We start from the raw sequence: 94,407 nt of genomic DNA, 5'->3' as shown, positions 1-94,407 counted from the left end.
TGAGGCGCACCTGGTGCGCCTCACACTCCGGACTCTTCGTCTGTCAGGTGTCAGCTGGTCGGTCGGAGCCGACCGACCAGGAACCGCAGCCCACGTACCATCAGCGCCCAGACCCCCTGGGGGGCGAATCGGACCACGAGCACCAGCAGCGCGCCCTCGATCACGATGCTGAGCGTCTCGTAGTCCTGCAGCTTCTCGGTGAGCAGGTAGTAGACGATGATCGCGCCGACCGCCGGGCCGAAGACCGTGCCGATGCCACCGACGATGGTCATCACGAGGGCGTTCACCGTCCAGCCCATACCGAGCATCCCGGTCGGCTCGAAGCTGATCTGCTGCACGGCCAGCAGACCGCCGGCCAGGCCGGCCAGGCCGCCGCTGATGACGAGGGCGGCCAGGCGGTGCCGGAAGGCCGAGACGCCCAGCCCCACCGCGGCGGCCTCGTTGTCGCGCACCGCCCGTAGCCGGTTGCCGAACGAGGAGTAGCGGATCAGGCAGGCCGCGATCATCGCCACCGCCGCCACCAGGCAGGAGAGCTGGAAGACCACGACCGGGGTGGGCGCCGCCGAGAGCGGCAGGCTGATGCCGGTCGATCCGCCGGCGAAGTCCCAGTTGATGATCCACGCCTGGAGCGCGAGCGCGGCGGCCAGGGTGCCCACCGCGAAGTAGTCACCCCGCAGCCTGAGCAGCGGCAGCGCCAGGACCGCGGCCAGGACGACTCCGGTGGCGGTGGCGCCGGCCATCGCCGGGCCGAAGCCGACGTCGGTGTGGAGCATGAGCAGGCCGGCGGCGTACGCTCCGGACCCCACGAAGGCGCTGGTGCCTAGCGACACCTGCCCGGCGAAGCCGGCCAGGATGTTCCACGACTGCGCCAGTGCGACGAAGCTCAGCAGGCTGGTCAGCACGCTCAGCTGAGCGAGGGTGAACAGCGAGATCGAGTTGGCGAACACGATGGCGAGGACCGCGAACAGGACCGTGCCGCCGAGGGCGCGACGTCGATTCCTGGTCGGATCCCAGTGGTCCCAACGGCTGACGACGCTCATGCGCGGCCTCGCTTCGCTCGGCGGGGGCATGAGCGACGCGCCCTAGCCTGAATTGATCGCTCGCTTCGTTCGCTCATGCGGCACGACTCCTGGACAGCAGCCCCTGGGGCCGCGCGGTGAGGACGAGGAAGAAGACCAGGTAGACGGCGAGATCGCGGTAGCCACCGCCGAACATCTCGACCGCCACACTCTGGACGACCCCCAACAGGAGCGCGCCGACGACGGTGCCGGCCACATTGCCGACGCCGCCGATCACGACGACGGCGATGCCGATCAGCAGATAGGCGCTCCCAGTCGTGGGGGTGAAGCTGAAGTTGATCGCCAGCAGGGCGCCACTGGCGGCGGCCGCCGCCGCGGCGATGGCGAAGGTCAGGGCATAGACCCGGCGTACGTCGATGCCGACCAGCTGTGAGGTGGCCGGATCGGTCGCGGCGGCGTGGACGACCGCCCCCACCCTGGTATGGGCGAGGACGAGATGGGCGGCGCCGCAGAGCACGAGCGCGACCACGAAGGTCACCAGATAGGCCAGCCGGGTCTGGACGCCGAACAGGTTGACGCCGCTGGTGGCCAGGGAGCTGCTCATCGAGCGGGGCGCCGAGGAGAACCACTGGGTGAACAGCCCCTGCGCCAGCAGGGAGAGGCCGAAGGTGGCGACCAGCGCCCCCTCCTGGCCGCGCAGCAGCAGGCCGGTGAGCAGCCCGCGTTGCAACAGGTAGGCGACGATCCCGACGGCGAGCGCCGCGATCGGCAGGACCGCCCACAGCCCCAGGTGGGCGTGGAGCGCCAGGAGATAGGCCAGATAGGCACCGGCGACGATGAGTTCGCCGTGGGCGAGGTTGATCAGCTTCAGCACGCCGAAGACGATCGAGAGACCCAGTGCGACCAACGCGTAGAAGCCGCCGATCAATAGGCCGTTGATGATGGCCGCGTACAAGGCGTCACCTCCTGGGTGCGATCGGTGGCCCGGCGGCGACGTCCTCGTGGGAGCATCGCCGCCGGACCGCCGAGATGGATGGGCCTACTGGAGCCCGGCGGCGGGAACCTGCAGGGTGGCGCCGTCCACCGATGGGATGACCTGGCGCATGACGTCGCTCTGCCACTGCTCCAGGACGTACTTCGTGGCGTAGGTGTGCTGGTCGTCGAAGGTGACCGTCCCCAGCGCGTAGTCGCCGTTGGTCTCGCCGATGGCCGTGTTCAGGGCGGCCGCCTCGGTGCTGCCGGCGCTTTCGATCGCGTCGGCGGTGATCTGGACGACCGTGTAGCCCAGCAGCGCGATGGTCAGGTCGGCGAAGCTGGAGGAGAACTTCTCGCCCAGCGGGCCGTCGAGGATCTCCTGGCTCGCGGTCGGGTTGGCGGTGAGGTCCCACAGACCGTCGGTGAGGGTGCCCTCGGCGATCTCGGCCAGGGCGCTGGTCCACTCGGCGTTCGCCGCCGCCTTGGACACGAAGGCCACCTTGGGGCTGAACTTCAGCGCCTTCATCTGCTTCCACAGCGTGATGCCGTCCGGCGGGATCATCTGACCGACCACGATCTCGGCGCCGGCGCTCTTCGCGTCGTTGATGAACGAGGAGAAGTCGGTCGTCCCGACCGGGAAGGTGTAGTCCCCGACCACGGTCAGCCCGGCTTCGGCGAAGGCGGCCTGGTAGAGCGTCCGCTCGGCGACGCCATCGGGCTCGGTGTCGGTGAACAGCGCCACCTTCTTGTTGGTGTCGGCCTGGGCCAGGCCGTCGGCCACGGCGGTCGCCTGCGCGGTCTCGTCGAAGAAGAGATCCCAGGAGTACTTCCAGCCCTCCTCGTTCCCGCTCGTGAAGGACTGGACCGGGTTGCAGGAGGTCACATAGGGGACCTGCAGCTGCTCGGCCACCAGCGCCTGGGGCACCACGAGAGTCGGCGTGCAGGAGCCGAGGATCGCGGTCGCGCCGCTCTCGTCGATGAGCTGGCGGACCTGCTGGGTGGCGGTGGTGGCGTCGGTGCGGTTGTCGAGGATCTCCAAGGTGACCTCGCGCTTCTCGCCGTCGACGGTCAGACCGCCGTCGGCGTTGACCTCGTCCACGGCCTGCTGGTAGCCGGCCTGGAGGTCGATTCCCGTCTGGCCCAGCGAACCGCTCAACGGCAGGCTGGCCCCGAGGACGATGGCGCCCGACGAGGACGAGCCGCTGCTCTTGGCCTCACCGCCGCAGCCGGCCACCCCCGCGAGCACCACCCCGGCGGAGCAGATCGCGAGGAGGCGTCGATAGCCGATTCTCATAGTGGCATTTCCTTTCCTGGAGTCGGCGGAAGTGACGACGCCGTTGGTGACACCTGGTCGCCGAAGTAGAGCCGATCGAGTGCTTCCTCGTCGGCCAGAGGAGCCGGATCGCCCGAGTAGGAGACCTGGCCGCGGTCGAGCACGTAGACCCGATCGGCGAGGCTGAGGCCGCGGTGGACGTTCTGCTCCACCAGCAGGATCGAGACGCCCTCGTCGCGAATGCGCGCCAGCGCGGCGTACAGGTCGTCCATCGCGACCGGCGCCAGACCGAGTGAGATCTCGTCGCAGAGCAGGACCCGCGGCCGGGACATCATCGCGCGCCCGATCGCGAGCATCTGCTGCTGTCCGCCGGAGAGCGCGCTGCCCGCCCGCTCGCCGAGGTCGGCCAGGATGGGGAACACGTCGTAGACCGACTCGAGCCTGCTGGCCATCTCGGCCTTGCCGACCCCGAGCGAGGCCGCGACGGTGAGGTTCTGCCGGACGCTGAGCTCGCCGAAGATACGGCGGCCCTCGGGACAGTGCGCCAGGCCGAGCCGGTTGCGGGCATGGGCCGACAGCTGGGTGACGTCGGTGCCGTCGATCTCCACCTTGCCGGCGCGGGGCTGGACCAGCCCCGAGGCGACCCCGACCAGGGTCGACTTGCCGGCACCGTTGGCTCCGAAGACGGCGACGACCTCGCCGGCTCGCAGCTCGACCGAGGTGTCCCGGAGGGCGACGATGTCGCCATATCCGGCCGTGACGTCGTCGAGCCGCAGCGCAGCGGGTACGGCGTCCCCGGCCTGCTCGGGGAGACGTGGCGTGGTCCGTGTCGTGCCCGCGCCGGCCTTCCCGCCGTCGTCACCGAGGTAGACCGCGCGGACCCGCGGGTCGGCGGAGATCTCCGCCGGGGTGCCGTCGGCGATGACCTCGCCCCAGTCGATGACGATGACCCGGTCGACGAGCGAGGCGATGACGCCTTCGACGTGCTCGACCAGCAAGAGTCCCCGACCCTCGCCACGGATCTCCGCGATCAGCTCGATGATGCGGTCGAGGTCGCGGCCGTTGAGGCCCGCGGCGACCTCGTCCAGCAGGATCAGCGAGGGGTCGCTGGAGAGCGCCCGGGCCAGCTCGAGTCGCTTGAGGTCCAGCAGCCGCAGCTCGCCGGCGGGGGTCGTGGCACGGTGGCCGAGCCCGGTGGTGGTGATGACCTGGTCGATCCAGGCGGTGCGCTCCCGCAACGGCAACGCGGCCGAGGCCGCGCCGATGGCGACATTCTCGGTCACGGTCATGCCGCGGAAGGGCCGGGGCACCTGATGCGCCATGCCGATGCCGGCTCCGGCGACCTTGTGCGGCGCCAGCCGGGTCAGGTCGACCTCGCCCAGCCGAAGTGTGCCGCTGGTCGGCCGGTGCACAGCCGCGATCGTCTTGAGCAGCGTGCTCTTGCCGGCGCCGTTGGGTCCGATGACGCCCAGCGACTTGCCCGCCTCGACGGTGAGAGAGACGTCCTTGATGGCGGTGACCCCGCCGTACCGCTTGGTGACGGAGTCGAGCACGAGCGACTGCGGCTTGCGATGGCCGGCCAGGGCGCCACGGCTGGCGTCGACCTGGCCGGTGTCTTCTGCATCTTCGGCGCGGCGGGTGTTCGGCAACGGCTTACCTTTGGTCTGCGGACGATTCCACACGGTCTTCTAGCCCGATATTCGGAAACCAGGACGTGATCGTCGCCGAGCCCTCGCGACGGTCACAATAGGTAGGCGGAACCGGTCGAGTAAGGATTTCTCTATGGCACTCTCCGCGCCGTGATGGGACCGTCCTGAGCGTGATGAGGAGCGAGGAGGGTCAGCGCCAGTTCGTCAACGCACGGGTGTACACCGGCGATCCGGCGCGTCCCTGGGCGAGCTCGTTCACGGTCGCGGACGGCGTGATCGCGGAGCTGGATCCGCCGCTCGCGACCACCGCCGGCGCCGCCGATCTGGGTGGCAGGCTGGTCCTGCCCGGCTTCGTCGACGCCCACAATCACCATGCGCTGGCGGGGCTGGGCGAGCTGTACGAGATCGCCCTGCCCGTGACCGGCGGGGTCCGGGAGATCCTCGCGCTGGTCGCGGCACAGGCGGCCGAGTGCCCACCCGGGGAGTGGATCGTCGGCAACGGCTGGTCGCCGCTGCTCCTGGACGAGCTCGCCACGGCGGAGAGTCGCGTGCTGCTCGATCAGGTCACCGCCGGGCGACCGACGGTGCTGCGGGACCAGAGCCTGCACAACCGCTGGGTCAACAGCGCCGCGCTCGGCGCCGCGGGGCGTGCCGGATCGCTCGGCTCAGGACTGCTCGCGGAGGCCGAGGGACTGGCCGTGGAGCGCGTGCTCGCCGCGGCCAGAAGCCGCTCGGCGCAGATGTGGTCGCGGGCCTCGCTCACGGCCATCGCCCGGCTCCACAGCCACGGCGTCACCGCCTTCCAGGACGCCGGCGCCTCGCTGCCGCTGATGAGAGCACTGCACGCTCTCGACGACGACGGGCTGCTCCGCGCCTGGGTGGTGACCTGCGCGCTGGCCAACGACCCGCTGTTCGGCGCCGACCCGATCGGCTGGGACCTTCTCCACGCCCGTACGACGACCGCGAGCCGCCACCACCGGCCGACCTTCGCCAAGATCTTCCTCGACGGCATCCCGCCGATGCGCACGGCCGCCTTCCTCGAGCCCTATCTCGGCGCGCCGGGGCAGGCCGACCAGCGAGGCGAGTTGACGATGTCCCAGGAGGAGCTGGTCTCCTGGCTGCGCGAGCTGGCGGCGGCCGACATCTCGGTGAAGGTGCACTGCACCGGCGACGCGGCGGTGCGGGCAACGCTCGACGCGATCGAGGCGGTCCGCGGCGAGGGACACTCGCGGCCGCGCTTCCACATCGCCCACGGCCAGTACGTCGAGGACGGCGACATCGCGCGGCTCGCCGCGCTCGGCGTGAGCGCCGAGATCTCGCCGTACGTCTGGTTCCCGGGCGTGATCCCGGAGGCACTGGGCACGGTGCTGCCCGCCGAGCGTGCCGCGCGGCTCCATCCCAACCGGGCGCTATGGGACGCCGGAGTGCTGATCTGCGCGGGCTCGGACTGGCCGGTGAGCGACTCACCGAACGCGCTCCACGCGATCTACGGCCTGGTGACCCGGGCCGACCCGACCGGTGAGCGAGCCGGCCGGCTGTGGCCCGAGCAGGCGCTGACCTTGCCGGAGGCGATCGCCGTCTTCACCCGGAACGGAGCCGAGGCGATCGGTGTCGACGACGTGACCGGCGTGCTCCGGCCCGGCCGCTCGGCCGACTTCGTCGTGCTCGACGGTGACATCTTCGCCGAGCCGATCGAGCAGCTCCCGAGCCGGCAGGTGGCGCAGACCTGGTTCGCCGGCGAGCTCGTCCACGAGCGCTGATCGCCAGGCTCAGCGGGCGAGCCTCGCCAGCGCCCGCTCGGCCGCGTTGTAGCCGCACATCCCGTGTGCCCCGGCGCCGGGTGGGGTCGCCGCCGAGCACAGGTAGACCCCGGGCACGCCGGTGTCGTAGGGGTGGACGGTGGCGCGTGGCCGGAAGACGAGCTGGAGCGCGTCGTTGGCGCCGGTAGTGACATCGCCGCCGACGTAGTTCTCGTTGTAGCGGGCGGTCTCGGTCGTGGTGCGTACCGCGGTGGCCCGGATCCGGTCGCGGAAGCCGGGGGCGAAGTGCTCGATCCGGTCGATGATCGCCTGGGTCGCGTCGCCCTGGTAGCCGGCGGGCACGTGGGCGTAGGAGTAGAGCGGGTGGAGGTCGCCGTTGGAGCGGGTGGGGTCGGCGACGTACTGCTGCCCGACCAGGATGAAGGGGTGCTCGGGCATCCGGCCGGCGCTGACCGCCTTCTCCGCGGCCACCGTCTCGGCGACCGAGCCGGTGACGTGGACGGTGCTGGCCGAGCGGGACGGCTCGTGCCTCCAGGGCACCCCGCCCTCGACCGCGAAGTCGACCTTGAAGGTGCCCGGTCCGTGCCGGAAGCGGGTGTAGGCGCGACGTACCCGGCCGGGCAGCCGGTCGCCCAGGATCTCCACGGCCGCCCGCGGGGTGGTGTCGAGCATGACGACGTCCTGTTCGCCCAGCTCCTCGAGGGAGCCCACCCGGCGACCGGTCTCGAACTGCACGCCGTGCTCGGCGCACCGCTTGAGCACCGCGTCCCGGATCGCCACCGAGCCGCCCTCGGCCGCCGGCCAGCCGTAGTGGTGGGCGGCGGTGCCCAGCGCGACGCCGATCGCCGAGGAGGCGAGCGTGTTCAGTGGCCGGAAGGCGTGCGCGGCGACGCCGATGAACAGCGCGGCCGCCTCCGGGGAGCGGAACCGCCGGGCCAGCACGGTGGCGGGCAGGCCGGAGTAGAGGCCGAAGCGCGCCAGGTGAACCGGGTGGTGGGGGACATGCAGGATCGGCTGCATGAACTCCGGGCCGATGGTGTCGAACCGGTCGTCCAGTGCCCCGAAGACCTGCCGCCAGCCCCGACCGCCGGCACCGAGCGCGGCGGCGGTGGCGGCGACCGAGCGCTCCGCCACCGCACCCCGGCCGTCCTCGAGCGGGTGGGCGTACTCGTGCTCGGCCCAGCGCCACCGCAGCCCGGCCCCGGCGAGGTCGAACCGCTGCGCGAACGGCGAGGCGGGTCCTAGCGGGTGCAGCCCGGAGCACTCGTCGTGGATCAGCCCCGGCAGGGTGAGCTCGCTGGAGCGGGTGCCGCCGCCGAGGGTGCCGGCCGCCTCGATCACGGTGACCCGGAGCCCGGCGGCGGCCAGGGTGAGGGCGGCAGCGAGCCCGTTGGGCCCGCTGCCGACCACCGTGGCGGTGCTCATCAGGAGGGGACCACCGTATGCCGCCCGGCGCTGCGACCGGTGTCCGCTCGCCAGGTCACCTCGACCGGGATGGGGCCGTCGGGCAGCCACGGCTGCGCGTCGACCGCGTCCCTGACGTTCCACCGGCCGCGCTCGACGATGCCGAGGGCCGCGTCCATCACGTAGTACTCCTGATACTTCTTGTGGATCGGCTGCGACTCGACCCACACCACCACGAACTCGCCGGGCTGGAAGTGCAGCCGCCGCTGGATCGCCTCGATGAGCTGGTCGTCGTGCAGATGGCCGTCGCCGAAGTTCCAGCCGATGACGCTATTGCAACAGAACTCCGCCTCGCGCAGTGAGTAGCCGTCGTACTCCTCGCCCAGGTAGTTCTGCAGCACCGAGAACAGCCCGCGCCCCTGGCTGTGCATCGACCGCCAGCCGATGGTCAGCTGCAGCGTCATCTCGGCGACGTCCGGCGGGTAGCCCATGCCGCCGATCAGCTGGTCGATCTGGTTGTCCGCGCCCTTGGTCAGCTCGTTGAGGCGAGCCTCCGCGCCCGGCTTGAAGGCCCAGGTCGCCGAGGCCCAGTTGCCGGCGTACTGCCGCATGGAGGGCAGGAAGGAGACCAGGTCGGGGCGCAGGTTGCCCAGCACCGGGAAGACCAGCAGCAGGACGACGACCACCGGGAGCATCCAGGCCTGGCTGAAGTCCGCGACGCCGTAGCCGTCGTGCGCCTGGTGCCCCGCGAACAGGAAGACCGCGACATAGGCGAACAGGATGTTCCACTCCAGCGGCACCGCCAGCGGGAAGGTCTGGGTGATGAACAGGTGGAAGAGCACCATGCAGCCCACCGCCACGATCGTCAGCCACGGCCAGGGGCTCAGCAGCATCACCAGCGGCACGGCGAGCTCGGCGAGGGTGCCCATGATGTGCGCCATGAACCAGGCGAGCCGGGACGGTTTGAGGTCGTCGGGGATCGAGCGGTAGTGCGCCTTCTTCAGGAAGGTCGGCACGAAGGGCGCGTTCGACACCATCGGCGGTACGACGTTCTCGAAGTGCAGGTTCATCTTCGAGACCGCGGCGCCCACCCAGATCACCACCATGACGAGCTTCGCCGCGACGATGAAGTCGACGAAGGTGAAGACGCCGTAGCCGGCCAGGATCGAGATCACCAGGATCGGCAGGTGCTGCTCCCCGCGCGCCGCCAGGAACAGGATCTTGTCCCGTAGGCCGCACAGGATCAGCAGGGCCACGCTGACGACGAGTGCCGTCGGGCTCAGCATCTTCTGGCCGTCGACCTCGGTCGTGGGGCCGAAGATGGGGAAGGCGAAGCCGACCAGGCAGGCGAGGTAGAGCACCACGTCGAGGACGCTGCGGTTGTCGCCCCGGGTCAGCGGCACCACCCGCGGCCACGGTGGCAGCCGGATGGTGTTCGGCCTGGCCCAGTAGGCGATGCCGCCGGTCATCGGCTTGAAGTGGGCGGCCAGCGGCCCCCAGGTGCCGCCGATCCCGAACAGCTCCAGGAAGAGCGTCCACATCACCAGCTTCTGGTAGACGATCGCCTGGTCCCACCAGTCGGAGATGGCGAACATCCCGAAGCCGGAGGTGAGCGTGGCCAGCGCCACGCCGCCGCCGATGTAGAGGACGATCAGCTTCACGATGTAGATGGTGTGCACCATCTTCGGCGTGCCGAAGCCGTTCTCCGCCCAGAAGGTGGCCAGGAAGCGGAGCCGCTCCTGGTGAGGACGGGCGAGGAACTCCGCAGGATCGACCTGCGGCACCACCGGTGTCTTGAAAGGCATCTTCGATGACTCCTGTCTAGGCGGATGTCTGAGAGGGCGCGGCCAGGCGGCTGCGCAGGGTGGGCTTGTCGACCTTCCCGACGGGGTTCTTGGGCAGCGCGTCGACCAGGTGGATCGCGGCCGGCACCTTGACCTTGGTGAGGTTGGCGCGGCAGGTCTCGAGCAGGTCCTCGACCCGCAGCTCGGCGTCGGGGTAGCCGGCGACGTAGGCGACCACCACCTCGCCGTACGTCTCGTCGGGCTGGCCGACGACGGCGGCCTCGAGGACGCCGGGGTGGCCGTGGAGGACGGTCTCGATCTCCTTGGGGTAGATGTTCTCCCCGCCCCGGATGATCATGTCCTTGATCCGGTCGACGATGCGCAGGTAGCCGTCCTCGTCGAGGATCCCGACGTCCCCGGTGTGCAGCCAGCCCTCGCGCAGCGTCTCGGCGGTCGCCTCGGGGCGGTTGAGATAGCCGACCATCACGTTCGGGCCCTGGATCACCACCTCGCCGCGCTCGCCGGGCGGCAGGATGGTGCCGTCCGGCGCCATCACCTCCACCCGCTGCCCGGGCAGCGCCGGGCCGACCGTGCCCAGCTTGCGGACGCCGTCGACCGGGTTGACGCAGGAGGCGCAGCAGCCCTCGGTCAGCCCGTAGCCCTCGACCAGACCGAAGCCGAACCGCTCCTGGGTGGCGGTCAGCAGCTCCGCCGAGGCCGGTGCCGCACCGCAGACGCCGAAGCGCACCGAGGAGAAGTCGCCGTCGACCGGCTGGGAGACCAGCATCGAGTAGATCGTGGGCACCGCCGAGAAGTACGTCGGCCGGAAGTCCGTCAGTGCCGCGAAGAAGCCGGCCACCGAGAACCGGCCCATCACCCGGGTCTGCGCCCCGACCCGGAACGGCGCCAGGAAGCTGACCAGCAGTGCGTTGACGTGGAATAGCGGCAGGAACAGCAGGCAGCGGTCCTCGGGACCGAGCAGCATCCGCTCCACGATCATCGAGCTCATCGCGTCGAGGTTGGCGTGGCTGAGCATGACGCCCTTGGGCCGGCCGGTGGAGCCGCTGGTGTAGATGAGGAGGGCGATCTCGTCTCCGGTGGTGGCCGGCGGCGGCAGCGTGCCGGCGGGCTCGCGGCGCAGCTCGTCGGCCAGCAGCAGCGGCCGGCCGGCGCTGTGGGTGCCCGGGTTGTCGCCGAGGACCACGACGGCGCCGGAGTCCTCGATCTGGTACTCGGCCTCGCGGGCGGTGAAGGTCGGGTTGATCGGCGTCGCGGCGGCCCCGAGGCGCCAGGCGGCCGCCAGCCCGACCAGCAGCTCGACCCGGTTCGGCAGCATCACCGCCACCGCCCCGCCGGGTCCGACGCCGTACTCGGCGAGCTGCTCGGCGGCCGCCTCGACCCGCCGGGCGAACTCGCCGAAGGTCAGCGTGTGCCGGTCGTCGCCGACGCAGTCACGGGCCTCGGCCGCGGCGGGGCTGTTCCAAGGCAGATGCGCCAGCGCGGACTGGTGGCTCATGGGAACTCCTCGGCACTCGGACGAAAGGGCGGTTGTCGAGCACGCTAGGAAATGGGTGTGGCGGGGATCACTGTCCCCGGAGGACAATGTTTCTCGACCGCGTTGGCCCGGGTCGTCGTCCCGGGCAGCCGCGGCACAGGACAGGAGCGTGTCGGGTGGTCGAGGCGAACGAGACGATGGTCGCGCTCGGCGGTGAGCTGGAGCGGGTGCTGCCCGAGCTGACCGAGGCGATGCACGAGGAGATGATCGAGCGCATCGTCGAGCTGCGCGGCGACCATGGGTTGGTCGAGCTCCTCCGGGTCAGCATCCAGAGCAACCTGGCGGCGCTGGTGCAGGTGTTCAGCTACCAGATCGAGCCGGATCAGGTGCCCACCCCGCTGGGTGCCCGGGAGTATGCCCGCCGGCTCGCCCAGCACGGCGTCTCGGTCACCGCCCTGGTGCGGGCCTACCGGCTGGGCCAGCGCCGGCTGGTGGAGTGGGCGCTGGAGGAGTGGGAGCGCGACATCGTCGCGCCGACGGGGCGGCCGGTGCCGCTGGCCACCGTCGGGGAGCTGATCCGTACCACGTCGGGCTATATCGACTCGATCTCCGAGCAGGTGATCGCCGAGTACGACACCGAGCGCGAGCGCTGGCTGGCCCACCGCGACCGGGCCCGCGCCGACGTGCTGACCCGGCTGGTGGCGGGGGAGAGCGTCGAGATCGACACCGCCGAGCGGGTGCTGGGCTACCGGCTGCGGCAGCGGCATCTGGGGATGGTGCTCTGGACGGCCGACCCCGCGCAGCAGCGCCCGGAGCCCGGGCTGTTCGAGTCGGTGCTCGGCCGGCTCGCCCATGCCGTCGGCGCCGGCACGCCGCTGCTGTGGCCGCAGGACGCCACCTCCGCCTTCGGCTGGCTGCCGATCGGACGGGAGCCTGCCGTCGTACCGATGGCGGCGCTGGGCGAGGCGCTGCGCGCCCGGCCGACGGTCCGCGTCGCGGTGGGCAGCCTCGGCGCCGGCATCGACGGGTTCCGGGTGACCCAGCGGGAGGCGGCCCAGGCCCGGCAGGTGGCGGCCATCGCCGGCGACCTCGCCCCGCCCGTCACGTCGTACGACGACTACGGCGTCCGCGCCGCCGCACTGCTGGCGGCCGACCTCCCGAGCGCCCGCCGACTGGTGACGAGAGCGCTGGGCGACCTCGCGGCCGACACGGCGACGGCGGCGCGGCTGCGCGAGACGCTGCTCGCCCTGGTGGAGGAGAACGGCAGCTATGTCACCACCGCCGAGCGGCTCCACCTCCACAAGAACACCGTCAAGTATCGGGTCCACAAGGCGATCGAGGCCCGCGGCAGACCGGTCGACGAGGACCGGCTCGATCTCGAGCTCGCGCTGCTGGCCTGCAAGTGGTTCGGCACGGCGGTGCTCGCCGACTGACCCGGTTGTTTGTCTCCGTGGACCAAAATCGCTCGTCGATGTTGTCGTCTCGGTCCGTGTCGCCACGCCTCCGCGCCGCCGAAGACTGGCCAGGAGCGAAGGAGCACAGCCATCGACACCACGACCACGACCGACCCGGACGAGCTGGCGACGCCGCTCGACCTGGTCCTCACCTCGGCCGCGGCGGGGCCGGTGGCCCGGATGCTCTCGCTGCGCACCTGGGGACGGCTCGGCGCCGGGCTGGCCCGCCAGCCCGGCACCCTGGTCCGTCGCAGCGCCGACCTCGCCGCCGAGCTGGTCGCGATCGGGCTGGGCACCGCCACCCGCGCGCCCTCCGGCCGGGACCGCCGGTTCACCGACCCCGGTTGGAGCCAGAACCCCTGGCTGCGCCGGGTGCTGCAGGCCTACCTCGCCTCGGCCGAGACGCTCCAGAGCCTGGCCGCCGACGTCGACCTGGAGTGGCGGGACCGGGAGAAGGTCGACTTCGCCGTCGACAACGTCCTCGACCTGCTGGCCCCCAGCAATATGCCGCTGATCAGCCCGGCCTTCTGGCGGGCGGTGATCGACACCGGCGGCGGCAATGTCGTCTCCGGGGTCCGCAACCTGGTCGAGGACCTGGCCACCGCCCCCCGGGTGCCCCGGATGGTCGAGCGCGGCGCCTTCGCCGTCGGGGAGTCGCTGGCGGCCACCCCCGGCGCGGTGGTGCTGCGGACCGAGGTCTTCGAGCTCATCCAGTACGCGCCCCGGACCGAGCAGGTCCGCCAGGTGCCGCTGCTGATGGTGCCGCCGGTGATCAACAAGTACTACGTCGTCGATCTCGCCCCCGGTCGCAGCATGGTCGAGCACTACCTGGAGCAGGGTCACCAGGTCTTCGCGATCTCGTGGCGCAACCCCGACGCCCGGCACCGCGAGTGGGACTTCGACACCTACGGCCAGGCGATCCTCGACGCACTCGACGCCACCACCCGCGTCACCGGCGCCGACCGGACGCATGTCATGAGCATCTGCTCGGGGGGAATGCTCACCGTGATGACGCTGGCGCATCTGGCGCGGCTGGGCCGACTCGACCGGATCGCCAGCCTCGGACTGGCGGTCTCGGTGATCGACAACAGCAAGGCCGGCACCACCATGGCCCTCGCCGACGAGCGGGTCGCTCGCGCCGCCGTCGCCAAGTCCCAGGCCAAGGGATATCTCGACGGCCGCGCCCTGGCCGAGGTCTTCGCCTGGCTGCGGCCCAACGACCTGATCTGGAGCTACTGGGTCAACAACTACCTGCAGGGCCGCAAGCCCGCCGCCTTCGACGTCCTCTACTGGAACGCCGACACCACCAGGATGGCCGCCGGGCTGCACCGCGACTTCGTCACCGTCGCGCTGGGCAACTCGCTGACCGTCCCCGGCGCGGCCACCATGCTGGGCAGCCCGGTCGACCTGCGCGAGGTGACGGTGCCGACGTACGTCGTCGCCGGGATCGCCGACCACATCTCGCCCTGGCAGTCCTGCTATCGCACCACCCGGCTGCTCGGCGGCGAGGTCCGCTTCGTGCTCTCCAGCAGTGGCCACGTCGCCTCGATGGTCAACCCGCCCGGCAACCCCAAGGCGAGCTTCCACGTCACCCCGGAGCAGGGCGACCACCCGGCCGACCCGGAGCAATGGCTGGCCACCGCCGACCCCCGGCAGGGCTCCTGGTGGCCCGACCACGCCGCCTTCCTCGCCGAGCGCGGCGGCGACCTCGTCGACGCGCCCGGGGCGCTGGGCGGCGGCGGCCTCTATCCGCTGGCGCCCGCCCCCGGCAGCTACGTCCGCGACACCTGATGACGACGCCACCGCCTTCCCCGGCCGAGGAGGAGCGGGTGCTCCGGCTGGGGCGCCGTACCGTCCTCGCCCGGATACGGGAGGGATCGCCCGACCGCGTCCCGCTGCTGATGTGCTGCGGGATCGGCGCCAGCCAGGAGGCGCTGCAGCCGGTGGTCGACACCCTGGACGCGGCGATCCCGGTGGTCCGCTTCGACGTGCCCGGCGTCGGCCGCTCGCCGACCCCCGCGCTGCCCTACACCTTCCAGCAGATCGGCTGTCTCGCCGACGCGCTGATGCGCCGGCTGGGACACTCCCGCTACGACGTGCTGGGCTACTCCTGGGGTGGCGGGCTCGCCCAGCAGATCGCCTGGCAGCACCGCGCCCGGGTACGACGACTGGTGCTCCTCGCCACCGGCACCGGAGCGATGATGGTGCCCGGCCGGCCGGAGGTGCTGGCCACGATGCTCTCGCCGCGGCGGTTCCGCGACGCCTCCTACGCGGCCGGGATCGCGGCCCGGCTCTACGGCGGCAGCGCCCGCCAGCACAGCGACGACGTCGGCGGCCTCTACCGGCACCTGCACGGCGGATCGCGGCGTGGCTACGCCTACCAACTCCTCGCCGGGGCGGTCTGGACCAGCCTGCCGTGGCTGCCCACGATCGCGCAGCGGACGCTGATCCTGGCCGGCGACGACGACCCGATCATCCCGCTGGTCAACGCCCGGATCATGGCCACGCTCATCCCTCGGGCCCGGCTCCACGTCTATCGCGGCGGCCACCTCGACCCGCTGCTGGAGCCCGACCGGATCGTCCCGGCCATCTCCGACTTCCTGTCCTGACCCTCCGCAGAGCGGCCGTCGGTCCCAGCGAGGAGCGCGTCGAGCGCGCCCGGTCTCCGAATATTCATTCGTATATCGAAAGAAATTTCCAAACCCTTGACGCGGGTGTGACGGGTGACACAAACTATCAGCATCGTCATTAAAGGCATGAATAAAAATTCATTCCCGACGGTGATTCGGTCATCAGGTGACATAAGGAGAGACTCGATGGCTCATCGTTCATCCGCCCTATCCGCTGCAGGTGCGGTGGTCGTCCTCGGCCTTGCCGCCACCTCCCTGGCCGGCTGCGGGGAGGATTCCGCCGGCGGCGGCGGCAGCAGCGGCAGCAAGAAGACCATCGGTGTCTCGGTCGCCGATCAGAAGTCGTTGTTCTACGTGGCCGAAGTGGCCGGCATCAAGGACGAGGCCGAGAAGCAGGGCTACGAGGTCAAGATCACCTCGGCCAACAACGACTCCTCGGCTCAGGTCAAGCAGGTCAACGACCTGCTCACCCAGCAGGTCGGCGCTCTCATCTTCACCTCGCAGGACTCCACGGCGGCCGCCGCCGGCGTCAAGGCCGCCAACCAGGCCGACGTGCCGGTCGTCGCGGTCGACCAGCGGCCCGAGTCGGGCCAGGGAGAGCTCGCGACGTATATCGCGACCGACAGCGTGAAGGCGGCCTACGACCTGTGCACCTGGATGTTCGAGCAGATCGGTGGCCAGGGAGAGATCGCCATCCTCCACGGCGTGCTGGGCTCCACCGCGGAGATCCAGCGGACCGAGGGCTGTGAGAAGGCCATCGCCGAGAACCCGGGCATCGAGGTCGTCGCCGAGGAGACGGCCAACTGGGACGAGACCGAGGCCTACAAGGCGACCCAGAACATCCTGACCGCTCACCCCGACCTGACCGCCGTGTTCGGCGAGAGCGACGCGATGTCCATGGGCGCCTCCAAGGCCGCGCAGGCCAGCAACAAGGACATCTTCTCGGTCGGCATCGACGGCTTCCCGACGATGTTCGACGCCGTCGCCAGCGGCCTGACCCAGGCGACCATGGCCCAGCAGCCCTACATGATGGGCCAGCTCGCGGTGCGCAACGCCATCGCGCTGATGAACGGCGAGGGTGACGACATCCCCGCCGAACAGCTCCAGAGCACCGTCCTGATCAACGCGGAGACGGTCAAGGAGAACAAGGTCGAGGACTTCTACGGGCCGGACGCCCAGTCCTTCAAGTGACACCCCAGGCCGGTTGGGTGGCCGGCGGCAGGTCGGCCACCCACCCCGGTCCCGCGTTCCCGAGAGGGCACCATGAGTGATCCAGCACTGGACCCGGGCCTGCACTGCCGCGGCCTGGTCAAGTCCTACAGCGGCGTGACCGTCGTGAAGTCGGTCGACTTCGACGTCGCACCTGGCACGGTCGTCGGGCTGATCGGCGAGAACGGCGCCGGGAAGTCGACGCTGAGCTCGCTGATCACCGGCGTCGTCCAGCCCGACGGCGGCCAGATGACCCTCGACGGCGCGCCCTACGCCCCCGGCGGCCCCGCCGAGGCGCTGCGCGAGGGCGTCGTGCTGATCCACCAGGAGATCCGGCTGCTGGCCGACCTCTCGGTCGCCGAGAACATCTTCCTCGGCCGACAGCCCCGCCGCCGTGGCCGGATCGACCGCGAGCAGATGAACCGCGACGCCCGCGAACTGCTCGGCTCCCTCGGCGTCGACGTCGATCCGCGCCGCCTGGTCCGCGGGCTCTCGATGGCGGTGCAGCAGGAGATCGAGATCGCCAAGGCGCTGAGCCGCCGGCCGCGCTATGTCGTCTTCGACGAGCCCTCCGCCTCCCTGGGCGAGACCGAGACGGCCCACGTGCTCGACCGGATCCGCGCCCTGCGCGAGCGTGGCGCCGGCGTCGTCTACATCTCCCACCGGCTCGACGAGGTGCGCGAGGTCTCCGACGAGATCGTCTGCCTGCGCGACGGTGCCCGGGTCGCCTCCTGGCAGGACCGCGACGTCCCCAAGGAGCAACTGGTCAACGCCATGGTCGGCCGCGAGTTCACCTACGAGCACCGCGCCCCGAAACCCAGTCGCGACACGACCGTGCTCTCGGTCCGCGGCCTGGGCCGCAAGGGCGCCTTCGAGGGCATCGACTTCGAGGTCGCCAGCGGCGAGGTCCTCGGCATCGCCGGACTGGTCGGTGCCGGCCGGACCGAGGTGGTCCGGGCGATCGCCGGCCTGGACCGGCCCGACGCGGGCGAGGTCCGGGTCGACGGCAACCGCATCCCGTGCACCAGCCCGCGCTCCTCGATCGACGCCGGGGTCGTGCTGGTGCCGGAGGACCGCAAGGGCCAGGGGTTGCACCTGGAGCGATCGGCCGCTGACAACCTGGTGCTGCCCTGGGAGCCGACCCTGACGACCGCCGGAGTGCTCGCCCCGCGCACGATCAAGCGGATCGCCGCCGAGCAGCGCGCCCGCCTCGACATCCGCGGCGACATGTCGCTGCCGGTCCGCTCCATGTCCGGCGGCAACCAGCAGAAGGTGCTGATCGGCAAGTGGCTGATCAACACCCCGAAGGTGCTCATCGTCGACGAGCCCACCCGAGGCGTCGACGTCGGCGCGAAGATGGCGATCTACGAGCTCCTGCGCTCGCTCGCGGACCAGGGCATCGCGATCGTGGTCGTCTCCTCCGAGCTCGAGGAGGTCCTCGGGCTCTCCCACCGCGTGCTGGTCATGTCGGGGGGACGCCAGCGCGGCATCCTCCGCCGCGACGAGGCCACGCCGCAGCGGGTGATGGCCCTCGCCGTTCCCGCGGCCACCGACGAGTCGACCCCGCCTAGCGCGGTGGACGGCGACCGACTCACAACACCCGCCACTGGAAGGTGACCGATGTCCACGAACCAGGCCGCCTCGTCGGGCGGCAACACCACGAGGTCGATCGACATGACGCAGAGCACCGAGAACGGCACCGAGAACGGCACTGACACCGTCGCCGGGCCGGCCAAGCCCGGCGGCCACGGCGCCCGGGCGAGTGCGTTGGCCATCTTCCGGGCGCTGCCCGGCCCGCTGGTCGGCTTGGTCGTGGTGATGATCGTGTTGTCGTTCCTCTCGCCCTACTTCCTCACCCGGCAGAACCTCACCAATATCGTGAGCCAGAACGCCGACATCGGGATCATGGCGGTCGGCGCCGCCCTGGTCATCCTCATCGGCGGCATCGACCTCTCGGTCGGCTCCACGCTGGCGCTCTCGCTGATGACCAGCGCCTGGCTCTACCGCTCCCACGACCTCCCGTTCACCCTGTGCGTCCTGGCCGGCCTGCTGGTCGGCGCGCTGGTCGGCCTCGTCAACGGCGTGCTCTCGACGTACGGCCGGATCCAGCCCTTCGTCGCCACCCTGGCGACCATGTCCGCGGCTGCCGGCCTCGCGCTCTACCTGACCGACGGCAACCCGATCAACGGCTTCCCGAACTGGTATCTCGCGATCACCAGCAAGGAGATCCTCAGCATCCCGCTCGACGTCTTCCTGCTCGTGGCCAGCTACGTCATCGCCGCCTTCTGGCTGCGCTACCGGCCCAGCGGCCGCGCGCTGTACGCCGTGGGCGGCAACGCCGAGGTGGCCCGGCTGTCCGGCCTGAACGTCACCCGGATCAAGATCGGCGTCTACGTCGTGGCAGGCGTGCTGGCCGCGCTCGCGGGCAGCGTGGTCGGCTCCCGGCTCGACTCCGCGCAGCCGACCGCCGGCACCGGGGACCTGCTCAACGTCATCGCGGTCGTCGTCATCGGCGGCGCCAGCCTGTCGGGCGGCTCGGGCAGCATGCTCAACACCTTCATCGGCCTGCTGATCATCGGCGTGCTCAACAACGGGATGTCGCTGCTCAACGTGTCGCCGAACCTCCAGCCCGTGGTCATCGGCATCGCGATCATCATCGCCGTCCTCACCGACCGGGCCAGCCGCGCCCGCGAGGCAGCGCACTGACGAGCCGTCACCGACTCGTCTGACGAACCCGAAGGAGTGATCGTGCCGACGCACGAGGTCTATCCGGTCGGCGACCTGCTCGCACAGGTCGACCCCGAGGGGCGGCTCGCCGCCTGCGGGCTGCGACGCCTCGTCCTGGGCTCCGGCGCGATCGAGACGGTCGCGGACACCGTGGCCGAGCTGCTGGTGGGCGGCGACGGGTCCGCCCACCAGCCAGCCACGGTCACCCTGCTGATCGACCCGGTGCCGATGACGCGCCTCGGCGTCGATGTCAAGCAGCTGGTCGAGGACCGGCTCGCCGAGCGGTACGACGTGCGGCGAGTGGTGCTCGACGACGGCCACCCCGAGCTCCACGTCGTCGACGACGTGGTCCGGCAGGCGACCGAGGCCTGCACCGGCGCTGCGGCGGTGGTCGCCCTCGGCGGCGGCACCATCAGCGATATCGGCAAGCTGGCCGCGGCCGGCTGCGCGGAGCCGCCCGTGGTGGTGACCGTGCAGACGGCCGCCTCGGTCGACGGCTTCACCGACGACGTCTCGGTGCTGCTGCGCGACGGCGTCAAGCGCACCGTCCCCGCGCGCTGGCCGGACGCGGTCGTCGCCGACTCGGAGACCATCGCGCAGGCGCCTTCGCGGATGAACCGGGCCGGCTTCGGCGAGATGACCTCGATGCTGACCGCACCGGCCGACTGGCGGCTCGCCTCGCTGGCCGGCACCGATCCGACCTTCCACGAGGGCCCGATCCGGCTGCTGGGCATGGTCGGCGAGGACCTGACGACCTGGGCGCCCGGCGTACGGGCCGGGGATCCCGACTCGGTCGCCGCGCTCACCAAGGCGCTCGCGCTGCGCGGTGTGGTTACCGGCGTCTCCGGCACCACCGCAGTGCTCTCGGGCGTGGAGCATCTGGTCAGCCACATGCTCGACCAGCACCACACCGCCCACCATCAGCCGATGGGCCTGCACGGCGCCCAGGTCGGTGCCGCGGCGGTCGTGGCGGCAGCCGCCTGGGAGCTGCTCTTCGAACGGCTGGCGGCGCGTCCCGGTGCCCGTGTCGAGGCCGCCGCCTGCGATGCCGACCAGGCCCGTCGCCGCGTCGAGGAGGCGTTCGCCGGCCTCGGCGAGGGCATCGCCGCCGAGTGCTGGCGCGACTACGCGCGCAAGCTCGGCGCGCTGCGGGCCTCGACCAGCCTGGCTGGCCTGCTGGCCGGCTGGCCGACCCACGAGCCCGGCCTGCGTCGGCTGGTGCGACCCAGCGCCGAGATCGCCGCTGGCCTGCTCGCCGCCGGCGCCCCGGCCACCCCCGACGAGCTCGACCCGCGGGTCCCGGCCGAGCTGTGGCGCTGGGCCGTCGCCAACTGCGCCCTGATGCGCAACCGGGTCACTGTGGTGGACCTGCTCATGCTGCTGGGCTGGTGGCGCGACGCGGACGTCGACGAGGTGCTGGCGCGGGCCGCCCAGGCGGTCGCCCGGGCCGCTGCCGAGCCGGCGGAGGCAACCCGATGACCGAGGACTACGTGATCGGCGTCGACTGCTCCACCACGGCCGCGAAGGCCGTCGTGTGGAACGCGGTGGGCGAGGTCCAGTCCCAGGACCGCCGCGCCTTCGAGCTGGCCCAGCCGCGACCCGGCTGGGGCGAGCAGAACGCCGAGGACTGGTGGGCCGCGGCCTGTACGGCGATCCGCCGGGCGGTGCAGACCGTCGACACCTCGCGGCTGCGCGCCATCTGCCTGACCCATCAGCGGGAGTCCTTCGTCTGCCTCGACCCGGCCGGCAAGCCGTTGCGGCCGGCGATGCTCTGGCTCGACACCCGGGCCACCGAGGAGGTGCGCAAGCACGGCACCGACGAGGTCCACCGGATCACCGGCAAGCCCGCGAACACCACGCCGGCCTGGTACAAGCTGCTCTGGCTCGCCGCCCACGAACCCGAGACGATCGCCCGCACCGGCAAGGTCGTCGACGTGCACGGCTTCCTGGTCCACCGGCTGACCGGAGCGTGGGTGACGTCCTGGGCCAGCGCGGATCCGCTGGGCGTCGTCGACATGGCCACCTTCGACTACGACGACGGCCTCCTCGCCGAGGCCGGGCTGGGCCGCGACCAGTTCAGCGAGCTGTGCCCGCCCGGCAGCATCCTCGGCACCGTCACCGACGACGTCGCCCGTGACCTCGGCCTGCCGGCGGGGCTTCCCGTGGTCGCCGGCGCCGGCGACGGCCAGTGCGCCCAGCTCGGCTCGGGGGTGACCACCACCGGCCGGGCCTATCTCAACCTCGGCTCCGGCATCGTCTCGGGCACCCACAGCGACGGCTACGCCTTCGGCCGTGAGTTCCGCACCCTGGCCTCGGCGATCCCCGCGGCGTACACGCTGGAGACCTTCATCGGCGGCGGCACCTTCAACCTGAGCTGGTTCGTCGAGAAGTTCTCCGGTGTCGACTCCCGGGTGCTCGGTCTCGACCTCACCCCCGAGCAGGTGCTGGAGACCGCCGCGGCCAACCTGCCGCCCGGCGCCGAGGGCCTGCTGGCGCTGCCCTACTGGACGGGCGCGCTCACCCCCTATTGGGACCACAGCGCTCGCGGCGTGCTGCTCGGGCTCTCGGGCATCCACGGCAAGGCGCACGTCTACCGTGCGCTCTTGGAGGGCATCGCGCTCGAGCAGCGCTTCCTCACCTCGGGCACGGAGGCGGCCCTGGGCACCGCGATCGACGACATCGTGGTGCTGGGCGGCGGCGCGCGGAGCGCGGTCTGGTGCCAGATCATCGCCGACGTGATGCATCGCCGGGTCGACATCGTCCGCGAGCCCGAGAGCACCTGCCTCGGCGCGGGCATCCTTGCCGCGGCCGCGGTCGGCGTCCACGACTCGATCCCCGCCGCGGTCGCGGCGATGAGCGGGTCGGGCGCGTGGTTCGACCCCGGCGCGCCGGCCGCCGCGACCTACGACCGGCTCTACGACGTCTATCGCGACATCTACCCCGCCAACCGCGCCCTGTTCGCCCGGCTCGCGGAGGTGACCTCGTGAGGGGCTACCAGGGCTATCTCTTCGACCTCGACGGCACCATCTACCTGGGCGACGAGCTGCTGCCGGGCGCCTACGAGCTGGTCCACACGCTGCGCGAGCAGGGCCGCGAGACGCTCTTCTTGTCCAACAACCCGACCCGCGACCCGCGGATGTACGCCGAGAAGCTCTCCGGTCTCGGCCTGCCGACCCCGACGACGCACATCGTGAACCCGGTCGTGACGATGGCCGCCTGGCTGCGCGCCGAGGCCCCGGACGCCGCCGTGTTCGTGATCGGCGAGCCGCCGCTGGCCCGCGCCATCGAGGCCGCCGGCCTCCGGCTGAGCGAGCGGCCCGAGGAGATCGACATCGTCGTGGCCAGCTACGACCGCGGCTTCGACTACCGCAAGCTCCAGATCGCCTTCGACGCGCTCTGGCAGCATGGCCGGGCCCGGCTGGTGGCCACCAACCCCGACGCCTACTGCCCATTCCCGGGCGGTCGCGGCGAGCCCGACGCGGCGGCGGTGATCGCGGCCATCGAGGCGAGCACCGGCGTGCGCTGCGAGGCCAACGTCGGGAAGCCGTCGCCGCTGATGCTGGAGACCGCGCTGCGGGTCGTCGGTCTCGACGCGGCCGAGTGTGTGATGGTGGGCGACCGGCTCTACACCGACATCGCCATGGCGGTGGACGCCGGCCTGGACTCCGCGCTCGTGCTGACGGGGGAGAGCACCGAGGAGATGGTGGCCGCGCTGCCCGCGCGGCGGCGACCGACCTGGGTGCTGCACCGGATCGACGAGCTTCTCGCCTCGGCGGTGGCCTGACATGGCAGCCACCACGCCGGCGCCGCGACCTTCCGATCCCGACCTGGTCCGGCTCATGGTCGCCGCCGCCCGGCTCTACCACGTCCACGGGCTGCGCCAGCGCGACATCGGCGCTCGCCTCGGCATCTCGCAGGCGCGGGTCTCGCGGGTGCTGCAGCAGGCTGAGCGGCAGGGGCTGGTCACGACCGTCATCGCCGTGCCCGACGGGCTCGATCCCGAGCTCGAGGAGGAGCTCGAGCGCCGCTACGACCTTGCCGAGGTCCATGTCGTCGACCTCGATCCGGCGGTGGTCGACCCCGCCGCCGGGCTCGGCCGTGCCGCCGCCCGCTACCTGGGCGAGGCCGGGCTGAGCGCCGAGATCGTCGGCTACACCTCGTGGAGCCGGACCCTGCAGGAGATGGCCGGCGTGGTCAGGTTCGCCGGCCGGCCCACGACGAGGTACGTCGTGGAGATGATCGGCGACCTGGGCTCGCCGCTGCTCCAGCATGCGGCCGCGCGGTCGACGCGGGCGATGGCGCGCGCGCTCGGCGCCGACGCCGTCTTCCTGCGAACCCCGGGCGTCACCTCGACGCCCGAGATCCGCGCCGCGGTGCTGGCCGACCCCCATGTACGACGCGCGCTCGGCCTGCTCGACCAGGTCGACGTCGCCTTCGTCGGGGTCGGCCCGGCGGCGGTGCACAGCGGCCTGGAGCCGGGCGAGAGCTACTTCACCGACGACCAACTCGCCCAGGCCCGGGCCGACGGCGCGGTCGGCCAGCTCGACCAGCGCTTCCTGGACGCCAGCGGCGCGGCGGTCCTCACGCCGCTGGACGACCTGGTCGTCGGCTGCACGCTGGCCAATATCGGCCGGGCCCGGCGCCGGATCGTGGTGGCCGGGGGAGTCGAGAAGCACCGGCCGATCGAGGCCGCGCTGCGCGGCGGCTGGGTCGACGTGCTGGTCACCGACCGGGTCACCGCGGCGTACCTCGCTACGGCGCCACCGCCGCAGGGCCCACCTCAGAGCCCACCTCAGAGCCCCGCACCCTGAGGCCGCGAGAGCGACCGGCGCGGTTCTTGTCACTGCTGCGCACGCCGCGTAGCATGAAAATGCGAATAATGAATAAATACCCAAGTGAGGATGGCATGACGCTTCCACCCACAGTGCTGCTGGAGATGCAGCGCCGGATGCTTCGCATCCGCTACTTCGACGAGCGCGCCTCCAAGATGGTCAAGCGCGGCCAGATCCCCGGGACGGTGCACACCAGCATCGGCCAGGAGGCCCAGGTCGTCGGCGCCTGCATGGCACTGGGCGGCCAGGACTACATGACCGGCAACCACCGCAGCCACGGCCACCCCATCGGCAAGGGCTCGCCGCTCGGGCCGCTGATGGCCGAGCTGGTCGGCAAGGCCACCGGCGTCTGTGGCGGCAAGGGCGGCTCGCTGCACCTGGCCGACTTCGCGGTCGGCAGCCTCGGGGAGTCCGGCATCGTCGGCTCCTCCATCCCGATCGCCACCGGCGCGGCTCTCTCCAGCAGGGTGCTCGGCAACGGCAAGGTGTCGCTGGCCTTCTTCGGCGACGGCGCCGCCAACCAGGGCTGCCTCTACGAGGCGATGAACCTCGCCGGCGTCTGGAGCCTGCCGGTCGTCTTCCTCTGCGAGAACAACCAGTACGCGCTCTCCACCCCCGCGCACACCGTCACCTCCGGGGTCATCGCCGAGCGCGCCGCCGGCTTCGGCATCCCTGGCGTCCGGGTCGAGGACGGCCAGGACGTCCTCGCGGTGTACGACGCCGTGCACGAGGCCGTGGAGCGAGCCCGCCGCAGCGAGGGCCCGACCCTGGTCGAGGTCGTCACCTACCGCTTCAACGAGCACTCCGAGGGGCTCCGGCTCGGCACCGACTACCGCAACGCCGAGGAGCGCGCGGCCTGGGTCGAGCGCGACCCGATCGTGCTGTTCCGGCAGCGCCTGGTCGCCGACGGCATCGCCACCGAGGAGGAGCTGGACCGGCTCGACGCCGAGGTGCGCGCCGAGGTCGAGGAGGCCGTCCGGTTCACCGACGAGAGTCCCTTCCCCGACCCCGCCATCGCCTTCCAGGACCTCTACACCGAGCCGATCGGAGTGACCGCATGACCGTGATGAGCTACCTCGGCGCCATCGGCGCCGCCCAGCGCGAGGCGATGGAGTCCGACGACCGCGTCGTGATCATCGGCGAGGACGTCGAGGCCAATGTCTACGGCACCACCGGCGCCGGCAAGTCGCGCCAGGACAAGGGCGACTTCCTGCAGATGTTCGGGGCCAACCGGATCCGCAACACCCCGATCTCGGAGGAGGTCATCGTCGGGGCCGCCATCGGCGCGGCGATGACCGGACTGCGCCCGATCGTCGACCTGTCCTACTCCAGCTTCCTCTACATGGCCATGGACCAGTTCGTGAACCAGGCGGCCAAGAACCGCTACATGTTCGGCGGCCAGGCCTCGCTGCCGGTGGTGTTCCGCTCGGCGATGTTCTACGGGCTCAACACCGGCGCGCACCACTCCGACCGGCCCTACCCGATGTTCATGAACGTGCCGGGCCTGAAGATCGTGGTGCCCGCCACGCCGTACGACGCCAAGGGCCTGCTGCGCACCGCGGTCGACTCCGAGGACCCGGTGCTCACCTTCGAGGCCTGCATGTTGTGGGGCTCGAAGGGCGAGGTGCCGGAGGAGGAGTACCGCATCCCGTTCGGCCAGGCCAAGATCGCCCGGGCCGGCGACGACGTCACCGTGGTCGCGATCTCCAGCGCGGTGCCGGAGGCGCTGGCCGCCGCCGAGGCGTTCGCGGAGGAGGGCCTCTCGGTCGAGGTCATCGACCCCCGCACGCTGGTCCCCTTCGACGCCGAGACAGTGGTCTCCTCGGTGCAGCGCACCGGCCGGCTGGTGGTGGCCGACCCGGCGCACCGCACCTGCTCGGCCGCCGCCGAGATCTCGGCGATCGTCGCCGAGGAGGCGTTCGCCTCGCTGCGCGCGCCGATCGTCCGGGTCACCACGCCCGACACGCAGATCCCCTTCAGCCCCGCGCTGGAGAAGCAGCTCTACCCCAGCCGGGCGGGCATCGCCGACGCCGTCCGCCGGGTGGTCGGCTTCGCGCCGGCCGACGACGCGGCCCGCGAGCGGCTCGCGTCCCGCTGATCGACCCACCAGACATCCGAAGAAGCGACAGGAGCAACGACATGGCAAAGATCGAGGTGCTGCTTCCCCAGTGGGGGATGGGCATGAGCGAGGGCACTATCACGAGCTGGCTCAAGGCCGTCGGCGACACCGTCGCCGAGGACGAGCCGCTGGCCGAGGTGGAGGCCGAGAAGGTCGAGGAGACCCTCGAGTCGCCCGCCGGCGGGACGCTCGTCGAGATCGTCGTACCCGAGGGCGAGACCGTCGAGGTGCGCACCGTCGTCGCCTATATCGAGACCGCCTGAGCGGCCCGGTCGTCGAGAGGAGAGCACGATGACGCAGGTCGACCCGCGCGGCCTCATCCAGGACGCGGTGTCCGGCGGCTACGCCGTCGGCGCCTTCAACATGCACAGCGTCGAGACCACCGAGGCGCTGGTGCGTGCGGCGGAGCAGGCGAGCGCACCGGTCTTCCTCCAGGTCGGCCGGGCCATCGTCCCCCACCTCGGGCTGGCCAAGGCTTACGAGATGACCAGGCGGGTCGCCGAGGAGTCCTCCGCCGACTACGTCATCCACCTCGACCACGGCCCGTGGGACGAGGTCTTGGAGGCGATCAGGCTCGGCTTCACCTCCGTCATGTACGACGGCGCGCACCTGCCGTTCGAGGAGAACATCCGCAGCACCCGGCGGATCGTCGAGATCGCCCACGACTTCGGCATCCCGGTCGAGGCCGAGCTCGGCAAGATCCCGGACGCGGACCAGCAGGTCGACTGGTCCTCCTACTACACCGACGTCGCCGAGGCCGAGCGGTTCGTCGCCGAGACCGGCGTGGACTACCTCGCGGTCTCGGTGGGCATCGTCCACGGCGTGCCGCTCACCGCGCCCCAGCCGCTCGACATCGAGCGGATCGGTCAGATCAAGGCAGCCACCGGCATCCCGCTGGTGCTCCACGGCGCCTCCGGCCTGCCGCCGGACGAGGTCCGGGCGGCGATGGCGGCCGGCGTCGCCAAGCTCAACGCCGACACCGACCTGCGGCACGCGTTCCGGGCCGGCATCGAAGCGGTCTGGGAGCAGGGCGACCGGCAGTTCGAGGAGGCCGTGGCCGAGGGCCGCGAGCGGATGATCGCCGCGACCGTGGAGAAGATGAAGCTCTACGGCTGCGCCGGCCAGGCGCCGAGCGCACGGGTCTCGGCATGACCGTGTCCGAGGACGGCACCCTCACCCCGCTCAAGGGCATCCGTCGTACGGCGGCCCGGCGGATGGTGACCGCCTGGGAGGCGCCGGTCTTCCACCTCACCGTCGCCGCCGACATGACCGCGGCGCTCGGGGTCAAGGACCGGGTGCCGGGCGCGACCGTGACCGACGCCCTGCTGCTGGCCTGTGCCCGGGCACTCCTGGCGCACCCCGGCATCAACGCCCACTACGGCGAGGAGGCGGTGACCTCCTTCGCCTCGGTCAACCTCGGCATCGCGGTGGCGACCGAGGCCGGGCTGATGGTGCCGGTCGTGCACGGCGTCGAGGCGCTCGACCTCACCGCGATGGCCGCGGCCCGCCGCGACGTCACCAGCCGGGCCCGCGAGGGCCGGCTGCAGATGGCCGACGTCACCGGCGGCACCTTCACCGTCTCCAACCTGGGCATGATGGGGATCGACCGGTTCGACGCGATCCTCAACGTGCCGCAGGTCGCCATCCTCGCGGTGGGCACGACGACGCAGCGGCAGGTCTGGAACGGCGGCGACCCGGCCTGGCGGCCGATCGCCGAGCTCACCCTCACCTGCGATCACCGTGCGGTGGACGGCGCCACCGGCGCCGCCTTCCTCGCCGATCTCCGTGGTCACCTCGAATCAGCCTGACCCGGTGCTGGCCGGCCTCCTGGCCGAGGAGCTCACGGCCTGGCCAGGGGCCGCCGGCGTCGCCGTACTGGACGCCGACGGCGTGGTGGCCTCGGCCGGCGACCTGACGACGCCATGTCGCTGGGCATCGGTGACCAAGATCCTGGCCGCGCTGACCACCCTCCTCGCCGCCGATGCCGGCCTCCTCGACCTCGACGAGCCGGCCGGCCCGCCCGGGGCCACCGTCCGGCACCTGCTGGCCCACGCCTCCGGGGTCGCCTTCGACGAGGACCGGATCGTCGCCGCGCCGGGCCGTCGGCGGATCTACTCCAACCGCGGCATCGAACTGCTCGCCGACCGGGTCGCGGCCCGGGCCGGCCGGCCTTTCGCCGAGTTGCTGGCCGAGACCGTGCTGACCCCGCTGGGGATGACCGGCACCGTGTTGCACGGCTCGCCGGCCCACGGCTGCCAGGGACCGGTCGGCGACCTCGCCCTGCTGGCGCGGGAGCTGCTCGCGCCGCGGCGGCTGCCGGCCCACCTGGTGCGGGCCACCGCCACCACGACCTTTCCCGGGCTGGCCGGCATCCTCCCGGGCTTCGGCCGGCAGGACCCCAACGACTGGGGGCTCGGCCTGGAGATCCGGGGCACCAAGAGCCCGCACTGGACCGCTCCCACCGCCAGCCCGGCGACCTTCGGCCACTTCGGCCAGTCCGGCTCGTTCCTCTGGGTCGACCCGGAGGCTGCTACGGCCTGCGTCAGCGCCGGCGAGACCCCCTTCGGCCCCTGGGCCACGACCGCCTGGCCGCAACTGGCCGGCCTGGTCCTGGCCCGCCGCCACGCTTCGGACTGATCGCCTCCAGGAGGAGCAGCCATGACCATCAGCACCCGTCCCACGCCTGGTCGGCTCGGGCCCGCCGAGCACCGGGCCGCCTGGGCCGAGCTCGCCGGTGGCCGTTTCGACGTCCTGGTCGTCGGCGGCGGCGTGACCGGCGCCGGCGCCGCCCTCGACGCCGCCTCGCGCGGCCTGCGCACCGCGCTCGTCGAGGCGCGCGACCTGGCCAGCGGCACCTCGTCGCGCTCCAGCAAGCTCTTCCACGGCGGCCTGCGCTACCTGGAGCAGCTGGAGTTCCCGCTGGTGCGCGAGGCGCTGCGCGAGCGGGAGCTGATGCTCACCCGGATCGCCCCCCACCTGGTGGAGCCGGTCCCCTTCCTCTACCCGATCCAGCACCGCTGGGAGCGGCCCTACGTCGGCGCCGGCCTACTGCTCTACGACACCCTCGGCGGCCGCTCCTCGCTGCCGCGGCACCGGCACCTGAGCCGTGCCGCGGCGCTGCGGCGGTGCCCGTCGTTGCGCAGGTCGGCGCTGGCCGGCGGCATCCTCTACTACGACGCCCAGACCGACGACGCCCGGCACACCATGACGGTGGCCCGCACCGCGGCCGCGCAGGGCGCCGTCGTACGCACCTCCACCGAGGTGGTGCGGCTGCTGCGCGAGGGTGAGCGGGTGGCCGGTGCCGTGCTCCGTGACTCCGACACGGGCGAGCGGTGCGAGGTCCGGGCCCGGGTGGTGATCGGCGCCACCGGCGTGTGGAGCGACCGGCTGCACGACCTCGCCGAGGCCCCTGCCGACTTCCGGATCCGGGCCTCGAAGGGCGTCCATCTGGTGGTGGCCCGCGACCGGATCGACTCCGAGACGGGGCTGATCCTGCGCACCGAGAAGTCGGTGCTGTTCGTGATCCCGTGGCGCGACCGCTGGGTCGTCGGCACGACCGACACCGACTGGAACCTCGACCTGGCCCACCCCTCCGCGAGCCGGCGCGACATCGACTACGTGCTCGACCGGGTCAATGCCGTGCTGACCAGGCCGCTGACCTACGACGACATCCTCGGCGTCTACGCCGGGCTGCGGCCGCTGCTCTCGGCCGGCGAGGAGGCCAGCACCGCCAAGGTCTCCCGCGAGCACGCCGTGAGCCGGCCGGTGCCGGGCCTGGTCACGGTGGCCGGCGGGAAGTACACGACCTATCGGGTGATGGCTCGCGACGCCGTCGATGCCTGCGCCGACGACCTCGGCGGGGACCTCGCCCCGTCGGTGACCGACCGGCTGCCGCTGCTCGGCGGCGCGGGATTCGCCGGCCTGCCCGAGCGCCGCGACTCCCTCGCGCTGGAGCTGGGCCTCCCGGCCGGCCAGATCGACCGGCTGCTGCGCCGCTACGGCACCCTGCTCACCGAGGTGGTCGCCGTCGAGGACGCCACCCTGCTCGAGCCGATGCCGGGCGCGCCGGAGTATCTGCGCGCCGAGATCCGCTACGCGGTCACCCACGAGGGGGCGCTCCACCTCGACGACGTGCTCACCCGCCGCACTCGCATCTCGGTCGAGACCGGCCACCGCGGCATCGAGACCGCCCGGGCCGCCGCGGAGATCGCCGGCCCGGTCCTGGGCTGGGACGCGGCGACGACGGCCCGGGAGGTGGAGGCCTATCAGGTCCGGGTGGCCGCCGAGCGGGCCTCCCAGGAGTTGCACGACGACGTGCTCGCCGAGCGGGCCCGGCTGGGCGCCCCCGATCTGCGCCGGATGGCGGGACACGGCAGGCCGGACTGAGCCACGGGCTGCCGTCAGCTGCCGTCAGCCGCCGTGTCAGCCGCCGTGTCAGCCGCCGTGTCAGCCGGTGGCGACCAGGTGCTCGCCGGTGGCGACGTCGGTGACCAGGGTGTCGATCCAGCCGCCGCGCAGCGCCGCGCCGATGGCCTCGTGCTTGCGCACTCCGCCTGCGACGGCCCAGCGCCGGCGCGCCGATCGCAGCTGCTGCATCGTGACGCCCACGACCAGGTCGTCCAGGCCGTCGGCGATCGGCTCACCGTGCTCGTCGAGGAAGTGCAGGCAGACCTCGCCGACCGCGCCCCGCTCGCGCATGGCGGCGAACTGCTCCTCGGTGAAGAAGTTGTCGCCCGGACTCAGCGCCGGATCCACCGTGTTGGCGCCGATGCCGACCAGGGCGAGATCGATCGAGTCGAGCATCTCCAGTGCCTGTCGGGCATGGAGATCGCGGCTGAGCAGCAGGTCCTTCATCTCCACCGAGGTGACCACGCCGGGGGTGCGCAGGAAGACCGGCTGCGCACCGGTGAGGGTGGCGAAGCGCTGCGTCGAGCGGGCGGCGTCGTGCTGGAGGTCGGGGGGGCCGAGGTCGCCGAGCAGCTCGACCACCCGCTCGGTGTGGGTGCGCATCGGCTGCAGCGCGTCGATGGCGAGGCGCAGCGTCTGGCTCCACGAGGTGAACCCGATGACCGGGGTGTCCGCGGTGATCTCGTTCAGCAGCGCCGCCATGGCATGGGCCAGGTCGCGGTTGAGCTCGTCCTGCCGGCTGCTCACGGCGTCGACGACGTGCACCTCGCTGACGTCGTAGAGCCGCTCGATCTGCTCCTCCAGCTCGGCGTGGACGTGCCGGGGCACGGCCACGACGGTGCGGACGATGGCGGCCTCCTCGGCCTGGGTCAGCAGCCGGGAGACCCGCGACTGCGAGATCTGCAGCCGCTCGGCGATGTCGGTCTGCCGCATCCCGTGCGTGTGGTAGAGCCGGGCGACCTTGATCATCAGGCGCTGATTCTCGATGTCGGCCATCGGTCCTGCCTCTCCGGGTTCGCCGCCACCCCGGTGCGGAGGGCCGGGCCATTCTAGGGAGCGGCGATCGATCCGGCCTGCATTGCGCCGCGACGCGGCCTGCTGGCCGCCCCGTCGCTGCCGCGGATCCTTGACAGCCCGGGTGTGACGCCACTTACACTACATGTAGATGCATGATATGAATATTGATGCTTAAGGAGAGTCCGATGGTGACCGAGACGAGCACGCCCTACGACCTGATCGTCGTGGGAGCGGGGATCAACGGCCTCGGCATCGCCCGCGACGCCGCCCTGCGCGGCCTGCGCGTGCTCCTGCTGGAGCAGGACGACCTCTGCAGCGGCGTCTCGGCCTGGTCGGGCCGGCTGGTCCACGGCGGGCTGCGCTACCTCGAGCACCGCGACTTCGCGCTGGTGCGCGAGTCGCTGCGCGAGCGCGAGCGGCTCTTCCGGCTGGCGCCGCACCTGGTCAAGCCGAAGCGGCTGATCATGCCGCTCTACCGGCACAACCGGCGCCCCGCCTGGCTGATCCGGGTCGGCATGATCGCCTACGACGTGCTCTCCTTCGACAAGAGCACCCGGCGCCACGAGGTGCTCTCGGCCGCGGAGACCCGCGCCCGCTTCGCCGGGATCGGCACCGACGGGCTCAGCGGAGCGACGGTGTTCACCGACGGTCAGGTCGAGTACGCCGAGCGGCTCTGCGTCGAGGTCGCGCTGGCCGCGCTGGGCGACGGTGCCGAGATCCGCACCAAGGCCCGCGTCGAGGAGCCGGTGCTCGAGCTCGGCCGGGTGGTCGGCGTGCGCTACCGCGACACCACCACCGACGAGCTGCACGAGGTCCGCGCCCCTCTCGTGCTCAACGTCGCCGGACCCTGGATCGACCGGATCTTCCGGCGCGGCGCGCCGCCGCAGCCCCGCCTCAACGGCGGCACCAAGGGCAGCCACCTCGTCGTCGACCCGTTCCCCGGCGCGCCGGACGACGTCGTCTACTACGAGTCCAAGACCGACGGCCGGCTGGTGCTGGTGATCCCGTGGCTGGGCCGCTACCTGATCGGCACCACCGACCGCCGGTTCGAGGAGGATCCCGGCGAGGCGCGCTGCGACGTCGACGAGATGACCTACCTGCTCGACGAGGTCAACCAGCTGGTGCCCGGTGCGGGGCTCACCCCCGGTGACGTCCTGTTCACCTACTCCGGCGTCCGGCCGCTGCCCTACGCCCCCGACGTCGAGGAGTGGGAGGTGCCGCGGAGCCACGTGCTGCACGACCACGGACCCGAGCTGCCCGGCCTGATCACCGTGGTCGGCGGCAAGCTGACCACCTACCGCCAGCTGGCCGAGGACGCCGTCGACGACGCGTTCCGGCGGCTCGGCCGCACGGCGCCACGCTGCGTGACCGCCTCGCTGCCGCTGCCGGGAGCCGTCGGTGACCTCGGTCGCTCGCGGGACTTCCTGCTCGGCCGCGGCCTCGCGGCCCGGACCGCGGATCGGCTGCTCGCCCTCTACGGCGGCCGCGCCGTCGACGTCGTACGGGAGGCCGATGACGACCCGACGCTGCTTGAGGTCGTCCACGAGCCCACGGGTGCGATCGGCGCCGAGCTGCTCTTCGCGGTGCGCCACGAGCTGGCGCGTACCCTGACCGACGTGCTTGCCCGTCGCGTGCTGCTCGCCTTCGAGCCCGGCCACGGCCGCGACTCGCTCGACGCCGTCCTCGCCGTGCTCGCGCCGCGGCTCGGCTGGGACGAGCAGCGCTGCGCGGCCGAGGTCGAGGAGTACGACGAGTGGCTCGGCCGGCTCGCCGTGCCGCAGCCGGTCGCCGTGTCATGAGCCGCTACGCCCTGGCGCTGGACCTCGGCTCGACCAGCGCCCGGGCGGTGCTGGTCGGCGCCGACGGCGAGATCGCCGCCGAGGCCCGGCGCCCCACCGAGCCGCTCTTCCCGCACCGTGGCTGGGTGGAGCTGGACCCCTGGCAGCTGTGGGGGGCGCTGCGCGACTCGCTCGCCGAGGCGCTCGACCACGCGGGCGCGACCACCGACGACATCGCCGGGGCCGGAGTCACCACCTCGCGGGAGACCTGCCTGCTCTGGGACCGGGCCACCGGCGAGCCGGTGCACCACGCGATCATGTGGCTCTCGAAGCAGACCGACCCGATCGTCGAGCGGTGGCGCGCCGAGGGCCTGGACCCGGTCTTCCGCGAGCGCACCGGCCTCTTCAACGACTCCTTCTTCAGCGCCGCCAAGGCGGCCTGGCTGCTCGAGACCGTGCCCGGCGCCCGCGACCGGGCGCTGGCCGGGGAGCTCGCCTTCGGCACCCTCGACAGCTGGCTGATCTGGAACCTCACCGGCGGCCGCTGCCACGCCACCGACCCGAGCGAGGCGTCTCGAACCGCGCTGTTCTCGCTGGCCGACCTGGCCTGGGACGAGGAGCTCTGCGCCGCCACCGGCGTGCCGATGTCGGTGCTGCCCGACGTGCGCCCCTCCGACGGCCACTTCGACGAGGTCCGCCCCCGCGACCTGGCCCTGCCCGGCACCGCGCCGTTCCCGCTCTCCGCGGTGATGGGCGACCAGATGGCCGGGATGTTCGGCCAGGGCTGCCTGGCGCCCGGCACGGTCAAGAACACCTATGGCACCGCCGGGGTGGTGACCGCCAACACCGGCCGGCAGCCGGCCGTCCTCGACGGCCTGACCGCCAGCGTGGGATGGACCCTCGAAGGCCGCACCGACTACGAGGCCGAGGGCGTCGTCTTCCACTGCGGGCAGACGCTGCAGTGGCTACGCGAGAAGCTGGGCGTGCTCGGCCCCGGCGAGCGCGTCGAGGACGTCGCCGGCCGGGTCCCCGACACCGACGGGGTCTACGTCGTGCCGGCCTTCGCCGGTATCTGCGCGCCGCACTGGGTGCGCGAGGCCAGCGCCGCGATCGTGGGACTGACCCTCGAGAGCGGTCGCGAGCACGTCGTACGCGCCGGGCTGGAGTCGCTGGCCTACCAGACCCGGGACGTCGTCGAGGCGTTCCAGGCCGGCGGTGTCGCGGTGCCGCAGCTGCGCGTCGACGGGGGTGCCGTCGCCAACGAGCTGCTCTGCCAGTTCCAGGCCGACATCCTCGGCGTGCCGGTGCTGCGTCCCCGGCTGCTCGAGCAGACCGCGCTCGGCGTGGCTCATGTCGCCGGAGTCGCGGGCGGTCTGTGGAAGCTGGGCGATCTCGCCGAGCGCTGGGCGGCCGACCGTGTCTTCGAGCCCCGGATGTCCGCGGACCGGCGAGACGGTCTCTACGCCGGCTGGACCACCGCCGTGCGCACCGTGACCGGAACAGCCTCGTGACCATCGCTCCCCGGGGCGACGCCTTCGGTCACGGCCGGGCCGTCGCACATCTGGTGCCTCCCCGTGCCGGCCCGGACGACGTGCGCTGGGTCCGCCGCCGGCTCGACGACTTGGTGAGCGGCTCGGTCGAGGCCAGGCTCGAACTGATGGTGCCGCCGCCGACGGCGGCGTTCAGCGGCCGCGACGCGCGACGGCCAGGCTATCCGGCGGCACGGCGGGTGCTCCTGGAGCGTGGCTTCGTGCCGATGGTGCGCCCGGTCGGCGGACACCTCGCGATCTACGACGAGGGCGCGCTCGTCATCCACCTGATGGCCCCGCACCGGGCGCCTCGAGAGCACGTCCGGGAGCGGTTCGCCGCGTTCTCCGAGGTCCTGGCCGACGGGCTGCGCGACCTCGGCGTCGATGCCCGGGTCGGTCCGGTGCCGGGGGAGTACTGCGATGGCGAGTTCAGTGTCAGCGACGCCGGTCGCGCCAAGCTGGTCGGGGTCGGCCAGCGCATCGTTCGGGCGGGCTATCTGCTCAGCGCCGTGGTCTCGATCGGCCCGGTCGACCGAGTCCGGGCGGCGCTTGCGGTCGGGTACGACGAGCTGGGACTCGACCTCCGGCCGGAGACGGTCGGCTCGGTCATGGACACCGTCCCCGGGGTGGACGTCCACCAGGTGAGGTCGGCCTTGCTGGCACGGCTGCGCGGGCTCCTCCCGGTCGGCAGCCCGCAGACGGTCGGCCTCCCCGACGCGCCGGTCGCCCTCGTCACGCCGCTCTTCGCGGTGTGACGCCTGGCGTTCCCGACGCGGCTAGCCGCGACAGGCTACTAGGCTCTGGAGCGTGAAAGGCTCAGTGACACTCCGCATCGCGGCACCACCCTCGGTCGTCTGGGACCTGATCAGCGACGTCACCAGGATCGGCGAGTTCAGCCCCGAGACCTTCGAGGCCGAGTGGGTCGACGGGGCCACCGGCCCCGAGCTCGGCGCCCACTTCCGCGGTCACGTCCGGCGCAATGGCATCGGACCGGTCTACTGGACCTCCTGCAAGGTGACCTCCTGCATCCCCGAGCGCGACTTCGGCTTCACCGTCTACGGCGCCGGCGCCCGCATCAACAACTGGCGCTACCAGCTCCGCCCGGACGGCGAGGGCACCGAGGTCACCGAGTCGTTCGCGCTGCAGACCAATGCGCTGACCCGGGTCTACTGGGCGGCCTTCGGGCTGTTGCGCGGTCGCACCAACCGCCGCGGGATGCTGCGGACCCTGGAGCGCATGAAGGCGGTGGCAGAGGCGGCATGAGAACACGCTCTGAGTCCAGTGAGCCGGGAGTCGCCGCCGCCTTCCCCGACACCGTCACCCTGGTCGGCTGACTATGGACCCGATCGAGGACCCGGCCGACGAGCTGTCCGTCACCCCGCCGAAGACCTGGGCGGCGGGCGTGCCGGCGGTCGCCCACGCGCTGGGCTACTCGCTCTCCCAGACCTCGCTGCGGCGTACCGCCCTGACGCTGCTCAACGTGAACCAGGCCGGGGGGATCGACTGCCCCGGCTGCGCCTGGCCGGATCCCGACCCCCGGCACCGCAACGAGTACTGCGAGAACGGCGCCAAGCACGTCAACGACGAGGCGACCACCCGACGGGTGACCCGGGAATTCTTCGCGACGCACTCCGTCGAGGAGCTGGACGGGAGGTCGGACTACTGGCTCAACCAGCAGGGCCGGCTCACCGAGCCGATGGTCAAGCGACCCGGCGGCAGCCACTACGAGCCCATCGGCTGGGACGACGCGCTCGACCTGATCGCCAGCGAGCTGCGCGGCCTGTCCTCGCCGGACCAGGCGATGTTCTACACCTCCGGTCGGGTGAGCAACGAGGCGGCCTTCCTGCTCCAGCTCCTCGCCCGGGCCTATGGCACCAACAACCTCCCCGACTGCTCGAACATGTGCCACGAGTCCAGCGGCTCGGCGCTGACGGAGACGCTGGGGGTCGGCAAGGGCAGCGTCTCGCTGGCCGACATCCACCACGCGGACCTGATCCTCGTCGTCGGCCAGAACCCCGGCACCAACCATCCCCGGATGCTCACCGCGCTGGAGGAGACCAAGCGCAACGGCGGCCACGTCGTCGCCGTCAACCCGCTCCCCGAGGCCGGGCTGATCCGGTTCAAGAACCCGCAGAGGCCACGCGGCGTCGTCGGCCGTGGCACCGTCATCGCCGACGACTTCCTGCAGATCCGTGCCGGCGGCGACCTGGCGCTGTTCCAGATGCTCAACCGGCTGCTGCTCGAGGCCGAGGACGCCGCTCCCGGCACCGTGCTCGACCACGACTTCATCGCGACCCACACCACCGGCTTCGCCGACTTCGCCGACCAGGTCCGGGCGATCACCTGGGAGGAGACGCTGACCGCGACCGGGCTGGCCCGCGAGGAGATCGAGCGGGTCGCCCGGCGGGTGCTCGCCAGCGAGCGGGTCATCGTCTGCTGGGCGATGGGGCTGACCCAGCACCGGCACGGCGTGCCCACCATCCGGGAGATCGTCAACTTCCTGATGCTGCGCGGCAACCTCGGCCGTCCCGGCGCCGGCGTCTGCCCGGTGCGCGGCCACAGCAACGTCCAGGGCGACCGGACCATGGGGATCTGGGAGCGGATGCCCCGGCCGTTCCTGGACGCGCTCGGCCGCGAGTTCGGCTTCGACCCGCCGGTCGAGCCCGGCCTCGACACCGTCGAGGGCATCCGGGCGATGCGCGAGGGCCGAGCCTGCGTCTTCGTCGGCGTGGCCGGCAACTTCGTCCGCGCCGCTCCCGACAGCGAGGTCACCGAGCAGGCGCTGCGGCGGTGCCGGCTGACCGTGCAGGTCTCTACCAAGCTCAACCGGTCGCACACCGTCTGCGGCGAGACCGCGCTGATCCTGCCCACCCTGGGACGCAGCGACCGCGACGTCCAGGCGACCGGCGAGCAGTTCGTCACCGTCGAGGACTCGATGAGCGAGGTCCACGCCTCCCGCGGCCGGCTGGAGCCGGCCTCGCCCTGGCTGCTCAGCGAGGTGGCGATCATCTCCCGGCTCGCCCGGCGCCTGCTGGGGGACCGGGTCGACATCCCCTGGGAGGAGTTCGAGCGCGACTACAGCCGGGTCCGCGACCGGATCTCCCGCGTCGTACCCGGCTTCGAGGACTTCGAGGAGCGGGTCTCGGGCACCGGCGGCTTCCGGCTTCCGAACCCGGTCAGCAGCCGGGTCTTCCCGACGCCGAGCGGCAAGGCCGTCTTCACCTGCAACGACCTGACCATGCTGGTGCCGCCGGCCGGACACCTGGTGCTCCAGTCGCTGCGCTCGCACGACCAGTGGAACACCGTCCCCTACGCCATGGACGACCGCTACCGGGGCATCCACCACGCCCGCCGCGTCGTCATGGTCAACCCCGAGGACCTGGCCGAGCTCGGCATCGCCGACGGCGACCTGGTCGACCTGGTCAGCCTCTGGCACGACGGCGTCGAGCGGCGCGCACCCGGCTTCCGGGTCGTCTCCTATCCGACGGCGCGGTCCTCCGCCGCGGCCTACTACCCGGAGACCAACGTGCTGGTGCCGCTCGACAGCGTGGCGGAGGTCAGCAACACGCCGACCTCCAAGGGCGTCATCGTCCGGCTCGAGCCGACCGCGGCGGCGGGCTGAGCCGATGGGCCGGGTGACGGTACGACGACGGGTGCTGCGGGTGCGCGACGGCGCCCTCTCCCAGCGACCCGACACGCTGGCCGCCGAGGAACCGATGGAGATCCGGGTCGACGGCCGGCCGCTGACCGTCACCATGCGCACGCCCGGCGACGACTTCGACCTGGCGGTGGGCTTCCTGGTGAGCGAGGGCGTGGTGCACGCGAGCGCCGACGTCGCCGGGGTGCGCTACTGCCTGGGCGCCACCGCCGACGGCGTCAACACCTACAACGTGGTCGACGTGGTGCTGGACCCGGCGGTGCCCGCGCCCAGCGCCTCGCTGGAGCGCAGCTTCTACACCACCTCCTCGTGCGGCCTGTGTGGCAAGGCGTCGCTGGAGGCGGTGCGCACCGCGTCGGCATGGTCGGTCGCCGAGGACCCGCTGCGGATCGCCCCGGCGCTGCTGTCCTCGCTGCCCGAGCGGCTGCGCGCCGCGCAGCGGGTCTTCGACAGCACCGGCGGGCTGCACGCCGCCGGGCTCTTCGCCGCCGACGGCGAGCTGCTCTGCGCCCGCGAGGACGTCGGTCGTCACAATGCGGTGGACAAGGTGGTCGGCCACGCCGCCCGCGAGGGGATGCTGCCGTTGCGCGGCACCGTGCTGGCGGTCAGCGGCCGGGCCTCCTTCGAGCTGGTGCAGAAGGCGGTCATGGCCGGCATCCCGGCACTGGCGGCCGTCTCGGCGCCGTCCTCGCTGGCCGTCGAGCTCGCCGAGGACAACGGCCTGACCCTGGTCGGCTTCCTGCGCGGCTCCTCGATGAACGTCTACGCCGGCGCGGAGCGGATCGAGCCCCGGCCGGCGTCGTGATCAGATCTCGCCCGGCGTTGCCCGGCGCAGCACGACCCGCGTCCAAGCGCCGAGGAAGAGACATTCCTGGGGGCCGATCTCGCGCTTGGTGCCCGGCTGGACCGGCGCGGTCGGCAGCCCGCCGACGGCGGCCCCGACATAGGTCCCGTTGGAGGAGCCGAGATCCTCGACCCACCAGCGGGTGCCGTCGGTGGTGAGCTGGCAGTGTCGACGGCTGATGCCCGGATCGGAGCCGAGCTCGAGGTCGGGATGGATGTTGCGGCTCTGGGAGGTGCGGCCGATCAGGATCGAGGTCGCCCGCAGCGCTACGACGACGGGGGCGCCGGCCGAGGGGAGCGGGTCGGTGCTGGCCTGGTCGACATACCAGTCAGGGTCGATCCAGACCTCCGCCACCCAGCCGTCCGGCAGCGGCGGAGCGACCTCGCCGGGGCTGCTCGGCGGGGTGGCCGCTGGCGTGCTCGTTGGCGGGGCCGCCGGGCGGGGCAGGCTGCCGGTCGTGAAGTCGTAGCCGCATGCCTCGCAGAACAGCGCATTGGCCGGGTTGTCGGCCTGGCAGCTGGGGCACTGGGCCGTGACTGGCGTGGCGGGCGCCGCCTGGGCATCGCCCGCCACGGTCGACGCTTGGGCCGACTCCGCGACCGGGTCGGGCACGGGCGGGGCGCTCGTCGTAGCCCCGGCGAGGATCGCCAGGCCGCAGACGTCGCAGTAGTCCTCGGCGGCCGAGTCGTGCCCGGCGGGACACCGGTGAGGGCTCGACATCAGGTGCCGCTCTTCCCGATACGGGTGGTCTTGGTGGAGGCGGTGTCGAGGGCCATCTCGTCGGCCTTGTCCACCGTCCGCTTGAGTCGCACGGTGCCCTCGGCCTCGTCCTCGATGTCGACCACCTTGCGCAGCCGGGTGGTGGCCTCCTCATTGCCGGTCTGGGCGGCGAGCTGCACCGCCCGGCCCAGCTTGGTGGTCGCGGTGGCGTCGTCGCCCGCGGCCCGAGCCGCCAGACCCTCCTGGATCGCGGCGGCCAGCTCGGCCTGTCCGGTGTAGTGCGCGACCTGCTGGTCGATCCGCGCGGTGAGCTCGGAGTTGTTCGACCAGGTCGCCTTGACGAGACCCTGGGCGGCCACCTCCGGCTCGGCGCCGGGCAGCACCAGCTGCACCCGGGCGGCGAGCTGCTCCTGGCCGATCGCCTTGGCGGCGACGCGGACCGCGATGTGATAGTCCCGGGACTCGTCGGCCCATGCCCCGGTGGGGTAGTCGCCGGTCAGCGGATTGACCTCGACGCGACGGTCGGTGAGCTCCTCCAGCGTGGGAGCGACCTGGCGGACGAACAGGATCTGGGCACCCTGTGGCGCCCACACCCGCAGCTTCGCGTCGGCGATGCCGCGCGCCATCGAGGCCCGCATGATCTCCTGGAACTGCGCCCGCATCTGCTTGGGCGCGGGGATGATGTCCACGGTGCCCAGCAGCGCCTGGGCGATGGTGCGCAGCTCGGCCACCTTCCAGTCGGTCCCGGCACCCCGGCAGTCGCACTGGAAGTAGCCGGTGGCTCGCCCGATCGCATCGGCGAGGAGGCTGCCGCTCTCCTGGTTCTCGCCGTCGGTGAGCAACAGCGCATGCCGCTGGGTGACCTCCGGCACCGAGCTGAACAGCTGGCCGGCTAGATCGAGCCAGGTGCTGATGGCGGTGCCGCCGCCCGACTTGAGCTTGCCGATCGCGGTGGCGGCCTCGTGCCGGGTCGCCTCCGACATCCGCACCAGGCCCGGGCCGCTGCGCACGGGAGGATAGGCCAGAGCTGCCTGGTCGGTCCCGGCGACGACGGCGAACCAGGTGCCGTCGAGGATCTCCGCGAGCGCCGCCTGGGCGCCATCCCGGGCCGCCGCCATGGTCTCGATCCCCATCGACCCGGAGGTGTCGACGATGATGATCTCGCCGGCTTCGCCCGAGCCGGACTGCCCGGCCGTGCCCGCCCCCGAGCTGGTGATGGTGACGATGGCATGGACGTCGGTCCCGCCGTCGGGCAGGAACTCGTTCTGGTAGACGGCGGCGGTGAACTCGGCCATGGCCATCCTCTCCGTGCAGTGTGGTGTCGGCCAACCTACCCGTCGAGTTCGGCCTTGACGCGAGCCAGGGCGACGGTGATGTTGTCATGCCCGCCCGCGGCGTTGGCGAAACCGACCAGGGCGAGCGCGAGCTCGGCAGGGTCCGTCGTACCGCTGGCGGCGATCTGCCGCTGCAGCGCGGCCGGCTCGGAGGCGTAGTTCCACAGCCCGTCGGAGCAGACCAGCAGCCAGCCCGCCGCGGTGACGTCGAGGTGGCCGATCCGGGGCGCGATGTCCTCCGCGTCGCGGCCGAGCCACTTGGTGATGGCGTGGGCCTGGGGGGAGGCCTCGGCGTCCTGGCGCGGCACGCCGGCCGCGATCTGGTCCTGCGCGAGCGAGTCGTCGACCGTCAGCTGGACGCCGGGCTCGGTGTCGGGCAGCCAGTAGGCCCGTGAGTCCCCGACCCCGGCATAGTGGATCCGGCGGCCCTCCAGCACGGCGAAGACGATCGTCGCCGAGGCCGGGTTGGGCGAGCCGGGGTCGGTGCCGGCGACGATGGCGTTGTTGGCGGCGCTCACCGCGGTCGTGAGCACCTTCGTCACGGCGGCCTCACGCCCGGCGGGGGTGCCGAGTCCGGTCGGCAGCGGCAGCCGGAGCACGTCGCGGGCGGCCTTCGCCCCGGCCAGGGACGCCTTGGCGGAGTGCAGCGAGTTGGACACCCCGTCGAGCACGATCAGCACCGCCCGCGAGCCAGGCTCGCGGCCGGCGAGGAGCGCCATCGCGTCCTCGTTGCCGGCTTTGCCGACGCCCTTGTCGCACACCCCCGCGACCCAGCTGGCCGGTTGCTCGCGGAAGTGGTCGCGTGGGCTGGGCGCTTTGGCGCCGCACTCGGTGCAGTAGCCGTCCGGCCCGACCGTGGCACCGCAGTCGGCGCAGCGGTCCACGGCGCCGGCCTGGACCTGGGGGTCGGGCAGCGCGCCCGACGGCCGCCGGGTGGGCGCGCTGATCGGAGCGATCTCGTGACTGTCCTCGGCAGCGTCGGGGGTGGTCGGGCTCGCCGCGCCCCCGGCGGCCTGATCGAGGCCGGCGCCGCAGGACTCGCAGAACCGGGCCCTCGGCGGGACGCTCGCGCCGCAGGCCGGGCACGCCGCCGCCGCGGCGGTCGGGGTCGTGGTCACGTCAGGCTCCAGTTCCGCACCGCATTGGCCTGGTTGACCAGGTCGACCCGCTCCTCGACCTCCCCGGCGTCGCGGGCCAGTGCTCGCAGCGCCCGCTCCAGGCCGTCCCGGACGCCGGTCTCGGTGGCCGGCACCGAGCCGATGGTCCCGGCCGCGGCCTGACCCTGCACGACAGGCAGCGCCTCGGTGAGGATGCGGACCGCGAACCGCTGCCTGGTCGGCCCGTCGAGCTGGGCCTGCTCGATGGTGCGCATGGCCTGGTCGAGCACGGCCAGCCGTTGTCCGGGCGCGGCGGAGGCGGAGGTGTCGTCGAGCAGCACCTCGGCGCGCAGCTGCCGGCTCTCGAGATAGCCCCGGCTGGTCGTCGGCACCAGGTCGAGCGCCTCGACGGCGGCGGTCACCTCGCTCCGGGCGGCCCGCACCCGGGCCATCCCGAACGCGGCGGGGGCGACGTAGGCCGCGTCGGTCTGGACGCAGACCTGGTAGAGGCTCTCGGCGACCTCGGGGAGGCCGCCCTGCTCGCAGGCGTGCGCGAGGGCGAGCTTGGCGGCCAGCTCGCCGGGCACCTGCTGGTAGACGGCGTTGAAGGCCGCCTTCGCGGCGTCCCAGTCCGCCGCGCGGACGGCGGCGAGCCCGTCGAGCCACAGCGCCCGCCACTCCCACGGGTCCTGGGCGAGCAGCGCCTCGGTGGCCTGGCGGGCGGCAGCGGCGTCGCCCACCAGCAGCGCCGCCCGGGCCCGGGTCAGCCAGACCTCGGCCGAGTCCGCGGGGGCATCCTGCAGGTTGCGCAGGTGCTCGGCCGGGTCATCGGAGCGGATACTGGTCAGCCAGGCGTACTGCGGGTCGGTGACGTCCTCGCGCAGCCGCGGCAGCTGAGTCCACTCGGTGATGGGGCTCGCGGTGGCGGGTGCCTCGAAGAGCACCGACGCGGTGGAGGTGGTCGCCGGACCGGCATGGTTGCGAGCCACCACCTCGCGGAGCACGCCGAGCATCTGGGTGCGCAGCTCGTCGACCGAGGCGAACCGGTCCGCCGGGTCGGGGGCGCAGCACTTGGCGATCAGCCAGTACAGCGAGTCGTAGTCCTGGAACAGCGGCGTGTCGGCCACGTCCGGCAGGCTGTGCAGGTAGCGACCCTGATAGCCGCGGAACTCCATGCACAGCACCAGCAGGGTGCGGCCGATGGTGTAGATGTCGGAGGCCACGCTCGGGCCGACCTCGGCGATTTCCGGCGCCTGATAGCCGACCGTGCCGTAGATGGCCGAGTCCTCGTCGTCGATGCGGTGCACCCCGCCGAGGTCGATCAGCTTCATCGCGTCGCCGACCTGGATCATGTTGTCGGGCTTGAAGTCGCAGTAGACCAGGCCGAGGTCGTGCAGGTAGCCGAACGCCGGCAGCAGCTCCAGGATGTAGGCCAGCGCCTGGTCGACCGGCAGCGGGCTGTAGGCGCCGCCGTTGTCGGCCATCCGCTGCTTGAGGATCTGCTTGAGCGACTTGCCGCCGACGTACTCCATGACGATATAGCCGGCACCCTCGTGGGTGACGAAGTTGTAGATCTCGACGATATTGGGGTGCTCGACCTGGGCGAGGAACTGCTGCTCGGCGATCGCCGCCGCGAGCGCGTCGGGGTCACCGGAGTTGAGCAGGCCCTTGAGCACCACCCAGCGGTTGGAGACGTTGCGGTCGCGGGCCAGGTAGATCCAGCCGAGTCCGCCGTGCGCGAGCGCCCCCGCGACCTCGTACTGCCCGCCCACCAGGTCGCCGGCGACCAGCTTCGGGGTGAAGGAGAACGGGTTGCCGCACTGCGGGCAGAAGCCCTCGGCGCGGCCGGGGGTACCGTCGATGCCGCGGCCGACGGCGGCTCCGCACTTCGCGCACCACCTCTTCTCCTCGGGCACCTGCGGGTCGGCCAGGATCGCGCTGGCGGCGTCGACGGCCGGCGCCGGCGGCACCGTCGTGAGCCCGGCGCCGAGCCGGGCGGCGCGCATCCGCTGTGAGCCCGAGCGGGTACGACGGGTCGCACCGGTGCCCCCGGCGCGCCGCGAGCCGATGGCGGCCGACTGGACCCGCGAGGAGGAGGCGACCACGGAGTGCTCACTGCCGACGCCAGCCGGCGCGCTGCTGGTCTCTCCGGCGGACCCCGAGCCGGCCGCGGCAGCGGGGGAGCCGCAGACGTCGCAGTAGCCGTCCAGGATCGAGCCGGTGCAGCCGGGCTGCGTACACCGGCCGCCGGCCGTCGGAGGGGTGGGAGCGTCGGCGGCACCCGCCATGCCGCAGACGTCGCAGTAGCCGTCGACGACGGAGCCGGTACAGCCGGGCTGCGTGCAAGTGGGTGCGGTCATCGAGGCGTCTCCTTGTCGAGCCAGGTCTGGTAGAGGGCGACGAGCTGCCGGGCGACGGCCAGTGGCGCCGGCCGACGGGCCAGCACCTCGCGGGCCAGGCGCTCGGTCTCGGCCAGGTCGGCGGAGTCGGCCAGGCCCAGCGCTCGGGCCTTGGCGCGGTAGGCGTCGAGCAGCTCGACCAGCGCGGTGTGCTCGGCCAGCGCGTCGGCGTAGCGGTGCTGGGCCACCTCCAGCGCCTGGGAGACCCGGTCGAGCCGTTGCAGGTAGGGGCCGATCTCCTCCGGCGTGACCGGCACCGGTCCGAGTGCCGCCACGTCGGGGACGGCGTTGTTGGGAGCAGGATCGACGGTCGTCACACAGACCTCCGCGAGCTTGCGCAGCGCGTCCGCTCGCGCCTCCAGGTCCGCGCGCAGCTCGCGCGCGGAGAGGATCTGGTCGCGGGCGTCGCGGCGGCGGGCGTTACCGACGATCAGGTCACGCTCGAACGTGGTCGCCTCGATCTCCAGCGGCCCGAGCAGGCCGGCGACGTCGGCGCCGCGGCTGGCCCGCTCGCCGATGTCGTCGAGTCGCAGCAGCAGGCCCGCGAGCCGGTCGACGGCCTGGTCCCGGGTGAGCGCCGGCTCCAGGCCGACCTGGTCGCGGACCCGCTCCAGCTGTGCCCGCAGGCTCTTGACCCTGGCGGCCGCGTCGGCGGCGCCCGGCAGCAGCGCGAGCCGGCTGCGCAGCTGCCCGGTGAGGGCGTCGAGCAGCTGGGAGGCCTCGGGCAGCGAGACCGCCAGGCCGCCGGGCATCTCGCTGGCGCCGTCGAGCCGGCCCCAGATCAGCCCGGCGATCCGCTCCCGGTCCTGGGTCAGCACCCGGCCGCCGTCCCAGGTCGCGAAGATGAGCTGGTAGCGGTCGGTGATCGCCTTCCACAGCGCCAGCGCCAGGGACATGTCGCCGGCCACCTCGCCGCCTCGCCCCGCCGCCAGCGCCGCCGTGTCGAGCTCGTCGAGCTCGACACGCCGGTCGCGCAGCCAGGTGTCGAGCTCGGCCAGATAGCGCTGGATCTCGGCGGGCTCGGGCGCCTGGCCGAGTCGCCCCGGGGGAGCAGGAGCGGGCGTGGCGGCCACGGCGGTGGTCACCGGCCGTACTGCGGCGTCGGCTGGGTGCCTTCGCCGAGGGTCGGAGCGAGCCACGTGTCGTAGATGCTCTGCCAGCTGCCGTCGGCGGCCATCTGCTCCAGCACGCCGTTGACGAAGCGCAGCAGGTCCACGTCCGAGGCGTTGGTGGCCAGCCCGTAGGGCTCGCTGGTGAAGGCCTCTTGCTCCGGTACGACGGCGTAGGGGTCCTGGGCGGCCAGGCCGGCCAGCACGGCGTCGTCGCCGGTGATCGCGTCGACCTTGCCGTTCTGGAAGAGCACCAGGCACCCGGTGTGGTTGGTGGCCGGCACCACCTCGGCGGCCGACGCCAGCTCACGGATGTTGTCCAGGCTGGTGGTGCCGGTCGGGGCGCACACGGTGTGACCGTCGAGATCGCCGGGCTCGTGGTAGTCGGCGGCCAGGTCCTCGCGCAGCAGCACCTTCTGGCCGGCCTCGTAATAGACCGCCGAGAAGCCGACCTGCTGCCAGCGCTCGCAGTTGATGGTCATATTGCGGGCGACCATGTCGATCTCGCCGGACTCCAGCAGGCTGACCCGTTCCGCGGCGGTGATCACCCGGAGTTGGAGGTAGGAGTCGGCCTTGCCGTCCTTGACCCCGAAGATGGCCGCCGCGACGTGGCGGGCGATGTCGATGTCGAAGCCCTCCAGCTCGGCGGTGAACGGGTTGCTGTAGCCCAGCAGATAGGTGTCGGCCGAGACGCCGACGATCAGCCGTCCGCGCTCCTTGATGCGCTGCAGCGCGGGTCCGTCGGTGGTGCCGTCCGGGGCATAGGAGCGGACCGAGTCGGCGGTGTTGTCGCAGCTCAGCTCCTGCGCGGGAGTCAGCGAGGCGTCCGCCGCAGCCGGGGTGGGGACCTCGGTGGCGTCGTACCCGCAGGCTGCCAGCACCAGGCCGGCGGCCAGGGCGGCGAGGGCGAATCCGATTCTCATGAGAACTCCTGACGCCGGGTGCCGATGCCGCGCGCGACGGCGACGGCGGCGACGATGCCGAGCAGCAGGGTGAGCACGGCGATCGTCAGCGCCGCGCCGCGACCGCTGCGCAGCTCGTGGGTGGCGGTGCTGCCGGCGGTGGCCACCTGCTGCTCCAGATGGGTGTCGAAGGCGTTGAGGGCGGGCGTGGATCCCTCTGCCTCGGACGTGGTCGCGAGGGTGACCGCCTCGCGCCACTGGTCGCCCTCGTCGAGGTCCACGATCTGCTGATGGGCAGCCAGGTAGGCGTCCCAGTCGCTGGTGCCGACGCCGAGCGCGTCGACCTTGTCGACCGACGCCGTCCAGGCCGTCTCGTAGGCCTGCCCGGACCCGCGCTTGATCAGCCGCAGGCTCTCGTTGGCCTTGGCGTCGTTGGCCGCGGTGCGAGCGGTCGCGGCGTCCGAGGCGGTGCGATAGGCGCCGGCATGCAGGTCGTCGTTGCTGCTCGCGCGCCCGAGGGCCAGCGCCGTGGTGACCAGCGTCAGCACCGCGATGATCGCGGCGGCGACGGCGAGGCCCACGTTGACCCGGCGGTGGAACCGCCGGGCCAGGGCACGGTTGATCCACCACAACGTGGCGCAGGCCAGGACGCCGATGCCCAGCAGCCATAGCGGGTGCTGGCCGGACATCGCCGAGCCGGACCGGTCGGTGTTGGCCTCGACGAGCTTGTCCAGGATCGGCAGCGCCTCTCCCCGCAGGCCGTCGCCGGCCTCGGTGAGATAGGCGGCGCCGACCGGGAAGCCCTGCCGGGCGTTGGTGCGGGCCTGGGTGACGGCCGTGGTGTAGTCGCTCACCTCGACGTTGAGCGCGGCCAGCGCGGCCCGGTCGGCCGGCTGCGCGTCCGCGGCGTCGGTGATCAGCTGGAGTGCCTCGGTCATCGAGGCGTCGTACTCGGCTCGCTGGTCGGCGTCCTCCAGTCCGCCGACCAGGAAGGCGTTGGTGGTCAACGCGTCGGCGCGGAGCAGCGAGGACTGGATCTCCTGCACCCGCACCAGTTGCTCGGTGTCGTCGGCCGCCCGGCCGTCGGAACTCCAGCTGAGCACCTGGATCAGGGCGCTGAGGATGCCGAAGAGGATCGCCGCCGCCATGCCGAGGCTCTGCCAGCGGTCGAGTTGCCCGGGCGTGTCCACGAAGCCGGCCGGCTGCCGCGTGGTGGGCTGGTTGGCTGGGCCGGGCGGGGTGGGCGCCGGTGCGGCCGGCGCGGCCTGGCTCACGCTCACGTGTCCTCCTGAGATTCGGGCTGGGGTGAGTCGGGGTCGGCGAGATCCTCGGGAGTGAGCAGCCGGAGCTGCTCGACGGTGGGCGACTCGACCTCGCGCAGCCGCCAGGCGTGCCGGCCGATGGCGGCCTCCAGCAGGTTGCGGACATAGCGGGCGTTGCCGAAGGTCGGGCCGCGCTCGGCCTCCGCCAGCAGGGCACGCAGCCGGGCGAGGACCGGGTTGTCGGTGTTCGGGCCAGCGTCGCCGGTCTCGCCGGTCCCCCCGGCTTCGTCGTCGGTCTCGCCGAGGTCGTAGTCGGCGGCGGCGGCCATAGTGACGAAGATGGCGACCAACTCGTCGTCGCTGTAGTCGGCGAAGTCGATGACCGTGCGGAAGCGGCTCTCCAGGCCGGGGTTCTGCGCGATGAAGAGGGCCATCGGGACCGGGTAGCCGGCCACGATGACGACGAGATCCTCGCGCTTGTCCTCCATCTCCTTGACGAGCGTGTCGACCGCCTCGGCGCCGTACTGGTCGCCGGTCAAGGAGTAGGCCTCGTCGATGAAGAGCACCCCGCCGACGGCCGAGGCGACCACCTCGGCGGTCTTCATGGCCGTCTGCCCGAGATAGCCGGCGACCAGATCGGAGCGGTCCACCTCGACCAACTGGCCTCGGGAGAGCAGGCCGAGCGCACGGTAGATGCCGGCCACCAGCCGGGCCACGGTGGTCTTGCCGGTGCCCGGATTGCCGTTGAAGACCAGGTGCCGAGTGATGGTCGGGGTGTCCAGACCGGCGGCCCGGCGCAGCCCCTCCACCCGCAGCACGGCGGCCTGCCGGTGGATCTCGGCCTTGACCTCCCTCAGCCCGACAAGGGCGTCGAGCTCGGCCAGCAGCTCCTCCACCGATTTGCCCGGCTCCTCGACCGGCTCCTCGGCGGGCGGCGTAGCCGGAGGGTTGGCAGCGGGCGCTGTCGCCACGCTGCCCGGGCGCTGTTCGACCCGGGCATCGACCCGGGGGAGGTCCGGGTCCGGCGGCGCGAGCTGGGCGGCGCTCGCCATCGCCGCGTTGCCGAGCGAGCGCGGATTGGCCTCGCCGAGCCCGGCCCCGGCCTGGGCGACCTCGCCGAGCGCGGCGGCGTACGCCGGGGCGTGCGGGGAGCGCGCGAGCGCGAGCGCCGCCATGGTCGGAGTCGGGGCGCTGCGGTAGCGCCGGCCCCGCGAGGCGGTCTCGAAGTAGGTCTCGGAGGACGGCGTGCGACCGGTCTGCTCGGCCCAGTCGAGGTAGGCGCCCCGGGCCGGCTCCGAGACGGTGGCGGCCAGCGCCTCGCCCTCGGCCCGCGCCTGCGCCGGGTCGGCACCGGCGGCCTCCGCCACCGACGCGAGCGAGATCAGCGCCTGGGCCAGCGTAGTCATGGCGTCCCCAGCCCGAGGTCCCCGCCGGTCGCGGTGTGCCCGAACTTGGCCTCCAGGAACCGGCTGTGCGCCACCAGCGCTTGCGCGTCGGCCCGGTTGGCCGCGTCGAAGATCCTGTCCATGGTCGCGCCGAGCAGGTCGAGCTGCTCGACGAGCAGCATCAGCGAGGTCTTCGAGCCGTCGACCGGTCGGGTGTCGGCCCACTCCCGGGGCAGCCGCAGATAGCCGCCGACCGCCTCGGGCAGATAGTCGGTGGCGGTGGCCACCACTGAATAGCTCTCCTGGCTGCCCAGCCCCAGGTCGCGCAGCCGCGGCAGGGTCTGCTGGATGGTGCGCGCGATCCGGACCACCCGGGAGACCACGACCGGCGGCGCGCCGCCCTCGTGCAGCAGGTCGTTGACCCGGTTCAGTGCCGCGAGCACGTCGCGCTCCGTCGGTGCCGCCGGCACGGCGTACTCGGGCGCGGTCGTGGTGCCGCGCACCCGGCGCCACCACGATGTCAGCCCCACGGGAACACGCCCTGCCGCCTCAACCGAGGTCGAGGACACCGGAGGCGGCGCGCTGGTCGTGCTGCTGGACCCGGTCCAGGTAGGCGCGCGACTTGGCGACCTCGGTCTCGAGCACGCCGATCGTGGTCGACATGGTGTCGAGGGCCTTGAGCTTGAAGGAGTCGATGGAGTCCATGGTGGCGTAGATGTTGTTGAACGCCGCCTGCAGCTCGGCCATGCCTATCGTCGAGGAGGCGGCCTGCTGCTGCACGGCGGCGGAGTTCTCGCGCAGCATCTCCGAGGTGCGCTGGATCAGCCCGCCCGTGGTGCTGTTGAGGGCGGTGATCTGGTCGAGCACCAGCTTCTGGTTGCCGAGCGCCTGCGCCACGATGACGGCGGTCCGCAGCGCGGAGACGGTCGTCGTGGTCGCCCGGTCGACGCCCTTGATGAGCTCGATGTTGTTCTTGATGATCACGTCGATCGCGAGATAGCTCTGGATCGACACCGCCAGCTGGGTCAGCAGATCCTGGTGCTTCTGCCGCACGTAGAACAGCACGTCCTGGGACAGCGTCTTGGCCGTCTCCGGATCGGAGAGCTCCAACTCGGCGATCTTCGCCGAGAGTCGGGTGTCGAGTCGTTCGGCGATGTAGACGTACTGGTTGAGCCGGGCCATGGTCTCCCAGAGGTTGGTCTTCTCCAGGTTGAGCGCCACATTGTCGCGGCTGAGCTCGTCCTGGCCGCTGCGCAGGCTGTGCAGGATGCCGTTGAGGTGGCTCTGCGCGCTCTGGTACTTGCGGAAGTAGTCCTCGACCTTGTCCACGAAGGGCAGCTTGCTCAGCAGCTTCTTCATTCCGGTGGCGTTGCTGGGGTCGAGGTCCTCGACGGTACGCCGCAGGTCCAGCAGGGTCTTGCCGACCGAGGAGCCCTGCGAGATGCCGCCCTCCTTGAGCGCCTTGACCGGCTGGTCGAGCATCCGGTTGGAGGTCTCCGCGGCGCGCCGGATGTCGGCGTCGCCCATGGTCCGCACGCTCTCGGCCTGCTTCGCGAACTCCGGGCTGCCGGCGGGCTGGCTGGCCAGCGCGGTCAGGAACCCGTCGACCTTGGCGTCCAGCTCGGGCACCAGTTCGGGCGAGACCTGGGGTGCCATCCGGGGCGCCTGCGTCTCGACGACGGGCTGCGGCGCCTCGGGCGCGGTCAGCGTGAAGGCCGGCTCCGGCGGAGCCAGCGGTGCCGGGGCGGCAGCGGCCGCAGCGTCCTGAGAACCATCCGTGGTCATGACGGGAGCCTAGATGATCGATGCACGGGTCTCGATGCTGCGCGAGCCTCGGCGCCGGGGCACGGCTCTGGCCGACCGCTCCGTTGGGCGAGTTGTTCTTGATTCATTCAAGAAATACCGATATGACTGGGGTGTGCTCGGAACGCTGCGGCTACAGGAGATGCTGAGAGGCGCCGGACTGCGTGTCACGCGGCCCCGGACGGCGGTGCTGGGCGCCGTGCACCGGCTGCCGCACGCCGACACCGACTCCATCCTCGGCGCCGTCCGGGAGGAGCTTCCCGACGTCTCCCACCAGGCCGTCTACGACGTGCTCCGTGCGCTCACCCTCAACGGCCTCGTCCGGCGGATCCAGCCGTCGGGGTCGGTGGCCCGCTACGAGGCCCGGGTGGGCGACAACCACCACCACGTCGTGTGCCGCTCCTGCGGCGCCATCGGCGATGTCGACTGCGCCCTCGGCGAGGCGCCCTGCCTGACGGCTGCGGACGACAGCGGCTTCCGGATCGACGAGGCCGAGGTCATCTACTGGGGCCTGTGCCCCGATTGTCTTGCCCACAAGAATTGAACCCCGATGGGAAGGAAACCCCATGTCTGACCACGATGACGCGGTGCTCGCGGAGATCAACGAGGAGAGCGAGGCCAAATGCCCGGTGGCCCACGACACCCTCGTCCACCCCACCAGGGGTGACGCCAACCAGCAGTGGTGGCCTAACCGGCTCAACCTGAAGATCCTGGCGAAGAACCCCGCCGTCGCCGACCCCTATGGCACCGACTTCGACTACAAGAGTGCGTTCCTGAGTCTCGACCTGGCCGAGGTCAAGGCTGACATCCAGGCCGTGCTGCACGACTCCAAGGACTGGTGGCCGGCCGACTTCGGCAACTACGGCCCGCTCTTCATCAGGATGGCCTGGCACTCCGCCGGCACCTACCGCGTCCACGACGGCCGCGGCGGTGGCGGCACCGGCCAGCAGCGGTTCGCGCCGCTCAACTCCTGGCCCGACAACGGCAACCTCGACAAGGCCCGCCGACTGCTCTGGCCGGTGAAGAAGAAGTACGGCAAGTCGTTGTCCTGGGCCGACCTGATGATCCTGGCCGGCAACGTCGCACTCGAGGACATGGGCTTCCCCACCTTCGGCTTCGGCGGTGGCCGACCCGACGTCTGGGAGCCCGACGACGACGTCTACTGGGGTCCGGAGACCGAGTGGCTCGACGACAAGCGCTACACCGGCGTGCGCGACCTGGAGGAGCCGCTCGCGGCCGTCCAGATGGGCCTCATCTACGTCAACCCCGAGGGTCCCAACGCCAACCCCGACCCGCTGGCCTCCGCGGTCGACATCAAGGAGACCTTCGGCCGGATGGGCATGACCGTCGAGGAGACGGTCGCGCTGATCGCCGGGGGCCACACCTTCGGCAAGACCCACGGCGCCGGAGACGCCGACCTGGTCGGCCCCGAGCCGGAGGGCGCGCCGATCGAGCAGCAGGGCCTCGGCTGGACGTCGTCGTACGCCTCCGGCAAGGGCATCGACGCCATCACCTCCGGCCTCGAGGTCACCTGGACCTACCACCCGACCCGCTGGGACAACGAGTTCTTCCACATCCTCTACGCCTACGAGTGGGAGCTGTTCCAGTCGCCGGCCGGCGCCCACCAGTGGCGTCCCAAGGACGGCGGTGGCGCCGACATGGTGCCGCAGGCACAGGGTGACGGGCGGCGTGAGCCGCGGATGCTCACCTCCGACCTGGCGCTGCGCGTCGACCCCGAGATGGACGCGATCTCGCGCCGGTTCAAGGACGACCAGCAGGCCTTCACCGACGCGTTCGCGCGGGCGTGGTTCAAGCTCACTCACCGCGACATGGGCCCCAAGGCCCGTTACCTCGGCGCCGAGGTGCCCGCGGAGAGCCTGATCTGGCAGGACCCGATCCCGGCCGGTCAGCCGGTCGCGGACCCGGCCGCGGTCAAGGCCGCGATCCTGCAGACCGGACTGTCCGTGCCGCAGCTGGTCAAGACCGCCTGGGCCTCGGCCTCGACCTTCCGTAGCTCCGACAAGCGTGGTGGCGCCAACGGCGCCCGTATCGCGCTGGAGCCGCAGAAGAGCTGGGACATCAACGAGCCGGCCGCGCTGGCCGAGGTGCTGGCCACGCTCACCACGGTCAAGGAGCAGTTCGGCATCTCGCTGGCCGACACCATCGTGCTCGGCGGTGCCGCCGCGGTGGAGAAGGCGGCCGCCGACGCGGGCTTCCCGGTTACCGTCGAGGTCACCACCGGCCGTGGCGACGCCACCCAGGAGCAGACCGACGTCGAGTCGTTCGACTACCTGCGCCCGAAGATGGACGGCTTCCGCAACTACCTCGGCAAGGGCTCACTGCTGCCCTCGGAGTTCGTGCTGGTCGACAAGGCCAATCTGCTCGGCCTCAGCGCGCCGGAGCTGACCGTCCTCATCGGCGGCCTGCGGGTCCTCGGCAACAACTACGGCGACTCGCCGGCGGGCGTCTTCACCGACCGGGTCGGCGTGCTGACCAACGACTTCTTCGTCAAGCTGCTCGACCTGGGCACGGAGTGGCACGCCACCGACTCCTCCAACGAGACCTTCACCGGTACGACGGAGTCGGGCGAGACCCTGACCGGCACCCGCAACGACCTCGTCTTCGCCTCCAACTCGGAGCTGCGGGCGCTGGCCGAGGTCTACGCCTCCGAGGATGCCCAGCGGAAGTTCGTCGAGGACTTCGCCGCCGCCTGGGCGAAGGTCATGGACGCGGACCGGTTCGACCTGAGGTGAGCTGACTCCGGTCACTGAGGCTTGGGGGCTAAGCGAAATGACCCCCAAGTCTCAGTGACTCCGGGTGCTCGGCCAGCGCAGCGGGCGAGACCTGCCGGCGGTAGCGCTCAGCCGCTGATGACCCGGTAGATGCTCCAGATGCTCAGCCCGACCAGCCCCACCGCGGCGACCCGGGTGATCCACTTCATCGGCAGCACCCGCAGCAGCGTCTTGCCGAACAGGATGGCGATGAGCCCCACGCCCCACAGCCCCAGGGTGGCGCCGATGCCGACGGAGAGCGGGTCGTCGTACTTCGCGGCGAGGTTGGCGGTCATGATCTGGGTCAGGTCGCCCCACTCGGCGACGAAGATGACGCCGAAGCCGAGGCCGGCGACCTTCCAGAAGCCGGCATTGTCCGGTACGTCGGCCACGGCCGCCTCCTCGGCCGCCTCCTCGTCGTCCGGGTCCTCCATGCCCTCCCGCCAGATCAGCACCGCGCCGAGGAGGAACAGCACTGCGACCACGATCTCGACGGCGCGCTCCGGCAGCAGCGTGAGCAGTTGCCCGGCGGCGATGGCGACCAGGACGTGGACCAGGAACGCGGCGGCGATGCCGGCGAAGACCCAGCGCCACGGGAACCGGGTGCCGAGCACCAGGCTGGCGATCGCCGTCTTGTCGGGCAGCTCGGCCACGAAGACGAGGGCGAAGGCAGTCAGCAGGACTGCGATGTCGATCATGGTGGCCCTTCGGGTTCGGCGTGCTGCCGTCCGAAGGATCCCGGGGGAGCGCTCGGACGCCAGCACGCGTGCTGGTTGTCCGAACGTCTCGTCCAGCCACCCATAGGTGGCCCCGGGCACCGGGCCAGCGAGCTGGCCAGTATGTCGACACCCGGTCGAGGGACTACTCCCGTTCGCCGCCCATTCTAGGAGACCTATCTGCGTCTGGCGAATCTGACATCGCCGTTGGGCAGTCGGGTCTTGTCGTAGGTGTGGTCGTGGGCGCGGTGATGATGGTGGTTGCAGAGCAGGACAGCGTTGGCCAGGTCGGTGGATCCACCTTTGGCCCACGGGACCCAGTGGTGGGCTTCGCACCAGGTGCCGGGGATGGTGCAGTCCTCGGCTCGGCAGGTCTGGTCTCGGAGCAGGAGGGCTTTGCGTTGGGCCTTGTCGAAGACGCGGCGGGCGCGGCCGAGGTCGAGGATCTCGCTGTGACCGCCGAGCACGAGGGGGATGATGTTGGCGGTGCAGGCCAGGCGGCGGACCTCGGCCGCTGAGATCGTGTCGCCGCCGATGATGGCGCCGTGGCCGAGTTCGTGGCGTAGGGAGTCCAGGGTGATGGTGATGGTGACGGTGGTGGCGTCGCCGCCGTGGAGGGGGAGTCGGGTGGGGTCGAGTGTCTCCAGGAGTTGGCAGAAGGCCTGGCCGAGTCGGCGGGGATAGGGCAGCCGACCGGCGTGACTCTCGCCGGCCCGGTCGGTCTCGCCGGCTCGATCGCCGGTCTGGCCGAATCCCTTGCGGGGGTTGGTGTAGGCGTGGAGGTAGGTGGCGAGTCGGTGGGCGATGGGGTCGGGGAGTAGGCCGGTGATCTGGGTGGTGCCGTCGCCGAGGGGCCGGAGGGTGAGCCGGGTCCGGGTGCGGGCGTGGGCCTCTTCGTCTTGGAGCCGGTCGGCTTCGACCTGCTCGGCGACCTCGGGGGCGATGACGTCGAGGATATGGCGGCCCAGGCGGCGGAGCTGGTGGGGGTCGAAGCGGGTCGCGTAGTCGACCAGTGCCTCCTCGGCGTGGGTGCGGGTCTCGGTGTCGACCTGGCCGGGCAGGTCGTCGAGGCAGTCCACGATCACTCGCGCTTGGGCGGGGTTGCAGGCGCCTTGGCGGATCGCGGCGGCTACGGCGTGGTGGTCGCGGTCGAGGGCTATCGCGAGGGCGAGGTCGGCCCGGGCGTCCTCGGGCCGGCTGTGGGTGTGGGCGTGCAGCCACACGCCCACGTCACGGGCGGCGGTGGTCTCGGCGACATCGGCCGCGGCGGCGAGGACCCGCAGCTCGAGCTCGGTCATCTGGGACTTGAGTGCCGCCAGCCGGGTCAGCGCGGTGGCCTTCTCACTGGTGCTCATGAAGGTCGGGTTCACGTCTGCCACGTTCCCTAGCGCCGCAGCCACCGCCTCGGCACACGCCAAGATCGGATGGGACACGAGCAGACACCTCCTCCAAGCACGCAGCAACAACACCTCTGCGCCGCTCCTGGAGGCCCGGCACCCGGACTATTACCTACCCTCGCGACTGACGGACGTCTTTCGACGGGCCCGCAGGTCCCGCCACCTCAGATGAACCACCTTCGACGATCGTACGCCTGTTCGAATATGACGTCAAGCGGAGGCGCTCAGATGGTGGCCACGTCGATGACGAAGCGGTAGCGCACGTCGGAGGCGAGCACCCGTTCGTAGGCTTCGTTGACGTAGCTGCCGGGGATGACCTCGATCTCCGCACCGATGCCGTGCTCGGCGCAGAAGTCCAGCATCTCCTGGGTCTCGGCGATGCCGCCGATATTGGACCCGGCGAAGGAGCGGCGCCTGCTGATCAGCGCCCCGGCCCGCAGGGAGAGCGGCTCCGGCGGCAGGCCGACGCTGACCAGCGTGCCCTCCCACTTCAGCAGGGCGAGGTAGGCGTCGAGCGGGATCTGCGCGCTGACGGTGTTGACGATCAGGTCGAAGGACCGGCGCAGCTCCTTGAACGTCTCCGGGTCGGCGGTGGCGTGGTAGTCGTCGGCGCCGAGCCGCAGGCCGTCCTCGCGCTTCTTCAACGACTGCGACAGCACCGTCACCTCGGCGCCCATCGCATGGGCGAGCTTGACGCCCATATGGCCCAGGCCGCCGAGGCCGACGATGGCGACCCGCTTGCCGGGCCCGGCGCTCCAGTGCCGCAACGGGGAGTACGTCGTGATGCCGGCGCACAGCAGCGGCGCGGCCACGTCGAGCCCGAGGCCGTCGGGGATCCGCAGCACGAAGTCCTCGGTGACCACGATGTGGGTGGAGTAGCCGCCCTGGGTGACCTCGCCGCGCTTGTCGGTGTTCGCGTAGGTGCCGGTGAAGCCGTTCTCGCAGTACTGCTGCTGGCCGGCCAGGCAGGGCGCGCACTCGCGGCAGGAGTCGACCATGCAGCCGACGCCGACCCGGTCGCCCACGACGTACCTCGTCACCTCGGCACCGACCTCGGCCACGACGCCGGCGATCTCGTGGCCCGGCACCACCGGATAGGGCTGCTCGCCCCACTCGCCGCGCACGGTGTGGATGTCGGAGTGGCAGATGCCGGCGTACTCGATCTCGATCAGCACGTCGTGGGGCCGCAACTCACGGCGCTCGATCGAGAGCGGCACCAGCGGCGCGGCAGGGGCGGGAGCGCCGTAGGCGCGGGCAGTCAGAGTCACTCGGACTGCTCCTTCTGCTCGGCCACGGCGGCGTCGACGTCGAGCTCGACGACGGCGTCGATCACCTGCTGCAGCGCCGGCGCGGGGAGGGCTCCTGGCTGGGAGAAGACGAGGTGGCCCTTCTTGAAGGCCATCAGCGTCGGGATCGAGGTGATATTGGCGGCGCCGGCGAGCGCCTGCTCGGCCTCGGTGTCGACCTTGCCGAAGACGATCTCGGGGTGCTTGCCCGAGGCCTCGTCGTAGATCGGCGAGAACCTCCGGCACGGTCCGCACCAGGAGGCCCAGAAGTCGACGAGGACGATCTCGTTGTCGAGGACGGTCTGCTCGAAGGTGGCGGCGGTCAGGTCGGTGGTGGCCATGTCAGGTCCAACTCACGGGGCGCGGGTTGTGTTCCCTGCCGGGACGTGTGTGCCTCGCCGGGGCCGCCGACCCGACGTGAGGCCTCACGAGAGATGGGGGGGTTCTCACGCGGGCGCTCGCCGTCGGGTCGGCGAGTGGCCCAAGTCTGTCATACCGGTGGTCGGTCGATAGGCTTGGGCGCCATGACGCAGGAGCACATCGTGGACGGCGACGGGGCCGTCGAGGACGCCTACGACCCGGCGGCGCTGCAGGCCAAGTGGCGCCCGGTCTGGGAGTCGCTCGACCCGTTCCGGGCGGGTCTCCTGGACGGTCGCCCCAAGGATCCGGCGCGGGCGCGCTACGCGCTGACGATGTTCCCCTATCCCTCGGGCGACCTGCACATGGGCCACGCCGAGGTGATGGCGCTCCACGACGTGATCGCCCGCTACTGGTGGCAGCGGGGCTACGACGTCCTCAACCCGATGGGCTGGGACTCCTTCGGGCTGCCCGCCGAGAACGCCGCGATCCGCAACGACGAGCACCCGGCGACCTACACCTACGCCAACATCGAGACGCAGCTCGAGTCCTTCAAGGAGTACGCCGTCTCCTTCGACTGGTCGCGCCGGCTGCACACCTCCGATCCGGACTACTACCGCTGGACCCAGTGGCTGTTCCTGAAGTTCCGCGAGTGGGGGCTGGCCTACCGCAAGAACGCGCCGGTCAACTGGTGTCCCAACGACCAGACCGTGCTGGCCAACGAGCAGGTCGTCGACGGCCTGTGCGAGCGCTGCGGTGCGGTGGTGACCAAGCGCGACCTGACCCAGTGGTACTTCAAGATCACCGACTACGCGCAGCGGCTGCTGGACGGCATCAATGCCCTCGAGGGCAACTGGCCCGACCGGGTGGTCAACGCCCAGCGCAACTGGATCGGCCGCTCCGAGGGCGCCCACGTCGACTTCGACCTCAGGCTCGCCTCCGGCGAGACCCGGACGATCACCGTGTTCACCACCCGGCCGGACACGCTCTACGGCGCCACCTTCATGGTGGTCGCCGCCGACGCCGCGCTGGCCAGGGAGGTCGTCGCGCCGTCCCAGGCGGCGGCGCTGGAGGCCTATCTCGAGGAGGTACGCCGCGCCAGCGACATCGAGCGGCTGGCCACCGACCGCCCCAAGACCGGCGTCGACCTCGGCATCGTCGCGATCAACCCCGCCAACGGCGAGGAGATCCCGGTGTGGGCCTCCGACTACGTGCTGGCCGACTACGGCACCGGCGCGATCATGGCGGTGCCCGCCCACGACTCCCGTGACATCGCCTTCGCCAAGGCGATGGGGCTGCCGGTGCGGCGGGTGATCGACGTGCCTGGTGCCGACAACCCCGAGACGACGTACGTCGCGACCACGGGGGACGGCGGCTACGTCAACTCGCCCGCGCTGGAGGGCCTGTTCGACAAGGCCTCCGGCATCGCCGCGATGGTCGCCAAGCTGGAGGGCGAGGGGCGCGGCAAGGGCACCGTCAACTACCGGCTGCGCGACTGGCTGCTGAGCCGGCAGCGGTTCTGGGGCGCGCCCATCCCGATCGTCTACTGCGACGCCTGTGGCGAGGTGCCGGTGCCCGAGGACCAGCTGCCGGTGCTGCTGCCGGAGGGGGTCAAGGGCGCCGACCTGAAGCCGAAGGGCGTCTCGCCGCTGGCCTCGATCGAGTCCTGGGTCAACGTGCCCTGTCCGAGCTGCGGCGGGCCGGCCAAGCGCGACGGCGACACCATGGACACCTTCGTCGACTCCTCCTGGTACTTCCTGCGCTACTGCTCGCCCGGCTACGACCAGGGTCCGTTCGACGTCGAGGCGGTCCGGGAGTGGGCGCCGATCGACATCTACGTCGGCGGCTCGGAGCACGCCGTGCTGCACCTGCTCTACGCCCGGTTCTTCTGCTACGCGCTGCACGACCACGGCTTCCTCGACTTCGAGGAGCCGTTCACCCGGCAGCTGGGCCAGGGCGTGGTCATCAACCAGGGCAAGAAGATGTCGAAGTCGCTGGGCAACGGCGTCAACCTGGGCGAGCAGCTGGACCGGTTCGGCGTCGACGCGGTCAGGCTGACGCTGGTCTTCGCCTCGCCGCCGGAGGACAACATCGACTGGGCCGACGTCTCGCCGGCCGGCTCGGCGCGCTTCCTGCAGCGCGCCTGGCGACTGGCCGGCGATGTGACGTCTCCCGTCGGTGCCTCTCCGGCCGACGGCGACCTCGCCCTGCGTCGTACGACGCACAAGACGCTGCACGAGGCCGAGCAGCTGGTCGAGGCCTACCGCTTCAACGTGCTGGTCGCCCGCACCATGGAGCTGGTCAACGCGACCCGGCGGGCCATCGACTCCGGCTGCGGTTCGGCCGACCCGGCGGTGCGCGAGGCCGCCGAGGCGGTGGCGATCCTGCTCTCGCTGGTGGCGCCGTACACCGCCGAGGAGATGTGGGCGCGGCTCGGCCACGAGCCCACCGTCGCCCGGGCCGGCTGGCCGGTGGTCGACCCCGCGCTGCTGGTGGAGGACTCGGTGACCGCGGTCGTCCAGATCCAGGGCAAGGTGCGGGCCCGGCTGGAGGTCGCGCCGTCGATCTCCGAGGCGGACCTGGAGGCGCTGGCGCTGGCCTCCGACGAGGTCGTCGCCGCGCTGGCCGGTGGTACGCCGCGCAAGGTCATCGTGCGAGCGCCCAAGCTCGTCAACGTCGTCCTCTAGCCGGACGTCATCCGAGCTGGCTGCCCTGGCGACCGACTCGGATGACGTCCTAGGCTCGATGCCCGTGCACCGACCCCGCCGGATCCTCGTCGCCGGATCGTCGGGCTCGGGCAAGTCGACGCTGGCCCGCAAGGCGTCGGACCGGCTCGGGCTGCCCTACACCGAGACCGACTCGCTCTACCACGGCCCCGGCTGGACGGTGCGGGAGTCGTTCGTCGCCGATGTCGACGACTTCACCTCCGGTGAGGCGTGGGTGATGGAGTGGCAGGGGTCGGCGGTCCGGCAGCTGATGATCGACCGCGCCGAGGTGATGCTGTGGCTCGACCTGCCCACCTGGCGGAAGATGCTGCAGGTCACCCGGCGGACGCTGCGACGCCGGCTCGCCCGCGTCGAGCTCTGGGCCGGCAACACCGAGCCGCCGCTGCTCGCGATCCTCACCGAGCGCGACCACATCATCCGGTGGGCCTGGCGCACCCGGCACGAGTACGACCCCTGGCTGGAGCGGCTCTGCGTCGAGCGGCCCGGCTTCGTCGTCCGCCTCCGCTCCCACGCCCAGGCCGACGCCTGGCTGGCGAGTCACTCCTCGCGGTAGCCCAGGACCGCCGGGCCCCTCCTGCAGTCACGGAAGGTTTGGCGGTCAATCCGCCTCAAACACCGCCAAACCCTCAGTGACCGGGCGAGTGGGGTCTGCGGCTGCGGGCGAGTAGGGTGCCCTGCCATGGGTGTGGCAGTCGTCACCGACTCGACAGCGATGCTTCCCGCGGCACTCGCCGCCTCGCTCGGCATCACCGTCGTACCGGTCCACGTGGTGATCGACGGCGAGGAGTTCGAGGACGGTGCCGAAGGCACCACGCCGGCCGACATCGCGGCTGCACTGGAGGCGAGGAAGGCGGTCAGTACCTCTCGTCCCGCCCCAGCGGCGCTGGCCTCCCTCTACTCCTCTCTCGCGGCCGGCGGCGCCAGCGAGATCGTCTCGGTGCACCTGTCGGGGGCGATGAGCGGCACCTTCGAGTCCGCCCAGCTGGCGGCACGGACGGCGCCGGTGCCCGTGGTCGCGCTCGACACGCTCGCGGTCGGGCCGTGTCTGGGGTTCGCCGTCGAGGCCGCCGCTGCCGCTGCGGCCGCCGGGGCGTCGGCGTCCGAGGCGGCCGCAGCGGCAATGGACCGGGCCAACGCCTCGACCTCCTACTTCTACGTCGACACCTTGGAGTTCCTTCGTCGGGGTGGCCGGATCGGAGCCGCCGCGGCCCTGCTGGGCTCGGCGCTGGCCGTCAAGCCGCTGCTCGCGATCGAGGACGGCCGGGTGGTGGCGCGGGAGCGAGTGCGCACCTCGGCCCGGGCGATCGCACGGCTGGAGGAGCTTGCCGTGGAGGCGGCCGGCGACCAGCAGGTGGAGGTCGCGGTCGCGCATCTGCGCGGCGAGGAGCGCGCCGCGGCGCTGACCGACCACCTCACCGAGCGGCTCGGCGACGCGCTCGCCGAGCCGATCCGGGTCGGCGAGCTGGGTGCTGCGCTCGGCGCCCACGTCGGGCCGGGGATGCTGGCGGTCTGTGTCGCCCCGGCTGTCACTTCAGCCCCATGATGTGACGTTTTCTCTCCACAACCCGGCGGTACGAGAGCGTTCTCCACAGCCACCGTCGCCGGGGCCGGTGACCGTCGGCGGGAGTGCCTAGCGTCGCCGTCATGCGCACCCGACCTGACTCCGCCCACCGTGAGGCGGTCACGCGGCGACTCGAACTGCTGCGCGCCGAGCTGTCCCTGCCCGCAGCCGAGCCCGAGCCACCCGAGCCCGCTGCGGCGACCTCGCCGGGGGCTGCCGACGGCCGCTGGTGGGAGGAGCTCACCGTGATCGACCTCGCGCCTGTCGAGGCCACTCACCCCGTTGAGACCCCTCCCGCTCTGCCGGTGCCCGGAAGGCACGCGGCCCGACGGTCCTGGCTCGTCGAGCGGCTGCCGGAGACGCTGCGCGGCCGGGTCTGCCTCGGCCCGTGGCAGGTCGCGGTGGTCGCGCTCCTGGTAGCGATCGCGCTCGCCACCACCTGCTGGCTGGTGGTGCGCAGCGACGCCTCGGTGATCCCCGCGGCCGCGCCATCGACGGATGCCGGCAGCGCCGCCGCCTCGCCGCTGGTCCAACTCGACTCCCCGCCGGCGCCCTCGGCATCGGCGACACCCTCGGTCGCCTCGACGCAGACGGTCACGATCGACGTGTCGGGCAAGGTCAGGCGGCCCGGGGTGCTCGTCCTGCCCGCCGGCTCCCGGGTCGTGGACGCGCTCGCCGCCGCCGGTGGCGCCAAGCCCGGGGTCGACCTCGGCAGCCTCAACCAGGCGCGAGTGCTGGTGGACGGAGAGCAGATCGCCGTCGGCGCTACCTCGCCGCCGGTGGTCGTGCCGGGGACGCCCGGCGCCACCACCCCGGCCGCCGGTGTGCTGGTCAACCTCAACACGGCGAGCGCGGAGGAGCTGGACACCCTGCCCCAGGTCGGGCCGGTGACGGCCCAGGCGATCCTCGACTACCGCGCCGAGCACGGCGGGTTCGCCGCTGTCGAGGAGCTTCTCGACGTCACCGGCATCGGCGAGGCCACTCTCGCCAAGATCGCCCCGCACGTGACGGTGTGAGCGAGCGGTGTGGCGGGACGACCGGCGTGAGCAGGACTCCCGGGCCGACCTCCGGCTGCCGATCCTCGGCGTGGCGGCCTGGCTCGGTGGCGGGGTGGCGGCTCTGGCCGAACACCATACGGGTGTGGTTGTCGGCGCCGCGGTGCTCCTCGCGGCCGTTCTCGCTCCGGCGCTGCGACGGGCGTCCACGTCGTCCCGGCTGACGGCGGTGGCCGCAGCGGTGGTGATGGCCGGTGTCGCGGCGGTCGGACTGCTGCGAGCCGAGCAGATCGGTGGCGGCCCGGTTGCGGACCTCGCCGACCGACGGGCCCTGGTGGCGGTGACCGGCACCGTCACCGCCGACCCGCGCCTGATCAGCGGCGGGTTCGCCGACACCGTGATGGTGCGGCTGACCGCCCGCTCGGTCTCCTCCGGCGGCACCCGGTTCAGGCTCCGGACGCCGGTGCTCGTGCTCGGCGACCGGTCCTGGGCCGAGGTGCCGCTGGGAGCCACGGTGCGCCTCACCGCCCGGCTCTCGCCAGCCCGCTCGGCCGGTGAGGCGGCCGCGCTGCGGCCACGTGACGGCCCGATCGTGGTGCGGCGCCCCGATCTGTGGTGGCGCGGTGCCGCCGCGGTGAGGGACGCGATCCGGGATGCGGTCGCGCACCGGCCGGCGGAGCCCCGCGCCCTCGTGCCGGCGCTGGTGGACGGCGACGACAGCCGGTTGCCCGTCCCGCTTGCGGAGGACTTCCGGACCACCGGCCTGACTCATCTTCTCGCGGTGTCGGGCACCAATCTGACGCTGGTCGTCGGATTCCTGCTGATCGTCGCACGCTGGTGCGGCGTCCGGGGCCGTTGGCTCTATCTCGTCGGGGCGGCCGGCATCGTCGGCTTCATCCTGCTCGCGCGCACCGAGCCGAGCGTGGTGAGGGCGGCGGCGATGGGCGCCGTGGGGCTGGTTGCCATGAGCTCCAACGGCCGCGGCCGCGCGCTGCGCGGACTCGGCGCGGCGGTCGTGCTGCTCCTGCTGCTCGATCCCTCGCTGGCAGTCTCGCTCGGCTTCGCGCTCTCGGTCAGCGCCACCGCCGGCATCCTGATGCTGGGACCGCCCTGGCGCGATGCGCTGGCGAGCTGGCTGCCGCGCTGGCTGGCCGAGGCGGTCGCGGTCCCGCTGGCCGCCCAGCTCGCCTGCACCCCGCTGATCGCGGCCATCTCCGGGCAGGTCAGCCTGGCGGCTGTCGTCGCCAACCTGCTCGCCGAGCCGGCGGTGGGCCCGGCGACGGTGCTCGGGCTCGTGGCCGGCCTGCTCGGGCTGGTCTGGGACCCGCTCGGCCGGGTGCCCGGCACGCTGGCCTCGTGGTGCGGCGCCTGGATCATCGCCGTCGCCCACCGTGGCGCGGCGCTGCCCACCGCCGAGATCGCGTGGGGGACCGGCAAGCTCGCCCTGATCGCGCTCACCGTCCTGGTGCTGGCGATCGCGCTGCTCGGGCCCCGGCTGCTGCGCCATCCGCTCCTCGGCATCGGCTGCGCGCTGCTGATGGTCGCCGTCGTCGTGATCCGGCTGCCGTCGCGCGGCTGGCCGCCCGACGGCTGGGCGATGGTGATGTGCGACGTGGGGCAGGGCGACGGCCTGGTCGTCTCGACCGGGCCGGGGGCGGCGCTCGTGGTCGACACCGGCCCGGACCCGGGCCCGATGGGCGCCTGTCTCGACCGGCTCGGCGTCTCCACGGTGCCGCTGCTGGTGCTCACCCACTTCGACGCCGATCATGTCGGCGGCGTCGCGGCCGTCTTCTCGGGTCGGCGGGTGGGGGAGGTGTGGACGACCAGCATCCGGCAGCCGTCGTACGGCGTCGGGCTGGTCGACGACGCCGCGACGGCCGCCGGCCTCGCTGCCGAGGTGGCGCCGTACGGCCGGACCATCTCGATCGGCGAGGTGCGGGCACAGGTGCTGTGGCCGCGCCCGGACCTGCCGGACGGGCTGGAGTCGAACGCCGGCTCGGTCGTGCTGCTGATCGAGACCCGCGGCCTGCGGCTGCTGCTGACCGGGGACATCGAGCCGGACGTCGCCGCCCGGATCGCTGCCACCGTGCCCGGCCTGCGCGTCGACGTGCTGAAGGTGCCTCACCACGGCTCCCGGTTCCAGGACGAGGACTGGCTGCTCTCGCTCCACCCCAGCATCGCGCTGACCTCGGTCGGCGCCGGCAACACCTACGGCCACCCCGCCGCTACCACCCTCGACCCGCTCGCCGCTGCCGGCGCCCGCGTCTACCGCACCGACCGCGACGGCTCCCTCGCCGTCGTCCCCGGACCCGACGGCGTTCGCGCGGTGAGTCAGTGAGGGTCGAGTCGGGCTACGGTAGCCGCCCGGACGAGCGGGACCCTCGCGATCGCTTTGCCTTTGCGACCTATTGGCGGCTGCGGCAAGGTGCCCTTGGCATCGAGACCAACGGCGAGACCATGACGCGCGACGAGATCGTGTTCGCCGAGCACATGCTCGCGCTCGGCCATGAGCTCGAATGGCTGCCGCGCGACATGCGCACCCGGCGGCCGACCAATGACTTCCGCTGGCTGAGCAATGACGGCATCGTCTGCGAGCTCAAGACAACGACCGCCAGCTACAAGAGCATCAAGAGACTGGTCAGCGGCGCAGTCCGGCGTGCGGGTGCGCAAGACGTCGTCAAGGAGAACTTCATCGTGAACATCAGAGGCAGCGAGCTCACCGAGAAGCTGACGAGCCAGTTGGCGCGCTACAACGAGCGAAACTCAGCCCACCCGATCACCCGGCTGTGGGTGATGTCTCGTGGGCGGCTCGCGGAGATCGTGCTGAGATGAGGAGCAGGCCCTACGCCCGTGCGTTCTGTCGGCCGGTTATCTCACGGCTTGCGCGGGGGGGCCTGCTCGTCTTCAACGGTAGCACCGCCGCCGGCGACGCGCGAGGCTTGTGAGGGCTGTCGGAGGGGTGTGGGAGGCTGGGCCTCGATGAGCACCATCGCCGCGCCTTCCGCCGTCCCGTCAGCCAGCCGGGTCCTGGGCCGGGTCACCTTGGTGACCGGCAAGGAGGAGTTCCTCAGCGAGCGGACGGTCGGGCTGGTGAAGGCGGCGGTGCGCGGCTACGACGCCGACGCCGAGGTCGCCGACGCGCTGGCCAACACCCTGACGCTGGCCACGCTCGGCGAGCTGTCCGCGCCCTCGCTGTTCTCCTCGGTGCGGTGTGTCGTGGTGCGGGCGCTGGAGACCCTGCCCGAGGAGTCGGTGGAGGGGCTGCTCGGGTATGCCGCCGCCCCGGTGGACGAGGTCGCGCTGGTGCTGGTGCACGGTGGCGGCCCGAGGGGGAGCGGTGTGCTGACCAAGCTGCGCAAGCTCCCCGCCGTGGTCGAGGTGAAGTCCGAGGAGGTCAAGCCCTGGGACCTGCCGAAGTTCGTTGTCGCCGAGGCGCGGGCTCGCGGCGCCCGGATCGACGGCGACGCCGCGGCGGCGCTGGTGCAGGCGGTCGGGGAGGACCTGCGGATGCTGGCCAGCGCCGTCGAGCAGTTGGTCAGCGACTTCCCCGGGACGGCGCTCGGGGAGTCGCAGGTGGCGCAATACTTCGGCGGCCGCGCCGAGGTGAAGAACTTCGAGATCGCCGACGCCATGCTGAAGGGCTCCCGCGTCGAGGCGCTGGAGGGGCTGCGCTGGTCGCTGGAGGCGGGCACCTCGCCGGTCTACATCCTCAGCAGCGTGGCCGGCCAGCTGCGCACGCTGGCCAACTTCGTCAGCGGCAACCGGGCCGGCATCAACGACTGGCAGGCCAAGCGACTGGCCCCGACGGCCCGCGGCTGGACGCCCGAGGGCATCGGAGCGGCGATCCGGGCGGTCGCCCAGGCCGACGCCGATCTCAAGGGGGCGGCCAGCGACGCGGCGTACACGCTGGAGCGGCTGGTCCTGACCGTCACCGGCCTGCGGAAATGAGACCAGCCCCGCCACGAGGACGGGGCCGGTAGCCTGCAAGTCGAAGCGAGGCCTCAGAGCGAGGCGGCCCGCTTGAAGATCGCCGACTTGCGGTTGGCGGCCTGGTTCTTGTGGATGACGCCCTTGGAGGCGGCCTTGTCGAGCTTCCGGCCGGCCTCGGCGGCGAGGGTGACGGCCGTGTCCTTGTCGCCGGCCTCGGCGGCCTCACGGAACTTGCGGACCGCGGTCTTCAGTGACGACTTGACGGCCTTGTTGCGCTGGTGGCGCTTCTCGTTCTGCTTGTTGCGCTTGATCTGCGACTTGATGTTCGCCATGTGGTGCTTGTCAGTCCTTCGGTGTCAACGGATCGGTTCGGGCGCGCTCTCCCGGCCACTCGTGGGATGAGAGGGGAGGGGCCTCGAACACGCAGCCAGCAAGACTACCCGCGATGCCCGAGCAGGCTCAAATCCGCCAGCCGCGGCGCTCGGCGAGCCAGGCATGACACACCTCGCCCTGCCAGCGCTGCGCGTCACGCAGGTACGGCGAGGTGGTCGGGACGGGCTGGCGGGCGGAGGCCAGGAAGTAGCCGGTGACCAGCGCCAGCGCGATGTCGATGCTGTCCGGATCGACCGCCGAGAGCAGCGGGTGCGCCGCCAGATGCGCGGAGACGTCGAGGCCGTCGCCGCGCGGGCCGATCAGTAGGGTCAGCGAGTCGAACCAGGCGGGACCGAGCACCGGCCAGTTCCAGTCGCAGAGCCAGACGCTCCCATCCCCGGCCAGGATCAGGTTGTCGTCGCGGACGTCGGTGTGGACCAGCGTGTCCCCGGTGGCGATCTCGGCGAGCCGGCCGGCCAGCGCCGCCGCCTCGCCCGCGTGCGGCACGTCCCGCAGCCCGGTCCAGTAGTCGGGGAAGGAGGCGAACTCCTCCGCGAAGGTGGCCAGCCCGAGCCCCGGCGCCGGGGTGAGCGCGGCGGCGGCATCGACCAGCATCGACGAGCAGGCGGCCAGGTCGGCCTCGGTCCAGGGACGCGCCGGCGCCCGCCCCTCGACGTACTCGATGCCGAGCACCACCCAGTCGTCGGCGTCGTGGACCCACAGCAGCCGCGGCGCCGGCAGCGACCGCGGCAGCGTGCGCAGCCTGCGCGCCTCCTCGCGGTAGGCCTCGGCGAACGGCCGCTGCGCTTTCGTCGAGGCAGCCTTCACGAAGTGTCGTGAGCCGTCCTCGCAGATGACCACCGAGGCGAGGCCCGGGGTGAAGCCGGCGTCCTGGGACATCGAGTCGGTCACCCGGGAGCCGAGCCGCCGCTCCACCGCCCGGCGGACGAGTGGCGGCAGATGGGGCCAGTCCAGCCGGCGCGCGGTACGGCCGTGCGGGAAGGTCGTCGGGAGGGCGGCAGGCACCGCCCCAGGATGACAGGCGGATGAAAGGATTCCTGCCGTGCGGACATGGGGGTGGTTGGCCTCGGCGCTGCTGCTCGTCGGGTGCAGCGCCGAGAGCGTCTCGCTGCCCACCCCCGACGCGAGCACGACGGCGCCGGTCACGACATCGCCGGTCACGACGGCCACGCCCCTCGACGAGATGCCGACCACGAGCCCAGTGAGCCCGGCCAGCCCCACCATCACCGTGCCCGACCTCCCCGACCTGACCGATCGCGGCATCGTGACGGGCGCCGACGTCAGCTGGCCCCAGTGCCCGGCCGGCATGGGCATCCCGCAGAAGCGATCCCACGGCGCCCCGATGCCGCTGGACTCCGCCGAGTTCGTGATCCTCGGCCTCACCAACGGCCCTGGGTTCTACCCCAACCCGTGCCTGGCCGACCAGGTCGCCTGGGTGCGGGAGCGACACCTGCTCGCGGCCGCGTACTCCGTCATCAGCTGGCCCGACGAGCAGCAGCAGGCGAGGTACGGCGGCCAGGGCCCGTTCGAGGCCACCAGCACGCTCGGCCGGCTGGCCAACGCCGGCTACCAGCAGGCGCTGTTCAACCTCGAGACGATGAGGGCGGCCGGCCTCGACAGCCCCGCGGTCTGGCTCGACGTCGAGCCGGTGCCCGACTTCGACTGGCCGGCCGACGTCGAGCAGAACGCCGCCGTGGTCAGGGGAGCGGCACGGGCCTACGCCGACCAGGGTCTCCTCGTCGGCGTCTACTCCACCACCAGCCTGTGGCAGCGGATCGTCGGCGACCTCAGCCTCGGGCTGCAGGAGTGGCGGGCCGCCGGCCACACCTCCCGCGAGGAGGCGCTCGCCCGGTGCGACCAGAGCCGGTCGATCCAGGGCGGCAGCGCGCTGCTGAGCCAGTGGGTCGAGGACGGTCGGGACCTCAACGTGACCTGTCCGGGCGCCTCGGCGTACCTCTCCCTGTGGTTCCACCAGTACTGAGCGCCGACCCACGGCCACCGCGCTTTGGCTCGGCGTAGGCACGCCATGGAGAATGTGCGGACCATGACCGCACCGCAGCCCGGCCAGACCGATCCCGCGATCATCCGCAACTTCTGCATCATCGCGCACATCGACCACGGCAAGTCGACCCTGGCCGACCGCATGCTCGGCCTCACCGGCGTGCTCTCCGAGCGCGACGCCCGGGCGCAGTACCTCGACCGGATGGACATCGAGCGCGAGCGCGGCATCACCATCAAGAGCCAGGCGGTCCGGATGCCGTGGACCGTGACGCAGGGCGAGGACAAGGGCACGACGTACGTCCTCAACATGATCGACACCCCCGGTCACGTCGACTTCACCTACGAGGTCAGCCGCAGCCTGCAGGCGTGCGAGGCCGCCATCCTGCTCGTCGACGCCGCCCAGGGCATCGAGGCGCAGACGCTGGCCAACCTCTACCTCGCCATGGGCGCCGACCTCCACGTCATCCCGGTCCTGAACAAGATCGACCTGCCGAGCGCCAACGTCGAGAAGTACGGCGAGGAGCTGGCCAACCTGGTCGGGTGCGACCCCTCCGAGGTGCTCCAGGTGAGCGCCAAGACCGGCCTCGGCGTGGAGGAGCTGCTCGACGAGATCGTGCGGCAGACCCCCGCGCCCGTGGGCGACCCGGACGCGCCGGCCCGGGCGCTGATCTTCGACTCGGTCTACGACACCTACCGCGGGGTGGTCACCTACGTCCGGGTCGTCGACGGCAAGCTGTCCCACCGCGACCGGATCAAGATGATGTCGACCGGCGCGGTGCACGAGATGCTCGAGATCGGCGTGATCAGCCCCGAGCCGACCAAGGCGGGCTCGCTGGGCGTCGGCGAGACCGGCTACCTCATCACCGGCGTGAAGGATGTGCGTCAGTCCCGGGTCGGCGACACCGTCACCTCCGCGGTCAAGCCGGCGACGGAGGCGCTGGGCGGCTACGAGCACCCGAACCCGATGGTCTACGCCGGGCTCTACCCCATCGACGGCGACGACTACCCGACGCTGCGCGACGCGCTGGAGAAGCTGCAGCTCAACGACGCCGCGCTCACCTTCGAGCCGGAGACCTCCGGCGCGCTGGGATTCGGCTTCCGGCTCGGTTTCCTGGGCCTGCTGCACATGGAGATCACCCGGGATCGCCTGGAGCGGGAGTTCGGCCTCGACCTGATCTCCACCGCGCCCAATGTGGTCTACCAGGTGGTCATGGAGGACGGCACCCGGATCGAGGTGACCAACCCGAGCGAGTACCCCGAGGGCAAGGTGCGCGAGGTGCGCGAGCCGGTGGTCGACGCGACCATCCTGTCGCCGAGCGACTACATCGGCACGATCATGGAGCTGTGCCAGGCCAAGCGCGGCGCGCTGCAGGGCATGGACTACCTCTCCGCGGACCGTGTCGAGATGCGCTACACCCTGCCGATGGGCGAGATCGCCTTCGACTTCTTCGACCAGCTCAAGTCGCGCACCAAGGGCTATGCGAGCCTCAACTACGAGTTCGCCGGCGACCAGGCCGCCGACCTGGTCAAGGTCGACATCCTGTTGCAGGGGGAGCCGGTCGACGCCTTCAGCGCGATCGTGCACCGCGACGCCGCCTATGCGTACGGCGTGATGCTGGCCGGCAAGCTCAAGGACCTCATCCCGCGCCAGCAGTTCGAGGTGCCGATCCAGGCCGCCATCGGCGCCCGGGTGATCGCCCGCGAGACCATCCGGGCGATGCGCAAGGACGTCCTGGCCAAGTGCTACGGCGGCGACATCACCCGCAAGCGCAAGCTGCTGGAGAAGCAGAAGGAGGGCAAGAAGCGGATGAAGATGGTCGGCCGCGTCGAGGTGCCCCAGGAGGCGTTCGTCGCCGCGCTCTCCACCACCCAGCCCGCCACGGACAAGTCCGCCAAGAAGTGACTGTCGAGCCGGCCCGACGTCCGGCAGAGCGTATGACGAGACGTGTTACGCTTGGTGACATGTCGACGATCTCGTTCCGTGCCGACGAAGCCACCGAAGACGCGCTGCGCGAGCTGATGTCGGACGATGTCGACCGCTCCACCGTCATCCGGGAGGCGATCCTCGACGCGTGGCGGCACAAGCAGGACGAGCGCCTGCGCGCCGAGGCGCTCGCCATCGCCGACAACCCGGCCGATCGCGCCGAGATCCAGGCCATCCACCAGGAGTTCGAGGATCTTCGTGCGTGGTGACGTCCACGCGCTCAAGGCACTGCGGGACGCCCGCGGTCACGAGCAGCGAGGACGCCGCTACGCGGTCGTCGTGCAGAACGAGATGCTCCCGTTGTCGACGTGGCTGGTGGCGCCGACCTCGACCAGTGCACAGTCCGCGTCCTTTCGTCCCGAGGTCGAGGTGGCCGGCAAGATGACGCTGATCCTCGTTGATCAGGTCATGGCGATCGACCCGGGCCGTCTCGGTGACCGGGTCGATCATCTGGGCCGGGCCGACATGGACGAGGTCGACCGGGCACTGAGGACCGTGTTCGGTCTCCGATGAGTCCGCCGGCCTGCTCCACGCGGCCCAGCCCGGAATAGGCCGGCCGCGCTCCGGGTTGCCGGCCGGTATGAGCACCCTGCTGCCCCTGACGCCCGACGAACTCCTCACCACGACCCGCGCGGTGCGCAAGCGGCTCGATCTCGACCGGCCGGTGCCGGTCGAGATCGTGCTGGAGGCGCTGGAGGTCGGCCTGCAGGCACCCTCGGGAAGCAACAAGCAGCACTGGCACTGGATCGTGCTCACCGACCCGGAGGTCAAGGGGAAGGTCGCGGAGTTCTACCGGCGCTCCCACCTGGCCTACAGCGCCCAGCGGGGCGAGCAGACGGGCACCGCCGCCCGGGTCGCCGCCAGCTCCGACCACCTACGCGAGGTGCTCGCCGACGTGCCGGTGCTGGTCATCGGGGCGCTCGAGGTCGGCACCCTCCCGGAGGGCAACCAGGCCGGCGTGTGGGGCTCGCTGCTACCCGCGGCCTGGAACTTCGCGCTCGCGCTGCGGGCCCGCGGCCTCGGCACCACCTGGACCACGCTGCACCTGCCCTACGAGCGGGAGGTGGCCGAGGTGCTCGGCATCCCCGAGGGCGTGCGGCAGGGCGTCCTGCTGCCCGTCGCCTACACGATCGGGACCGACTTCAAGCCCGGCCCGCGCGCCGACCTCGACCGGGTCGTCCACCTCAACGGCTGGTGATCCCACCCACTGCGTGGAGGGTGCTCGCTACGGCCCGGGCTCCTCAGACACGTTCTGAGGCTCGCCTCAGCTAGGTGAGGCTCACTTTCCTGGAATCATTCAAGAAAAAGCGAGAGACTGGGGTCAGTCAGAGACCATCAACGAAAGGGTTGTCACGATGGCCACCAAGACCGCCCCCAAGAGCACCAACACCAAGCACGCCTCGGCGCCGGCGTTCCGCGCCAGCGAGAAGCTCGCCGGCCACCTCCAGCAGCTCCTCGTCGATCTCACCGAGCTCTCGCTGCAGGGCAAGCAGGCCCACTGGAACGTGGTCGGCCGCAACTTCCGCGACCTCCACCTCCAGCTCGACGAGATCGTCGACGCCGCCCGCGACTTCACCGACGAGGTCGCCGAGCGGATGCGCGCGGTCCACGTCACCCCCGACGCCCGCAGCGCCCGGGTCGCCGAGCAGACCACGCTGGTGCCATTCCCCGACCGTGAGGTCGACAGCGCGGTGACCGTCGACCTGATCACCGCCGCGCTCTACGCCACCGCCGGCACCGCGCGCCGCATCCACGACGACGTCGACGCCGAGGACCCGACCACCGCCGACCTGCTCCACGAGATCATCACCCGGATCGAGCAACTGGCCTGGATGGTGGACTCCGAGAACCGGGTCGCCAACGAGAGCGTGCCGCCGCAGATCAACGCCTGAGGTCGAGCGCCCGTCCGGCCGCCAGGGTCGCGTTGAGCGCACGCGGGAAGCCGGCATAGACCGCGGCGTGGAGCAGGGCCTCCATGATCTCCTCGCGATCGAGGCCCACGTTGAGCGCCAGGTCGACGTGGGCCTCGATCTGGGGCTCGCAGCCGCCCAGGGCGGTCAGCACGCCCAGCGTGATCAGCTGGCGATCCCGCGGCGAGAGCGTCGGCCGGGAGTAGATCTCCCCGAAGCCCCAGGCGATGATCTGGCGACCCAGCTCCGGCGAGATGGTGCGAAGCGCGTCGATCATCTGCTCGGGCGCGGCAGCGCCGATCTCGGCGAGCTTGGCCAGGCCGGCGGCGTACTGCTCGTCGTCCATGTCGGGCTCCTCACTCGGTGGCGGCCAGCACCGTCACGTGGTTGGCGACGGCGAGCCCGCCCATGTTGTGGACTGCCGCCAGCCGGGCGTTCGGGATCTGCCGGCCCGGGAAGGTGCCGGTGAGCTGCATCGCGGCCAGGGCGTGCTGAGAGACGCCGGTGGCGCCGACCGGGTGGCCCTTGGACTTCAGGCCGCCCGAGGGATTGACCGGGAGCGCGCCGTCCGGCAGCACGGTGCCCTCCTCGATGGCCCGCCGCCCCTGCCCACGCGGGGCGAGCCCGATCACCTCGTAGAGCTGCAACTCGGCGATGGTGAAGCAGTCGTGGAGCTCCACCAGGTCCAGGTCGGCGGTGGTCACCCCGGCCAGGCCGAGGGCGCGCTGCCAGGCCAGCTCCGTGGCCGCGAAGGCGAGTGGGTCGCGCTTGCTGCCGGGCAGGAAGTCGTTGGCATGGGCCTGGGAGACGACGCGCACGGGTGGGTGAGCCCGCGAGGTCGGCTCCCGGCCGATCACCAGCGCGGCGGCGCCATCGGAGACGGGGGAGCAGTCCGTACGGCGCAGCGGCGCCGAGATCATCGGGTTCTGCGGCGACGCCGTGGCGCAGAACTCCTCCGAGAGCTCCTTGCGGAGGTGGGCGTAGGGGTTGAGCGCGCCGAGTCGATGGCTCTTCGCGGCGATCGTCGCCAGGGTGTCGCCGACCGGGCCATAGCGCTCCTCGTAGACCCGCGCGACCGCCGCGAACAGCTCGGTGAACCCGGTGGCCGACGGCTTGCCGGCCATGTCGTAGTCGGCGCCCAGCAGCGCGGCGCCGACCGTCTCCGGCGGCAGCCCGGTCATCTTCTCGGCGCCGATCACCAGCGCCCGCCGAGCCTGGCCGCTGCGCACCTGGCCGAGCGCGACATGCACCGCCGTCGAGCCGGACGCGCAGGCGTTCTCCACCCGCAGCGCCGGGACGCCGAACAGGTCCTCGGAGATCTGCAGCGCCAGCGAGGAGACGAACCCGAGTGGACTCATGCCGGCGTTGTAGTTGGCGACCACGACCAGGTCGATGTCGCCCGGCGCCACCTCGGCGTCGGCGAGCGCGGCGCTGCCCGCCTCCACCACCAGCGACTCCAACGTCGAGTCCGGCCGCTTGCCGAAGGCGGTGTGCCCCCAGCCCAGGATCCATGCCTCGTCGCTCACCAGTTGCTCCATCCTGCTCGCAGTAGCTTCTTGTCGATCTTTCCCACCGCCGTGGTCGGCAGCGCCGGCACGAGGGAGATCGCCTTGGGTCGCTTGTACGACGTCAGCCCGCGTCGGCAGCCGGTCTCGATCTGCTCGGCGCTCACCCCCGGCTCGGCCACCACGAAGGCGACCACCGCCTCGCCCCAGTCGGGGTGGGGGATGCCGGCCACCGCGACCTCGCGGACGCCGGGGAGCTGGGCGATGACCTGCTCGACCTCGGCGGAGTAGACGTTGAGACCGCCGGTGATGATCATGTCCTTCTTGCGGTCCACCAGGTAGAGATAGCCCTGCTCGTCGAGATAGCCGAGGTCGCCGGTGTGCAGCCAGCCGTCGCGCAGAGCCGCGGCCGTCTCCTCGGGCCGCCCGAGATAGCCCCGCATCGTGTACGACGACCTGGCCGCGACCTCGCCGACCTCGCCGGGAGGGCGCGGAGTGCCGTCCTCGCCGATCACGGCGACCTGCGCCATCACGACCGCCTGACCGCAGCTCCGGAGGAGGTGGGCTCCGGCCGGATCGGTGCGATGGTCGTCGCGTCGCAGCCGGGTCAGGAAGTTCGGCGCCTCGGACTGGGCGTAGAGCTGGACGAAGACCGGTCCGAAAGCGGCCAGCCCCTGCGTCAGCCGGTCGGCGGTGATCGGGGCGGCGCCGTACAGGATGGTCCGCAGCGCCGAGGTGTCCGCCCCCGGTCGCGCGGCGGCGGCGTCGAGCAGCCGGTAGATCATCGTCGGCACCAGGAACAGATAGGAGACGCCGTCGCGCTCGATCCGGTCGAGCACGGCATCGGGATCGAACCGGCTCTCCAGGATGGTGGTCGCTCCCTTGGCCAGCGCCGCCTGCAGCAGGAAGCCGGCGCTGTGCGGCAGCGGCGAGGTGAGCAGCAGCACGTCCTCGCCGACCAGCTCCATCTCCACGAGGTGGCTGAGCAGGTTGGCTGCCATCCCGGCCTGGGTGTGGACCACGCCCTTGGGTCGGCCAGTGGTGCCGCCGGTGTACATGATGAGCGCGATGTCGTCATCGCCCACCGGGACGTCTTCGCGGAGCGGGGGATGGGCGATCGCCCGTGCCCAGTCGTCGTCGACCACGACGAGCGCCGGGTCGCCGCCCAGGTCGCGTGCCCGGTCCACGACCTCGAGCCGACCGGCCTCGATGACGCAGATCGCCGCCGCGGAGTCGTGGACGATGAACGCCTGCTCCTCGATCGACAGCATCGCGTTGAGCGGGACCTTCGCGGCGCCGAGCGCGGCGATGGCGAGGTCCGCCACGACGTACTCGGCCCGATTGGCGAGCAGCAGCGCCACCGGCGTGCCGGCGCGGGCGCCGAGCTCGTGCAGGTGAGCGGCCAGGCCCAGCGCGGCCCGCTCGAGGTCGGCATAGGTCCAGGTCGTCTCGCCGTCGACCAGCGCGGTCCGGTGGGCATGGGTCCGGACCGGGGCGAGGAGGTAGTCGCGCAGCACCGCCATCTAGGGCTCCCCGAGGTAGGCGTGCCGCACCCCGTCCGAGACCAGCAGCTCGCTGGCCGGTGCGGCCATGACGACCTGGCCGTCGGCGATCACGTAGCCGTGGTCGGAGAGCTCCAGCGCTCGCTGCATGTTCTGCTCGGCGAGCAGCACGGTGACGCCTTCGCCGGCGATGCGGCCGATGATCTCGAAGACCTGGTCGACGATCACCGGGGCCAGCCCCAGCGAGGGCTCATCGAGGATGAGCAGCCGCGGCCGGGAGATGAGCGCGCGGCCGAGTGCGACCATCTGCTGCTCGCCGCCCGACATGGTGCCGGCCTGCTGCCGCTGTCGCTTGGCGAGCACCGGGAACAGGTCGAAGACGAAGCCGAGCGGATCCCGGGCGCGGCCGCGTGCCGCCGGATGGTGCAGGCCGATCAGCAGGTTGTCACGCACCGTCATCGCCGGGAACAGCCGCCGCCCCTCCGGTACGACGGCCACGCCGAGGTCCGGCCGGTCGGCGGCCGGCCGGTGCGTGATGTCCTGATCGGCGACCTGGATGCTGCCCGAGGTGACCGGCTGGAGCCCCATCAGCGCCTTGACCAGGGTGGTCTTGCCGGCGCCATTGGACCCGATCAGCGACACCGTGGAGCCCTCCGCCACGGTCATGCTGACGCCGCGTACCGCGGCCGCCTCGCCGTAGTTGACCACGAGATCGGTGACCTCAAGCACGGGAACCACCTCCCAGGTAGGCCGCGACCACCCGGTCGTCGGCCACCACCTCGGCAGGGAGGCCGTCGGCGAGGTTCTGGCCGCGGTCGAGGACGTACATGCGGTCGGCCAGCGCGGTCACCGCCCGGACGTTGTGCTCGATGTAGATCACCGACATCCCTTCGTTGCGCAGCGAGGCGATCAACTCCATCCCGGCGGCGGCCTCGCTCGGATTGAGCCCGCCCAGGACCTCGTCGAGCAGGATGAGCGTGGGCGAGAGGGCCAGCGCCCGGCCGATCTCGAGGAACTTCCGCTCGTGCAGCGTCAACGCGCTGACGGCCTGGTGTGCGTGCCCGGCCAGGCCGATCCGTTCGAGCACCTCGTAGGCTCGGTCGATGGCCGCGCCCCGGGAGAGGGCCTCGCGGCCGAACATCGCCGCGGTGGCGACATTGCCCACCACGTCGAAGGAGCCCAGCGGTCGGGGCACCTGGAAGGTGCGTGCGATCCCCGCATGTGCCCGGCGGTGTGCCGAGAGCCGGGTGATGTCGTGGCCGCCGAACTCGATGTGGCCGCCGCTGACCGGCAGCGAGCCGGCGATGCTGGACAGCAGCGTCGTCTTCCCCGACCCGTTGGGCCCGACGAGGCCGACGATCTCGCCCTGCTCGACGGTGAGGTCGACGCCGTCGAGGGCGCGGAGACCGCCGAATCGCTTGGTGATGGCGCGGCAGCGGAGCAGGCTCGTCATCGCGACACCTCCCGGGATGGCCGCGGCCGGAGCCGGTCGAGCAGCCCGGAGATGCCCTGTGGCAGCACCGCGATGACGACGACGAGGAACAGCCCGATCACGATCTGCGACATCTCCGGGGACCCGATGCCGAGCAGGCCCTCCCGGAGCGCGACGATGGCCGCGGCCCCGATCGCCGGTCCCCACCAGCGGGTGGCGCCGCCGAGGATGGTCATCATGATCACGTAGAGCGGGATGCTGAGGGCGAACACCGCGCCGATCTCGACGTACCCGAGGTAGATCGCCTGGGGAGCCCCGATGAGGCCACCCAGCGCGCCGCTGACCGCGAAGGTGAGGACCTTGTAGCGGTAGGTCGGCACCCCGAGCGACTCCGCCACCGCCTCCTCGTCGCGGATGGAGCACAGCGCGGTGCCCCAGCGGCTCCGCGAGGTGGCCAGCGCCACCAGCGCGGTGATCGCGGCCACCACGACCCCGACGACGAAGACGTGCCCGATGCCGCCGCCGATCCAGGTGCCGGCGACCTGATCGCGCACGAACACGCCGGCGCCGCCGTCCAGGAAGGCCACATTCGACACGACGGTGGTCACCACGAAGGCCAGCGCCAGGGTCACCAGGCCGAACAGGTCTCCCTTGAACCGAGGCGAGGCGAACACCGCGAGCCCGACGACGAGCGCTAGCGCTCCGGCCGCCAGCCCCGCGACGAGCGCGGCGACCAGGAAGGGCGCGTCGGTGTGGCGGAGCACGGCCGCCGCGGCGTAGATGCCGACGCCGAAGAAGACGCCATGGCCGAAGCTCGGATAGCCGGCGTTGCCGCTGAACACGTTCCAGCTCAGCGCGAGGGTCATCCAGACGACGAACTGGAAGCAGAACGTGACGATGTAGTTCGTGCCGAGCGCGGGCACCAGGATCGCCGCCAGCACGGCGACGGCGACGATCCCGCCGGCGCCGCGCAGCAGCCGGCCATCGGGTCGGCTCCGTGCCGCGGTCGTCGCTGCGGTCGTGGCTGTGTTCATGCCAGGCTCCTGACTGGAAGGCGCTCGCGGACCATGCGGGTCACGGGTTGGGCGGCCAGATAGAGGAACAGCACGCCGTAGGTCACCGCCGAGGCCCACTGTGGCGGGAACCAGAGCGACCAGGCGTTCTGGATCATCATCAGCACCACGGCGGCGATCAGCGCCCCCAGCGGGCGGCCGAGTCCGCCGAGGAGGCAGGCGACCACCACCACGCCGATCCATTGCAGCGGCAGTTGCGGCTGCAGCGGCGTCTTCACCGCGACCGCCATGCCGGCCGCCGCCGCGCTGGCGGCCGCCAGGCCGGAGACCAGCAGGGCCAGCGGGGCGACCCGGACGCCGAACGCCTCGGCGATCGACCGGTCCTGCTGCATCGCCTGCACCGCCCGTCCCGAGCGGGTGTGGTGCAGGCTCCACGTCGCCAGGCCGACCATGACGATCGCGAGCACCAGGCTGATCAGGTCGGGCGGGGTGACCGCGAGCCGGTCCAGGGGAGCGGGCAGATGGATCGCGTCACGGAGCCCGTCCGGGAGGTCCCGGCGCAGCGAGAGCAGGTCGGCGCTCCAGATCAGGTTGGCGAGGCCCTCGGCCACGATGAACAGCCCGAAGGTGAGCAGCAGGGAGGTGGTGTCGTCCACCCGGATCCTGGTGAACAGCCACTGGGTCGCCACCCCCACCACGAAGCAGGCCGGAACGGTGACCAGCAGGGTGAGGAAGGGATGCCAGCCCAGCTCGGTGACCAGGGTGTAGGTGACGTACGCCGCCAGCAGGGTGATCGAGATGTGGAAGAAGTCGGCGATGCCGAGCCGTCCCCACTTGATGGTCAGCCCCAGGGCGATGCAGCCGTAGAGGCAGCCGAGCAGCGCCCCGTTGAGCAGCGTCTGCGCGAGTGCGGTGGTCGAGACGTCCATCAGGGCTGGTAGTCGATCGTGCCGCCGGCGATGTCCTCGGGCCAGACGATCACCCGCTTGCCGTCCTGGATCTGGGTGATGGCGGTGTTGTCCGTGCCGTAGTTGTTGTAGCCGTCGAAGGTCAGCGTCCCGGCGATGGTCTCGACGGAGTTGGCGTTGAGCCAGGCGATGATCGCCGCGTTGTCGACGCCGGCGTTGAGGACACCGGTGAGCAGGATCTGCCAGGCCGCGAGGCTGGCCGCCGCCTGCGTCTCGATGAGCGGGAACAGGCCGTCCTTCTGGGCCACCTCGTCGTACTTGCTGGCGAAGTAGCGAGCGATGTCGGTGTCGCCGCGCTTGGACTCGGTCTCGAAGATGGAGCCGGTGAGCAGGCCCTCGACCTCGTCGCCCAGCCCGTCCAGCGATGCGGGCGAGGGGAGCGCCGCGTAGATGGTGCGGGGCGTGTAGCCGATGGCGTTGAAGGCGTCGTAGAGGTAGGTGGCGTCCGCGCCGAGGCCGCCGAGGTAGACCAGGTCGGGGTCGGCCTGGGAGATCCGCAGCGCGATCGAGCTGAAGTCGGTGCTCCCGAACTCGTACTCCACCTCGCCGGCGGTCTCGATGCCGTCGGCCTCGAACGCCTTCTTGGCGGCGGCGGCCAACGAGAGCGTGGTCGGGAACTTGGCGTCGGCGTAGAAGACGGTCTTCGGCGGGTTGCCGCTGGACTCCAGGGCGTCCAGCAGCTTCTTCGCCCCGGAGTCGAACATGTTGTCCGCTCCCTGGCTGCCGTCGAACTGCCAGGCCGGGAAGTGGTTCTCGCCGATCAGCTGCTGCGGCGCGCCGTTGGTGTGGGTCGGGAACGCGTAGCCGGCCTGGGTCACCGGGCCTGCGGCGGCGAGGATGTTCGCGCCGCCGTACGGCCCCATCACCAGGTCGACGCCGTCGCTGATGAGCCGCTCGTAGTTGGAGGCGGCCTGTGCCGGCGTCGACTGGTCGTCGAGCACCTGCCACTCCAGCGGGCGGCCGTCGATGCCGCCGCATTCGTTGACCCAGTCGGTGACGAGCTCGGCGACGCCCTCGTGGACCTTGGCGGTCTCGGAGAGCGCGCCGGTCAGGCTCAGCGAGCCGCCGACGACGATGGGGTCCCCGGTGGGCTCGCTGCCCTCGTCACAGGTCATGCCGGCGATGGGCGCGACGATGGAGGCCTTCGGCACCTCGGTCGTGGTGTCGTCGGAGTCGCTGCTGCCACAGGCGGTGGCGAGCAGCAGCAGGGCCGCCGCCCCGGCGGTGAGGGGGAGGTGGCGGATGGTCGATTTCGTCATGATGGGTCTCCGTGATCCGTGGATGATCTCTGGTCGATCTGGGTGTGGTCAGCTGTCGAGGAACGCCACGACCCGACATGGCGAGGCGCTGGTCCGTGGGAGCTTGAGCGGGAAGAAGCCGACGTGGAAGCCGGTCAACGGCAGCGCGGCGAGGTTGTCGAGCTGCTGGATGATGAACGCCTCCTTGTCGGCGATGGCGAAGTGGCCGTCCCAGATCTCCTTCGGGTCACGGCTCTCCTGGTAGGCGGCCACCATCACCGGGAACGGCCGGTCCCAGGCGAGGGCGTCGGTGCCGAGCACGGTGGCGCCGAGGCTGGTGAGGAAGCGGGTGCCGTCGCCGCTCATGCCGGGGTAGGTGAAGAACTCCGGCTGGGAGATGTCGTAGCGCTCCTGGCCGGTGCGCAGCAGCAGCGCGTCGCCCGCCTCGACGTCGCGTCCGGTGGCCTCGATGGCCTGCTCGAGCGCCTCGATCGCGATCGCCTCGCCGGGCCGCACCCACGGCCGGACGTCGAGCACCATGCCCGGGCGATAGAGCTCCTCGAGCGCGATGTCGCTGATGGTCCGGGCCGGCTTGCCCTCGATCAGCCGGCCGCTGTGCAGCGGCGCGTCGACGTGGGTGCCGCAATGGGTGTTCATCTCCGTCAGCCAGTCCTCGCCCCAGCCCTCGCCGCCCGGCAGGTGCTCGGGTGGGCAGTCGAAGATCGCCGTCATCCGGTCGCGGCCCTCGCCGTCGGGTGCGAGGTAGTGGATCTTGGGGGCGACGACGCTCTCCAGCGCCCGATACGACTCGGGCATGAGGTCGCGCTTGCCGGGGTCCAGAGTGCGTGAGAGGTCTACGAGACGTGTCATGGCTGTCCTTCTCGGTGCTAGGTGCTTGAGGGGCGGTGGTGAGCTGTGGCTCTCAGTGGGCGAGGCGGAGTCGGTTGCGCAGCACGCCGATCCCCTCGATCTCGAGCTCGACCTCGTCGCCGTCCTTGAGGCGTCGGCCGATCTCGATGGGGCTTCCGGACAGCACGGTCCCGGAGCCGAGGATCTCCCCGGCGTAGATCGTGCGGCCGTGGCTGAGGTAGGCGATCGCGTCCTCGAACCGGTGGTGCATACTCGCCGACGAGCCGTCGGACCAGGTCTCGCCGTTGACTCGGGCGGTCATCTTGAGGTGGTAGGGGTCGCCGATCTCGTCGGCGGTGACGATCCACGGCCCGAAGGCGTTGGCACCGTCGAAGTCCTTGCCTCGGGCCGGGCCGAGGCGCGAGGCCATCACCTCGGTCTGCAGGTCGCGGCAGCTCCAGTCGTTGAAGATCGTGTAGCCGAAGATCGCCTCGGCGGCCTCGGTGACGGGTACGTCGGTGGCGGTATGGCCGAGGATCGCGGCGAGCTCGAGCTCGTAGTCGACGTGGGTGGTGTCGGGCGGCGCGACGATCTCGGCGCCCGGGCCGCTCACCGACAGGTGATCGGCGTTGTAGTAGATGACCCTCTCGGAGAAGACCGCCGGCAGGTCGAAGTCGCCGGTGGCGACCAGCCGCGCGTACTCCGCCTCGGGGTCGGCCGCCGTTGCGGCGAGGTTGCGAGCCATGCCGAGGAAGGCGGGAGCGAGGTGCTCGATGAACAGCGAGCAGTCCCGGAACCGTGGCGGATCGGGGAGCGGCGCCAGCAGCGTCACCTCGGCGAGGTCGTACGCCGCGTCGGCGGGGTGGGAGTCCAGGATCGACTGGGCCTCGTCCAGCACGCCGCCACCGGCCCGTACCAGCGCGAGCATCGACGCGAACCGCGGGTCCTGCGCCGATGCCCTGGTGAAGCTGACCGCGGTGGTGCCGGTGGAGTCGACAGCGCCGACGTGGACGCCGTTCCCGGTCCCGCTGGGGGCCTTGAAAGTGATGAGCCTCATGATTCCTCTCCGATGTGTCGCCCATCACACTCGGAGAGGCGGGCCTGTCAGAACAGGGCCCATCGCGCCACTCTTCGGGCCGCGGACTGTGACGCCGTCACAACGGGACGGGCCGACCGGTCGACCGGGCGATCGACTGACGGGATCAGTCGGGAGAGCCTGCCGCGGTGAGCAGCTCGTGCATCCGCAACGCGGTGTGCAGCCGGAACCGGTCGTCGACATTCCTGATGTCGACCCCGAGCAGATCCTCGATCTTTGCGATCCGATTGCGCACGGTGTTGTAGTGCACATGGAGCCGACTCGAGGTCGGGCCGAGGTGCCGGTCCTGTTGCAGATAGGTGCGCAGCGTGAGCACGTAGTCCGTGCCGCGCCGGTCGTCGGACTCGATGATCGGGCCGAGCAGGTCGCGCACCGTGGTGCGCAGATGCGACGTCGGCAGACTGGCGACCCCGAGGATGCCCAGCTCGAAGGCGCTGGTGACCGGGTCGGCGGCCGGGTTGCTGGTGACGATCTCGAACGCCGCCCGAGCCTCGTCGTAGGACATCGAGAAGTCGACGATCTCGCTGCATTGCCGGCCGATCCCGGCTGCGGTGCCGCGTAGCGCGGACGACCGGGCCACGACCTCGGTCAGCGCCCGGTGCAGGTCGGTCGCCGAGCGGGAGTGATAGCCCACCACGGCGACGATGCGCCCGCCGCGCCGGAGCGTCGTACAGGAGGAGAAGGCGCGTTCGAGGGCATCGACCACCTGGGTCAGCCGCGGCTCCGGCAGCGCGGCCCCGGTGCGGTCGCCGACGACGACGACATAGGCGTCGGCCGGCAGGCTCACCCCGATCAGCGCCAGCCGCCGACAGAACTCCTCGGGGTCGGTGACCCGGCCGCTGAAGAGCTGGTCGAGGAGCTCGCCGCTGACCCGCTGCAGCGTCCGGTCGCGCTCGACGCTGCGGGCGAGCTGGAGCCGGAAGAGGGAGGACGCCAGCTCGATCATCGCCTGGGCCGCGTCGTCGGGCTGCCTGGTGCCGATCACCGCCAGCACCAGACCCTCGGGATCGGTGAGGGTGGCCCGCCAGGCGGTGAACGGGTTGCCCTCGCCGTACTCGCCGGCGGCACGGACCAGCGAGCCGTCCGGCAGCCGGAGCTCCACCCGGGCACCGAGCTCCAGGGCCAGCAGGTCCAGTGCCGCGGCGGGGTCGGACTGGTTGGTGAAGCTCGCCGCCAGCCGGGCGCAGTCAGCGGCGAAACGCATCACCCGGTCGCGGGAGTCCTGCGCCGCGGTGGCTCGCGCCGCGGCGCGGCCCTCGATGTCGAGCTGGCGCAGCCGCACCGCGAGGTCGTGGGCGATCTCGGTGACCGCCTGCTCCTCCCACTCCTGCCAGTCGTAGACCCGCCGCTGAGCGGCGTAGAGCACGCCGATGGTCGACTCGGCGATGAGCAGCGGCACGGTGAGCGTCGCCAGGATGCCCTCGTTGTCGATGAGCCGCTTCATCAACGGCACCCGGCGGCGGTCGTGGAGGTAGTCCCGGCTGACGTGCGGGCGGCCCTCGGCAGCCACCCGGCCGCCGATGCCCTCGCCCAGCTTGAGGCGCCAGGCCGAGGCCATCTCGGTCGAGATCAGCCCCCGGTGCGCGCCCATCACGAGGTAGCCGTCGTCGACCAGGCCGGTCCAGGAGACGTCCGAGCCCAGCACGTCGACGACCTGGTCGACGGCGACCTGGAGCGCCTGCGTCGCGTCGTTGGCGGCGAGCAGCCGCTGGAGATAGCGGACCTTCAGGCGTGGATCCACCTGATGCGCGCTGGCCGGGTCGGTCATGGCGTCGCTCCCTTCGGCTCGCTGCGACGACCGGCTAGCCGCTCGCCAGCACTCCGGCGAGGAACTGCTCGAGCATGTGGAGCAGCCGGTCGGTGAGGTCGAACGGGGCCGGCTCGACGTCGATCCAGTTGGTCAGGATCGCGAAGTACGACGCCGCCAGCATCAGCCCGGCCAGCGCCACGTCGACCGAGGCCGCGACCTCGCCGGACCGCTGGGCCCGCTCCAGGAAGCCGGTGAACTCCTCGGCCAGCGGCGGGTTGCGGAGGATGTTCGTGGAGTGCACGGCGGCACCGAGCAGCGGCACCGTCTCGGTCCGGGTCTGGTCGCTGGTGCGGCCGAGCTCGACCATGTAGCGGGTCAGGATCTCCTCGGCGGAATGGTCCTCGAGGTGGTCGGCCCGCACCGCCGCCAGCGCCCGCTCGCGCCGGCGCGCACTCCACTCGTCGAGCAGGGCGCTCTTGCGCGGGAAGTAGTTGAAGACCGTCGCGCGGGCCACGTCGGAGCGCTCGGCGATGTCGTCCATCGTGGTCTTGTCGAAGCCTCGCTCGATGAACAGCTGGACCGCCGCCGCATAGACCTGGTCCCGGCGCCGCTCACGTCCCCGCACCCGGCGATCTGTCGCCATGCCATCCGCCCTTCCTCGGCAGAGGGTCTTGACTGCGACCCCTGATGTGACCTACGTTACATGAACTTGGACTCAAGTCCAAGTTCAGACGCTAGTCCACATCAGGAGGGACCCATGCGACTCGTGACCTTCACCGCCGACGGCGGACCGGACTCCGGGCACCGGTTCGGCGTATGGGACGGCGACCATGTCGTCGAGCCGGCCGTCGTACTGCGCGCCGCGGCCGTGGCGAGCGCGGGGGAGAGCGCCGCCGGCCGCGCCCCCGAGGTGGCCACCGAGATGGTTGCGTTCTTCGAGAGCGGCGCCGAGGGCATGTCACAGGCCCGGCGCGCGGTCGAGGTCGCGAGCACCGCGCTCGAGCGAGGCGACTCGCTGGCCGGCGTACACGCCTTCGACCAGGTGCGGCTCACGGCACCGGTGCCGCGGCCCCGACGCATCCGCGACTACCTCACCTACACCGAGCACGCCGCCGGCTCGGGCCTGGAGGTGCCGCCCGCGTTCGCGGCCATGCCGATCTGCTACAAGTGCAATATCGAGACCGTCGTCGGGCCCGACGACGAGTTGCTGTGGCCGTCCTACACCGACCAGCTCGACTTCGAGCTGGAGCTGGGCTTCTTCAGCAGCCAGGGCGGTCGCGACCTGACGCCCGGGGAGGCCGAGAGCCGGATCGCGGGGGTGACGATCTTCAACGACGTCAGCGCCCGGGACATCCAGCTCTTCGAGATGGGCCTGACCATCGGGCCCTCGAAGGGCAAGGACTTCTGCACCGCGATGGGCCCCTGCGTGCTCACCATGGACGAGGTCGACGAGTGGTCGATCGAGATGAGCGCGCGGGTCAACGGGGAGGTCTGGGCCTCCGGCACCACCAAGAACCGGCAATTCTCCTTCGCCGAGGTGCTCGCCTGGGCCTCGCTCGACGAGGACGTCTACCCCGGCGAGTTCTTCGCCCTCGGCACCGTCGGCGGCGGCTGCGGCCTTGAGCTCGACCGCTGGATCCAGCCCGGTGACGTCGTCGAGCTGACGGCCTCCGGCGTCGGCTCGCTGCGCAATCCCGTCGGCGCCAAGCGGGTGCCGCCCGCCGGTGCCGGCCTGACCAGCTACCACGGCGCACCCGCCGTGCACGTCACCCACTGACCACCGCACCGACCACCTCGAGACAAAGGCAGAGAAGAAGATGACATCTCCCGAAGACATCCCCTACAGCCGCGGCCTGCACCAGCTCGCCGACCGCGCCTACGCCTGGCTCGTCCCCGACGGGACCTGGGGCTGGAGCAACGCCGGCCTCGTCGTCGGCGACGGCGAGTCGCTGCTCGTGGACACGATGTTCGACCTGGCCATGACCCGCGAGCTGCTGACCGGCCTGGAGCCGATCACCCGCGACCACCCGATCCGCACGGTCGTCAACACCCACGCCAACGGCGACCACTGGTTCGGCAACGAGCTCGTCGCCGACGCCGAGATCATCGCCTCGGCCCCCACCGCCGAGGAGATGCTGGCCAACGGCCCCGGGCTGATCCTCGGAATGCTCGACCAGCCCGGGGCGATCGGCCGTTTCGCCCGCCATATCTTCGAGCCGTTCGACTTCACCAACATCACGCCCACCGTCGCCACGAGGACCTTCGAGGACTCCCTCACCCTCGACGTCGGCGGCACCGAGGTGCAGCTGTACAACCTCGGCCCCGCTCACACCGCCGGCGACAGCGTCGTCTTCGTGCCGTCACAGGGCGTGCTCTACGCCGGCGACCTGCTGTTCATCGGCGGCACGCCGATCGCCTGGGCCGGCCCCATCTCGCACTGGATCGAGGCCTGCGACCGGATGATGGCGCTGGAGCCCACCCTGGTGGTGCCCGGTCACGGGCCGGTCATCGCCGCCGAGGGCATCGTGCAGGTGCGCGACTACCTCGAGTTCGTCCGCGACGAGGCCTCGGCCCGCTACGAGAAGGGGATGTCGCCGGAGGACGCCATGCGCGATATCGGCCTGGGCCGGTTCGAGGCGCTCGACGAGCGCGGCCGGATCGCCCAGAACGTCCTGGCCGTCTACTACGAGCTCGACCCGGGCTTCGAGCGGGTCGACACCCGCGAGGTGTTCCGCCGGATCGCCGCGCTGGAGGGCTACACCGACTGACCGCCGATCCAGGCGGGCGAGGGGGTCACCGCCCCGAAACCTGGCGGTGACCCCGGACGAGCGGGGATGCCGAGGGTCGCGGAGCGTGCGAGACCCGTGCATCAATCATCTAGCCTCCCGTCATGGACGACTTCGACGTGCTGGTCATCGGCGGCGGCATTGCGGGGATGTCGATCGCCTACGAGCTCTCGGCGGCGGGGCAGCGGGTCTGCCTGCTGGAGATGGAGTCGACGCTCGCCTATCACACCACCGGGCGGTCGGCGGCCACCTGGATCGGCACCTACGGCAACGGCCCGGTGCGGGCGCTGACCGCCGCCAGCCACGACTACTTCCTCCGTCCGCCGGCCGATCGCTACGAGGAGCCGCTGGGCAAGCCGCTGGTCGTGCTCCACGTCGGCTCGCACGGGCTCGGCGACGCCGTCGACCGACTCCACGACGACGTCGCCGGCCTCACCCCCGAGGCCCGCGTCATCGACGCCGCCGAGGCACACCGGCTGCTGCCGCTGCTGCGCGAGGAGTGGGTCGAGTCGGCCCTCGTCGAGCCCGGCGCGCTCGAGGTCGACGTGGCGCTGCTGCACCAGGGCTACCGGCGCGGGCTGCGCGGCCGGGGCGGCGAGATCCGCACGCTGGCCCGGGTCGACGGCGCCGAGCGGGTCGGTGAGCGCTGGCGGGTGAGCGCCAGCATCGGTCAGGAGTTCACGACGTCGTACGTCGTCAACGCGGCCGGCGCCTGGGCCGACCAGGTCGCCGCGGTCTTCGGGGCGGCGCCGGTGGGCATCGAGCCGCGGCTGCGGTCGGTCTTCATGGTCGGCGCCGATCACGTCGACCCCCACATGCCGATGGTGCTCTCGGTCGACCCCGACAACCCGTTCTACGTCAAGGCCGACTCCGGGCAGTATCTCTGCAGCCCCGCCGACGCCACCCTCACCACGCCCCACGACGCCAAACACGACGAGCTGGAGATCGCCCGGGCCATCGACGTCATCAACGAGGCCACCACGCTGGGCATCCGGGGCATCCGCACGCCCTGGGCGGGGCTGCGCAGCTTCGTCGCCGACGGCTCGCCGGTGATCGGACCCGACCCGCTGGTGCCGGGATTCGCCTGGTTCGCAGGTCAGGGCGGCTATGGCATCCAGATGGGCCCTGCCGCGGCCCGGCTCGGCGCCGCGCTGCTGCTGGGCCGGGACGTGCCCGAGGACATCGCGGCCACCGGCTTCGCCGTCGAGAGCGTGCTGCCCGGCCGGCTGGCAGACTGAGCCCATGCCCATCGTCAGATCCGTCAACGTCGGTATGCCCAAGGACGCCGCGTGGGCCGGGCTGGGGCGCACCTCCATCGACAAGACGCCGGCCGACGGCCCGGTCGCGGTCCGCCGGCTCGGGCTCGCCGACGACCAGGTCTCCGACACCGTGCACCACGGTGGCGCCGACCAGGCGGTCTACGCCTTCGCCCGCGAGGATCTGGATCGCTGGGAGGCGACGCTGGGCCGGCCGATCCGGGACGGCCAGTTCGGCGAGAACCTCACCACCGAGGGCATCGACGTCAACGAGGCCGAGATCGGCGACCGGTGGCGGATCGGCACCGCCCTCCTCGAGGTCGCCTACGTGCGCACCCCCTGCAACGACTTCAAAGGCTGGATGGGGGTTTCCGGCTACGACAACCGCCAGTGGGTCAAGCGGTTCATGGTCGAGTGCCGTCCCGGCCCCTACCTGCGCGTCCTCGAGGAGGGCGAGCTCCGTGCCGGCGACGAGATCGACCTGGTCCACCGGCAGGGGCACGGCATCACCGTCAGCACGATGTTCCGCGCCATCAACCTCGACCACAGCCTGCTGCCGGAGCTGCTGCGGATCGACGGCCTGGTCGAGCAGGCCAGGGTCAAGGCGACCAGGATCGCCGAGGGACTACCGCCGGGTAGGACGAGCGTCTAGGGCATGTCTCCCAAGTCGGCGCCGTAGGCGCTTTCCGACTTGGGAGACATGCCTTAGGGTCTGCGCCGTGAGCGAGACCAGCTTCCTGGAGACCATGCCGCCCAATGTGGCGGTGCAGTTCCTCGATCGCGTCAAGGCCTCGGCCGACGCTGAGGCGTTCCTCTACCCCCACGCCGAGGAGTCGCCAGAGGAGCAGCAGAGCGACCACTGGCACTCGGTCACCTGGGCGGAGGTCGGCGAGCGGGTCAGCCGGCTGGCCGGCGGCCTGCTGGCACTGGGCATCGAGCCGGAGCAGCGCGTCGGCATCGTCTCCGGGACCCGCTACGAGTGGATCCTGGCCGACCTGGCGGTGATGTGCGCCGGTGCGGCCACGACGACGGTCTACCCCTCGACCAACGCTGAGGACGCGGCGTACATCCTCTCCGACGCGGAGTGCCGGGTGGTCTTCGCCGAGGACGACAGCCAGTTGGCGAAGCTGGCGGAGTACGACGCCAAGCTGCCCGGCATCGTCAAGATCGTCACCTTCGACGCCCCCGCGGATCCGCAGAGCGCCGACGGCGAACGGGTGATCACCCTCGACGCGCTCGAGGAGCTCGGCGCGGCGTACCTGAAGGACCACCCCGGCGTGATCGAGGAGATCGCGGCGAGCATCCCGGCGGACCAGCTCGCCACCCTCGTCTACACCTCCGGCACCACCGGCCGGCCCAAGGGCGTCCGGCTGCTGCACCGGGCCTGGGTCTACGAGGGCGAGGCTGTCCACGCCCAGGGCATCCTGTCGGAGAACGACCTGCAGTTCCTCTGGCTGCCGATGAGCCACGTCTTCGGCAAGGTGCTGCTCTCGACCCAGCTCGCGATCGGCTTCCCGACCGCCGTTGACGGCCGCGTCGACAAGATCATCGACAACCTCGCCGTGGTCCGGCCCACCTTCATGGGCGCCGCGCCGCGCATCTTCGAGAAGGCCTACGCCCGCATCGTCACGATGATGGAGGCCGAGGGCGGGGTGAAGAAGAGGCTGTTCGACCGGGCCTTCGCCGTGGGCAAGAGGTACGACGCCCTGATCCAGGCCGAGCGGCCGGTGCCGCTGACGCTCAAGGTCCAGCGCGACCTCCTCGACATCCTGGTGCTGCGCAAGATCAGGGCCCGCTTCGGCGGCCGGGTGCGCTTCTTCATCTCCGGCTCCGCCGCGCTCAACCCCGACATCGCCGAGTGGTTCAACGCCGCGGGCATCGTCATCCTCGAGGGCTACGGCATGACCGAGAACGCCGCCGGGGCCAGCGTCAACCTGCCCACCGACAACCGGATCGGCACCGTCGGGCCGGCCTTCCCCGGCAGTGAGATCAAGATCGGCGAGGGCGAGGAGGTGCTCATCCGCGGCCCGCACGTGATGGCCGGCTACCACAACAACCCGGAGGCCACCGCCGAGACGATCGACGCCGACGGCTGGCTGCACACCGGCGACAAGGGCTCGCTCGACGCCGACGGCTACCTCACCATCACCGGCCGGATCAAGGACCTGTTCAAGACCTCCGGCGGCAAGTACGTCTCGCCGGCGCAGATCGAGGCGAAGTTCAAGGCGATCTGCCCCTACGCCAGCCAGTTCCTGGTCTTCGGCGCGGAGCGCAACTTCGCGGTGGCGCTGGTGACCCTCGACCCCGAGGCGATCGCCGAGTGGGCGCGCGAGAACGGGGTGAGCGGCTCGTATGAGGAGATCGTCGCCTCACCGGCCGCGCACGCGATGGTGGCCGGCTACGTCGAGGAGCTCAACGCCAGGCTCAACCGCTGGGAGACCGTCAAGAAGTGGGAGATCCTCGAGCACGACCTGACCATCGAGGGCGGCGAGCTCACCCCCTCGCTGAAGGTGAAGCGCAACGTGGTCGAGGCCAACGAGAAGGCCCGCATCGAGGCGTTCTACAGCTGACCGCTGCGCGGTCGGCGTGTCCGAGCGGTCCACGAACGTAGACGCTCTGGCTCTCAGCCCGCGGGCGCTGGAAGGAGGCGCGGCGGCGGAAGCGACGCTGATCGACCGGTGGCCGAAGTTCGGCGCGGTGATCAAGGCCGTGCGTGCCGAACGGGGGATGACCCAGCAGGCTCTCGCCGAAGCCTCCGGCGTATCCAGAGCGTGGCTGGCCAAGTTCGAGGCGGGACACCGCCATGCCGAACTCGAACAGATCCCTCAGCGGCGACGGTGCTCGGGAGCAAGAGTCGGCGCTTGGCCAGCACCGATCCAGGCAAACGGCTCCGTGGTCCGAGCAGTGCGCGGCTCCGCGCGCCGGCGCAGGATTTCAGCCGCCGCCGGCAACTGGTCATCCGGCAGCGCATCGACGAGTTCGTGCAGCTCGTTGCGGTCCACGCTCATGCCTCCAGTGTAGGAGAGGCGACCGACAGGCGATGCGAGACATTCACGGCCCCTGGACTGCTGCTGACTTCAAAGCGGGTGTGGGGATTCCGGTGACCAAGGGCAAGGGATATTCTGACACCTACCAGATGGACGCCTTCGTGTCGGACGACCATATCGGAATGATCTACGAGGAGCAGTCCGACGGTTATGACCGGATCATCGAGGCTAAGGGTGACTAGTCCGGCTCCGCGGGCGGTGGTCTTTCGCCGCGGTGGCGCATTCTCCGTCGTGACGAGATGCCTTCCCGTGTCTGCTGCTGGCGGCGACAGGCTGCACGACCGGGGAGCATGGCTCGTCTTCTGACCTGACCGCCACTGCCACGACGACGCTCGCGGGGTCGTCCTCGACTGTTTCCTCCGGGAGGCCGGATTCGGCGTCGGAGGACATCGAGATCGACTGGAAACAAGCCGGGGCTCGCTGGCAGACGGTGTGGAGCATCCCGTACGGCGAGTCGGATGACGAGCTCGGGATCATCCGGCGCCGAGAGGGACACGAGTTGCTCGTTCCGGCCGCGCTCACAGCGCTCCCGGGCGGCTCGTTCGCCGTCCTGGATCCCGTCAAGCAGCGCCTGGTGCTGGTGGACTCTGGCGGCGTGGTAGGCCGGAGCGTGGCCACGGTCCCCCAGGTCGCCTCCGATGTGGCCTGGGACCCTGTCGGCGAGCGGCTGATCGCCATCGGGAACGAGTCGAAGGGATCCCTGGTCGAGGTCCGGCTGCCTGATCAAGTTGCCGAAGTGACCCTGAACCGGCCGGTGAGCAGGTTGTTGCAGTCCTCTGCCGGGGTCTTCGAATACGGAGCCAACGGCTACCGCGAGAAGGACGGCATCACGGCGGTGCCCGATCCCCTCGGCCAGTACCGGTCCTCCGGCACGTCGAGCCTGCTTCTGGAGGATGGCTCGGCGGTGACCTTCTCCTCGAACAGAGACGGAGACCGGTGGGTGATCGGCCGATCTGATGGCTGGTCGCTGACGCTGCGGTTCGCCGGTGTCAACGGCCCGGCCGAGCCCGCGCTCTCCCTCGAGGACGACGTCGTGGAGCAGGACGGCTATCTCTACATCGCCGCGAAGGTCGGTGCCTACGTCACCACGACGGCGAAGCCGGTCCTCCTGGTCATGAAGATCGACCTCGGGACCGGGGCGGTGGTGAAGAGCGAGATCGTCAGGGAGTGCGGCCTGAGCTCGGACTCGAACGTGGTCTCGCGGATCACCGTCGATGAGGGCGGCACGCTCTATCAGGCCTGTGCAGGCCCGCGCGCTGCAGCTGAGAAGGGCCAGCGCGGGTTTCTGAGGGGCTCGATATTGACCTAGTCGAACAGGCATTCGAAGATCGGGTGTGGCCACCCGCGCTCTATTCTTTCGGCAGGTTGCGTTTGGTGACCTTGACCTGACCGTAGAAGATGTCTCCGTTCGGGTCCGTTCCCTCGACGGTGATGTGCACGATCTTGGCGGACTTGGGAACGTTTACCTCGATCTTGCCCTTGTCGCGCGGGCGAAGCTTGAAACTGCGCTGACGGCCAGGCTCAAACCGGATTCTGACGGATCCTCTGGTGCGTAGTGCCGGGTCGGCTTTCGCGGGCACACGCGTAATGGCCACGATCCCCGACGGGGGGTCGGGGTCCCTGGCCAGGCGCACGTTGAGCACATATGCCGTCGGGACCGGCACCGCGGATCCGTCATCCGCTCTTGCCTGCGGACTGACATCCGACACGATCAGTGTGCCCACACCAGTCACAGCCATGGCGACGGCTGTCCTGAAGACCGCCCGACGGCCTGGGATGCCTATGATCATGAGATCGATACCGTTCCGCTCCAGGCCAAAGGATTGCCGGTGAAGGTGTTTCCTTGGCCAATCGGGTAGATATAGACCGGCACCGCGCCGCGATGCGGAACGGCCCAGGTCTCATCGTATCTGTGGTAGTTGCCGACCCCGGGGAATGTCGCTCCGACATCGGACCGGTACTTGTTGGCAAACGAACGCGTAGCCGGCTCCAGAACCGCCGCAACCCGAGGCCAGCGCCCCGCCAGACCGCTGGTCTGGAGGCTCTTCGTCACCTGCGTTCGGTCGTTCACCGAGTCCGGCCACGACCTGTGGCACTCGGGCAAGCACAAGGGAGCGATATCTTGATTTGATCGAACACATGTTCGATCATGGGGTGTGGCCATCGCACCTCCTGAGATCGACGTGCTGCGCGAGCGGATGCGCCGGCTGGAGCGGCGCCCCGCAGCGGGGCGCGCCGGTGTCGAGCTGGCCACCCACCCGGCGCTGAGCGGGCTGGTGCGGCTGCGGGCCGGTGGTGTCTGCCAGCTCGCCCCGGTGCCCGGATCCGCCGGGCTGGCGCTGGCGCTGCTGGCCGGACCGTCGG

At 71.5% G+C, this 94,407-nt stretch carries 85 protein-coding genes and 2 pseudogenes; 48 read left to right on the top strand and 39 right to left on the bottom strand.

Features of this window, described 5'->3' with window-relative positions; all coding sequences use genetic code 11:
* Window positions 1-50 precede the first annotated feature (50 nt).
* From QM595_RS10485 to QM595_RS10470, 4 genes are all read right to left on the bottom strand, one after another.
* Window positions 51-1,040 (bottom strand): branched-chain amino acid ABC transporter permease, encoded by a 990-nt coding sequence (locus tag QM595_RS10485; RefSeq protein WP_415171489.1) that lies wholly within the window; start codon window positions 1,038-1,040, stop codon window positions 51-53.
* Between the two features lie 73 nt (window positions 1,041-1,113).
* Window positions 1,114-1,974, bottom strand: coding sequence for a branched-chain amino acid ABC transporter permease (locus tag QM595_RS10480; protein ID WP_415171488.1), 861 nt, complete (start codon window positions 1,972-1,974; stop codon window positions 1,114-1,116).
* 84 nt (window positions 1,975-2,058) lie between these two features.
* Window positions 2,059-3,288 carry an ABC transporter substrate-binding protein gene (locus tag QM595_RS10475; RefSeq protein ID WP_415171487.1) on the bottom strand — a complete coding sequence of 410 codons (1,230 nt, stop codon included), beginning with the start codon at window positions 3,286-3,288 and terminating at the stop codon, window positions 2,059-2,061.
* Window positions 3,285-4,916 (bottom strand): ATP-binding cassette domain-containing protein, encoded by a 1,632-nt coding sequence (locus QM595_RS10470; protein ID WP_415171486.1) that lies wholly within the window; start codon window positions 4,914-4,916, stop codon window positions 3,285-3,287. Before QM595_RS10470 ends, QM595_RS10475 begins: the two co-directional genes overlap by 4 nt.
* 173 nt (window positions 4,917-5,089) lie before the next feature.
* Here QM595_RS10470 and QM595_RS10465 point away from each other — a divergent pair, with 173 nt between their 5' ends.
* Entirely contained in the window at window positions 5,090-6,676 is a 1,587-nt protein-coding gene (locus QM595_RS10465; protein WP_415171492.1) for an amidohydrolase, read from the top strand.
* Between the two features lie 9 nt (window positions 6,677-6,685).
* Here QM595_RS10465 and QM595_RS10460 read toward each other — a convergent pair whose 3' ends face one another.
* Genes QM595_RS10460 through QM595_RS10450 form a run of 3 tightly spaced genes read right to left on the bottom strand, consistent with a single transcriptional unit; the run spans window position 6,686 to window position 11,380 of the window.
* Window positions 6,686-8,101, bottom strand: a complete 1,416-nt coding sequence (locus QM595_RS10460) for a phytoene desaturase family protein (protein ID WP_415171485.1) — start codon at window positions 8,099-8,101, stop codon at window positions 6,686-6,688.
* Window positions 8,101-9,885, bottom strand: a complete 1,785-nt coding sequence (locus tag QM595_RS10455; RefSeq protein ID WP_415171484.1) for a DUF3556 domain-containing protein — start codon at window positions 9,883-9,885, stop codon at window positions 8,101-8,103. Before QM595_RS10455 ends, QM595_RS10460 begins: the two co-directional genes overlap by 1 nt.
* A gap of 16 nt (window positions 9,886-9,901) precedes the next feature.
* Window positions 9,902-11,380 (bottom strand): class I adenylate-forming enzyme family protein, encoded by a 1,479-nt coding sequence (locus QM595_RS10450; protein ID WP_415171483.1) that lies wholly within the window; start codon window positions 11,378-11,380, stop codon window positions 9,902-9,904.
* A 155-nt stretch (window positions 11,381-11,535) separates the two neighbouring features.
* On the opposite strand from QM595_RS10450, the gene QM595_RS10445 reads away from it, so the two are divergent.
* The 17 genes from QM595_RS10445 (at window position 11,536) to QM595_RS10365 (ending at window position 30,716) form a co-directional block, all read left to right on the top strand.
* Window positions 11,536-12,792 (top strand): PucR family transcriptional regulator, encoded by a 1,257-nt coding sequence (locus QM595_RS10445; RefSeq protein WP_415171482.1) that lies wholly within the window; start codon window positions 11,536-11,538, stop codon window positions 12,790-12,792.
* Window positions 12,793-12,993: 201 nt separating this feature from the next.
* Window positions 12,994-14,604 carry a PHA/PHB synthase family protein gene (locus tag QM595_RS10440; protein ID WP_415171491.1) on the top strand — a complete coding sequence of 537 codons (1,611 nt, stop codon included), beginning with the start codon at window positions 12,994-12,996 and terminating at the stop codon, window positions 14,602-14,604.
* Window positions 14,604-15,422 (top strand): alpha/beta fold hydrolase, encoded by an 819-nt coding sequence (locus QM595_RS10435; RefSeq protein WP_415171481.1) that lies wholly within the window; start codon window positions 14,604-14,606, stop codon window positions 15,420-15,422. The genes QM595_RS10440 and QM595_RS10435 overlap by 1 nt, the downstream gene beginning before the upstream one ends.
* A gap of 207 nt (window positions 15,423-15,629) precedes the next feature.
* The gene (locus tag QM595_RS10430; protein ID WP_415171480.1) at window positions 15,630-16,634 is read left to right on the top strand and encodes a substrate-binding domain-containing protein; all 1,005 of its coding nucleotides are present in this window, start codon (window positions 15,630-15,632) and stop codon (window positions 16,632-16,634) included.
* A gap of 72 nt (window positions 16,635-16,706) precedes the next feature.
* On the top strand, window positions 16,707-18,269 hold the full coding sequence (locus tag QM595_RS10425) for a sugar ABC transporter ATP-binding protein (protein ID WP_415171479.1): 1,563 nt from the start codon (window positions 16,707-16,709) through the stop codon (window positions 18,267-18,269).
* A 3-nt stretch (window positions 18,270-18,272) separates the two neighbouring features.
* Window positions 18,273-19,358 carry an ABC transporter permease gene (locus QM595_RS10420; RefSeq protein WP_415171478.1) on the top strand — a complete coding sequence of 362 codons (1,086 nt, stop codon included), beginning with the start codon at window positions 18,273-18,275 and terminating at the stop codon, window positions 19,356-19,358.
* A 42-nt stretch (window positions 19,359-19,400) separates the two neighbouring features.
* Complete coding sequence (locus tag QM595_RS10415) at window positions 19,401-20,858, top strand: iron-containing alcohol dehydrogenase (protein WP_415171477.1); 1,458 nt, start codon at window positions 19,401-19,403, stop codon at window positions 20,856-20,858.
* Window positions 20,855-22,366, top strand: a complete 1,512-nt coding sequence (locus QM595_RS10410; protein ID WP_415171476.1) for a xylulokinase — start codon at window positions 20,855-20,857, stop codon at window positions 22,364-22,366. The genes QM595_RS10415 and QM595_RS10410 overlap by 4 nt, the downstream gene beginning before the upstream one ends.
* On the top strand, window positions 22,363-23,163 hold the full coding sequence (locus QM595_RS10405; RefSeq protein WP_415171475.1) for an HAD-IIA family hydrolase: 801 nt from the start codon (window positions 22,363-22,365) through the stop codon (window positions 23,161-23,163). Before QM595_RS10410 ends, QM595_RS10405 begins: the two co-directional genes overlap by 4 nt.
* A 1-nt stretch (window position 23,164) precedes the next feature.
* Window positions 23,165-24,190 carry a sugar-binding transcriptional regulator gene (locus tag QM595_RS10400; RefSeq protein WP_415171474.1) on the top strand — a complete coding sequence of 342 codons (1,026 nt, stop codon included), beginning with the start codon at window positions 23,165-23,167 and terminating at the stop codon, window positions 24,188-24,190.
* A 95-nt stretch (window positions 24,191-24,285) separates the two neighbouring features.
* Entirely contained in the window at window positions 24,286-25,272 is a 987-nt protein-coding gene (locus QM595_RS10395; protein ID WP_415171473.1) for a thiamine pyrophosphate-dependent dehydrogenase E1 component subunit alpha, read from the top strand.
* Entirely contained in the window at window positions 25,269-26,309 is a 1,041-nt protein-coding gene (locus tag QM595_RS10390) for an alpha-ketoacid dehydrogenase subunit beta (protein WP_415171472.1), read from the top strand. The genes QM595_RS10395 and QM595_RS10390 overlap by 4 nt, the downstream gene beginning before the upstream one ends.
* Before the next feature lie 41 nt (window positions 26,310-26,350).
* Window positions 26,351-26,593, top strand: a complete 243-nt coding sequence (locus tag QM595_RS10385) for a biotin/lipoyl-containing protein (protein WP_415171471.1) — start codon at window positions 26,351-26,353, stop codon at window positions 26,591-26,593.
* Between the two features lie 28 nt (window positions 26,594-26,621).
* Window positions 26,622-27,482, top strand: coding sequence for a class II fructose-bisphosphate aldolase (locus tag QM595_RS10380; RefSeq protein ID WP_415171470.1), 861 nt, complete (start codon window positions 26,622-26,624; stop codon window positions 27,480-27,482).
* The gene (locus QM595_RS10375) at window positions 27,479-28,138 is read left to right on the top strand and encodes a 2-oxo acid dehydrogenase subunit E2 (RefSeq protein ID WP_415171469.1); all 660 of its coding nucleotides are present in this window, start codon (window positions 27,479-27,481) and stop codon (window positions 28,136-28,138) included. The genes QM595_RS10380 and QM595_RS10375 overlap by 4 nt, the downstream gene beginning before the upstream one ends.
* Before the next feature lie 4 nt (window positions 28,139-28,142).
* Window positions 28,143-28,967, top strand: coding sequence for a serine hydrolase domain-containing protein (locus QM595_RS10370; RefSeq protein ID WP_415171468.1), 825 nt, complete (start codon window positions 28,143-28,145; stop codon window positions 28,965-28,967).
* Between the two features lie 21 nt (window positions 28,968-28,988).
* A complete protein-coding gene (locus QM595_RS10365; RefSeq protein WP_415171467.1) occupies window positions 28,989-30,716 on the top strand; it encodes a glycerol-3-phosphate dehydrogenase/oxidase in 1,728 nt (575 codons plus the stop codon).
* Window positions 30,717-30,776: 60 nt separating this feature from the next.
* On the opposite strand, the gene QM595_RS10360 is transcribed toward QM595_RS10365, so the two are convergent.
* Window positions 30,777-31,733: a sugar-binding transcriptional regulator gene (locus QM595_RS10360; protein WP_415171466.1), complete on the bottom strand. Its 957-nt coding sequence runs from the start codon at window positions 31,731-31,733 to the stop codon at window positions 30,777-30,779.
* 206 nt (window positions 31,734-31,939) lie between these two features.
* Here QM595_RS10360 and QM595_RS10355 point away from each other — a divergent pair, with 206 nt between their 5' ends.
* From QM595_RS10355 to fdhD, 6 genes are all read left to right on the top strand, one after another.
* Complete coding sequence (locus tag QM595_RS10355) at window positions 31,940-33,553, top strand: FAD-dependent oxidoreductase (RefSeq protein ID WP_415171465.1); 1,614 nt, start codon at window positions 31,940-31,942, stop codon at window positions 33,551-33,553.
* Window positions 33,550-35,043: an FGGY family carbohydrate kinase gene (locus QM595_RS10350; RefSeq protein ID WP_415171464.1), complete on the top strand. Its 1,494-nt coding sequence runs from the start codon at window positions 33,550-33,552 to the stop codon at window positions 35,041-35,043. Before QM595_RS10355 ends, QM595_RS10350 begins: the two co-directional genes overlap by 4 nt.
* On the top strand, window positions 35,040-35,816 hold the full coding sequence (locus QM595_RS10345) for a lipoyl protein ligase domain-containing protein (RefSeq protein WP_415171463.1): 777 nt from the start codon (window positions 35,040-35,042) through the stop codon (window positions 35,814-35,816). The genes QM595_RS10350 and QM595_RS10345 overlap by 4 nt, the downstream gene beginning before the upstream one ends.
* Before the next feature lie 52 nt (window positions 35,817-35,868).
* On the top strand, window positions 35,869-36,324 hold the full coding sequence (locus QM595_RS10340) for an SRPBCC family protein (RefSeq protein ID WP_415171462.1): 456 nt from the start codon (window positions 35,869-35,871) through the stop codon (window positions 36,322-36,324).
* A 73-nt stretch (window positions 36,325-36,397) separates the two neighbouring features.
* The gene (locus QM595_RS10335; protein ID WP_415171461.1) at window positions 36,398-38,683 is read left to right on the top strand and encodes an FdhF/YdeP family oxidoreductase; all 2,286 of its coding nucleotides are present in this window, start codon (window positions 36,398-36,400) and stop codon (window positions 38,681-38,683) included.
* 4 nt (window positions 38,684-38,687) lie between these two features.
* The gene (gene fdhD, locus QM595_RS10330; RefSeq protein ID WP_415171460.1) at window positions 38,688-39,524 is read left to right on the top strand and encodes a formate dehydrogenase accessory sulfurtransferase FdhD; all 837 of its coding nucleotides are present in this window, start codon (window positions 38,688-38,690) and stop codon (window positions 39,522-39,524) included.
* On the opposite strand, the gene QM595_RS10325 is transcribed toward fdhD, so the two are convergent.
* Genes QM595_RS10325 through QM595_RS10280 form a run of 10 tightly spaced genes read right to left on the bottom strand, consistent with a single transcriptional unit; the run spans window position 39,525 to window position 51,556 of the window.
* On the bottom strand, window positions 39,525-40,283 hold the full coding sequence (locus QM595_RS10325; protein ID WP_415171459.1) for an FHA domain-containing protein: 759 nt from the start codon (window positions 40,281-40,283) through the stop codon (window positions 39,525-39,527).
* Window positions 40,283-41,578: a VWA domain-containing protein gene (locus QM595_RS10320; RefSeq protein ID WP_415171458.1), complete on the bottom strand. Its 1,296-nt coding sequence runs from the start codon at window positions 41,576-41,578 to the stop codon at window positions 40,283-40,285. The genes QM595_RS10325 and QM595_RS10320 overlap by 1 nt, the downstream gene beginning before the upstream one ends.
* A 35-nt stretch (window positions 41,579-41,613) precedes the next feature.
* On the bottom strand, window positions 41,614-42,735 hold the full coding sequence (locus tag QM595_RS10315) for a PP2C family protein-serine/threonine phosphatase (protein ID WP_415171457.1): 1,122 nt from the start codon (window positions 42,733-42,735) through the stop codon (window positions 41,614-41,616).
* Window positions 42,732-45,074 carry a tetratricopeptide repeat protein gene (locus QM595_RS10310; RefSeq protein WP_415171456.1) on the bottom strand — a complete coding sequence of 781 codons (2,343 nt, stop codon included), beginning with the start codon at window positions 45,072-45,074 and terminating at the stop codon, window positions 42,732-42,734. The genes QM595_RS10315 and QM595_RS10310 overlap by 4 nt, the downstream gene beginning before the upstream one ends.
* Complete coding sequence (locus tag QM595_RS10305; RefSeq protein WP_415171455.1) at window positions 45,071-46,198, bottom strand: hypothetical protein; 1,128 nt, start codon at window positions 46,196-46,198, stop codon at window positions 45,071-45,073. The genes QM595_RS10310 and QM595_RS10305 overlap by 4 nt, the downstream gene beginning before the upstream one ends.
* On the bottom strand, window positions 46,195-47,145 hold the full coding sequence (locus QM595_RS10300) for a glutamate ABC transporter substrate-binding protein (RefSeq protein ID WP_415171454.1): 951 nt from the start codon (window positions 47,143-47,145) through the stop codon (window positions 46,195-46,197). Before QM595_RS10300 ends, QM595_RS10305 begins: the two co-directional genes overlap by 4 nt.
* Window positions 47,142-48,404: a hypothetical protein gene (locus QM595_RS10295; protein WP_415171453.1), complete on the bottom strand. Its 1,263-nt coding sequence runs from the start codon at window positions 48,402-48,404 to the stop codon at window positions 47,142-47,144. The genes QM595_RS10300 and QM595_RS10295 overlap by 4 nt, the downstream gene beginning before the upstream one ends.
* Window positions 48,401-49,792 carry an AAA family ATPase gene (locus QM595_RS10290; RefSeq protein WP_415171452.1) on the bottom strand — a complete coding sequence of 464 codons (1,392 nt, stop codon included), beginning with the start codon at window positions 49,790-49,792 and terminating at the stop codon, window positions 48,401-48,403. The genes QM595_RS10295 and QM595_RS10290 overlap by 4 nt, the downstream gene beginning before the upstream one ends.
* Window positions 49,789-50,301, bottom strand: coding sequence for a hypothetical protein (locus QM595_RS10285; RefSeq protein ID WP_415171451.1), 513 nt, complete (start codon window positions 50,299-50,301; stop codon window positions 49,789-49,791). The genes QM595_RS10290 and QM595_RS10285 overlap by 4 nt, the downstream gene beginning before the upstream one ends.
* A gap of 19 nt (window positions 50,302-50,320) precedes the next feature.
* Window positions 50,321-51,556 carry a toxic anion resistance protein gene (locus QM595_RS10280; protein ID WP_415171450.1) on the bottom strand — a complete coding sequence of 412 codons (1,236 nt, stop codon included), beginning with the start codon at window positions 51,554-51,556 and terminating at the stop codon, window positions 50,321-50,323.
* Window positions 51,557-51,716: 160 nt separating this feature from the next.
* Between QM595_RS10280 and QM595_RS10275 the strand changes: the two genes are divergently transcribed.
* On the top strand, window positions 51,717-52,118 hold the full coding sequence (locus QM595_RS10275) for a Fur family transcriptional regulator (protein WP_415171490.1): 402 nt from the start codon (window positions 51,717-51,719) through the stop codon (window positions 52,116-52,118).
* A gap of 22 nt (window positions 52,119-52,140) precedes the next feature.
* Window positions 52,141-54,327 carry a catalase/peroxidase HPI gene (gene katG / locus QM595_RS10270; RefSeq protein ID WP_415171449.1) on the top strand — a complete coding sequence of 729 codons (2,187 nt, stop codon included), beginning with the start codon at window positions 52,141-52,143 and terminating at the stop codon, window positions 54,325-54,327.
* Between the two features lie 107 nt (window positions 54,328-54,434).
* Here katG and QM595_RS10265 read toward each other — a convergent pair whose 3' ends face one another.
* The 4 genes from QM595_RS10265 to trxA all read right to left on the bottom strand — a co-directional run bounded on the left by QM595_RS10265 (window position 54,435) and on the right by trxA (window position 58,085).
* Window positions 54,435-55,043, bottom strand: a complete 609-nt coding sequence (locus tag QM595_RS10265; RefSeq protein WP_415171448.1) for a TMEM165/GDT1 family protein — start codon at window positions 55,041-55,043, stop codon at window positions 54,435-54,437.
* 194 nt (window positions 55,044-55,237) lie between these two features.
* Window positions 55,238-56,431: a DUF222 domain-containing protein gene (locus QM595_RS10260; protein WP_415171447.1), complete on the bottom strand. Its 1,194-nt coding sequence runs from the start codon at window positions 56,429-56,431 to the stop codon at window positions 55,238-55,240.
* Window positions 56,432-56,682: 251 nt separating this feature from the next.
* Entirely contained in the window at window positions 56,683-57,726 is a 1,044-nt protein-coding gene (locus QM595_RS10255; protein ID WP_415171446.1) for an NAD(P)-dependent alcohol dehydrogenase, read from the bottom strand.
* Entirely contained in the window at window positions 57,723-58,085 is a 363-nt protein-coding gene (gene trxA / locus QM595_RS10250) for a thioredoxin (protein WP_415171445.1), read from the bottom strand. Before trxA ends, QM595_RS10255 begins: the two co-directional genes overlap by 4 nt.
* Window positions 58,086-58,268: 183 nt before the next feature.
* Between trxA and leuS the strand changes: the two genes are divergently transcribed.
* The 7 genes from leuS (at window position 58,269) to holA (ending at window position 67,331) form a co-directional block, all read left to right on the top strand.
* The gene (gene leuS, locus QM595_RS10245; RefSeq protein WP_415171444.1) at window positions 58,269-60,788 is read left to right on the top strand and encodes a leucine--tRNA ligase; all 2,520 of its coding nucleotides are present in this window, start codon (window positions 58,269-58,271) and stop codon (window positions 60,786-60,788) included.
* Window positions 60,789-60,852: 64 nt separating this feature from the next.
* Window positions 60,853-61,380, top strand: a complete 528-nt coding sequence (locus QM595_RS10240; protein ID WP_415171443.1) for an AAA family ATPase — start codon at window positions 60,853-60,855, stop codon at window positions 61,378-61,380.
* 126 nt (window positions 61,381-61,506) lie between these two features.
* Window positions 61,507-62,370, top strand: coding sequence for a DegV family protein (locus QM595_RS10235; protein ID WP_415171442.1), 864 nt, complete (start codon window positions 61,507-61,509; stop codon window positions 62,368-62,370).
* Window positions 62,371-62,471: 101 nt separating this feature from the next.
* Window positions 62,472-63,404, top strand: a complete 933-nt coding sequence (locus tag QM595_RS10230) for a helix-hairpin-helix domain-containing protein (protein ID WP_415171441.1) — start codon at window positions 62,472-62,474, stop codon at window positions 63,402-63,404.
* A 7-nt stretch (window positions 63,405-63,411) separates the two neighbouring features.
* Window positions 63,412-65,721, top strand: coding sequence for a ComEC/Rec2 family competence protein (locus QM595_RS10225; RefSeq protein WP_415171440.1), 2,310 nt, complete (start codon window positions 63,412-63,414; stop codon window positions 65,719-65,721).
* Window positions 65,718-66,215: a hypothetical protein gene (locus QM595_RS10220; RefSeq protein ID WP_415171439.1), complete on the top strand. Its 498-nt coding sequence runs from the start codon at window positions 65,718-65,720 to the stop codon at window positions 66,213-66,215. The genes QM595_RS10225 and QM595_RS10220 overlap by 4 nt, the downstream gene beginning before the upstream one ends.
* Window positions 66,216-66,362: 147 nt before the next feature.
* A complete protein-coding gene (gene holA, locus QM595_RS10215; RefSeq protein WP_415171438.1) occupies window positions 66,363-67,331 on the top strand; it encodes a DNA polymerase III subunit delta in 969 nt (322 codons plus the stop codon).
* 53 nt (window positions 67,332-67,384) lie between these two features.
* Here the strand turns inward: holA and rpsT are convergent, their stop codons facing one another.
* Window positions 67,385-67,645: a 30S ribosomal protein S20 gene (gene rpsT, locus QM595_RS10210; RefSeq protein WP_415171437.1), complete on the bottom strand. Its 261-nt coding sequence runs from the start codon at window positions 67,643-67,645 to the stop codon at window positions 67,385-67,387.
* Between the two features lie 127 nt (window positions 67,646-67,772).
* A complete protein-coding gene (locus tag QM595_RS10205; protein ID WP_415171436.1) occupies window positions 67,773-68,711 on the bottom strand; it encodes a phosphotransferase family protein in 939 nt (312 codons plus the stop codon).
* Between the two features lie 37 nt (window positions 68,712-68,748).
* On the opposite strand from QM595_RS10205, the gene QM595_RS10200 reads away from it, so the two are divergent.
* The 6 genes from QM595_RS10200 to QM595_RS10175 all read left to right on the top strand — a co-directional run bounded on the left by QM595_RS10200 (window position 68,749) and on the right by QM595_RS10175 (window position 73,583).
* The gene (locus QM595_RS10200; RefSeq protein ID WP_415171435.1) at window positions 68,749-69,687 is read left to right on the top strand and encodes a hypothetical protein; all 939 of its coding nucleotides are present in this window, start codon (window positions 68,749-68,751) and stop codon (window positions 69,685-69,687) included.
* 63 nt (window positions 69,688-69,750) lie between these two features.
* Window positions 69,751-71,610, top strand: coding sequence for a translation elongation factor 4 (gene lepA / locus QM595_RS10195; RefSeq protein WP_415171434.1), 1,860 nt, complete (start codon window positions 69,751-69,753; stop codon window positions 71,608-71,610).
* 59 nt (window positions 71,611-71,669) lie between these two features.
* On the top strand, window positions 71,670-71,900 hold the full coding sequence (locus tag QM595_RS10190; protein ID WP_415171433.1) for a hypothetical protein: 231 nt from the start codon (window positions 71,670-71,672) through the stop codon (window positions 71,898-71,900).
* Window positions 71,890-72,204, top strand: coding sequence for a type II toxin-antitoxin system PemK/MazF family toxin (locus tag QM595_RS10185; RefSeq protein ID WP_415171432.1), 315 nt, complete (start codon window positions 71,890-71,892; stop codon window positions 72,202-72,204). Before QM595_RS10190 ends, QM595_RS10185 begins: the two co-directional genes overlap by 11 nt.
* Before the next feature lie 67 nt (window positions 72,205-72,271).
* The gene (locus QM595_RS10180; RefSeq protein ID WP_415171431.1) at window positions 72,272-72,889 is read left to right on the top strand and encodes a nitroreductase family protein; all 618 of its coding nucleotides are present in this window, start codon (window positions 72,272-72,274) and stop codon (window positions 72,887-72,889) included.
* A gap of 157 nt (window positions 72,890-73,046) precedes the next feature.
* Entirely contained in the window at window positions 73,047-73,583 is a 537-nt protein-coding gene (locus QM595_RS10175; RefSeq protein ID WP_415171430.1) for a Dps family protein, read from the top strand.
* On the opposite strand, the gene QM595_RS10170 is transcribed toward QM595_RS10175, so the two are convergent.
* The 12 genes from QM595_RS10170 to QM595_RS10115 form a co-directional block, all read right to left on the bottom strand.
* Window positions 73,573-73,947 carry a carboxymuconolactone decarboxylase family protein gene (locus tag QM595_RS10170; RefSeq protein ID WP_415171429.1) on the bottom strand — a complete coding sequence of 125 codons (375 nt, stop codon included), beginning with the start codon at window positions 73,945-73,947 and terminating at the stop codon, window positions 73,573-73,575. The genes QM595_RS10175 and QM595_RS10170 overlap by 11 nt on opposite strands.
* 10 nt (window positions 73,948-73,957) lie before the next feature.
* Complete coding sequence (locus tag QM595_RS10165; protein ID WP_415171428.1) at window positions 73,958-75,127, bottom strand: thiolase domain-containing protein; 1,170 nt, start codon at window positions 75,125-75,127, stop codon at window positions 73,958-73,960.
* A complete protein-coding gene (locus QM595_RS10160; protein ID WP_415171427.1) occupies window positions 75,124-76,629 on the bottom strand; it encodes an AMP-binding protein in 1,506 nt (501 codons plus the stop codon). The genes QM595_RS10165 and QM595_RS10160 overlap by 4 nt, the downstream gene beginning before the upstream one ends.
* Window positions 76,630-77,337 (bottom strand): ABC transporter ATP-binding protein, encoded by a 708-nt coding sequence (locus QM595_RS10155; RefSeq protein ID WP_415171426.1) that lies wholly within the window; start codon window positions 77,335-77,337, stop codon window positions 76,630-76,632.
* A complete protein-coding gene (locus tag QM595_RS10150) occupies window positions 77,330-78,061 on the bottom strand; it encodes an ABC transporter ATP-binding protein (protein WP_415171425.1) in 732 nt (243 codons plus the stop codon). The genes QM595_RS10155 and QM595_RS10150 overlap by 8 nt, the downstream gene beginning before the upstream one ends.
* Entirely contained in the window at window positions 78,058-79,074 is a 1,017-nt protein-coding gene (locus QM595_RS10145) for a branched-chain amino acid ABC transporter permease (protein ID WP_415171424.1), read from the bottom strand. The genes QM595_RS10150 and QM595_RS10145 overlap by 4 nt, the downstream gene beginning before the upstream one ends.
* Window positions 79,071-79,982 carry a branched-chain amino acid ABC transporter permease gene (locus QM595_RS10140; RefSeq protein ID WP_415171423.1) on the bottom strand — a complete coding sequence of 304 codons (912 nt, stop codon included), beginning with the start codon at window positions 79,980-79,982 and terminating at the stop codon, window positions 79,071-79,073. The genes QM595_RS10145 and QM595_RS10140 overlap by 4 nt, the downstream gene beginning before the upstream one ends.
* A complete protein-coding gene (locus QM595_RS10135; RefSeq protein ID WP_415171422.1) occupies window positions 79,982-81,280 on the bottom strand; it encodes an ABC transporter substrate-binding protein in 1,299 nt (432 codons plus the stop codon). The genes QM595_RS10140 and QM595_RS10135 overlap by 1 nt, the downstream gene beginning before the upstream one ends.
* A gap of 48 nt (window positions 81,281-81,328) precedes the next feature.
* Window positions 81,329-82,129 (bottom strand): cyclase family protein, encoded by an 801-nt coding sequence (locus tag QM595_RS10130; protein ID WP_415171421.1) that lies wholly within the window; start codon window positions 82,127-82,129, stop codon window positions 81,329-81,331.
* A 52-nt stretch (window positions 82,130-82,181) separates the two neighbouring features.
* Window positions 82,182-83,165 carry a fumarylacetoacetate hydrolase family protein gene (locus QM595_RS10125; RefSeq protein WP_415171420.1) on the bottom strand — a complete coding sequence of 328 codons (984 nt, stop codon included), beginning with the start codon at window positions 83,163-83,165 and terminating at the stop codon, window positions 82,182-82,184.
* Between the two features lie 145 nt (window positions 83,166-83,310).
* Window positions 83,311-84,972 carry a helix-turn-helix domain-containing protein gene (locus QM595_RS10120; RefSeq protein ID WP_415171419.1) on the bottom strand — a complete coding sequence of 554 codons (1,662 nt, stop codon included), beginning with the start codon at window positions 84,970-84,972 and terminating at the stop codon, window positions 83,311-83,313.
* A 34-nt stretch (window positions 84,973-85,006) separates the two neighbouring features.
* Window positions 85,007-85,597 carry a TetR/AcrR family transcriptional regulator gene (locus tag QM595_RS10115; protein WP_415171418.1) on the bottom strand — a complete coding sequence of 197 codons (591 nt, stop codon included), beginning with the start codon at window positions 85,595-85,597 and terminating at the stop codon, window positions 85,007-85,009.
* Between the two features lie 114 nt (window positions 85,598-85,711).
* On the opposite strand from QM595_RS10115, the gene QM595_RS10110 reads away from it, so the two are divergent.
* The 6 genes and pseudogenes from QM595_RS10110 to QM595_RS10085 all read left to right on the top strand — a co-directional run.
* Window positions 85,712-86,731, top strand: coding sequence for a fumarylacetoacetate hydrolase family protein (locus tag QM595_RS10110; protein WP_415171417.1), 1,020 nt, complete (start codon window positions 85,712-85,714; stop codon window positions 86,729-86,731).
* 40 nt (window positions 86,732-86,771) lie between these two features.
* On the top strand, window positions 86,772-87,722 hold the full coding sequence (locus QM595_RS10105; RefSeq protein ID WP_415171416.1) for an MBL fold metallo-hydrolase: 951 nt from the start codon (window positions 86,772-86,774) through the stop codon (window positions 87,720-87,722).
* A 122-nt stretch (window positions 87,723-87,844) separates the two neighbouring features.
* Complete coding sequence (locus tag QM595_RS10100; RefSeq protein ID WP_415171415.1) at window positions 87,845-88,978, top strand: NAD(P)/FAD-dependent oxidoreductase; 1,134 nt, start codon at window positions 87,845-87,847, stop codon at window positions 88,976-88,978.
* A 4-nt stretch (window positions 88,979-88,982) separates the two neighbouring features.
* Complete coding sequence (locus tag QM595_RS10095) at window positions 88,983-89,648, top strand: MOSC domain-containing protein (protein ID WP_415171414.1); 666 nt, start codon at window positions 88,983-88,985, stop codon at window positions 89,646-89,648.
* 67 nt (window positions 89,649-89,715) lie between these two features.
* Window positions 89,716-91,566, top strand: a complete 1,851-nt coding sequence (locus QM595_RS10090) for an AMP-dependent synthetase/ligase (RefSeq protein WP_415171413.1) — start codon at window positions 89,716-89,718, stop codon at window positions 91,564-91,566.
* Between the two features lie 16 nt (window positions 91,567-91,582).
* Window positions 91,583-91,801 (top strand): annotated as a pseudogene (locus QM595_RS10085) (helix-turn-helix domain-containing protein); the annotation flags it as partial.
* Between the two features lie 20 nt (window positions 91,802-91,821).
* Here the strand turns inward: QM595_RS10085 and QM595_RS10080 are convergent.
* Complete coding sequence (locus QM595_RS10080) at window positions 91,822-92,004, bottom strand: hypothetical protein (RefSeq protein WP_415171493.1); 183 nt, start codon at window positions 92,002-92,004, stop codon at window positions 91,822-91,824.
* A gap of 32 nt (window positions 92,005-92,036) precedes the next feature.
* On the opposite strand from QM595_RS10080, the gene QM595_RS10075 reads away from it, so the two are divergent.
* Window positions 92,037-92,225, top strand: coding sequence for a hypothetical protein (locus tag QM595_RS10075; protein ID WP_415171412.1), 189 nt, complete (start codon window positions 92,037-92,039; stop codon window positions 92,223-92,225).
* A gap of 248 nt (window positions 92,226-92,473) precedes the next feature.
* On the top strand, window positions 92,474-93,352 hold the full coding sequence (locus QM595_RS10070) for a hypothetical protein (protein WP_415171411.1): 879 nt from the start codon (window positions 92,474-92,476) through the stop codon (window positions 93,350-93,352).
* 40 nt (window positions 93,353-93,392) lie between these two features.
* Here the strand turns inward: QM595_RS10070 and QM595_RS10065 are convergent, their stop codons facing one another.
* Window positions 93,393-93,767, bottom strand: coding sequence for a hypothetical protein (locus QM595_RS10065; RefSeq protein ID WP_415171410.1), 375 nt, complete (start codon window positions 93,765-93,767; stop codon window positions 93,393-93,395).
* Window positions 93,768-93,829: 62 nt separating this feature from the next.
* A complete protein-coding gene (locus QM595_RS10060) occupies window positions 93,830-94,096 on the bottom strand; it encodes a hypothetical protein (RefSeq protein ID WP_415171409.1) in 267 nt (88 codons plus the stop codon).
* A gap of 103 nt (window positions 94,097-94,199) precedes the next feature.
* On the opposite strand from QM595_RS10060, the pseudogene QM595_RS10055 reads away from it, so the two are divergent.
* Window positions 94,200-94,407 (top strand): annotated as a pseudogene (locus QM595_RS10055) (hypothetical protein); the annotation flags it as partial.

Source organism: Nocardioides sp., assembly GCF_047607185.1.
Classification (GTDB): domain Bacteria; phylum Actinomycetota; class Actinomycetes; order Propionibacteriales; family Nocardioidaceae; genus Nocardioides.
The sequence above is the reverse complement of the archived record's forward strand: the minus strand, read 5'-3'. Positions and strand labels throughout refer to the sequence as shown.

Coding starts and splice junctions, on each gene's coding strand:
- QM595_RS10485 (WP_415171489.1), bottom strand. CDS start 1,040: ATGAGCGTCGTCAGCCGTTGGGACCACTGGGATCCGACCAGGAATCGA.
- QM595_RS10475 (WP_415171487.1), bottom strand. CDS start 3,288: ATGAGAATCGGCTATCGACGCCTCCTCGCGATCTGCTCCGCCGGGGTG.
- QM595_RS10465 (WP_415171492.1), top strand. CDS start 5,090: ATGAGGAGCGAGGAGGGTCAGCGCCAGTTCGTCAACGCACGGGTGTAC.
- QM595_RS10460 (WP_415171485.1), bottom strand. CDS start 8,101: ATGAGCACCGCCACGGTGGTCGGCAGCGGGCCCAACGGGCTCGCTGCC.
- QM595_RS10455 (WP_415171484.1), bottom strand. CDS start 9,885: ATGCCTTTCAAGACACCGGTGGTGCCGCAGGTCGATCCTGCGGAGTTC.
- QM595_RS10450 (WP_415171483.1), bottom strand. CDS start 11,380: ATGAGCCACCAGTCCGCGCTGGCGCATCTGCCTTGGAACAGCCCCGCC.
- QM595_RS10440 (WP_415171491.1), top strand. CDS start 12,994: ATGCTCTCGCTGCGCACCTGGGGACGGCTCGGCGCCGGGCTGGCCCGC.
- QM595_RS10435 (WP_415171481.1), top strand. CDS start 14,604: ATGACGACGCCACCGCCTTCCCCGGCCGAGGAGGAGCGGGTGCTCCGG.
- QM595_RS10430 (WP_415171480.1), top strand. CDS start 15,630: ATGGCTCATCGTTCATCCGCCCTATCCGCTGCAGGTGCGGTGGTCGTC.
- QM595_RS10425 (WP_415171479.1), top strand. CDS start 16,707: ATGAGTGATCCAGCACTGGACCCGGGCCTGCACTGCCGCGGCCTGGTC.
- QM595_RS10420 (WP_415171478.1), top strand. CDS start 18,273: ATGTCCACGAACCAGGCCGCCTCGTCGGGCGGCAACACCACGAGGTCG.
- QM595_RS10410 (WP_415171476.1), top strand. CDS start 20,855: ATGACCGAGGACTACGTGATCGGCGTCGACTGCTCCACCACGGCCGCG.
- QM595_RS10400 (WP_415171474.1), top strand. CDS start 23,165: ATGGCAGCCACCACGCCGGCGCCGCGACCTTCCGATCCCGACCTGGTC.
- QM595_RS10395 (WP_415171473.1), top strand. CDS start 24,286: ATGACGCTTCCACCCACAGTGCTGCTGGAGATGCAGCGCCGGATGCTT.
- QM595_RS10390 (WP_415171472.1), top strand. CDS start 25,269: ATGACCGTGATGAGCTACCTCGGCGCCATCGGCGCCGCCCAGCGCGAG.
- QM595_RS10385 (WP_415171471.1), top strand. CDS start 26,351: ATGGCAAAGATCGAGGTGCTGCTTCCCCAGTGGGGGATGGGCATGAGC.
- QM595_RS10380 (WP_415171470.1), top strand. CDS start 26,622: ATGACGCAGGTCGACCCGCGCGGCCTCATCCAGGACGCGGTGTCCGGC.
- QM595_RS10375 (WP_415171469.1), top strand. CDS start 27,479: ATGACCGTGTCCGAGGACGGCACCCTCACCCCGCTCAAGGGCATCCGT.
- QM595_RS10365 (WP_415171467.1), top strand. CDS start 28,989: ATGACCATCAGCACCCGTCCCACGCCTGGTCGGCTCGGGCCCGCCGAG.
- QM595_RS10360 (WP_415171466.1), bottom strand. CDS start 31,733: ATGGCCGACATCGAGAATCAGCGCCTGATGATCAAGGTCGCCCGGCTC.
- QM595_RS10355 (WP_415171465.1), top strand. CDS start 31,940: ATGGTGACCGAGACGAGCACGCCCTACGACCTGATCGTCGTGGGAGCG.
- QM595_RS10350 (WP_415171464.1), top strand. CDS start 33,550: ATGAGCCGCTACGCCCTGGCGCTGGACCTCGGCTCGACCAGCGCCCGG.
- QM595_RS10335 (WP_415171461.1), top strand. CDS start 36,398: ATGGACCCGATCGAGGACCCGGCCGACGAGCTGTCCGTCACCCCGCCG.
- fdhD (WP_415171460.1), top strand. CDS start 38,688: ATGGGCCGGGTGACGGTACGACGACGGGTGCTGCGGGTGCGCGACGGC.
- QM595_RS10325 (WP_415171459.1), bottom strand. CDS start 40,283: ATGTCGAGCCCTCACCGGTGTCCCGCCGGGCACGACTCGGCCGCCGAG.
- QM595_RS10320 (WP_415171458.1), bottom strand. CDS start 41,578: ATGGCCGAGTTCACCGCCGCCGTCTACCAGAACGAGTTCCTGCCCGAC.
- QM595_RS10310 (WP_415171456.1), bottom strand. CDS start 45,074: ATGACCGCACCCACTTGCACGCAGCCCGGCTGTACCGGCTCCGTCGTC.
- QM595_RS10300 (WP_415171454.1), bottom strand. CDS start 47,145: ATGAGAATCGGATTCGCCCTCGCCGCCCTGGCCGCCGGCCTGGTGCTG.
- QM595_RS10290 (WP_415171452.1), bottom strand. CDS start 49,792: ATGACTACGCTGGCCCAGGCGCTGATCTCGCTCGCGTCGGTGGCGGAG.
- QM595_RS10280 (WP_415171450.1), bottom strand. CDS start 51,556: ATGACCACGGATGGTTCTCAGGACGCTGCGGCCGCTGCCGCCCCGGCA.
- QM595_RS10275 (WP_415171490.1), top strand. CDS start 51,717: ATGCTGAGAGGCGCCGGACTGCGTGTCACGCGGCCCCGGACGGCGGTG.
- katG (WP_415171449.1), top strand. CDS start 52,141: ATGTCTGACCACGATGACGCGGTGCTCGCGGAGATCAACGAGGAGAGC.
- QM595_RS10265 (WP_415171448.1), bottom strand. CDS start 55,043: ATGATCGACATCGCAGTCCTGCTGACTGCCTTCGCCCTCGTCTTCGTG.
- trxA (WP_415171445.1), bottom strand. CDS start 58,085: ATGGCCACCACCGACCTGACCGCCGCCACCTTCGAGCAGACCGTCCTC.
- leuS (WP_415171444.1), top strand. CDS start 58,269: ATGACGCAGGAGCACATCGTGGACGGCGACGGGGCCGTCGAGGACGCC.
- QM595_RS10235 (WP_415171442.1), top strand. CDS start 61,507: ATGGGTGTGGCAGTCGTCACCGACTCGACAGCGATGCTTCCCGCGGCA.
- QM595_RS10230 (WP_415171441.1), top strand. CDS start 62,472: ATGCGCACCCGACCTGACTCCGCCCACCGTGAGGCGGTCACGCGGCGA.
- holA (WP_415171438.1), top strand. CDS start 66,363: ATGAGCACCATCGCCGCGCCTTCCGCCGTCCCGTCAGCCAGCCGGGTC.
- rpsT (WP_415171437.1), bottom strand. CDS start 67,645: ATGGCGAACATCAAGTCGCAGATCAAGCGCAACAAGCAGAACGAGAAG.
- lepA (WP_415171434.1), top strand. CDS start 69,751: ATGACCGCACCGCAGCCCGGCCAGACCGATCCCGCGATCATCCGCAAC.
- QM595_RS10190 (WP_415171433.1), top strand. CDS start 71,670: ATGTCGACGATCTCGTTCCGTGCCGACGAAGCCACCGAAGACGCGCTG.
- QM595_RS10180 (WP_415171431.1), top strand. CDS start 72,272: ATGAGCACCCTGCTGCCCCTGACGCCCGACGAACTCCTCACCACGACC.
- QM595_RS10175 (WP_415171430.1), top strand. CDS start 73,047: ATGGCCACCAAGACCGCCCCCAAGAGCACCAACACCAAGCACGCCTCG.
- QM595_RS10170 (WP_415171429.1), bottom strand. CDS start 73,947: ATGGACGACGAGCAGTACGCCGCCGGCCTGGCCAAGCTCGCCGAGATC.
- QM595_RS10160 (WP_415171427.1), bottom strand. CDS start 76,629: ATGGCGGTGCTGCGCGACTACCTCCTCGCCCCGGTCCGGACCCATGCC.
- QM595_RS10150 (WP_415171425.1), bottom strand. CDS start 78,061: ATGACGAGCCTGCTCCGCTGCCGCGCCATCACCAAGCGATTCGGCGGT.
- QM595_RS10145 (WP_415171424.1), bottom strand. CDS start 79,074: ATGAACACAGCCACGACCGCAGCGACGACCGCGGCACGGAGCCGACCC.
- QM595_RS10140 (WP_415171423.1), bottom strand. CDS start 79,982: ATGGACGTCTCGACCACCGCACTCGCGCAGACGCTGCTCAACGGGGCG.
- QM595_RS10135 (WP_415171422.1), bottom strand. CDS start 81,280: ATGACGAAATCGACCATCCGCCACCTCCCCCTCACCGCCGGGGCGGCG.
- QM595_RS10130 (WP_415171421.1), bottom strand. CDS start 82,129: ATGACACGTCTCGTAGACCTCTCACGCACTCTGGACCCCGGCAAGCGC.
- QM595_RS10125 (WP_415171420.1), bottom strand. CDS start 83,165: ATGAGGCTCATCACTTTCAAGGCCCCCAGCGGGACCGGGAACGGCGTC.
- QM595_RS10120 (WP_415171419.1), bottom strand. CDS start 84,972: ATGACCGACCCGGCCAGCGCGCATCAGGTGGATCCACGCCTGAAGGTC.
- QM595_RS10115 (WP_415171418.1), bottom strand. CDS start 85,597: ATGGCGACAGATCGCCGGGTGCGGGGACGTGAGCGGCGCCGGGACCAG.
- QM595_RS10110 (WP_415171417.1), top strand. CDS start 85,712: ATGCGACTCGTGACCTTCACCGCCGACGGCGGACCGGACTCCGGGCAC.
- QM595_RS10105 (WP_415171416.1), top strand. CDS start 86,772: ATGACATCTCCCGAAGACATCCCCTACAGCCGCGGCCTGCACCAGCTC.
- QM595_RS10100 (WP_415171415.1), top strand. CDS start 87,845: ATGGACGACTTCGACGTGCTGGTCATCGGCGGCGGCATTGCGGGGATG.
- QM595_RS10095 (WP_415171414.1), top strand. CDS start 88,983: ATGCCCATCGTCAGATCCGTCAACGTCGGTATGCCCAAGGACGCCGCG.
- QM595_RS10080 (WP_415171493.1), bottom strand. CDS start 92,004: ATGAGCGTGGACCGCAACGAGCTGCACGAACTCGTCGATGCGCTGCCG.
- QM595_RS10075 (WP_415171412.1), top strand. CDS start 92,037: ATGCGAGACATTCACGGCCCCTGGACTGCTGCTGACTTCAAAGCGGGT.